General features: G+C 74.6%; 89 protein-coding genes and 5 pseudogenes (1 of these 94 cut by a window edge). 47 read left to right on the top strand and 47 right to left on the bottom strand.

Going from position 1 to position 90,460, the window contains the following annotated elements:
• From ACI782_RS12670 to ACI782_RS12660, 3 genes are all read right to left on the bottom strand, one after another.
• The coding region (locus ACI782_RS12670; RefSeq protein ID WP_456909656.1) for a CoA-transferase at nucleotides 1-127 on the bottom strand (127 nt) is incomplete at its 3' end.
• 21 nt (nucleotides 128-148) lie between these two features.
• Entirely contained in the window at nucleotides 149-1,387 is a 1,239-nt protein-coding gene (locus ACI782_RS12665; RefSeq protein ID WP_456909648.1) for an MFS transporter, read from the bottom strand.
• A complete protein-coding gene (locus ACI782_RS12660) occupies nucleotides 1,384-2,202 on the bottom strand; it encodes an IclR family transcriptional regulator domain-containing protein (protein ID WP_456909646.1) in 819 nt (272 codons plus the stop codon). Before ACI782_RS12660 ends, ACI782_RS12665 begins: the two co-directional genes overlap by 4 nt.
• Nucleotides 2,203-2,515: 313 nt before the next feature.
• Between ACI782_RS12660 and ACI782_RS12655 the strand changes: the two genes are divergently transcribed.
• The 4 genes from ACI782_RS12655 (at nucleotide 2,516) to ACI782_RS12640 (ending at nucleotide 6,437) form a co-directional block, all read left to right on the top strand.
• Entirely contained in the window at nucleotides 2,516-3,379 is an 864-nt protein-coding gene (locus tag ACI782_RS12655; RefSeq protein WP_456909644.1) for an ABC transporter permease, read from the top strand.
• Nucleotides 3,379-4,152, top strand: coding sequence for an ABC transporter permease (locus tag ACI782_RS12650; RefSeq protein WP_456909642.1), 774 nt, complete (start codon nucleotides 3,379-3,381; stop codon nucleotides 4,150-4,152). The genes ACI782_RS12655 and ACI782_RS12650 overlap by 1 nt, the downstream gene beginning before the upstream one ends.
• A 54-nt stretch (nucleotides 4,153-4,206) precedes the next feature.
• The gene (locus tag ACI782_RS12645) at nucleotides 4,207-5,028 is read left to right on the top strand and encodes an ABC transporter ATP-binding protein (RefSeq protein WP_456909640.1); all 822 of its coding nucleotides are present in this window, start codon (nucleotides 4,207-4,209) and stop codon (nucleotides 5,026-5,028) included.
• 203 nt (nucleotides 5,029-5,231) lie between these two features.
• Nucleotides 5,232-6,437 carry an FAD-dependent monooxygenase gene (locus tag ACI782_RS12640; protein WP_456909638.1) on the top strand — a complete coding sequence of 402 codons (1,206 nt, stop codon included), beginning with the start codon at nucleotides 5,232-5,234 and terminating at the stop codon, nucleotides 6,435-6,437.
• Nucleotides 6,438-6,604: 167 nt separating this feature from the next.
• Here the strand turns inward: ACI782_RS12640 and ACI782_RS12635 are convergent, their stop codons facing one another.
• The 6 genes from ACI782_RS12635 to ACI782_RS12610 all read right to left on the bottom strand — a co-directional run bounded on the left by ACI782_RS12635 (nucleotide 6,605) and on the right by ACI782_RS12610 (nucleotide 12,079).
• Nucleotides 6,605-7,612, bottom strand: coding sequence for an ABC transporter substrate-binding protein (locus ACI782_RS12635; RefSeq protein WP_456909636.1), 1,008 nt, complete (start codon nucleotides 7,610-7,612; stop codon nucleotides 6,605-6,607).
• Between the two features lie 106 nt (nucleotides 7,613-7,718).
• Entirely contained in the window at nucleotides 7,719-8,489 is a 771-nt protein-coding gene (locus ACI782_RS12630) for an IclR family transcriptional regulator (protein ID WP_456909634.1), read from the bottom strand.
• 13 nt (nucleotides 8,490-8,502) lie between these two features.
• Nucleotides 8,503-9,360, bottom strand: a complete 858-nt coding sequence (locus ACI782_RS12625; RefSeq protein ID WP_456909632.1) for a 5-oxoprolinase subunit C family protein — start codon at nucleotides 9,358-9,360, stop codon at nucleotides 8,503-8,505.
• Between the two features lie 150 nt (nucleotides 9,361-9,510).
• Complete coding sequence (locus ACI782_RS12620; RefSeq protein WP_456909630.1) at nucleotides 9,511-10,122, bottom strand: 5-oxoprolinase subunit B family protein; 612 nt, start codon at nucleotides 10,120-10,122, stop codon at nucleotides 9,511-9,513.
• Nucleotides 10,122-10,874: a LamB/YcsF family protein gene (locus ACI782_RS12615; RefSeq protein ID WP_456909628.1), complete on the bottom strand. Its 753-nt coding sequence runs from the start codon at nucleotides 10,872-10,874 to the stop codon at nucleotides 10,122-10,124. The genes ACI782_RS12620 and ACI782_RS12615 overlap by 1 nt, the downstream gene beginning before the upstream one ends.
• A gap of 14 nt (nucleotides 10,875-10,888) precedes the next feature.
• Nucleotides 10,889-12,079, bottom strand: coding sequence for an NRAMP family divalent metal transporter (locus ACI782_RS12610; protein ID WP_456909626.1), 1,191 nt, complete (start codon nucleotides 12,077-12,079; stop codon nucleotides 10,889-10,891).
• Between the two features lie 178 nt (nucleotides 12,080-12,257).
• On the opposite strand from ACI782_RS12610, the gene ACI782_RS12605 reads away from it, so the two are divergent.
• A complete protein-coding gene (locus tag ACI782_RS12605) occupies nucleotides 12,258-13,049 on the top strand; it encodes a putative hydro-lyase (RefSeq protein ID WP_456909624.1) in 792 nt (263 codons plus the stop codon).
• 1 nt (nucleotide 13,050) lies between these two features.
• Here the strand turns inward: ACI782_RS12605 and ACI782_RS12600 are convergent, their stop codons facing one another.
• Both ACI782_RS12600 and ACI782_RS12595 read right to left on the bottom strand, forming a co-directional pair.
• Nucleotides 13,051-14,583: an acyl-CoA synthetase gene (locus ACI782_RS12600; protein ID WP_456909622.1), complete on the bottom strand. Its 1,533-nt coding sequence runs from the start codon at nucleotides 14,581-14,583 to the stop codon at nucleotides 13,051-13,053.
• The gene (locus tag ACI782_RS12595) at nucleotides 14,576-14,698 is read right to left on the bottom strand and encodes a hypothetical protein (protein ID WP_456909620.1); all 123 of its coding nucleotides are present in this window, start codon (nucleotides 14,696-14,698) and stop codon (nucleotides 14,576-14,578) included. Before ACI782_RS12595 ends, ACI782_RS12600 begins: the two co-directional genes overlap by 8 nt.
• Nucleotides 14,699-14,774: 76 nt before the next feature.
• Here ACI782_RS12595 and ACI782_RS12590 point away from each other — a divergent pair, with 76 nt between their 5' ends.
• From ACI782_RS12590 to ACI782_RS12555, 8 genes and pseudogenes are all read left to right on the top strand, one after another.
• Nucleotides 14,775-15,221 (top strand): MarR family winged helix-turn-helix transcriptional regulator, encoded by a 447-nt coding sequence (locus ACI782_RS12590; RefSeq protein ID WP_456909618.1) that lies wholly within the window; start codon nucleotides 14,775-14,777, stop codon nucleotides 15,219-15,221.
• Between the two features lie 94 nt (nucleotides 15,222-15,315).
• Nucleotides 15,316-16,290 (top strand): ABC transporter substrate-binding protein, encoded by a 975-nt coding sequence (locus ACI782_RS12585; protein ID WP_456909616.1) that lies wholly within the window; start codon nucleotides 15,316-15,318, stop codon nucleotides 16,288-16,290.
• A gap of 9 nt (nucleotides 16,291-16,299) precedes the next feature.
• Nucleotides 16,300-17,544, top strand: coding sequence for an MFS transporter (locus ACI782_RS12580; RefSeq protein ID WP_456909614.1), 1,245 nt, complete (start codon nucleotides 16,300-16,302; stop codon nucleotides 17,542-17,544).
• 96 nt (nucleotides 17,545-17,640) lie between these two features.
• Nucleotides 17,641-18,714 (top strand): Rieske 2Fe-2S domain-containing protein, encoded by a 1,074-nt coding sequence (locus ACI782_RS12575; protein ID WP_456909612.1) that lies wholly within the window; start codon nucleotides 17,641-17,643, stop codon nucleotides 18,712-18,714.
• A gap of 35 nt (nucleotides 18,715-18,749) precedes the next feature.
• A complete protein-coding gene (locus ACI782_RS12570; protein WP_456909610.1) occupies nucleotides 18,750-19,025 on the top strand; it encodes a hypothetical protein in 276 nt (91 codons plus the stop codon).
• A 35-nt stretch (nucleotides 19,026-19,060) separates the two neighbouring features.
• Nucleotides 19,061-20,071: pseudogene (locus tag ACI782_RS12565) on the top strand (PDR/VanB family oxidoreductase); the annotation flags it as partial.
• A 14-nt stretch (nucleotides 20,072-20,085) separates the two neighbouring features.
• On the top strand, nucleotides 20,086-20,919 hold the full coding sequence (locus ACI782_RS12560; protein ID WP_456909608.1) for an IclR family transcriptional regulator: 834 nt from the start codon (nucleotides 20,086-20,088) through the stop codon (nucleotides 20,917-20,919).
• Nucleotides 20,916-22,019: an NAD(P)-dependent alcohol dehydrogenase gene (locus ACI782_RS12555; RefSeq protein WP_456909606.1), complete on the top strand. Its 1,104-nt coding sequence runs from the start codon at nucleotides 20,916-20,918 to the stop codon at nucleotides 22,017-22,019. Before ACI782_RS12560 ends, ACI782_RS12555 begins: the two co-directional genes overlap by 4 nt.
• Nucleotides 22,020-22,090: 71 nt before the next feature.
• On the opposite strand, the gene ACI782_RS12550 is transcribed toward ACI782_RS12555, so the two are convergent.
• Entirely contained in the window at nucleotides 22,091-22,498 is a 408-nt protein-coding gene (locus tag ACI782_RS12550) for a four-helix bundle copper-binding protein (RefSeq protein ID WP_456909604.1), read from the bottom strand.
• 127 nt (nucleotides 22,499-22,625) lie between these two features.
• Here ACI782_RS12550 and ACI782_RS12545 point away from each other — a divergent pair, with 127 nt between their 5' ends.
• From ACI782_RS12545 to ACI782_RS12520, 6 genes are all read left to right on the top strand, one after another.
• Nucleotides 22,626-25,085 carry a molybdopterin oxidoreductase family protein gene (locus ACI782_RS12545; RefSeq protein WP_456909602.1) on the top strand — a complete coding sequence of 820 codons (2,460 nt, stop codon included), beginning with the start codon at nucleotides 22,626-22,628 and terminating at the stop codon, nucleotides 25,083-25,085.
• Complete coding sequence (locus ACI782_RS12540) at nucleotides 25,082-25,564, top strand: hypothetical protein (RefSeq protein WP_456909600.1); 483 nt, start codon at nucleotides 25,082-25,084, stop codon at nucleotides 25,562-25,564. Before ACI782_RS12545 ends, ACI782_RS12540 begins: the two co-directional genes overlap by 4 nt.
• Entirely contained in the window at nucleotides 25,564-26,226 is a 663-nt protein-coding gene (locus ACI782_RS12535; protein WP_456909598.1) for a hypothetical protein, read from the top strand. The genes ACI782_RS12540 and ACI782_RS12535 overlap by 1 nt, the downstream gene beginning before the upstream one ends.
• Nucleotides 26,227-26,253: 27 nt before the next feature.
• The gene (locus tag ACI782_RS12530) at nucleotides 26,254-26,691 is read left to right on the top strand and encodes a hypothetical protein (protein ID WP_456909596.1); all 438 of its coding nucleotides are present in this window, start codon (nucleotides 26,254-26,256) and stop codon (nucleotides 26,689-26,691) included.
• 171 nt (nucleotides 26,692-26,862) lie between these two features.
• Complete coding sequence (locus ACI782_RS12525; protein WP_456909594.1) at nucleotides 26,863-27,744, top strand: diacylglycerol/lipid kinase family protein; 882 nt, start codon at nucleotides 26,863-26,865, stop codon at nucleotides 27,742-27,744.
• A gap of 97 nt (nucleotides 27,745-27,841) precedes the next feature.
• Nucleotides 27,842-28,096 (top strand): hypothetical protein, encoded by a 255-nt coding sequence (locus ACI782_RS12520; protein WP_456909592.1) that lies wholly within the window; start codon nucleotides 27,842-27,844, stop codon nucleotides 28,094-28,096.
• A gap of 32 nt (nucleotides 28,097-28,128) precedes the next feature.
• On the opposite strand, the gene ACI782_RS12515 is transcribed toward ACI782_RS12520, so the two are convergent.
• Both ACI782_RS12515 and ACI782_RS12510 read right to left on the bottom strand, forming a co-directional pair.
• Nucleotides 28,129-29,916: a thiamine pyrophosphate-requiring protein gene (locus ACI782_RS12515; protein WP_456909590.1), complete on the bottom strand. Its 1,788-nt coding sequence runs from the start codon at nucleotides 29,914-29,916 to the stop codon at nucleotides 28,129-28,131.
• A 37-nt stretch (nucleotides 29,917-29,953) separates the two neighbouring features.
• Nucleotides 29,954-30,607, bottom strand: a complete 654-nt coding sequence (locus ACI782_RS12510) for a phosphoribosyltransferase (protein WP_456909588.1) — start codon at nucleotides 30,605-30,607, stop codon at nucleotides 29,954-29,956.
• Nucleotides 30,608-30,791: 184 nt separating this feature from the next.
• Here ACI782_RS12510 and ACI782_RS12505 point away from each other — a divergent pair, with 184 nt between their 5' ends.
• From ACI782_RS12505 to ACI782_RS12485, 5 genes are all read left to right on the top strand, one after another.
• Nucleotides 30,792-31,901: a zinc-dependent alcohol dehydrogenase gene (locus ACI782_RS12505; protein WP_456909585.1), complete on the top strand. Its 1,110-nt coding sequence runs from the start codon at nucleotides 30,792-30,794 to the stop codon at nucleotides 31,899-31,901.
• Nucleotides 31,902-32,059: 158 nt separating this feature from the next.
• Complete coding sequence (locus ACI782_RS12500) at nucleotides 32,060-32,464, top strand: hypothetical protein (RefSeq protein WP_456909583.1); 405 nt, start codon at nucleotides 32,060-32,062, stop codon at nucleotides 32,462-32,464.
• Nucleotides 32,465-32,495: 31 nt separating this feature from the next.
• Nucleotides 32,496-33,770, top strand: a complete 1,275-nt coding sequence (locus ACI782_RS12495; protein ID WP_456909581.1) for a patatin-like phospholipase family protein — start codon at nucleotides 32,496-32,498, stop codon at nucleotides 33,768-33,770.
• A gap of 225 nt (nucleotides 33,771-33,995) precedes the next feature.
• Nucleotides 33,996-35,420 (top strand): NADP-dependent succinic semialdehyde dehydrogenase, encoded by a 1,425-nt coding sequence (locus tag ACI782_RS12490; protein ID WP_456909579.1) that lies wholly within the window; start codon nucleotides 33,996-33,998, stop codon nucleotides 35,418-35,420.
• Between the two features lie 52 nt (nucleotides 35,421-35,472).
• The gene (locus ACI782_RS12485; RefSeq protein ID WP_456909577.1) at nucleotides 35,473-36,420 is read left to right on the top strand and encodes a quinone oxidoreductase family protein; all 948 of its coding nucleotides are present in this window, start codon (nucleotides 35,473-35,475) and stop codon (nucleotides 36,418-36,420) included.
• Here the strand turns inward: ACI782_RS12485 and ACI782_RS12480 are convergent.
• The 6 genes from ACI782_RS12480 to ACI782_RS12455 all read right to left on the bottom strand — a co-directional run bounded on the left by ACI782_RS12480 (nucleotide 36,410) and on the right by ACI782_RS12455 (nucleotide 41,144).
• Nucleotides 36,410-37,864 carry an amino acid permease gene (locus ACI782_RS12480; RefSeq protein WP_456909575.1) on the bottom strand — a complete coding sequence of 485 codons (1,455 nt, stop codon included), beginning with the start codon at nucleotides 37,862-37,864 and terminating at the stop codon, nucleotides 36,410-36,412. The two genes, ACI782_RS12485 and ACI782_RS12480, sit on opposite strands and share 11 nt — an antisense overlap.
• 9 nt (nucleotides 37,865-37,873) lie before the next feature.
• A complete protein-coding gene (locus ACI782_RS12475; RefSeq protein WP_456909573.1) occupies nucleotides 37,874-38,815 on the bottom strand; it encodes an alpha/beta fold hydrolase in 942 nt (313 codons plus the stop codon).
• Between the two features lie 16 nt (nucleotides 38,816-38,831).
• Nucleotides 38,832-39,683 carry a pyridoxal kinase PdxY gene (pdxY, locus tag ACI782_RS12470; RefSeq protein WP_456909571.1) on the bottom strand — a complete coding sequence of 284 codons (852 nt, stop codon included), beginning with the start codon at nucleotides 39,681-39,683 and terminating at the stop codon, nucleotides 38,832-38,834.
• Nucleotides 39,684-39,733: 50 nt separating this feature from the next.
• Nucleotides 39,734-40,534, bottom strand: coding sequence for a sulfite exporter TauE/SafE family protein (locus tag ACI782_RS12465; protein ID WP_456909569.1), 801 nt, complete (start codon nucleotides 40,532-40,534; stop codon nucleotides 39,734-39,736).
• Nucleotides 40,534-40,887: a rhodanese-like domain-containing protein gene (locus ACI782_RS12460; RefSeq protein ID WP_456909567.1), complete on the bottom strand. Its 354-nt coding sequence runs from the start codon at nucleotides 40,885-40,887 to the stop codon at nucleotides 40,534-40,536. Before ACI782_RS12460 ends, ACI782_RS12465 begins: the two co-directional genes overlap by 1 nt.
• 125 nt (nucleotides 40,888-41,012) lie before the next feature.
• Nucleotides 41,013-41,144: a hypothetical protein gene (locus ACI782_RS12455; protein ID WP_456909565.1), complete on the bottom strand. Its 132-nt coding sequence runs from the start codon at nucleotides 41,142-41,144 to the stop codon at nucleotides 41,013-41,015.
• A 231-nt stretch (nucleotides 41,145-41,375) separates the two neighbouring features.
• On the opposite strand from ACI782_RS12455, the gene ACI782_RS12450 reads away from it, so the two are divergent.
• From ACI782_RS12450 to ACI782_RS12435, 4 genes are all read left to right on the top strand, one after another.
• Nucleotides 41,376-42,551, top strand: coding sequence for a cysteine--tRNA ligase (locus tag ACI782_RS12450; protein ID WP_456909563.1), 1,176 nt, complete (start codon nucleotides 41,376-41,378; stop codon nucleotides 42,549-42,551).
• 38 nt (nucleotides 42,552-42,589) lie between these two features.
• Nucleotides 42,590-43,234 (top strand): class I SAM-dependent methyltransferase, encoded by a 645-nt coding sequence (locus ACI782_RS12445; RefSeq protein ID WP_456909561.1) that lies wholly within the window; start codon nucleotides 42,590-42,592, stop codon nucleotides 43,232-43,234.
• 124 nt (nucleotides 43,235-43,358) lie between these two features.
• Nucleotides 43,359-43,868 (top strand): hypothetical protein, encoded by a 510-nt coding sequence (locus ACI782_RS12440; RefSeq protein WP_456909559.1) that lies wholly within the window; start codon nucleotides 43,359-43,361, stop codon nucleotides 43,866-43,868.
• 311 nt (nucleotides 43,869-44,179) lie between these two features.
• On the top strand, nucleotides 44,180-44,860 hold the full coding sequence (locus tag ACI782_RS12435) for a response regulator (RefSeq protein ID WP_456909557.1): 681 nt from the start codon (nucleotides 44,180-44,182) through the stop codon (nucleotides 44,858-44,860).
• 6 nt (nucleotides 44,861-44,866) lie between these two features.
• On the opposite strand, the gene ACI782_RS12430 is transcribed toward ACI782_RS12435, so the two are convergent.
• The 4 genes from ACI782_RS12430 to ACI782_RS12415 all read right to left on the bottom strand — a co-directional run bounded on the left by ACI782_RS12430 (nucleotide 44,867) and on the right by ACI782_RS12415 (nucleotide 49,246).
• Nucleotides 44,867-46,585: a GAF domain-containing sensor histidine kinase gene (locus ACI782_RS12430; RefSeq protein ID WP_456909555.1), complete on the bottom strand. Its 1,719-nt coding sequence runs from the start codon at nucleotides 46,583-46,585 to the stop codon at nucleotides 44,867-44,869.
• A gap of 118 nt (nucleotides 46,586-46,703) precedes the next feature.
• Nucleotides 46,704-47,162 carry a pyridoxamine 5'-phosphate oxidase family protein gene (locus tag ACI782_RS12425; protein ID WP_456909553.1) on the bottom strand — a complete coding sequence of 153 codons (459 nt, stop codon included), beginning with the start codon at nucleotides 47,160-47,162 and terminating at the stop codon, nucleotides 46,704-46,706.
• A gap of 166 nt (nucleotides 47,163-47,328) precedes the next feature.
• The gene (locus ACI782_RS12420; protein WP_456909551.1) at nucleotides 47,329-48,222 is read right to left on the bottom strand and encodes a universal stress protein; all 894 of its coding nucleotides are present in this window, start codon (nucleotides 48,220-48,222) and stop codon (nucleotides 47,329-47,331) included.
• A 139-nt stretch (nucleotides 48,223-48,361) separates the two neighbouring features.
• Nucleotides 48,362-49,246 carry a universal stress protein gene (locus tag ACI782_RS12415; protein WP_456909549.1) on the bottom strand — a complete coding sequence of 295 codons (885 nt, stop codon included), beginning with the start codon at nucleotides 49,244-49,246 and terminating at the stop codon, nucleotides 48,362-48,364.
• A gap of 173 nt (nucleotides 49,247-49,419) precedes the next feature.
• Between ACI782_RS12415 and ACI782_RS12410 the strand changes: the two genes are divergently transcribed.
• Nucleotides 49,420-50,418, top strand: a complete 999-nt coding sequence (locus tag ACI782_RS12410; protein WP_456909547.1) for a zinc-dependent alcohol dehydrogenase family protein — start codon at nucleotides 49,420-49,422, stop codon at nucleotides 50,416-50,418.
• A gap of 45 nt (nucleotides 50,419-50,463) precedes the next feature.
• On the opposite strand, the gene ACI782_RS12405 is transcribed toward ACI782_RS12410, so the two are convergent.
• Nucleotides 50,464-51,126 (bottom strand): phosphatase PAP2 family protein, encoded by a 663-nt coding sequence (locus tag ACI782_RS12405; protein WP_456909545.1) that lies wholly within the window; start codon nucleotides 51,124-51,126, stop codon nucleotides 50,464-50,466.
• Nucleotides 51,123-53,534 carry a phosphatase PAP2 family protein gene (locus ACI782_RS12400; RefSeq protein WP_456909543.1) on the bottom strand — a complete coding sequence of 804 codons (2,412 nt, stop codon included), beginning with the start codon at nucleotides 53,532-53,534 and terminating at the stop codon, nucleotides 51,123-51,125. The genes ACI782_RS12405 and ACI782_RS12400 overlap by 4 nt, the downstream gene beginning before the upstream one ends.
• Nucleotides 53,535-53,714: 180 nt before the next feature.
• Here ACI782_RS12400 and ACI782_RS12395 point away from each other — a divergent pair, with 180 nt between their 5' ends.
• Nucleotides 53,715-55,268 (top strand): DUF4389 domain-containing protein, encoded by a 1,554-nt coding sequence (locus ACI782_RS12395; RefSeq protein WP_456909541.1) that lies wholly within the window; start codon nucleotides 53,715-53,717, stop codon nucleotides 55,266-55,268.
• 89 nt (nucleotides 55,269-55,357) lie between these two features.
• Here the strand turns inward: ACI782_RS12395 and ACI782_RS12390 are convergent, their stop codons facing one another.
• Both ACI782_RS12390 and ACI782_RS12385 read right to left on the bottom strand, forming a co-directional pair.
• Nucleotides 55,358-55,744 (bottom strand): DUF5655 domain-containing protein, encoded by a 387-nt coding sequence (locus ACI782_RS12390; protein WP_456909539.1) that lies wholly within the window; start codon nucleotides 55,742-55,744, stop codon nucleotides 55,358-55,360.
• Entirely contained in the window at nucleotides 55,741-56,010 is a 270-nt protein-coding gene (locus tag ACI782_RS12385) for a DUF1876 domain-containing protein (RefSeq protein WP_456909538.1), read from the bottom strand. The genes ACI782_RS12390 and ACI782_RS12385 overlap by 4 nt, the downstream gene beginning before the upstream one ends.
• Nucleotides 56,011-56,478: 468 nt before the next feature.
• On the opposite strand from ACI782_RS12385, the gene pgi reads away from it, so the two are divergent.
• The gene (gene pgi, locus ACI782_RS12380) at nucleotides 56,479-58,137 is read left to right on the top strand and encodes a glucose-6-phosphate isomerase (RefSeq protein ID WP_456909536.1); all 1,659 of its coding nucleotides are present in this window, start codon (nucleotides 56,479-56,481) and stop codon (nucleotides 58,135-58,137) included.
• Between the two features lie 70 nt (nucleotides 58,138-58,207).
• On the opposite strand, the gene ACI782_RS12375 is transcribed toward pgi, so the two are convergent.
• From ACI782_RS12375 to ACI782_RS12350, 6 genes are read right to left on the bottom strand one after another with little or no spacing between them, the layout of a single operon-like run.
• Nucleotides 58,208-59,374: an alpha/beta hydrolase family protein gene (locus ACI782_RS12375; RefSeq protein ID WP_456909534.1), complete on the bottom strand. Its 1,167-nt coding sequence runs from the start codon at nucleotides 59,372-59,374 to the stop codon at nucleotides 58,208-58,210.
• A 22-nt stretch (nucleotides 59,375-59,396) separates the two neighbouring features.
• Entirely contained in the window at nucleotides 59,397-60,149 is a 753-nt protein-coding gene (locus ACI782_RS12370) for an SDR family NAD(P)-dependent oxidoreductase (protein WP_456909532.1), read from the bottom strand.
• Nucleotides 60,146-61,129, bottom strand: coding sequence for a fumarylacetoacetate hydrolase family protein (locus tag ACI782_RS12365; protein WP_456909530.1), 984 nt, complete (start codon nucleotides 61,127-61,129; stop codon nucleotides 60,146-60,148). The genes ACI782_RS12370 and ACI782_RS12365 overlap by 4 nt, the downstream gene beginning before the upstream one ends.
• Nucleotides 61,129-62,067: a VOC family protein gene (locus ACI782_RS12360; protein ID WP_456909528.1), complete on the bottom strand. Its 939-nt coding sequence runs from the start codon at nucleotides 62,065-62,067 to the stop codon at nucleotides 61,129-61,131. The genes ACI782_RS12365 and ACI782_RS12360 overlap by 1 nt, the downstream gene beginning before the upstream one ends.
• Before the next feature lie 14 nt (nucleotides 62,068-62,081).
• Nucleotides 62,082-63,212, bottom strand: coding sequence for an FAD-dependent oxidoreductase (locus ACI782_RS12355; RefSeq protein ID WP_456909526.1), 1,131 nt, complete (start codon nucleotides 63,210-63,212; stop codon nucleotides 62,082-62,084).
• Between the two features lie 11 nt (nucleotides 63,213-63,223).
• Nucleotides 63,224-64,216 (bottom strand): cyclase family protein, encoded by a 993-nt coding sequence (locus ACI782_RS12350; protein ID WP_456909524.1) that lies wholly within the window; start codon nucleotides 64,214-64,216, stop codon nucleotides 63,224-63,226.
• 86 nt (nucleotides 64,217-64,302) lie between these two features.
• Between ACI782_RS12350 and ACI782_RS12345 the strand changes: the two genes are divergently transcribed.
• Together ACI782_RS12345 and ACI782_RS12340 are read left to right on the top strand one after the other, a co-directional pair.
• The gene (locus tag ACI782_RS12345; protein WP_456909522.1) at nucleotides 64,303-65,223 is read left to right on the top strand and encodes a LysR family transcriptional regulator; all 921 of its coding nucleotides are present in this window, start codon (nucleotides 64,303-64,305) and stop codon (nucleotides 65,221-65,223) included.
• Between the two features lie 124 nt (nucleotides 65,224-65,347).
• Nucleotides 65,348-66,592 carry an MFS transporter gene (locus ACI782_RS12340; protein ID WP_456909520.1) on the top strand — a complete coding sequence of 415 codons (1,245 nt, stop codon included), beginning with the start codon at nucleotides 65,348-65,350 and terminating at the stop codon, nucleotides 66,590-66,592.
• A 433-nt stretch (nucleotides 66,593-67,025) separates the two neighbouring features.
• Here the strand turns inward: ACI782_RS12340 and ACI782_RS12335 are convergent, their stop codons facing one another.
• Nucleotides 67,026-67,148 carry a hypothetical protein gene (locus tag ACI782_RS12335; protein WP_456909518.1) on the bottom strand — a complete coding sequence of 41 codons (123 nt, stop codon included), beginning with the start codon at nucleotides 67,146-67,148 and terminating at the stop codon, nucleotides 67,026-67,028.
• 99 nt (nucleotides 67,149-67,247) lie between these two features.
• Here ACI782_RS12335 and ACI782_RS12330 point away from each other — a divergent pair, with 99 nt between their 5' ends.
• On the top strand, nucleotides 67,248-68,114 hold the full coding sequence (locus ACI782_RS12330) for an alpha/beta hydrolase family protein (protein WP_456909516.1): 867 nt from the start codon (nucleotides 67,248-67,250) through the stop codon (nucleotides 68,112-68,114).
• 8 nt (nucleotides 68,115-68,122) lie between these two features.
• On the opposite strand, the gene ACI782_RS12325 is transcribed toward ACI782_RS12330, so the two are convergent.
• Nucleotides 68,123-68,629 (bottom strand): TVP38/TMEM64 family protein, encoded by a 507-nt coding sequence (locus ACI782_RS12325; protein ID WP_456909514.1) that lies wholly within the window; start codon nucleotides 68,627-68,629, stop codon nucleotides 68,123-68,125.
• A gap of 48 nt (nucleotides 68,630-68,677) precedes the next feature.
• On the opposite strand from ACI782_RS12325, the gene ACI782_RS12320 reads away from it, so the two are divergent.
• On the top strand, nucleotides 68,678-69,166 hold the full coding sequence (locus ACI782_RS12320; protein WP_456909512.1) for a GNAT family N-acetyltransferase: 489 nt from the start codon (nucleotides 68,678-68,680) through the stop codon (nucleotides 69,164-69,166).
• On the opposite strand, the gene ACI782_RS12315 is transcribed toward ACI782_RS12320, so the two are convergent.
• Nucleotides 69,141-70,826 (bottom strand): ribonuclease J, encoded by a 1,686-nt coding sequence (locus ACI782_RS12315; RefSeq protein WP_456909510.1) that lies wholly within the window; start codon nucleotides 70,824-70,826, stop codon nucleotides 69,141-69,143. The genes ACI782_RS12320 and ACI782_RS12315 overlap by 26 nt on opposite strands.
• A 286-nt stretch (nucleotides 70,827-71,112) precedes the next feature.
• Between ACI782_RS12315 and ACI782_RS12310 the strand changes: the two genes are divergently transcribed.
• A complete protein-coding gene (locus ACI782_RS12310; RefSeq protein ID WP_456909508.1) occupies nucleotides 71,113-72,264 on the top strand; it encodes an acyl-CoA dehydrogenase family protein in 1,152 nt (383 codons plus the stop codon).
• On the opposite strand, the gene ACI782_RS12305 is transcribed toward ACI782_RS12310, so the two are convergent.
• Nucleotides 72,227-73,219 (bottom strand): NAD(P)H-dependent flavin oxidoreductase, encoded by a 993-nt coding sequence (locus ACI782_RS12305; protein ID WP_456909506.1) that lies wholly within the window; start codon nucleotides 73,217-73,219, stop codon nucleotides 72,227-72,229. The two genes, ACI782_RS12310 and ACI782_RS12305, sit on opposite strands and share 38 nt — an antisense overlap.
• A 161-nt stretch (nucleotides 73,220-73,380) precedes the next feature.
• On the opposite strand from ACI782_RS12305, the gene icmF reads away from it, so the two are divergent.
• From icmF to ACI782_RS12285, 4 genes are all read left to right on the top strand, one after another.
• The gene (gene icmF / locus ACI782_RS12300) at nucleotides 73,381-76,626 is read left to right on the top strand and encodes a fused isobutyryl-CoA mutase/GTPase IcmF (protein ID WP_456909504.1); all 3,246 of its coding nucleotides are present in this window, start codon (nucleotides 73,381-73,383) and stop codon (nucleotides 76,624-76,626) included.
• Between the two features lie 2 nt (nucleotides 76,627-76,628).
• Nucleotides 76,629-77,432 carry a helical backbone metal receptor gene (locus tag ACI782_RS12295; protein ID WP_456909502.1) on the top strand — a complete coding sequence of 268 codons (804 nt, stop codon included), beginning with the start codon at nucleotides 76,629-76,631 and terminating at the stop codon, nucleotides 77,430-77,432.
• A gap of 245 nt (nucleotides 77,433-77,677) precedes the next feature.
• Nucleotides 77,678-77,971 carry a hypothetical protein gene (locus tag ACI782_RS12290; RefSeq protein WP_456909500.1) on the top strand — a complete coding sequence of 98 codons (294 nt, stop codon included), beginning with the start codon at nucleotides 77,678-77,680 and terminating at the stop codon, nucleotides 77,969-77,971.
• A 526-nt stretch (nucleotides 77,972-78,497) separates the two neighbouring features.
• Nucleotides 78,498-79,274: a methyltransferase domain-containing protein gene (locus tag ACI782_RS12285; protein WP_456909654.1), complete on the top strand. Its 777-nt coding sequence runs from the start codon at nucleotides 78,498-78,500 to the stop codon at nucleotides 79,272-79,274.
• A 72-nt stretch (nucleotides 79,275-79,346) separates the two neighbouring features.
• Here the strand turns inward: ACI782_RS12285 and ACI782_RS12280 are convergent, their stop codons facing one another.
• Complete coding sequence (locus tag ACI782_RS12280; protein WP_456909498.1) at nucleotides 79,347-80,264, bottom strand: LysR family transcriptional regulator; 918 nt, start codon at nucleotides 80,262-80,264, stop codon at nucleotides 79,347-79,349.
• A 79-nt stretch (nucleotides 80,265-80,343) separates the two neighbouring features.
• On the opposite strand from ACI782_RS12280, the gene ACI782_RS12275 reads away from it, so the two are divergent.
• Nucleotides 80,344-81,327 (top strand): EamA family transporter, encoded by a 984-nt coding sequence (locus ACI782_RS12275; RefSeq protein WP_456909496.1) that lies wholly within the window; start codon nucleotides 80,344-80,346, stop codon nucleotides 81,325-81,327.
• A 232-nt stretch (nucleotides 81,328-81,559) separates the two neighbouring features.
• Here ACI782_RS12275 and ACI782_RS12270 read toward each other — a convergent pair whose 3' ends face one another.
• Nucleotides 81,560-82,411, bottom strand: coding sequence for an MBL fold metallo-hydrolase (locus tag ACI782_RS12270; RefSeq protein ID WP_456909494.1), 852 nt, complete (start codon nucleotides 82,409-82,411; stop codon nucleotides 81,560-81,562).
• Between the two features lie 449 nt (nucleotides 82,412-82,860).
• On the opposite strand from ACI782_RS12270, the pseudogene ACI782_RS12265 reads away from it, so the two are divergent.
• Together ACI782_RS12265 and ACI782_RS12260 are read left to right on the top strand one after the other, a co-directional pair.
• Nucleotides 82,861-83,100: pseudogene (locus ACI782_RS12265) on the top strand (transposase); the annotation flags it as partial.
• A 47-nt stretch (nucleotides 83,101-83,147) separates the two neighbouring features.
• Nucleotides 83,148-83,558 carry a hypothetical protein gene (locus ACI782_RS12260; protein WP_456909658.1) on the top strand — a complete coding sequence of 137 codons (411 nt, stop codon included), beginning with the start codon at nucleotides 83,148-83,150 and terminating at the stop codon, nucleotides 83,556-83,558.
• Between the two features lie 115 nt (nucleotides 83,559-83,673).
• Here the strand turns inward: ACI782_RS12260 and ACI782_RS12255 are convergent, their stop codons facing one another.
• From ACI782_RS12255 to ACI782_RS12240, 4 genes are all read right to left on the bottom strand, one after another.
• Nucleotides 83,674-84,243 (bottom strand): dihydrofolate reductase family protein, encoded by a 570-nt coding sequence (locus ACI782_RS12255; RefSeq protein WP_456909492.1) that lies wholly within the window; start codon nucleotides 84,241-84,243, stop codon nucleotides 83,674-83,676.
• A 310-nt stretch (nucleotides 84,244-84,553) separates the two neighbouring features.
• The gene (locus tag ACI782_RS12250) at nucleotides 84,554-85,393 is read right to left on the bottom strand and encodes a TSUP family transporter (protein ID WP_456909490.1); all 840 of its coding nucleotides are present in this window, start codon (nucleotides 85,391-85,393) and stop codon (nucleotides 84,554-84,556) included.
• 130 nt (nucleotides 85,394-85,523) lie between these two features.
• Nucleotides 85,524-85,964: a tyrosine-type recombinase/integrase gene (locus ACI782_RS12245; RefSeq protein WP_456909488.1), complete on the bottom strand. Its 441-nt coding sequence runs from the start codon at nucleotides 85,962-85,964 to the stop codon at nucleotides 85,524-85,526.
• Complete coding sequence (locus ACI782_RS12240; RefSeq protein WP_456909486.1) at nucleotides 85,952-86,074, bottom strand: hypothetical protein; 123 nt, start codon at nucleotides 86,072-86,074, stop codon at nucleotides 85,952-85,954. Before ACI782_RS12240 ends, ACI782_RS12245 begins: the two co-directional genes overlap by 13 nt.
• Before the next feature lie 608 nt (nucleotides 86,075-86,682).
• Here ACI782_RS12240 and ACI782_RS12235 point away from each other — a divergent pair.
• Both ACI782_RS12235 and ACI782_RS12230 read left to right on the top strand, forming a co-directional pair.
• A pseudogene (locus ACI782_RS12235) lies at nucleotides 86,683-86,892 on the top strand (hypothetical protein); the annotation flags it as partial.
• A gap of 182 nt (nucleotides 86,893-87,074) precedes the next feature.
• Nucleotides 87,075-87,323 (top strand): annotated as a pseudogene (locus ACI782_RS12230) (hypothetical protein); the annotation flags it as partial.
• A 68-nt stretch (nucleotides 87,324-87,391) separates the two neighbouring features.
• On the opposite strand, the gene ACI782_RS12225 reads toward ACI782_RS12230, so the two are convergent.
• Entirely contained in the window at nucleotides 87,392-87,712 is a 321-nt protein-coding gene (locus tag ACI782_RS12225) for a hypothetical protein (RefSeq protein ID WP_456909484.1), read from the bottom strand.
• Nucleotides 87,713-88,158: 446 nt separating this feature from the next.
• On the opposite strand from ACI782_RS12225, the pseudogene ACI782_RS12220 reads away from it, so the two are divergent.
• Nucleotides 88,159-88,472: pseudogene (locus ACI782_RS12220) on the top strand (NADP-dependent oxidoreductase); the annotation flags it as partial.
• Nucleotides 88,473-89,267, top strand: coding sequence for a zinc-binding dehydrogenase (locus tag ACI782_RS12215; RefSeq protein ID WP_456909652.1), 795 nt, complete (start codon nucleotides 88,473-88,475; stop codon nucleotides 89,265-89,267).
• Between the two features lie 169 nt (nucleotides 89,268-89,436).
• Here ACI782_RS12215 and ACI782_RS12210 read toward each other — a convergent pair whose 3' ends face one another.
• Entirely contained in the window at nucleotides 89,437-89,772 is a 336-nt protein-coding gene (locus ACI782_RS12210; protein WP_456909482.1) for a hypothetical protein, read from the bottom strand.
• A gap of 650 nt (nucleotides 89,773-90,422) precedes the next feature.
• Nucleotides 90,423-90,460, bottom strand: partial view of an SHOCT domain-containing protein gene (locus ACI782_RS12205; protein ID WP_456909480.1) — the 3' end only. Its footprint extends 517 nt past the window's final position; the window shows 38 of its 555 coding nt (coding positions 518-555); its start codon lies beyond the right edge, outside the window — the gene reads right to left on this strand; its stop codon occupies nucleotides 90,423-90,425.

Genomic DNA, 90,460 nt, shown 5'->3' with positions numbered 1-90,460 from the left:
CCTGCTCGAGCAGCGCGTCGATCAGCGCGTACGGGATGCCGCACAACCCGAACCCGCCCACCGCCAGCACCGCGCCGTCGGGCACGTCGGCCACCGCCTCAGCGGCGCTGCCCACCACCTTGTCCATCAGAACTCCCGTCGTCGTCGGTCAGGATCGTGCGGGGGAGGGCTCCTCGACCTCCGCCCGGGGCCGCTCGGTGACCAGGCGCGGCCGGGCGGCGTACAGCCCGGCCGCCGCCTGGCAGGCCAGGAGCACGAGCAGCAGCACCAGACTGGGACGCCAGGTGCCCGTCGCGTCGTGCAGCAGGCCGACGGCCAGGGGACCGGTCGCGGCCAGCAGGTAGCCCACGCTCTGTGCAGCCGCCGACAGCCGGCCGGTCTGCGCGACGTCCCGGGTGCGCACCAGGACCAGGGTCATCGCCAGCGGGAAGCACAGGCCCGTTCCGAAGCCGTAGAGCACCGCCCAGACGGCCGGCGCCGACGCCGGGGCGACGAGCAGGCCGACGAGCGCGACGAGGATCGGCGCGGTGCTGCCCAGCACCCACGGGACCTGGCTGGGCCGGCGGGCGGCCAGCGGGGGGACGACGAGCGCGCACGGGGCGCCGACGGCGGCCGCGAGGGCCAACAACCCGCCGGCACCGACCGCGGAGAGCCCGGCGTCGGACTCGAGCAGGTCGGCCAGCCAGGTGAGCATCGAGTAGAAGGTCAGCGACTGGAGACCGAAGAAGGCGGTGACCGCCAGCGCCACCCGGTCCCGCAGCACCGCCGCCACCGGCAGCCGGGCGGCCGCCGGCCCCGCCGCCCCCCGCCGGCGCAGCGCCAGCACGCCCACGGCCAGCGTGGCCACCAGCACCGGCACCAGCCACAACGCGAGGCCGCCGACCGCGCTGCCGGCGGCGTTGGCCAGCGGCTGGGCCAGCCCCGCGCCGAGGCTGGCCGACAGGGCCATGGACGCGGTCGTCGCACCGAGGACCGGAGCGCTGCGCGGGCCGTACTCGGCGCGCGCGGCCGCGGGCAGCAGGACGTTGACCACGGCGATCCCGCCGGTGAGCAGGACCGTGCCGGCGTAGAGCCCCCACGTGCCGGCCAGCCGCAGCGCGATGCCGACGGAGAGGACGACCGCCCCGGCCAGGACGGCGCGGTGGACGCCGAGCCGCGCGGCGAGCGCCGGTGCGGTGGGGGACACCAGGCCGAAGCAGACCAGCGGGAGCGCGGTGAGGACGGCGAGCGCGGACGTCGGCACGGACAGCTCGGCGCTGAGCTCGCCCAGCAGCGGGCCGACCGCGGCGAAGGGGGCACGCAGGCAGAGCGCGACGAGGACGAGCGCGGCGGCGGGCGCGAGCCAGACCCACCACCGGCGGGACCGGTGCGGTTGGGGGGGAGTCACGAGCGGTCGTGCCGGGTACGGAGCAGGTCGTGCTCGATGTTCCGGGCAGTCTCCAGCAGCGCGGGGACCAGGGTCCCCTCCAGCTGCTCCATCGACGTCCGGCTCGCGTGGACGGACACGTTGAGCGCTGCGACCACCTGACCGTCGGCGTTGCGGACGGGGGCCGCGGCCGAGCGGAGGCCGGCCTCCAGCTCCTGGTCGACGACCGCGTAGCCCTGCCGCCGCACCCGTTCCACCGCGGCGCGCAGCTCGACCGGATCGGTGATCGTCTGCTCGGTGAAGGCGGTGAACTCGGCCCGCTGCAGGTAGGCGGCGAGCTCGGCATGGGGGAGGCCGGCCAGCAGCACCCGGCCCATGGACGTCGGGTGCGCGGGGAACCGGGTGCCGACCGCGATGAGCACGGTCATGATCCGCTTGGTCGGGACGCGGGCGACGTAGACGATGTCGTCGCCGTCCAGCACCGACATCGAGGAGGACTCGTTCACCTGGGCGACGAAGGACTCCAGGTGCGGCTCGGCGACCTCGGGGAGGGTGAGCCCGGACAGGTAGGAGTAGCCGAGTTCCAGCACCCGCGGACGCAGCGAGAACTCCCGGCCGTCCATCCGCACGTAGCCCAGTTGCACGAGCGTGAGCAGGAAGCGCCGCGCCGCGGCCCGCGTCAGCCCGGTGGCGCGCGCGACCTCGGAGAGGCCGAGCCGGGGGTGGTCGGCGTCGAACGCCCGGATCACGGCCAGCCCGCGGTCGAGCGACTGCACGAACGTGCTGTCGCGGGCCGGCAGGACGGCGGGGTCCTGGGGCAGGTCGGCGATCTCCACGCGGTTCCTCCCGGGATCGGAGCGCCGGGATGCGCTCCGCGTCACATTGTGCGCAGAGTGAACGGGTGTTCGGCAAGGAGGGGCCACGAAGCATCACGGCGTGGTCACTTCCCGAAACTCAGGCTTGACGGTGAGCCGAGTCACCTGTTTCCGTGCTCAGGAAGAACAGTGGTTCGCAAGGCGAACACCTGCAGGGCCCCCAACCTGAACCTCCCGGGAGAGCGCCGATGCTCCGAACCCCAGCGGTCCGCGCGGCCGCGCGACCGCCGTCCGCCCTCCGCGGCCTGGCCTCCGCCGCGGCGGTGACGCGGTCGTGAGCGACACCGCGCCCGTCACCGTCTACGAGCCGGCCGCCGACAACCCCGACGCCGGCGCCGCGCCCAAGCCACCGGCCCGGCGTTCCGTCGGCAGCTCGCCGGTCCTGCTCGGCTCGATCGGCCTGATCGTCCTCGTCCTGCTCTTCGAGGTGCTGCCGCGCATCGGCGTCCTGCCCAACCAGTTCTTCCCGACCTCTTCGCAGATCGGGGCGGCGCTGATCGACCAGCTGGGCCAGCCGGACTTCTGGACCGCGCTGGGCGACACGCTGCAGGGCTGGGCCCTGGGCCTGGTCATCGCGGCGGTCGCCGGCGTGGTGCTGGGCATCGTGATCGGCAGCTCGCACTTCCTGCGCGAGTTCACGGCCTCGACCATCGAGTTCCTGCGGCCGATCCCGTCGGTCGCGCTGATCCCGCTGGCGGTGCTGCTGTTCGGCACCCAGATCGAGAGCAAGCTGCTGCTGGTCGTCTACGCGGCGTTCTGGCAGATGCTCATCCAGGTGCTCTACGGCGTGCAGGACGTCGACCCGGTCGCCCAGGACACCGCCCGCGCCTACCGCTTCGGCTTCGCCGCGCGGGTCCGCTACGTCACCTGGCCGACGGCGCTGCCCTACGTCATGACCGGCCTGCGGCTGTCGGCGTCGGTCGCGCTGATCCTGGCCGTGACCGCCGAGCTGGTCATCGGCAACCCGGGTCTGGGCAACCGGATCGCGGTCGCCCAGAGCAGCGGCGCGATCGCCGCCACCTACGCGCTGGTCGTCGTCACCGGCCTGGTCGGCGTCGCGGTCAACCTGGTGTTCCGGTTCGTCGAACGACGGGCGCTGAGCTGGCACCCGTCCCAGCGTGGAGAGGTGGCCCTCTGATGCGGGTCCTGCGACGGATCGGCTTCACCTTCGCCCTGCCGGTCCTGCTGTTCGCGTTGTGGTGGTTCACCTCGGCCAGCAGCACCGACTTCTACTTCCCGCCGCTGTCCCGGATCATCGACAGCCTGGTCGAGGAGTGGTTCGGCCCCCGGCTGGCCGACGACGTGGTGCCCAGCCTGCTGCGGCTGGCGGCCGGCTACGTCATCGCCGCAGTGGTCGGGATCACCCTCGGCGTGCTGATCGGCACCTACAAGCGGCTGCGCGACCTGCTCGAGCCGGTGCTGGAGTTCTTCCGCGCCATCCCGCCGCCGGTCATCGTCCCGATCCTCATGCTGATCTTCGGCATCGAGAACACGATGAAGATCGTCGTCATCGCGTTCGGCTGCATGTGGCCGATCCTGCTGAACACCGCCGAGGGCGTGCGGGCCGTCGACAGTGTGCTGTCCGACACCGCCCGGACCTACCGGATCAACGGCGCGGCCCGGCTGCGGCACCTGATCCTCCCGGCCGCCAGCCCGCAGATGGCCGCGGGCCTGCGCCAGGGCCTGTCGGTCGCGATCATCCTGATGGTGATCAGCGAGCTGTTCGCCGCCAGTGACGGCCTGGGCTTCGCGATCGTCCAGGCACAGCGGAGCTTCGCCATCCCGGAGATGTGGGCGGGCATGCTGATGCTCGGCCTGCTCGGCTTCCTGCTGTCCCTGCTGTTCCGCATCGTCGAGAGCCGGTGGCTGGCCTGGTACCACGGCCTGCGCCGCGCCCAGCGCGCCGGCTGACCGCACGGCCGCACCCCCGACACTCCTGACTCACCCAACGGAAGGCGCAACGCGATGCTCGAGGTCACCGGCCTCAAGAAGGTCTACGAGGGCAAGACGCGGACGGTGGAGGCCGTCCGCGACCTGACCTTCACCCTGGACAAGGGCGAGCTGGTCTGCCTGGTCGGCCCCTCCGGCTGCGGCAAGACGACCCTGCTCAAGTGCATGTCCGGCCTGCTGGAGCCCACGGCGGGCACGGTCATGCTGTCGGGCAAGAAGGTCGTCGGCCCGCCGCCGGGCATGGCGATCGTCTTCCAGGAGTACGGGCGCAGCCTGTTCCCCTGGATGACCGTGCGGCAGAACGTCGAGCTGCCGCTCAAGCAGAAGAAGGTGCCGTCGGCGCGCCGCCGGGAGCTGGTCGAGGAGTCCATCGCCGCGGTCGGGCTCAAGGAGGCGCACAGCGCCTACCCGTGGCAGCTCTCCGGCGGCATGCAGCAGCGCGTGGCCATCGCCCGCGCGATCGCCTACGAGCCGCAGGTGCTGCTCATGGACGAGCCGTTCGCCGCGGTCGACGCGCAGACCCGCGCCGACCTCGAGGACCTCATCCGCGACCTGTGGCACCGGTTCCAGGTGACCACGCTGTTCGTCACGCACGACATCGACGAGGCGGTCTACCTCGGGCAGCGGGTGCTCATCCTGTCCAACTCGCCGACGGTGATCCGCCAGGACCTCACCATCGACCTGCCCGACGAGCGCGACCAGCTGCACACCCGCTCCTCCCAGCGGTTCGCCGAGCTGCGCGCCCAGGTGTACTCGCAGATCCACCGGCCGAAGGAGGAGACCCCCAGCGGGGTCGAGACCCACGCCCCGGCCGTCATCGGCCAGCCCACGGCCTGACCGCGGCACGCCGGGCCCGGCACCCCGTCCCAGGGGTGCCGGGCCCGCGTCGTTCCCGGGTCGGGTCGACCGGGAGCGCGGGCAGCCGGGGTCGGCCGGACGGGAGAGCACTGTCGGGGAGGCCTCCCGGGCCGCAGGATCGCACCGTGCGGCGGGGTGGCGGCGCCGCGGGACCAGGGTCGGGCCAGCACCGGGGAGGACGCATGCGGGTGGCCATCGCGGGTGGCGGGATCGGCGGGCTGGCCGCGGCCGCGTTCCTGCACCGGGCGGGGATCGAGGTCTCGGTGCACGAGCAGGCCGGCCGGTACCGGGAGATCGGTGCGGGGCTGGTCGTGGCGCCCAACCTCATGCGCCTGCTGCGTCGGCTCGGCCTGTCGGACGGCCTCGAGGGGCGCGGCGTCCGGCTGGAGGTCGGCTGGGAGTTCCGCCGGTGGGCGGACGGCCGGGTGCTGTTCAGCCAGCGACTGACCGACTCGGCCGCGATGTACGGCGAGGACACGTGGGTGGTCCACCGCGCCGACCTGCTCGACCTGCTCCGCTCGGCGGTCCCTGCCGAGGCCCTGCACCTGGGGGCCCGCGTGGTCGGGGTGGAGCAGGACGACGAGTCGGCCCGCCTCCTGCCGGCGGGCGGCGCTCCCGTGGCGGCCGACGTCGTGGTGGCCGCGGACGGCATCCACTCCACCCTGCGCGGCACGGTGGCCCGGCCCGGGCCGCCGCGGTACTCCGGGATCTGCGCCTGGCGCTCGCTCGTCCCCGCCGAGGCCGCCCCCGAACTGGCCCGCCGGCCGGTGCAGACGCTGTGGCTGGGGCCGGGACACCACCTGGTGCACTACCCGGTGTCCGGTGGCCGGCTGGTCAACCTCGTGGCGTTCTCCCCGGCGGGGGACTTCGACGTCGAGTCGTGGGAGTCGCGCGGCCGGGTCGAGGACCTCGCGGCCGAGTTCGCCGGCTGGGACCCGCGGCTCGAGGCGCTGATCGCCGCCGCCGGGGAGGTGGGCCGCTGGGCCCTGCTGGACCGCGAGCCCATCCGGACCTGGACCGCTGGCCGGTTCGTGCTGCTCGGCGACGCCGCCCACCCCATGTTCCCGTTCTTCGCCCAGGGCGCCGCGCAGGCGGTGGAGGACGCCGCCGCGCTGGCGGTCTGCCTGGCCGATCCCGGGGCCTCCGTGCCCGAGGCCCTGGCCCGCTACGAGGCCGTGCGGGTCCCGCGGGCGACGCAGGTGCAGGAGGCCAGCCGCGGGCGGCAGGCCCACCACCACCTGCCCGACGGTCCGGAGCAGCGGGCGCGCGACGAGGCCTTCGCCGGCGACGACCCGCTGGCGCACAACGCCTGGCTGTACGGGTACGACGCCGAGGCCGCCGCTGGAGGCCGGCACGGGCACCAGCCGACCACGGGGGCCGAGGCCTGACCGCCCCCGCCTGGGCCGGCGAGCCCCCGCCGGCGCTGCACCACTGACGGGCCGCGGCACGAAGCCGCGGGCCGTCAGAGGGCGTCACCCGGCGATGACTCGCGCCGGGTTCCGCGCCCCGGTCCGCTCCTCGCTCGCCGGCGCTCGCTGCGATGCTCCCGGGGCTGTCACCCGGCGATCATCGCCTGGACGTCGAACTCCTCGCTGATGATCCCGTACTCCAGCATCAGGTCCGCCATCTCCTGCAGCTGCGCCTCGTCGACCTCGGCGTCCCACTGCGGCAGCGCGACCTGCTGCACGGTCTCGGCCGGCACCTGCGTGTAGGTGGGCACCAGCTCGACGAGCCGCTCGCGGTTGTCGGCCAGCTCGTCCATCGACGCGGCCATCGCCTCGCGGAAGGCCTCGACGACCTCGGGGTTCTCCTGCGCGTACTGCTCGGTGGTCAGCCAGCCGGCGACGGGCATGTCCTCGACCGGGCCGCTGAACAGCGGGAACAGCACCCGGTGGCCGGCCGCCAGGGCCGCGGCCTGGAACGGCTCGACCTGCCAGATGGCGTCGACGTCCCCGGCCTCCAGGGCCGCGGCCATGTCCGGGTAGGGCAGCTCCAGGAACTGCACCGCCGAGACGTCGACCCCGGCGTCCTCGAGGACCGCGTTGACCGCCACCGTGCCGATGTTCTGCAGGTTGTTGACCGCGACCCGCGCCCCGGCCAGGTCGGCGGGGGACTGGTACGACGAGTCGGCCGCGACCATGATCGCGTGGTCGTCGGCGCCCACGTCGTTGCCCGCGATGATGCGGACCGGCAGGCCCTGCTGGGCGGCCAGCAGGGCCGAGGTGTAGTTGCCGTAGGTGATGTCGTACTCCCCGGCGATCAGCGATGGGATGGCCTGCGCGCCACCGGCGGTCTGCTCGAGTGTGACGTCGAGCTGCTGCTCCTCGAACAGGCCGGTCTCGGCGGCGTTCACCGCGCTGGCGGTGTGCACCAGCGGGAAGTAGCCGACGGTGACCGCGGTGGTGCCGTCGGCGCCGCCGGAGGCCTCCTCGCCGCCCCCGTCGTCGTCGGAGCCGCAGGCGGCCAGCGCGAGCGTGACCGTGCACGCCAGGGCGAGGCCGGTGCGGGCGAGGCGGGAGCGGGGGCGTCGGTGGGGGGTGCGGACCCCGGGCGCAGGGGACAAGGAGGTCTCCTCTCGGTGCTCCGCGGGCCACCCCGGCCCGCGGACGTGACGCGGATCATGCGATCGGCGTCACAGCCGCACCCAGTGGTGTCTCGAAGAGTGAGAGTCAGCGCGAGAGGCCGGCCAGCGGCCCGGCGGAGAGCGTGCGGGTCACGCCCCGCGCCGCGGCCAGCAGGGCCGGCACCTGCGCCATCGCCCGGCCGTCGTTGGGCACGATCACCGACAGCGCCGCGACGACCTCCTGCAGCCCGTTGCGCACCGGCACCGCGACGCCGGCGGCGTCCGGGTGCACGTGCCCCGGCGTGACGACGAAGCCCTGCCGCCGGATCTCGGCCAGCGTGGTCCGCAGCCGCTCGGGCTCGCCGATCGTGTTCGACGTGGGCCGCTCCAGCGGGCGGGACAGGATGCGCTCCTGCGACTCCGCGGTGCCGTAGGCGAGCAGCACCAGGCCCGAGGAGGAGATGTGCAGCGGCAGCCGGCCGGCGATGCGCGAGTAGTTGACGACCGCGTCCCGCGCCGACAGCCGTTCGACGAACAGCACGTCGTCGCCGTCCCGGACGCCGAGCTGCGCGTGGTGGCCGACGACGGCGTGGAGGTCCTCGAGGTAGGGCATCGCCGCCTCGCGCAGGGAGACGGTCAACGAGGCCCGCGAGGCCAGCTCCCACATCCGGACGCCGACCCGGACCTGGCGGTCGGGACCGCGCTCGAGCAGCCCGTGGGTGACCAGCTCGGCGACCAGCCGGGACGCGGTGGCGACGTGCAGTCCGGTGCGGCGGGCGATCTCCGAGACCTGCAGCTCCTTGTCGTCCGCGGAGAAGGCGGCGAGGATCCGGACGGCGCGCGAGAGCACCGACTCGCCCGTCGTCACCCGCCCCACGGCCGGCAGTGTCTCATCTGCCGAGAGGCGCACCCCGGAACCGCAGGGCCTGGCCCGGGCGGAGCTGGCCGCACCGGTCGACGTCCTCGTCGGCGACGTAGGCGAGGACCGGGTAGCCGCCGGTCACCGGCGCGTCGGCGAGGAACAGCACCGGCAGCCCGGACGGCGGCACCTGCAGCGCGCCGCGGACCATGCCCTCGCTCGCCAGCTCCCCGGGACGCACCCGCTCCAGCGGCGGCCCGTCCAGCCGCAGGCCGATCCGGTTGCTCTCGTCGGTCACCGTCCATGCCGTGCCGGTGAGCGCGGGCAGCGCGGTGTCGGCGAACCAGTCCGCGCGCGGGCCGGGCAGCACCCGCACCGCCACCTCGCCGCCGGCCGGGTCGGCCACCGGCGCCAGGTCGACCCCCGGCGGCGGGTCGGCGGCGGTGCCGACGGGGAGCACGTCCCCGGCCGCGACGACGGGCGGACCGAGCCCGGAGAGCAGGTCGGTGGCGCGGCTGCCGAGCACCGGCTCGACGGCGATCCCGCCGCGGACGCCGACGTAGGTGCGCAGCCCGGCCGACGGCGGGCCGAGCCGCAGCTCCGCGCCGGCGGCCAGCCGGACCGGCGCGTTGTGGGCGGCCGCGCCCGCGCACCGGGCGCCGGTGGTCACCACGACCAGGTCGGCGTCCGCGCGCAGCACCAGCCCGCCGAGGGTCACCTCCAGCACCGCCGCGCCGGGGTCGTTCCCGAGCAGCCGGTTGGCCAGCGCGGCCGAGGCCCGGTCGCAGGCGCCGGAGCGGCCGATGCCCAGGGCGCCCTGCCCGGGCCGGCCGGCGTCCTGCACGGTGGTCAGCGGGCCGGGGGACAGCACGGTGAGCGTCCGGGTCACGTGGCCTCCTCGCTGGCGCTCGCCGGCCACGTGCCCAGGGGTGCTCTGCCTTCGCGTGACCTCGCGAGCTCGGTCACGGGGCCTCCTCGCTGGCGCTCGTCGGCCACGTGCCCAGGGGTGCCCTGCCTTCGCGGGACCTCGCGAGCTCGGTCACGTGACCTCCACGAACCGCACGCGCACGCCGGGCCGCAGCAGCGCGGCCGGGTCCCGCGACAGGTCGAAGACGGCGACGTCGGTGCGCCCGATGAGCTGCCAGCCGCCCGGGGACTCCCGCGGGTACACGCCGCTGAACTCCCCGGCCAGCCCGACCGACCCCGGCGGCACCTTCGTCCGCGGCGTTCCCCGCCGGGGGACGTGCCAGGGCTCGCCGTCGGGCGTGCAGTAGCCGAACCCCGGGGCGAACCCGCAGAAGGCGACCGTCCACTCCGTGCCGGTGTGCCGCCGGACGACCTCCTCCGTCGCGACGCCCAGGTGCGCGGCGACGTCGCCGAGGTCGGCGCCGTCGTAGACGACCGGCAGCTCCACGACCTCGCCGGCGCCGCGGCGGTCCGGGCGGGGCCGCGCGTCGCGCACCGCCTGCTCGACCGCGGCCGGCCGCGTCCGCGCCGGGTCGAAGACCAGCAGCACGGTGCGCGCCGCGGGGACGACGTCCACCACGCCCGGGACCGGCTCCTCGGTGAGGGCCGCGTACAGCGCGAGGACCTCGTCGAGCCCGTCGAGCTCCACCAGCAGCGCGGTCGAGCCGCTGGGCAGGACCCGCATCAGCCGGCGAACGGCGCCAGCTCGACACCGGCGTCGGTCAGGGCGGCCCGCACGTCCCGGGCGATCGCGACCGCGCCGGGGGTGTCGCCGTGCACGCAGATCGAGTCCGGGTCGATCCGCAGCGGGTTGCCCTCGACGTCGGCGATCGGCTCGCCGCGCGCCATGGCCAGGCACCGTGCGGCGATCTCGGCGGGGTCGTGCAGCACGGCGCCGGGGGAGCGGCGGGAGACCAGCGTCCCCTCGGGGGTGTAGGCCCGGTCGGCGAACGCCTCCCGGACGACGGTCAGCCCGGCCTCCTCGGCCAGCCGCAGCCACGCCGATCCGGGCAGCCCCAGCACCGGCAGCCCGCGGTCGTACGCCACGACGGCGCGGACCACCGCCGCGGCCTGCTCCTCGTGGCCGACGATCGCGTTGTACAGCGCTCCGTGCGGCTTGACGTAGCGCACCCGCGAGCCGGCGACCCGGGCGAAGGCCTCCAGCGCGCCGACCTGGTAGAGCACGTCGGCGGTGAGCTCGTCGGGCTCGACGTCCATGAACCGGCGGCCGAAGCCGGCCAGGTCGCGGTAGGAGACCTGCGCGCCGATCGCCACGCCGGCCTCCGCCGCCCGCGCGCAGACCCGCCGCATGATCGACGGGTCGCTCGCGTGGAAGCCGCAGGCGACGTTCGCGCTGGTCACGATGCCGAGCAGCGCGTCGTCGTCGCCGAGCTGCCACTGGCCGAAGCCCTCGCCGAGGTCGGAGTTGAGGTCCACGGGGCCCGTCCTCCTCAGCCGAACAGGTCGATGACCGGCCGGATGGAGTTGACCGCCAGGTAGAGGGTGAGCAGCCAGGCCAGCCACCCGACCACCAGGAGCCAGCGCGGGTAGCGGTAGCCGCCCAGCAGGTCGGCGCGCCGGGTGGCCACCCACAGCAGCACCGCGATCCCGATCGGCAGCAGCAGTCCGTTGAACGCCCCGGCGAAGACCAGCAGCGTGGTCGGCGCGGCGCCGATCAGGACGAAGGCCAGCGTCGTCACGGCGATGAACGCGACGACGAGCAGCGTGCGGGTGCGGTCGCTGGTCCGGGTCCGGGAGGTGACGAAGGAAATCGACGTGTAGGAGGCGCCGATGACGCTGGTGATCGACGCGGCCCACAGCACCACGCCGAAGGCCCGCAGCCCGAACTCGCCCGCGGCGACCTCGAAGGCGTTCGCCGCCTGGTTCTCCGTGCCCAGGTCGGCGCCACCGGCGACCACGCCGAGGATGGCGAGGAAGAGGACCACCCGCATGATCCCGGTGATGATGATCCCGGTGATCGAGCCGCGGGTGATGTCCCGGACGTGCTCCGGCCCGGTGACGTGCGAGTCGATCAGCCTGTGGGCTCCGGCGTAGACGATGTAGCCGCCGATCGTGCCGCCGACCAGCGTGGTGATCGCCAGGAAGGAGACCTGCCCGGGCAGGACGACGTTGCGCAGGGCCTGGCCGACCGGCGGGCCCGAGGTGATCGCGATCCACGCGGTGAGCCCGATCATCAGCAGGCCCAGGACGACGACGATGCGGTCGACGGCCACCCCGGCCCGCCGGCTGAGGAAGACGCCGATCGCGACGACCGCGGACAGCGCCCCGCCGATCTTCGGGTCGAGGCCGAACATCGCGTCGGTGCCCAGCCCCGCGCCGCTGACGTTGCCGATGTTGAACACCAGGCCGCCGACCACCAGCAGCACGGCCATGAACCAGCCGAGGCCGGGGACGACGAGGTTGCCCAGCTCCTGGGCCCGCCGGCCGGAGACGCCGATGACCCGCCACACGTTCAGCTGCAGCGCGATGTCGATGACGATCGACACCGCGATGGCGAAGGCGAACGCCGCGCCCAGCTGCACTGTGAAGGTCGTGGTCTGGGTGATGAAGCCCGGTCCGATGGCCGACGTGGCCATGAGGAACATCGCGCCGAGCAGCGTGGACCGGGTGCTCGCCGCCATGCGGCTCTCGGGTGCGGCGCCCGCAGGTACGGGGGTCTCCGGGCTGTGCGACACGGGCACCTCCCACACAGACGGCTGACCGGGACGCTAGAACCGCCCGGGCTCCCCGGCAACGCGAGGTGCGTCCCGTGACCCTCGGCAGCGGCGGTGGGCGGGCCGGCGGGGCACCATGGGTCGCATGACGCAGCAGACGGTCGCCCCGGTCGGCCCGGCCGAGGTCCGGGCGGCCTGCCGCAGCGGGTCCGCCGTCCACACGTCGGGGGTGGCGCCCGGCTACACGCAGGCCAACCTCGTCGTCCTGCCGCGGGACTGGGCCTACGACTTCCTGCTGTTCGCCCAGCGCAACCCGCGGCCGGTGCCGCTGCTCGACGTCACCGACGCCGGCTCGCCGCGCACGGTGCTCGCGCCGGACGCCGACCTGCGCACCGACCTGCCGCGCTACCGCGTGTGGCGGGACGGCGAGCTGGCCGACGAGCCGACCGACGTCCGCGACCTGTGGGACGACGACCTGGTCGCCTTCCTCATCGGGTGCAGCTTCAGCTTCGAGACCGCGCTGCTCGACGCCGGTGTGCCGGTGCGCAACATCGAGCAGGGCCGCAACGTGTCGATGTACCGCACCAACCGGGACTGCCGGCCCGCCGGGCGGCTGTCCGGCCCGCTGGTGGTCACGATGCGGCCGGTCCCCGGGGAGCTGGTGACCACCGCCGTCCAGGTCACCGCCCGGATGCCGGACGTGCACGGGGCGCCGGTGCACGTGGGGCCGCCCGAGTTGCTGGGCATCGCCGACCTCGGCCGCCCCGACTTCGGCGACCCGGTCGAGGCCGCCGAGGGCGACGTCCCGGTGTTCTGGGCCTGCGGGGTGACCCCGCAGGCGGCGCTCATGGCCTCCCGGCCGCCGTTCGCCATCACGCACGCGCCGGGGCACATGTTCGTCTCCGACGTGCCCGACGCCGCCTACCGCCTGCCCTGAGTCACCGGTCGGCGAACCGCTCCCGCAGGTCGGGCTTGCGGATCTTGCCGGTGGCGGTCTTGGGCAGCTCGTCGACGAACTGGACGTGCCGCGGGACCTTGAACCCGGCCAGCCGTTCCCGCAGCGCGGTGCGGATCGCCTCGGCGTCGTCCGGCGCACCCGGCGCCGGCACGACGATCGCGAGCCCCACCTCGCCCCACCGTTGGTCCGGGACGCCGATGACCGCGGCCTCGAGCACCTGCGGCAGCTCCAGCAGTGCGGACTCCACCTCGGCCGGGTACACGTTCTCGCCGCCGGAGATGATCATGTCCTTGTAGCGGTCGCGGACGTAGAGGAAGCCCTCGGCGTCGAGCGACCCGGCGTCCCCGGTGTGGTACCAGCCGTCGCGGAGCACGGCGGCGGTCTGCTCCGGGTCCTCCCAGTAGCCGGCCATGACGTTGGGCCCGGACACGACGACCTCGCCGACCTCGTCGACGCCGGCCTCGCTGCCGTCGGGGCGGAGCACCTTCACGTCGGTGAAGAACAGCGGCTTGCCGGCGGAGCCCACCTTGCGCTCGGCGTCGGCCGAGTCGAGGACCGTGCACCCGGGCGCGGCCTCCGTCATGCCGTAGGCCTGCTGCATGGTCACCCCGCGGTCCAGCCAGGTGCGCAGCGTCGGCAGCGGAACGGCGGCGCCGGCCGCGCCGATGGTGCGCAGCGCCGAGACGTCGCGGGTGGCGAACTCCGGCAGGCGCGCCATCGCGTCGAGCATCGTCGGGACGGCGAAGAACGAGTTGACCCGCTGCTCCTCGATCACCCGCAGGGTCTCGGCCGGGTCGAAGCGGCGGAGGACCACCGCGCACCCGCCGCGCAGCAGGGTGGGGTTGACCGTGCCGTTGAGCCCGCCGATGTGGAACAGCGGCGCGAGCGCCAGGGTCCGCTCCTCGGCGCCGAAGTCCATCCCCATCACCTGGTTGACCGCGTTCCAGGTCATGTTGCCGTGGTCGAGCACCGCGCCCTTGGGCCGGCCGGTGGTGCCCGACGTGTACATGACCAGGCACGGGTCGTCGAGGGTGACCGGCTCGTCGCGCGGCTCGGGCGCCGCCGCGGCCAGCAGCTCCTCGTAGGGGAGGGAGTCCGCGCCGCCGGCCACCGGCGGCTCGGCCGCGACCCAGACGCGGACGCCGGGGACCCGGGCGCGCAGCGCGTCGGCCAGCTCGCCGTGTTCGCGGCCGTGCACGACCACGGTGGAGCCGGAGTGCTCGAGCACGTACTGCGCCTCGGGCGCGGTCAGCCGGGCGTTGACCGGCACCCAGATGGCGCCCAGCTGGCCGCAGGCGTAGAGGGTCTCCAGCGCCGAGGGGTGGTTGGTGCCGGTCCAGGCGACCCGGTCCCCGCAACGCACGCCGAGGCCGGCCAGCGCGCCCGCGGTGCGGCGGACCCGCTCGGCGAACCCGGCGTGCGAGGTCGTCGTCCCCTCGAACCAGATCGCGTCCCGGCCGGGGGAGATGCGCAGCCGGCGCTCCGGCCAGGAGCCCAGGCCGGCGTTACGCACCCGGCCGCACCGCCCGGACGGCGTCCTCCGTCGTCACCGGCGGACGGACCTGGCCGTGCAGGTCCTGCTCGACGTGCGCGTGCACGTCGATGGCCACCAGGTGGTCGAGGTCCATGGCTGCTCCGTCGCAGAGGGGTGTGACGCACGACGCTAGGCCGCTATTGTGGAGGTCGTCAACGATGGAGGTCCTCATGGACGGCACCACCCTGACCGACGACGTCGGCTATCTGCTCTCGCGGGCCAGCGGGCTGCTCGTCCGGGCCACCAACGCCGCGCTGTCCGCGCACGGCCTGCGGGTGCGTTCCTACTCCGCCCTGCTGCTGGCCTGCGACTCGGCCGACGGCATGTCGCAGCGGGACCTGGCCGAGGCGCTGGGTCTGGACCCCAGCCAGGTGGTGCTCCTCGTCGACGAGCTCACCGAGGCCGGCCTGGTGGAGCGGCGCCCGTCGGAGAGCGACCGGCGGACCAAGCTGGTCGTCGCGACCCGGGCGGGCCGCGTGGTGCGGGAGCGGGCGGCGCGGGCGACCGCGGAGGCCCACGCGGGCCAGCTCGGCGTCCTCACCGAGGAGGAGCAGGACCGGCTGCGCGACCTCCTGGGCCGGCTGGTCGCCGGCCGCTCGGCGGCCGTCACCGGCTGACCGGCGAGGGGTACTTGCCCCGCGACCGTGTGACGTGCATCATCCCGAACGTCAACCGTTGAGGTTCTCACTCATTTCGACCCCAGGAGAGCACATGCTCCGCAAGTTCGTCCCCGTGCTGGCAGCGACGACCCTCGCGCTCGCCGCGTGCGGGGGTGGCGACGACGAGGCCGCCTCCGGCGGCACCGCTGGCGGCAGCGACGAGCTGCGCCAGGTGACCGCCGGCCTGCTCCCGGTCGCCGTGACCGGTGCGCTGCAGGGCGGCATCGAGCAGGGCTTCTTCGAGGACCACGGCATCGAGGTCGTCATCGAGACCGGCCAGGGCGGGGCGGCGCTGCTGCCGGCCGTCGCCTCCGGCCAGATGGAGTTCGCCACCAGCAACCCCGTCTCGCTGCTGCAGGCCCGCGACCAGGGCCTCGACGTCCGGGTCATCGGGCACTGGACCTCGACGCACGCCGAGGGCGAGGACGTCAACGGCGTCGTCGCGAACAAGGCCCTGGGCATCACCGACGCGGCCGGCCTGGCCGGCAAGCGGATCGCGGTCAACACCCTCAACGGCATGGGCCAGCTGACCATCGACGAGGCGGTGCGGCAGGGCGGCGGCGACCCGTCGGGCATCCAGTACGTCGAGCTGCCCTTCCCGGACATGCCCGCCGCCCTGGAGGCCGGCAACGTCGACGCGGTCTGGGTGCCGGAGCCCTTCCTGTCCCAGCTGATCGCGGCGGGCCACCCGGTGGCGAGCTACTCCAGCCAGGAGTCGGTGCCCGGCCACCCGACCCAGCTCTTCTTCACCTCCGGCCAGCTGGCCGAGTCCGACCCGCAGCTGGTCGAGGACTTCACCGCCGCCCTCGAGGAGACCCTCGAGTGGGCCGACCAGAACCCCGACGCGGTCCGGACCGAGGCCGAGGAGTTCCTCGAGACCCCGCCCGGGGCCATGGCGAACGTGCGGATCGAGGAGTTCGGCACCGACCTGCGCCGTCCGCAGATCGAGCAGATGGGCGAGCTCATGGTCGAGGCCGGCCTGCTCGACAACGACCCCGACATCGACGGGCTCCTCCCGCAGGAGTAGGTCTCAGGGGTGCCCTCGGAACCCCTGTCGCAGGCCCGTCCGGACTCCCGGGCGGGCCTGCGGCCGTCTCCCGCCCGGGGCGGCGGCCTGCTGCTGGCCGCGGTCCTGCTGGCCGCCCTGAACATGCGCGGCGCGATCGCCGCCGTCTCCCCGGTGCTGCCGGAGATGCGCGCCGACCTCGGCCTCTCGCCGACCCTGGCGGGCCTGGTGACGACGCTGCCGGTGCTCTGCTTCGCCGTCCTGGCACCGCCGGCCGCCTGGCTCGGCCGGCGGATCGGGAGCGAGGCGGCGGTGTGCGCCGGCCTGCTGGCGATCGCGGCGGGCACGGTGCTGCGCGCGGTCGACGGCGCGCCGCTGCTGCTCCTGGGGACCTCCATCGTCGGCGCCGGCATGACGCTGGGCAACGTGCTGCTCCCCGCGGTGACCAAGCGCGAGTTCGCCGAGCGCGCCGGCACGGTCACCGGCCTCTACACCGCGGCCCTGTGCGCCGGGGCGGCGCTCACGGCCGCGCTCACCGCCCCGCTGGGCGGCCTCACCGGCTGGCGGACGGCGCTGGCCGCGTGGGCGGTCCTCGCGCTGGCTGCGGCCGTCCTGTGGCTGGTCGCCACCCGCGGGCGGGGGAGCGGGCCGGGTGCCGCGGCGGCGCCCGAGACGGCTCCCGCGGCGCCGGCCGCTCCTGTCTGGCGCTCGCCGGTCGCGTGGGCCGTGGCGACCGTCCTGGCCCTCCAGTCGGTCCTCTACTACGCGATCACCGCCTGGCTGCCGACGCTGCTGCTCGACGAGCTGGGCCAGGGGCTGCGGCCCGGGGCCGTGGCCGCCTCCCTGTTCCAGGTCCTGGGCATCCCCGGGAGCCTGCTGGTCCCCGCGGTCCTCGCCCGGCGGCCCCGGGCGCGCGGCCAGAGCGGCCTGGGCGTCGTCGTCGCCGCGTCCTGGGGCGTGCTGGTGCTGGGGCTGTGGCTCGCGCCGGGGCTGTGGGTCGCCTGGGCGGTGCTGGGCGGCCTGTCCCAGGGCGCGGGCATCGCGTTCGCCTTCACCGTCCTCGTGCTGCGCGCCGCCGACGACGCCGCGGCCCGGCGGCTGTCGGGCATGGCCCAGCTGGTCGGGTACGCCGTGGGCGCCACCGGGCCGCTGGTGGTCGGGGCCGTGTACGCGGCGACCGGCGGGTGGTCCGCGCCACTGGGGCTGCTGCTCGGGGTGACCGCGGTGCTCATGGGTGCCGCGGCGCTGGCCGGTCGCCCGCGCACCCTCCGGTGAGCCGGGCTTCCACATCGTGGAAGTCCGGTACCCCGGGAGCGGTGACGGCCGTCACCGTGGGTAGGAGCCGAGGAGTACGAGCGTGGAGGCATGCAGATGACGTCGATCGTCCAGGACCAGTGGTACGTGGCCGCCTACGGCCGTGAGATCGGCCGGGAGCTGTTCAGCCGCACGATCTGCGGCGAGTCGATCCTGTTCTGGCGGACCGAGGCCGGTCAGGTCACCGCGATGAGCGACCGCTGCGTCCACCGTCGGTTCCCGCTGTCGGAGAAGCCCAGCCACCTCAACGGCGACACCGTCGTCTGCGGCTACCACGGCTTCACCTACGGCGCCGACGGCGTCTGCGTCGCCGTCCCCGGCCAGAAGCGGGTCCCGCGGACGGCGCGGCTGAAGTCCTACCCGGTCGTGGAGCAGGACTCCTTCGTCTGGGTCTTCATCGGCGACCCGGACAAGGCCGAGAGCACCCGCATCCCGCGGGCCCCGTGGCTGGACCAGGAGGGCTGGACGGTCGTCAGCGGCATGGAGCCCCTCCAGGCCCGGGCCAGCCTGCTCATCGACAACCTGATGGACCTCTCGCACGAGACCTACCTGCACGGCGGGTACATCGGCACCCCCGAGGTCGCCGACACGCCGATCACCACCGAGGTCGACGAGGAGGCCGGGATCGTCTACGTCAGCCGGCACATGGCCGACGCGGAGTGCCCGCCCTTCTACGCCAAGAGCACCGGCATCGAGGGCCGGATCACCCGCTGGCAGGACATCGAGTACACCCCGCCGTGCCTGTACAAGCTGCACAGCCGGGTCGCCCCGGTCGGCGTGCTGCCCAACGAGGACGGCACCGACCCGAACGGCTTCCACGTCGAGGTCGTGTACGCGATCACGCCGGAGACCGAGCACTCCACCCACGACTTCTGGGCGGTGGCCCGCGACTTCGCGATCGACGACGAGCAGGTGTCGGAGTTCCTCGCGACCAACAACCGCACCGTCGTCCTGCAGGACGTGACCGCGCTCGACGTCCTGGAGCAGGTTCTCACCGGCGAGCCCGACGGGTACCAGGAGCTGTCGATCAACATCGACACCGGTGGCCTGGCCGCCCGCCGGCTGATCGCCCGCATGGCCGCCGAGGCCTCCGGGGCCCCGGTCGAGCAGGCGGCGGCGACGGCCCGGTGACCGCCTCCTACGGCACGAGTCCGGGAGGGAACGGCATGGAACTGCCCCCGCCGCGCGAGGTGCTCGCCGGCGACAAGGTGCTGCGGATCAACTGGCTGCCCGGCTCGGACCGGCTGCGCGGCCTGTGCCACTGCGGCGCCGAGGCCGAGGGCGAGGACCCGATCGAGATGTGGGAGTGGCTGCTCGCCCATCCCGACCACCCGGCCGGCGGGCCGACGGTGCGGCCGCTGCCGGACGTCCTGCCGCCCCCGCCCGCGCACCGGGTCACGGACCCGTCGATCATCAGGTCACGCACCCCGGTCCTGGTCTGACGAAGGGACCCGCTGCTGGGTCCCACCGCTCGCGAGGTCGCGGCGGGACCCAGCAGCGGGTCCGAGAAACGGAGTACCCCGTGCACACCACGCACGACGAGGTGGACCTGCGCCTGCAGGTGGCCGCCCGGACGACCGGCGCCGAGGGCGTCGTCGTCCTCGACCTGCGCGACGCCTCCGGGGCGGAGCTGCCCGCCTGGGCGCCGGGCGCGCACATCGACCTGAAGCTGCGCGAGGGCCTGGTCCGCCAGTACTCGCTGTGCGGCGACCCGAACGACCGCTCGGTGTGGCGGGTGGCCGTCCTGCGCGAGCCGGAGAGCCGCGGCGGGTCGGAGCACGTGCACGAGACGCTCGTCGAGGGCGCCGAGATCGACGTCCGCGGGCCGCGCAACAACTTCGAGCTGGTCGACTCGCCCAAGTACCTGTTCGTCGCCGGCGGCATCGGGATCACCCCGATCCTGCCGATGCTGACCGCCGCCGAGGCCGCCGGCGCGGACTGGGAGCTGCACTACGGCGGCCGCAGCCGCCGCTCGATGGCGTTCCTCGAGGCGCTGGAGGACGCCACCGGCAACCGGGTCACCCTGCACCCGCAGGACGAGGTCGGCCTGATCGACCTGCCCAAGATCCTCGGCACCGCGCGGCCGGACACGGTGGTCTACACCTGCGGCCCCGAGCCGCTGCTCAAGGCCGTCGAGCAGCACGTGGCCTCCGCCTGGCCCGAGGGCAGCCTGCACCTGGAGCGGTTCAGCCCCAAGGAGCAGGGCGAGCCAGTACTGGCCGAGTCCTTCGAGGTGGAGCTCGCCACCAGCGGCCTGACCGTGACCGTGCCGCCGGAGAAGTCCATCCTCGAGGTCGTCGAGGAGGCCGGTATCCCGGTGCTGTCCTCCTGCCAGGAGGGCACCTGCGGCACCTGCGAGACGCCGGTGCTCGAGGGCGTGGTCGACCACCGCGACTCGCTGCTGACCCCGGCGGAGCAGGCGGCCAACGACACGATGTTCATCTGCGTGTCCCGGGCGGCCTGCCCGAAGCTGGTCCTCGAGCTCTGAGCCGGCGGAGCAGCGTGGCCGGCGGCGAGCCGGCCCGGCCGCGGACGTCGGGCGGCAAGCTCCTGGCCGTCCTGGACGCGTTCACCCCGGAGCGGCCGGCGCTCACGCTGTCCGAGATCGCCCGCATCGTCGACGTCCCGCTGTCCACCGCCCACCGGCTGGTCGGCGAGCTGCGCCGGTGGGGCGGGCTGGAGCGGGACGCCGACGGCCGCTTCCGCGTCGGACTGCGGCTGTGGGAGCTCGGCGCGCTCGCGCCCCGCGGGCTGGGCCTGCGGGAGGCGGCCCTGCCGTTCATGGAGGACCTCTACGAGGTCACCCACCAGAACGTCCAGCTGGCCGTGCGCGACGACGTCGAGGTCGTCTTCGTCGAGCGGTTCGCCGGCCGGGACGCGGTCATGGTGCTCACCCAGGTCGGCGGCCGGTTCGCGCTGCCGCCGACCGGGGTGGGGCTGGTGCTGCTGGCGCACGCGCCGGTCGACGTCCAGGAGCGGGTGCTGGCCGCGCCGCTGAAGCGCTACACCCCGCACACCATCACCGACCCGCGGGAGCTGCGCCGGGTGTTGGCGGAGGTGCGCCGCGCCGGCCTGGCGATCAGCGACCGCCAGGTGACCGTCGACGCGGTGTCGGTCGCCGCGCCGATCACGCTCGACGACAGCGTCGTCGCCGCGCTGTCGGTCGTCGTGCGCGGGGACTCCCCGGCCGCCGTCCGCTCCGCCGCCCCGGGCGTGCGGGCCGCGGCGCGCGGCATCTCCCGCGTGCTCACCCAGTCCGCGCGTGGCGGCTGGCCGGTCGAGGGCCCGGCAGCCGCCACCGAAGGAACCCCGCCCTACCGAGGAGGACCCGCGTGAGGATCACCGCCGCCGTCGTCGAGGAACTGCACGGCCCGTTCGTGGTCAAGGACGTCGAGCTCGACGAGCCCGGCCCCGGCGACGTGCTGGTCAAGGTGGCCGCCACCGGCTTCTGCCACACCGACGGCATCGCCCGCGACGGTGACCTGCCCTTCCCCCTGCCCGGCGTGCTGGGCCACGAGGGCGCCGGCACGGTCGTCGCCGTCGGGGAGGGCGTCACCGGGTTCCGCGAGGGCCAGGCGGTCGTCCTCGGCTGGCCGTACTGCGGCGACTGCCGCAACTGCGTCCGGGGGGAGCCGCGCTACTGCCTGCGGATGGCCGAGCTGGTCGGCGGCGGGCACCGCCTCGACGGGCCCTCCGCGCTGCGGACCACCGACGGGCAGCCGCTGGCCAGCCACTTCTTCGGCCAGTCGTCGTTCGCCACCTACTCGATGACGACCGCCGCCTCGCTGGTGCCCGTCCCCGAGGGGCTGCCGGTCGAGCTCATGGGCCCGCTGGCCTGCGGCCTGGCCACCGGCGCGGGTGCGGTGTTCAACACCCTGCGGCCCGAGCCGGGCAGCTCGATCGTGGTCTACGGCGCGGGCACGGTGGGGCTGGCGGCGGTGATGGCCGCCCGCAACTCCGCGGCCACCACGATCATCGCCGTCGATCGGCACCCCGGCCGGCTGCGGCTGGCCGCCGACCTCGGCGCCACCCACACCGTCGACGCGACCGACACCGACCCGGTGCAGGCGGTCCAGGACGTCTGCGGCGGTCCGGCCGACGCCACGCTCGACTGCACCGGCGTCATCTCCGTCGTCCGGCAGGCGATCGACTCGGTCGGGATGCTGGGCACCGCGCTGCTCATCGGCGGCGCCCCGGCCGGCGCGGAGTTCAACGTCGAGCACTTGTCCACGCTGTGGGGCAAGACCATCCGCGGCACCCTCGGCGGCAGCGGGTACGGCCAGGCGCTCATCGCCGCGCTCATGGACCTGCACGCCCAGGGCCGGTTCCCGTTCGACCGGCTGGTCGAGTACTTCCCCCTGGAGCAGATCGAGGACGCCGTCGAGGCCTCGCACAGCGGCGCCGTGGTCAAGCCGATCCTGCGCATGCCCGGGTGACTCTCCGGCCTTCGTGGCCACGAAGGCCCCCGACGGAGCGGCCTTTGTGGCCACTTTGGCCGTGGAGGGGGTCAGCCCAGGGAGGCGACGAGGTCGCGGCAGGCCTGCTCGCAGCGGCGGCAGACCTCCGCGCACACCCGGCAGTGCTCGTGCATCTCCGCGTGGCGATCGCACTCGTCGCCGCAGGCCCGGCAGGCGGCCGCGCACGCCTCGAGCACCGCACGGGTGAGGTTCGCGTCGTAACCGGTGTGCCGGGACAGCACCCGCCCGGTGGCCTCGCAGACGTCGGCGCAGTCGGCGTCGGTGCGGATGCACGTGGTGAGCTCGGCGACCGAGTCCTCGCTCAGGCAGGCGTCCGCGCACGCGGTGCACGCCTGCGCGCACTCGACGCACGCCTCGATGCAGGCCCGCAGCTTCTCGCGGTCGACCCCGCCGAGGTCCTTGGGGTAGGTGTCGAGCATCCGGTCAACGACGGTCATGACTGCCCTCTCGTCGTTCGGTCAGTGCCCGCGTCCATACCCGACCCGGTGAGCGCGACCCCTCCCGTCACCGAGCCGTCATGTGCGCATGTGGGAGCGACGCGCCGCGTTGGGTACTGCAACCGCCATGTCGCGCATCGACCGGATCGCCGAGCCGTGGGGGACGAGGACGCCGTACGGACCGGGGGACGCCTGGCCGACGCGGGTCGACTCCTACCTGGCCGACGGGCTGACCGAGGACGACGTCGACCGCTGGGTGCAGTCGGCGACGATCCTGCACTCCAACGGCGACGGCCTGGACATCGCGGTGAAGGACGGCCGGATCGTCGGCGTCCGCGGCCGGGCGGGAGACCGGGTCAACCACGGCCGACTGGGCCCCAAGGACCTGTTCGGCTGGCAGGCCAACAACTCGCCCGACCGGCTCACCCGGCCGCTCATCCGGCGGGACGGCGAGCTGGTGGAGACCGACTGGGACACCGCGATGGACGCCGTCGCCGGCCGGTGCCGGGAGCTGCTCGACGAGCAGGGCCCCAGCTCGGTCGCCTTCTACACGACCGGTCAGCTGTTCCTCGAGGAGTACTACACCCTAGGGCTGATCGCGCACGGCGGCATCGGCACCAACCACGTCGACGGCAACACCCGGCTGTGCACGGCCACCGCGGCCGCCGCGCTCAAGGAGTCGTTCGCCTCCGACGGGCAGCCGGGCTCCTACACCGACATCGACTCCGCCGACGTCATCGCCCTCTACGGGCACAACGTGGCCGAGACCCAGACGGTGTTGTGGAGCCGCGTCCTGGACCGGCTGGCCGGGCCGAACCCGCCGAAGGTGGTCTGCGTCGACCCGCGGGAGACGCCGGTGGCCCGGGCGGCGACCGTGCACCTCGCGCCGCGGCCGGGCACGAACGTGGTGCTGATGAACGCGCTGCTGCACGAGATCGTCGCCAACGACTGGGTCGACCACGACTACGTCGAGGCGCACGCGGTCGGCTTCGACGAGCTGGCCAAGCGGGTGCAGGACTACGCCCCCGAGGTCGCCGCCGAGGTCTGCGACGTCCCGGCCGAGCAGATCCGGGAGGCCGCCCGGCTGATCGGCACCGCGCAGCGGCTGGTCTCCACCGTGCTGCAGGGCTTCTACCAGTCCCACCAGGCCACCGCCGCGGCCGTGCAGGTCAACAACACCAACATCATCCGCGGCATGCTCGGCAAGCCGGGGTGCGGAGTCCTGCAGATGAACGGCCAGCCCACCGCGCAGAACACCCGCGAGGCCGGGGCGGACGGCGACCTGCCGGGGTTCCGGAACTGGTCGAACGACGCGCACGTCCAGGACCTGGCGCGGGTCTGGAACGTCGACCCCATGGACATCCCGCACTACTCGCCGCCGACGCACGTCATGCAGCAGCTGCGCTACATCGAGGAGGGCTCGATCCGCTTCCTCTACGTCACGGCGACCAACCCGGCGGTGTCGCTGCCGGAGCTGGGCCGGGTGCGCGAGCTGCTGAGCCAGGACCGGCTGTTCCTGGTGGTCCAGGACATCTTCCTGTCCGAGACCGCGCAGCTGGCCGACGTCGTCCTGCCCGCGGCGACCTGGGGGGAGAAGACCGGGACCTTCACCAACGTCGACCGCACCGTGCACCTGTCGGAGAAGGCCGTCGACCCACCGGGCGAGGCCCGGTCCGACCTGGACATCCTGATCGACTTCGCCTCCCGGCTGGGACTGGAGGACAGGGACGGCGCGCCGTTGGTGAAGTGGAGCGATCCGGAGGGCGCCTTCGAGGGCTGGAAGGAGTGCAGCCGTGGGCGCCCGTGCGACTACACCGGCCTGTCCTACGACAAGCTCCGCAGCGGCAGCGGCATCCAGTGGCCGTGCACCGACGAGCACCCCGACGGCACCGAGCGCATCTACGTCGACGGGCAGTTCTGGGCCGCACCGGACTACTGCGAGAGCTACGGCCGCGACCTGGTCACCGGAGCGCCGCTGGACGAGACCGAGTACCGGGCGCTCAACCCCGCGGGCAAGGCGGTGCTCAAGGCGGCCGAGTACCTGCCGCCGCACGAGCTGCCCAGCCAGGAGTTCCCGTTCCAGCTGGTCACCGGCCGGACGCTGTACCACTTCCACACCCGCACCAAGACCGGCCGCGCACCCCAGCTGCAGGCCGCGGCGCCGGAGGTGTGGGTCGAGATGTCCTCCTCCGACGCCGCCGACCGCGGTTGGGGCGAGGGCGACCTGCTCGAGGTGAGCACCCCCCGGGGCCGGGTGCAGGGCCGGCTGCGGATCAGCGGCATCCGGCCCGGCGTGGTCTTCCTGCCCTTCCACTACGGCTACTGGGACGAGCCCGACGGTTCCGAACCCTCCGGGGACGGCGGGCGGGCGGCCAACGAGCTCACGCTCACCGACTGGGACGCCTGCTCCAAGCAGCCGATCTTCAAGACCGCCGCCGCCGCGGTCACCCGGCTCGCCGAGGCCACCGGCCCCGCCCCGGCGCCGACGACGACCGGGTCGCGGCCGGTGGCGGCGGAGGTACCACCCACCCGCGGCGGCACGGCTGCGGAGGCGGTCGAGGAGCTGGTCGAGGGGGGTGCGCGGTGAAGCTGCACCTGGCGATCGAGGAGCTGCACCGCTCCGAGAACCACCTGGCACGGGTGCTGCTCGCGATCTCGGACCGGCACAAGGCCGACCACGAGGTCTTCTACATCGCCCGCGACATCGCCCGCTGGTCACAGCGGCACGTCACCGAGCTGGCCCGCATCGGAGAGGACTACGGCCTCGACCTGGATCCCGAGCCGGCGGGCGAACCCGGGATCCTCGAGAAGGTCCAGCAGGCCACATCCGACCTGCTCGGCCGCCGTCCGGAGCCCGGCCTGCTGCTGCTCGCCGACCTGCGGCACGTCCACCGGGAGGCGGCCGGGGTCTCGCTGGACTGGGAGCTCCTGGCCCAGGCGGCACAGGGCGCCCGCAAGCGGGAGCTGCTCGACCTGGCACAGCGCTGCCACCCCGACACGCTGCGGCAGATGCGGTGGGCCAACGCCAAGCTCAAGGAGTCCGCGACCCAGGCCCTCGTCAGCTGATGGGCGAGCCCGCCACCCGCGTCGTCCTCCGCCCGGTCGCCACCCCGTTGCCGCTGGGCTTCCTCGCCCTGGCCCTGGCCACCGTCGTCCTCTCGGCAGTCCAGCTGGGGTGGGTTCCGCCCGACCAGGGACGCGTCGCCGGGCTGACCGCCCTGGCGGCGACCGTGCCGCTGCAACTCACCGCGGCGGTCGTCGGGTTCCTCGCACGCGACCCGGTGGCCGCCACCGGGATGGGGGTGTTGACCGGCACGTGGGCCGTCGTCGGCCTCACCACGCTCACCTCGCCCCCGGGAGCCACCAGCGCCGGCCTCGGCGTCCTGCTGGTGACCGCCGGGGTGGCCATGCAGGTGCCGGCGGTGTCCGCTGCGGCGAGCAAGCTCGTCCCCGCCGCGGTGATGTGCCTGGCCGGGATCCGGTTCGCCGTCACCGGCGCGTACGAGCTGACCGCTTCCGCCGCTTGGAAGTCGGCCGCCGGCTGGGTCGGTCTCGCCCTCGGGGCACTGGCGCTGTACGCGGCGCTGGCGCTGGAACTGGAGGGCAGCGAGCGGCGGACCGTCCTGCCGCTCGGACGTCGAGGACCCGGCCGGGCCGCCGTCGAGGGGAACGGTCCACTGGCGCCGTCCTCACTCGCGGGGGAGGCCGGCGTCCGGCCCCAGCTGTGACCGGCACGCGGGACAGGAGACGCAGATGTGGCTCGACTCGCGGTCCGACCTGGGCCGCATCCTCGCTGGCGGGCCTGCGCCCACCTGGCCGTGGTGGTGGTGCTGCGGCTGTCGGGCAAGCGGACGCCGGCCACGCTCAACGCCTTCGACCTCGTGGTCACCGTGGCCCTCGGCTCGACGCTGGCCGCGATCCTGCTCAGCGGGGATGTCTCCTGGCGCGAGGGGGCCCGCCAAGACGTCGGTGGCACGGTGCGCCGCGACGTACAGGCGGGCCGGGTGCCGGCCAGAGCCGCGACCACCCGCCTCGGTGATGCCGAGGGCGACGGCGAGGCCGACCCCGATCACCGGGAACGGCCCCAGCGCGCTGCGCAGGCGCGCCGCGACCGTGGCGAGCACCCGGGCCGGGCCTCCCGGAGGGGGCGATGCGTGCCGGACCGCGGCCCGGGTAGATGGCTGGTGGTCTGATCGCGCGCCACTCAGGACGGGGGACCCCATGGCCCTGCAGCACCCGGCGCAGCCCGGCGACATCGGCCACTCCTCGCCGACGACCACGCCGTCGTCGAGCGGCAGTTCCAGCTCCTCGCCGACGACGCCGGTCGCCTGTCCGTGAGTGACGGGGAGAGGTAGGAGCGGAGGGTGCGCCGGCTGCTCGCGGTCGTGAACCGGTCGGCGGGCACCGCCGACGACGAGGCGGTCACCGCCAGCGTGGCCGAGCTGCGCCGGCACGCCGAGGTCGAGGTCGCCGTGACCGGCGACGAGGACGAGCTCGACGCGGCGGTCGCGGCCCGCGACGGCCGGCGACTGGTGGTCGTGGGCGGGGACGGTTCCGTTCACGCGGTGGTGCGGTCACTGGACCGGGCGGGGTCGCTCGACGCCGCCGAGCCCCTCGGGGTCGTCCCGCTCGGCACCGGCAACGACCTCGCCCGGGCCCTCGCCGTGCCGCTCGACCCGGTCGCGGCCGCCACCGTCGTGGCCACCGGCGTCCCGCGGCGGCTGGACCTGTTGCGCGACGACGTGGGCGGGGTCGTGGTCAACGCCGTCCACGCCGGCGTCGGGCCCCGCGCCTACGCGGCGGCGGCCCGGGTCAAGCCCGTGCTCAAGCGGGCCGCCTTCCCGGTCGGGGCGGTGCTCGCCGGCCTGACGACGACCGGCTGGGACCTCGTCGTGGAGGTGGACGGCCGGCCCGTCGGTGGCGGGCGCGTTCTCATGGCCGCCGTGTGCAACGGGCCGACGATCGGCGGCGGTCACCCCCTCGCCCCGGACGCTCGGCCGGACGACGGCCTCGCCGACGTCGTCGTCTGCACGGCGACCGGTCCGCTGGCCCGGGCCGCCTACGCGCTGGCGCTGGTGACCGGCCGGCACACCGCGCGGGACGACGTCCTCGTCGTGTCCGGCCGCGAGGTGACGTTCTCCGGGGCGCCGGTCACGCTCGACGCGGACGGCGAGCTCGGGGACCCGGTCCCGTCCCGGACGTGGCGTGTCCAGGCCGCCGCCTGGTCGGTCCTCACGGCGGGTTGAGCACGGCAGACGACGGTGGTCGGCCCGAGCGGCCATCCCGGGGACGGACCCGCCCCGTCGTGGGAGACTTGCGATGTCGGGGGGACTGGAGACAGTGATGCCCTGGATCGCCCTGCACCGCAGGCTCCGTGTCCACGTCAGCCACGCCAGCAGCACACGGCGGGCGCACCGGGCCTTGACACGGGAGCTGGCCGACTACGTCACCCCCGCTGAGCGCGACGACCTCATGGCGCTGATCGTCGGGCGGGGCGCCGCCGACTGCGCGGCGGCCGAGATCCTGGCCCGTCAGGCGTACGGGGACCTGTTCCGCTGCGGGGCTGGTCCGCTTCCGCCGCGCACGGGGGCCGGGTAGCCGGAGGAGCCGCGCCGAGGCCGGGGAGGCGATCAGCGGCCGGCGTCGCGCTCCTGGTCGGCGTAGGTGTCGAGCAGGCGCCGGGCGTGCTCGCCGGCCGGCCCCTCCTGCGCCAGCCCGGAGCGGAAGGAGTCCAGCTTCTGCTCCCCGGCCGGGAACGGCGGCAGCAGCGGCACGTCGGGGTCGACCAGGGCCTCGAGGACGACCGGCCGGTCGGCGGCCAGGGCCCGGTCCCACGCCGGGCCGAGCTCCGCGGGGTCGGTCACCCGGATGCCGGTGAGCCCCAGCAGCTCGGCGTAGCCGGCGTAGGGGAAGTCGGGCAGGGACTGGCTCTCGTCGAACCGGGGGTCGCCCTCCGTCTCCCGCTGCTCCCAGGTGACCTCCGCCAGGTCGCGGTTGTGCAGCACGCAGACGACGAACCGGGGATCGGCCCACTGCCGCCAGCGGTGCGCCACGGTCACCAGCTCGGCGTTGCCCAGCATCTGCATCGCACCGTCGCCGCTGAGCGCGACCACCGGCCGGCCCGGCTCGGCCAGCTTGGCCGCCAGCCCGTAGGGGACCGAGCAGCCCATCGACGCCAGGGTGCTCGACAGGTGCGCCGGCACGGCCTCGGGCAGCCGCAGGTGACGGGCGTACCAGTAGGTCACCGACCCGACGTCCACGGCGACCTGCGCGTCGGTGGGCAGACGCGGGCTGAGCTCGGCCACCACGAGCGCGGGGTTGACCGGCTCGGCCGGCGTCCGCGCGCGCCGCTCCGCGAGCTCCCGCCACGAGCGGACGGCGCTCTCGACCTCGCCCCGCCACGAGCTCCGGTCCCGGTCCCGCAGCAGCGGCAGCAGCGCGCGCAGCGTCTCGCCGGCGTCCCCGAGCAGCGGCACCTCGATCGGGTAGCGGTCGCCCAGGTGGCGCCCGTCGAGGTCGATCTGCACGGCCCGGGCCTGTCCCGGCGGCGGGTAGTACTCCGTCCAGGGGTCGTTGGTGCCGACCATCAGCAGGGTGTCGCAGGTGCCGAGGAGGAAGCCGCTGGCCGTCGTCCCCAGGTGGCCCATGACCCCGGCCGCGAGCGGGTGGTCCTCGTCGACGTGCGGCTTGCCCAGCAGGCTGGTGGCGATCCCCGCCCCCAGCCGCTCGGCGACGGCGACGACCTCTGCGCGGGCGGCCCGGGCGCCCTGGCCGACCAGCAGGGCGACCTTCGCCCCGGCGTCGAGCACGTCCGCGGCGGCGCGCAGGTCGTCGTCGTGGGGGAGGACCCGCCCCGGGCGCCAGGTCGGCGCGGTCAGCACGACGCCGTGCTCCTGGTCGCCCTCCGGAGCCGGCAGCTGCTGCACGTCGTGGGGGAGGACGACGACCGTCGGGGAGCGGGTCGCCAGCGCGGTGCGGAACGCCCGGTCGAGGACCAGCGGCAGCTGCTCGGCTGTCGTCACCACCTGGGCGAACTGCGCGGCGACGTCCTTGACCAGGGACAGCAGGTCGATCTCCTGCTGGTACTGCGACCCCATCACCGTGCGCTGCTGCTGGCCCATCACCGCGACGACCGGGACGCCGTCGAGCTTGGCGTCGTAGAGCCCGGTCAGCAGGTGCACCGCGCCGGGCCCCTGGGTGGACAGGACGACGCCGACGCCGCCGGTGTACTTGGCGTGCCCCACGGCCATGAACGCGGCGGCCTCCTCGTGCCGCGCCTGGACGAACTCCGGCTCCCCGGCCCGGCGCAGCGCACCCATCACCGCGTTGATGCCGTCGCCGGAGTAGCCGTAGACCCGCGGGACGCCCCACTGCCGCAGCCGCTCGACGACCAGGTCCGCGACCAGGCGCTCGCTCATCTCGGCGCCATACCCCGGTGCCGGGGCTCGTGACGCCTCAGGGCGCGGGGCCGTCGAGGGCCGCGCGGACCTCCTCGTCGGTGGTGGCGCGGAAGTCGTCGTACCCCTGGCCGACCGCGGAGAACGACGCCGGCGCCCACAGGCAGGCGACCTCGTCGACGTCGGCCGCGATCCGCTCGCAGGCGAACGGCGAGGCGACCGGCACGGCGACGGTGACCCGGGCGGGCGCCTGCCGGCGGACGGCGGCGACGGCGGCGCGCATCGTGGAGCCGGTGGCCAGGCCGTCGTCCACCAGGACCACCGGCCGCCCGGCCAGCGGGGTGGCCGGCCGACCCTGCCGGTAGGCCTGCTCCCGGCGGCGCAGCTCCGCGATCTCGTCCTCGCGGGCCCGGGCGAAGGCCTCGTCGTCCAGGTCGACCCGCGCGAGGACCCGTTCCTCGCGCACGGTCTCCACGTCCTCGCCGGCGGCGGCGATCGCCCCCATCGCGAGCTCCGGCTGCCACGGCACGCCCACCTTGCGGACGACGACGATGTCGAGGGTCCCGCCGAGCGCGCGGGCGACCTCCGCGGCCACCACCACCCCGCCGCGGGGCAGGCCGAGCACCACCAGGTCCGGCGCGGCCGACCCGGCCAGCCGGGCGGCGAGCGCGCGCCCGGCCGCGGCGCGGTCGGCGAACGGCTTCGCGGTCACGGCTTCCTCGGTTCCACCGTCCGGCGTCGTGGGCTCCGCGACCGGTCGGGAGTACCCGGGCCGGTCGGCCGGTACGCGTGGCCGGTCTGCAGGGGTTGCGGGTCGGGCGCCCTGGGCAGGGAGGCCGCGTGACGACGAGGACCGCCCAGGTCAGGGCCGCCGCGGCGGCGGACCGGGGAGCACCGTGAGCGGCCGGCCGATCCGCACCATCGGGGTCGTCGCGCCCGGACAGCCGGCGGTCATCGACGACGTGGAGCCCGAGCCCGGTCCCGGGCAGGCGTGGGTGCACACCGAGTGGAGCGGGGTGAGCGCCGGCACCGAGGTCGCCCTGGTCCGCGGCACCGACCCGCACCACCTGCTGCACTGGGACCCCGACACCCGCTCGTTCGACGACAGCGGTCCGCCCGCGGCCTACCCGGTCCGCGCGCTGGGCTACATGGAGGTCGGCCGGGTCACCGAGAGCCGCACCCCCGCCCTCGCGGAGGGCGCGCTGGTGGCCGTGGCCTACGGGCACCGCACCGGGCGCTGCGTCGACCCGGCCACGACGACGGTGGTCCCGGTGCCCGACGACCTCGACCCGGTCCTCGGGGTCTACCTCGCCCAGATGGGGCCGATCTGCGTCAACGGCCTGCTGCACGCGGCCGCCGCGCTCGCCGGGCCCGCCGCGGGTCTCGACGCCGGCGTCCGCGACCGGCACGTGCTGGTCACCGGCGCGGGCGTGATCGGCCTGCTCTCGGCGCTGCTCGCCGTCCGGCACGGTGCCGCGGACGTCGTGGTCGCCGAGCCCTCACCCGCGCGCCGGGCGGTCGCCGAGACCCTGGGCCTGGCCACCATGGACGACGCCGACGCCTCGGCCTGGCGGGCGGTCAAGCGGCGCTGGCGGCACGGGCCGGGGGACGCCGGCGCCGACGTGGTGCTCCAGTGCCGGGGCCACGACGCCGCGCTGGCCACCGCGCTCAAGGCGCTGCGGCCGCAGGGTGTCGCCGTCGACCTGGGCTTCTACCAGGCCGGGGCGGAGGCGGTGCGGCTCGGCGAGGAGTTTCACCACAACGGCCTGTCGGTGGTCTGCGCCCAGATCAGCCGGGTGCCCCGCGGCATGGCCGACGCCTGGCCGCGGACCGCGCTGGCCGAGGTCACCCTCGACCTGCTGCGAGCCCGGGGGGACGACGTCCGCAGCTGCCTGGTGACCGACGTCCTGCCGTTCGAGCAGGGGCCGCGGCTGCTGGCCGACCTGGCCGGCCGCCGGCTGGCGGCCCCGCCGCTGCAGGCGGTGCTGCGCTTCGACGCCGCCTGACCCGGCACCCCGTCGCCACCCGTTCGACGTCTCCCGGCGTGTCACCTGCGCGCCGTGACGGACGACCTTGTTCCGCAAGCGTGACCGCGGGATCCTCCGCTCATCGCCGCGGACGCCGGGCACCCGGGCTGCGCGGCGGCCTCAGGAGAGGGGCCGTCATGGGGTGGGCGTTCGTCAGCGTCCTCGGCTTCCTGGCTGCCACCGGGCTGGTCATCTGGCTGGCGAGGAGCAACACCGCCCGGTGGGAGGCGCACCACCGAGCGGCGCAGGTGGCGATCCGGGCGCGGGAGGAGGCCTCGCTGCGCGCGCGGGCGGCGGCGCTGCTGGCGCCGGGGTCGCCGGAGTCCGGGCGGCACGTGCCCCACCTGCACCTGCCGCACGTACACCTGCCGGCGCACGTCGTGGACCGCCTCCCACGGCCGCACGTGCACTGGCCGCGCGTGCACGTGCCGCACCGGGACGGCCGGTTCGTCCGTCGGCTGACCCAGCTGTCCCGGCACCGCCGGGTGGCACCTCCGCCGCCCGCGGGGGACGAGCAGACCCCCACCGCCTCCCCGTCCTGACGGACGGCCGTCCTCCCGGAGGGAGGCCAGCGTGACCGGCGGTCCCGAGCGGCGGGTGGCCATCGCGTGTCAGGGCGGGGGCAGCCACACCGCCTTCACGGCCGGCGTCCTCGGTCGGTTGCTCACCGCGGACGAGCTCGACGACTCCCGGGTCGTGGGGCTCAGCGGGACCTCGGGTGGGGCGGTGTGCGCGGCGCTGGCCTGGTCGGCCCTGGTCGACGGCGACCGGCGGGCCGCGAAGGCCCGGCTGGACGGGTTCTGGACCGACAACGCCGCCGCGGGCGTCGTTGAGCGGGCGATCAACGGGTGGATGCTGTGGGGCACGGCGTTGCAGAGCATCGGCCTGCTGCCGGCCGTGAGCCCGTACGACATCCCGGTCACCGGCCTGGAGCACTTCCGCGCGCTGCTCCGCCGGTGGATCGACTTCGACCGGTTCCAGGTCGACGACCTCGCGCGCCACCCGCTCCTGCTGATCGGTGCCGTCGACGTGCTGTCGGGCCGCTTCCGGGCCTTCTCCAGCCGCCGCGACCGGATCAGCGCCGAGATGGTCCTGGCGTCGGCGGCGATCCCCACGGCGTTCCCGGCCGTGCGCGCCGACGGCGGCACCTACTGGGACGGCCTGTTCTCCCAGAACCCGCCGGTGCGCGAGCTGCTCGACGCGCAGCCGGACGAGCTGTGGGTGGTGCAGATCAACCCGACGGCCCGGGAGCGCGTGCCGCGCAGCGTGCTCGCCATCGCCGACCGGCGCAACGAGCTGGCCGGCAACCTCTCCCTGTACCAGGAGCTGCACGCCATCGAGACGATCGACCGGCTGCTGGCCGAGGGTCACCTGGTCGGCGGGGGCTACCGGCAGGTCACCGTGCGGGTCATCGAGTTCCCCCGCCAGCGGTCCGCGCGGTGGCTGGGGCCGGCGTCGAAGGTCAACCGCGACATCCGCTTCCTCCGCGGTCTCATGGCCCAGGGGGAACGGCAGGCCGACTCCTTCCTCACCGCGCTGGCCTTCGAGCGGGCGTGGGAGCGCGGCGACGCCGAGGAGCTGGTGCGCTCCCTCGCCGACGACGCCGAGCTGACCTCCACCGCACCGTTCACCGAGCGCGGCCCGGTGCGCGGGCGGCCGCTCCGGGAGCTGGTGCGCGAGCTGGCGCAGGACGCCCGCGTCGACGTCACCCGCAAGCAGGTGACCCGGGAGCGGACCGCCTGGTCGGTGCACCCCGCCGCCGGGGGACCGGGCGGTCGCGGCCGCGTCGAGGCCGAGTTCCGGGGCGACCGGCTCGTCCGCCTCCGGCTCGGCCCGGCGCCGTCATAGGGCCCGGCCACCACCGACCGGAACGGGTCCACGAGCCGGTCGGCCTGCGCGTCGGAGGTGTGCTGCTCCCGCCTCGCAGGCGCAGCGCTCGACGCGGGCCTCCTGCCGCAGCGCACCCTCGCCGTCCTCACTGCGTGTGCGCCCGACCGGGACAGGGCACCGGGTGCGAGAGCACGATGTGACGCGCTGGGGGCCGAGACCGGCCACCCCGGAGGGAGGACACCCATGGCCATCGCGACGATCAACCCGGCGACGGGAGAGACGCTCAAGACCTACGAGCCGCTGTCGGACGAGGCGCTCGGGGAGAAGCTCGCCCGCGCCGCGGCCGCGTTCGACGGGTACCGGCTGACCAGCCCGCGGCAGCGGGCGGGCTGGCTGCGCTCGGCGGCCGATGTCCTGGAGGCCGACATCGACCAGATCGCCGCGCTCATGACCACCGAGATGGGCAAGACGCTGGCGTCGGCGAAGGCCGAGGCCGCCAAGTGCGTCAAGGCGCTGCGCTACTTCGCCGAGCACGGCGAGGAGTTCCTGCAGCCCCGGCCGGCCGACGCCGAGAAGGTCGGGGCGGTCGAGGCCTACGTCGTCCACCAGCCGCTGGGCGTGGTGCTGGCGGTCATGCCGTGGAACTTCCCGCTGTGGCAGGCGATGCGGTTCGCCGCGCCGGCGCTCATGGCCGGCAACGTCGGCCTGCTCAAGCACGCCAGCAACGTGCCGCAGACCGCGCTCTACCTCGAGGAGCTCTTCCGGAAGGCCGGCTTCCCCGCCGACGTGTTCCAGACGCTGCTCATCGGGTCGGGCGCCGTCGAGCAGGTGCTGCGCGACGACCGGGTGGTCGCCGCGACGCTGACCGGCAGCAACGCCGCCGGTGAGGCGGTGGCGCGGGTTGCCGGGGACGTCATCAAGAAGACCGTGCTCGAGCTCGGCGGCAGCGACCCGTTCATCGTCATGCCGTCGGCCGACCTGGACAAGGCGGCCGAGGTCGCGGTGACCGCCCGCTGCCAGAACAACGGGCAGAGCTGCATCGCGGCCAAGCGCTTCTTCGTCCACACCGACGTCGCCGAGGAGTTCACCCGCCTGTTCGCCGAGAAGCTGGCGGCCCTGACGGTGGGCGACCCGATGGAGGAGGACACCAAGGTGGGCCCGCTGGCCACCGCGTCGGGGCGGGACGACGTCGAGCGGTACGTGCAGGACGCCGTCGACAAGGGCGCGACCGTGGTGACCGGCGGGAAGCGGGTGGACGGGCCCGGCTGGTTCTACGAGCCCACCCTGGTCACGGGCGTGACCCCGGAGATGGCGATGTACTCCGAGGAGGTCTTCGGCCCGGTCGCGGCCCTGTGGACCGTCGCCGACCTCGACGAGGCGCTGAAGATCGCCAACGACCACGTCTACGGGCTCGGCGCCAACCTCTGGAGCGAGGACCAGGGCGAGCGGCTGCGGTTCATCCGTGACGTCCAGTCCGGGATGGCGTTCGTCAACGGCATGACGACCAGCTACCCGGAACTGCCCTTCGGCGGGGTCAAGCAGAGCGGTTACGGCCGGGAGCTGACCGAGGTGGGCATGTACGAGTTCACCAACGCCAAGACGGTCTGGATCGGCCCGCCGAGCAGCAAGCAGGGCGAGGGCGACACGGGCACGGCCGCCAGCGAGTGACGACCGGTCGCGGGCCGGAACAGCCGGGCCCGCGACCGGGTTGCGGTCGGGCATGACGCACGTCGTCCTGGCTCCCCGCTACGGCGGGCCCGAGGTGCTCTCCGTCGTCGACGAGCCGGTGCGCGAGCCCGGTCCCGGCGAGGCGCGGGTCGCGGTGCGCGCGGCGGGGGTGAACCCCGCGGACTGGAAGTCCTACAGCGGGGCGTTCGGCACCGACCCGGACCGGCTGCCGCGGCGGCTGGGCTTCGAGGCCGCCGGGGTGGTGACCGCGGTCGGTCCGGACGCCGTCGGCCCGGACGGCCCGGTCGCGGTCGGGGACGAGGTGATCGGCTTCCGGCTCAGCGGTGCGTACGCCGCGGAGCTGGTCGCGCCCGCCACCGCGCTGGTGCCCAAGCCGTCGGCGCTGGGCTGGGAGCAGGCGGCCGGCCTGATGCTGACCGGGGCCACCGCGGTGCACGCGCTGACCGCCACCGGCGTCGGCGCGGACGACACCGTGCTCGTGCACGGCGCCGCCGGCGGCGTCGGGCTCATGGCGGTGCAGCTCGCGGCCCTGCGCGGGGCCCGCGTCGTCGGCACGGTCGGCGGGGACGGCGCGGACCTGGTGCGCCGGCTCGGCGCCGAGCCGGTCCGCTACGGCGCCGGCCTGGCCGACCGCGTGCGGGAGCTGGCGCCCGGCGGGGTGACCGCGGCCGTGGACACCGTCGGCACGGACGAGGCCGTCGACGTCTCGCTGCAGCTGGTGCCCGACCGGCGGCGGATCGCCTCCATCGCCGCGTTCGCCCGCGGTGCCGCCGAGGGGCTGCAGCTGCTCGGCAGCGGGCCGGGGGCCGACCCGGGCACGGAGCTGCGCGACGCCGCCCGGACCGGGCTCGCCGAGCTCGCCGGGGCCGGCCGGCTCGAGGTCGTCGTCGCCGGCAGCTACCCGCTGGACGACGCCGCCGCGGCCCACCGGCGGGGGATGGCCGGGCACACCCACGGCAAGCTCGTGCTCATCCCCTGACGTCGCCGCGGGCGCCCACCCGCGAGTGCCGGTGGCCGTAGGCCGCGTACACCACCAGGCCGAGCGCCAGCCACGCCAGGAAGCGCAGCCAGGTCTCGATGCTCAGGTTGAGCATGAGGTACAGGCAGGCCAGCGCCGAGACGGCGGGCAGCACGGGGGACAGCGGCACCCGGAAGGGCCGGCGCATCTCCGGGCGCGTGTACCGCAGGACGACCACGGCGACCGACACCAGCAGGAACGCGAACAGCGTGCCGATGCTGACCAGGTCGGCCAGCGTGCCCAGCGGCACGAACGTGGCCATGACCAGCACCAGGACGGCGAAGGAGAGCGTGACGCGGACCGGCGTCCCGGTGCGCGGGCTGACCCGCGCGACCACCGGCGGCAGCAGCCCGTCCCGGCCCATCGCGAAGCCGATCCGGCTGACCGTGATGAGGTCGACCAGGATCACCGAGGTCAGCCCGGCGACCGCGGCGAGCGCGATGAGGGCCGCCGCCCAGCCGAGGCCCACCTGGTCGAAGGCGTCGGCTATCGGGGCACCGCGGTCGAGCCGGTCGTAGCGGACCATCCCGACGACGACCAGCGAGACGCCGATGTAGAGCGCGGTGGACAGCCCGAGCGTGCCGAGCAGCCCGAGCGGCAGGTCGCGGCCGGGGCGGCGGGTCTCCTCCGACAGGTTGGCCACCGCCTCGAAGCCGGTGTAGGCGAAGAACACCACCGCGGCGGCGGTGAGGACACCCCCGACGCCGAACGCGATCGGGTCGATGCCGGCGATCGCCTGGATCACCGGGCGGGTCAGGCCGCCGGACCCCTCGGCCGGCTGCGCCGCGGGCACGAACGGGGTGAGGTTGGCGCCGCGGACGAACCAGGCGCCGGCGACGACGACGAAGACGCAGACGGCCACCTTGACGACGACGAGCGCCCCGGTGACGCGGGCGGACTCCCGCACGCCCAGCGCCGCCACCACCGTGAGGACGACGACGATCAGGGCGGCGCCCACGTTGACCGTCGCCTCCTCGCCGAACAGCGACGGCGGCAGGTCGAGCAGGTTGCCCACGTAGCCCGACCAGCCCCGGGCCACCACGGCGGCGCCGAGGGCGAACTCGAGGAACAGGTCCCAGCCGATCACCCAGGCGACCACCTCGCCGGCGGTGGCGTAGGCGTAGGAGTAGGCGCTGCCGGCGGTCGGGGCGGAGGCGGCCAGCTCCGCGTAGCAGAGCGCGGCGAGCAGGGCGACGACGCCGGCGAGGGCGAAGGAGACCACCACGGCCGGCCCCGCGGTGTCGCGGGCCTCCACCCCGGTGAGGGTGAAGATGCCGGTGCCGATGACCACGCCGATGCCGAATCCCACCAGGTGCCGGGCGCTCAGGTGCCGGCGCAGGTGCCCGACGTGCGCGCTCTCGTCGTCCCCGAGCATCTCGACCGGCTTGGTCCGGAACAGCCGCACCGGTTCACGCTAGGCGGGGCCGGCCGCCTCCGCCTCCCGGGCGACCGGCTCGGCCAGCCACCGGCGGATCCGGTCCGCGGTCCCCGCGGGCGCCTCCAGGTGCGGCAGGTGGCCGACCCCGGGCAGCACCTCCAGCCGCCAGCCCGGCCGGCCCGCCGCCAGGGCCCGCGCGGCCGCGGCCGGTGCCAGCGGGTCGTCGGCGCCCTGCAGGTAGAGGGTGGGGGCGGCGACCGCGCCCACGGTCGCCAGGAACCGCCGCGGGCGCACGAGCACCGCCATGGTGTCGGTGATCGCCCGCCACTGCGCCCGCTGCGCGGCGGCGGCGTCCGGCCGGGAGGCCCGCTCCCGGGTCTCGGCCACGGCGGCGGCGACGACCTCGGCGGGGAGGCGGTCGGCGTGCGGCGTGGCCTGCCGGACCTGCCGGCGGACCACCTCCTCGGGCGTGGCCCGGCGCAGGGTGCGGGCGACCGCCGCCTCGACCGGCGGCAGCCGCAGGAAGGCCCGCCGGGCGGCGAGCACCGGGTCCAGCGGCAGGCGCGTCGGGCGGGGCACCGGCGGGCCGATGAGCACCAGCCGGTCCACCGTCCCCGGCGCCTCGGCGGCGTGCTGGACCGCCAGCACCCCGCCCATCGACTGGCCGACCAGGACCACCGGCTGCCCGACGACCTCCTGCACGACCCGCCCGATCAGCCGGCGGTTGCCCGCGCCCGCGTCGGCCCCCACCGAGGAGCCGCCGTGCGCGAGCAGGTCGACGGCGAGCACGCGGGAGTCGGCGGCCAGCAGCGGGCCCAGCAGGCCGAAGGAGAGCGCGGAGGCTCCGAGCCCGTGCACGCACAGCACCACCGGCGCGCCCGGCGGGCCGCCCAGGTCGAGGAGGTGGACGCGGTCCCCGCCGAGCTCCACGTGCGTGGAGCGGGCACCGGGTGGCCAGGGGGCGGGCGACGCGTCCACGGCGGCTCCTCCGCGCTCAGACCTCGGTGACCTCGAACGTGCGGGAGGGTGTCACGAACTCCTCCTGCGCGGCGACGAGCAGGATCTCCCGCGAGCCGGCCTCCTCGGTGCGCTTGAGCAGCCCGTACACCGAGGCCGCAGCGGCGCCCAGGGCGGTGCCGACGTCGCGGCCGGCCAGCCAGTGGGCGAGGAACAGCGCCGCGATCGCGTCGCCGGCCCCGTTCACGTCCACGCCGAGCCGCGGCGTCCGGACCCGGACGTGCCGGCCGCCCTCGGAGGCGAGCAGGTCGACCGAGTCCTCCGGGGTGTCGTCGGTGACCAGGGACGTCGTCAGCACCACGCGTGGGCCGAGGGCCTGGACGGCGGTGACCGCGTCGGCGACCTCCCCGATCGTCCGGGTGGTGCGGCCCGACAGCGAGTCCAGCTCGAAGTGGTTGGGGGTGACGACGTCGGCGGCGGGCACCGCGACCTCGCGCATGAACTCGGGGATGCCCGGCCGCACGAACACGCCGCGGCCGACGTCGCCGATCACCGGGTCGCAGCAGTACACGGCGTCGGGGTTGGCCGCCCGCACCCGCGCGACGGTCTGCACGACCGCGTGGCCGATGTCGGCCGACCCCAGGTACCCCGACAGGACGGCGTCGCAGCGGCCGAGCACCCCGCGCTCGGAGATGCCCTGCACGACCTCCTCGATGGCCGGCCCGTCGAAGACCCGGCCGCGCCACTCGCCGTAGCCGGTGTGGTTGGAGAACTGCACCGTGTGCACCGGCCACACCTCGATGCCGAGGCGCTGCAGGGGGAACACCGCGGAGGAGTTGCCCACGTGTCCGTAGGCGACGTGCGACTGGATGGAGAGGACGGCGACCATGCGGGGAACGGTCGCACAACCGGGGCGGGCCGGTCGCGGTCCGACCGGGATCAGCCCAGCAGGCCGGCCAGGCCCACCGCGCCGGTGTACGCCGCCACGAGCACCAGGAGGACGGCGAACGCGCGGGTGAGCGAGGGGGCGGACAGCCGGTCGGCGACCCGCTTGCCGGCGAGGGACCCGGCGACCGCGGCGAGGGTGAACGGCGCGATCACCGCCCAGTCGAACTGCGCCGTGCCCGCGCGGGCGAGCAGGGCGGCGCCGGAGTTCACCGCGATGACGACCAGGGACGTGCCCACCGCCTGGGGCATCGGCAGGCGCAGCACGAGGGCCAGCACGGGGACGATGACGAAGCCGCCGCCCACGCCGAAGAAGCCGGCCATGACGCCGGCCACCAGTCCGGCGGCGAGGACGCCGACCGCCCGGGTGCGGGTCCGGGGTGGCGCCGCCGGCGCGGGGTCGGGGGCCGGAGAACCGACCGCCACGCGGCGGCCGGCCGGCGACCGCGCCTGCGCCGCCATCACCGCGGCGGCGAGCAGCACCACGCCGGAGAAGGCCACCAGCAGGACGTCGGCGTCCACCCGCTGGTTGAGCGCGGTGCCGGCGAACCCCGCGGGGATCCCGGTGGCGACGAAGCCGGCCGCCACGCTCCAGCGGACCCGGCCGCTGCGGGCGTGTCCCAGCGCCGCCACGGCCGCGCTGGTGCCGACGATGACCAGGCTGCCCGTGGTCGCCGCCTGCGCCTCCAGCCCCAGCACGTGGACCAGCGCCGGGACGGTGAGGAGGGCCCCGCCGCCGCCGAGCGCGCCGAGGACGAGGCCGACGGCCAGGCCCAGCCCGACGGCCGCGACCATCACGTGACGGTGCCCGGCTGCCCGGTGTCGGTGACCACCGGCCGGCCGGCGGCCGCCCAGGCCCGCATCCCCCCGGCCAGGTTCTGCACCGGGACCCCGACCGCCCCGAGCCGGTCCGCCGCGGTACCCGAGCGGTTCCCGGAACGGCAGACGGCGACGACGGTGCGATCCGGCGGGACGGCGGCGGGGTCGAGCCGGTCGAGGGGCAGGTGGACCGCGCCCGGCGCGTGCCCCGCGGCCCACTCGTCGGGCTCGCGGACGTCGAGCAGCACGGCCTCGCCCCGGTCCACCATCGCCGCGGCCTCGTCCGGGCCGACGTCGGGGAGCCGGGACGAGTGCGCGGCGGCGGACATGGCGGTCCTCCCGAGGGGTCCGGCGGCCGCCGAGGGCTGCCGCACCGGGAGCGCACCACACCCACCCGCCGGGCACCAGGGCCCTGGGCCGGGGAGGCGCGGGACCGACGTCTGCCGCGGGAGGGTCAGAAGGGGACGGACGCCCGGTGGGCGGCGGACACCGCGTCGACCACCCGGCGCCACAGCGACGGGCGGGGCGCGGCGGGGGCAGGCGGAGCGGGAGCGGGCAGGGGAGGAGCGGCGGCGCGGTCGGTCACGACAGGTCCTCGGGGTGCGGCGGGCGGGGGAGCGGGCCCACCGAGCGGGGGGCTCAGCGGGCGGAGCGGCCCACCGGACACAGCCGGTCGTCGACGATCAGCGGGGTGACCGCGAGCAGGCAGACGCAGAACGCGTCGCGGCTCGAGCGCCCACCCCGGTACACGGGTCGAGAGAAGCACGTCCCCCGGGCGGGCGGCAACCGGCCAGGCCAGGGCGGGCAGGATGGCGGCATGGCACTGCCTCCTCTGAGCTCCTCGGGTGTCGTCGGCGCGGCCGGCCGGGTCGGCGAGCCCGTCTCCGTCCGCACCGGCGACCTCCGGCTGGCCGGGCGCCCGCTGCCGGTCGTCAGCCCCGCCCGCGTCTACGTCTGCGGCATCACGCCCTACGACGTCACGCACCTCGGGCACGCGGCGACGTTCGTGTGGGCCGACGTCCTGGGGGCGGTGCTGCGCATGGCCGGCGCCGAGGTGCGGACCAGCCGGAACGTGACCGACGTCGACGACGTCCTCACCCGGGCCGCTGACGCCCGCGGCCGGCACTACGACGAGTTCGCGCTCAGCCAGGAGTTCTCCTTCGAGCAGGACATGCGCGCCCTCGCCGTCCGGCCCCCGACGGCCGCGCCGCGGGCCCGGCACCACGTCCAGCACGTGCAGCAGCTGGCCGCGGCGCTGCTGCGCAACGACCGCGCCTACGTGCGCGAGGGGCACGTCTACTTCCGCGCCGGCGACGTCGTCGCGCGCTCCGGCCTGGACGCCGGCGGGGCCCGGCAGCTGGCCGCGCAGTTCGGCGACGGTCCCGACGACCCGCTGCGCGACGACCCGTTCGACGTGCCGGTGTGGCGGCCCTCCGGCGACCGCGACCCCGCCTGGCCCTCGCCGTGGGGCTGGGGGCGGCCGGGGTGGCACGCCGAGTGCGCGGCCATGGCGACGGCGACCCTCGGGCACGGGGTCGACGTCCTCGTCGGCGGCGCGGACCTCGCCTTCCCGCACCACGGCTACCAGACGGCGATGGCGGAGGCGGCCTCCGGCGTCGGCCCGTTCGCGCGGGCGCAGGTGCACGTCGGTGCGGTGTCCCAGGACGGCGCCAAGATGGCCAAGTCCACCGGCAACCTCACGCTGGTCGCCGACCTGCTGCGGGTCGCCAGCGGCCCGGCGCTGCGCCTGCTGGTGCTGGACCGGCCGTGGTCGCAGCCGTGGGAGTACCGGCCGGAGCTGGTGGAGCGCGCCTCGGAGCGGCTGGACGCGCTGTACTCGGCGGCCGGCCGGCCGTCGTCCTCGCCGTCGGCCGCCGGTGCGGTGACCGACCGGCTGCTCGACGACCTCGACGTCCCCGGCGCGCTGGAGGTCGCCCTCGCCGACGGCGGGGACGCCGCGCGGCTGCTGGTGCGGGTGCTCGCCCTCGGCTGACCGTGGACAGCGGGCCACCTCTCTGGTGACCTGGGCGCATGCGCTCTCCCGACGGGGTGGCCCACCCCGTGTTCGCCCGGCTCTACACGCGTCTGGCCGCGGCCATGGAGCGCTCCGGCGCGGGGGAGTACCGGCAGCGGTTGCTCGCGGACCTCTCCGGCCGGGTCGTCGAGGTGGGCGCCGGAACCGGGGCGAACTTCGCGCACGTCCCGGCGTCGGTCACCGAGGTGGTGGCCGTCGAGCCCGAGGCGTACCTGCGCGCGCGGGCGGAGGAGGCCGCGCGGCACGCCCCGGTGCCCGTGACGGTGGTGGACGGCGTGGCCGACCGGATCCCGGCCGCGGACGGGACGTTCGACGCGGCCGTCGTCTCCCTGGTGCTGTGCAGCGTCCCCGACCAGGGCCGCGCGCTGCGGGAGGTGCGCCGGGTGCTCCGGCCCGGTGGGCGGTTGCACTTCTGGGAGCACGTCCGGGCGGACGGCGGCGCCCTCGCCCGCGTGCAGCGGGTGCTCGACCGGACGGTCTGGCCCGCCCTGGGCGGTGGGTGCCACGCGAGCCGGGAGACCCTCGCGGCCGTCGAGTCCGCGGGGTTCCGCGTGGAGCGGCTGGAGCGCTTCCGGTTCCCCGATGCCCGGGTGCCGATGCCGACGGCTCCGCAGGTGCTCGGGACCGCCGTCCGCACCTGATCCTCCTGCCGGCGCGGGTCGGGGGCCGTCCGGCCGGTGGCGCGGGATCTCCGTCCCGGTGGTCGTCGGGCGCGGCCGGTGCCAGGCTGGGCCGGCCCGTCGCCGAGCCCACCGGAGGACGCCCGTGGACCGTCTGCGCACCGCTGACCCGTTCGAGCCCGAGCCCCGGCGGGGCGCGGTGGTCGGCTTCGCCCCGCCCTACGAGCGGGACGGCGTCACCGTCATCACGGCGACCGCCTCCCGCGCGCACACCGCGACCCGCCGCGACGCGGTCGCATCGGACGCCGGCGGGTTCGACGCCGAGATGGCCGGAGCGCGGCCGCTGGGCGCGTTCGTCGTGCGGGAGGGGCGGGTGCGCTGGCACCCGGCGATCGACCTCACCCGTGTGATCACCACCGCGGAGGTCGTGGTGGGCGGGGTCCTGGTAGCCCGCCGGCTGGCCGCCCGGCCCAGCGGCGCCAAGGCGCTGGTGACCATGGGGCCGGGTGGCTGGGTCAGCATGAAGGGCGGCGCGATGGCGGTGCGGCCGGCCCGCCGGCTGTGGCGCCGGAGCCGTCCAACTCCGCCGATGCGACGGAGACCGTGGTGGGCGCGGCTCCTGGCCGCCGTGACGCTGGAGTCCCTGGTCACCTGACCGGCGGGCGCCAGGCGACCCGAACCCGCCTCGTGGCGGGCGGGTCGCCGTGTCGTCCTGTCGACAGGTGCACCAGTCGACCTGTCGCCGTGTCGTGCTCGGGAGCCGCGGCCGTCGGAACCCGCCGCCTGACGGGTCATGACCAGACGCCCCGCGTGGGGTGCCGGCCGCGCGGCCCGACGCCGTCCGCACCCGAGGACCCGGGACCTTCGACCCTGCCCGCGCCGGGCGACGCGGCCCCTAACCTTGCGGACGGAAGTCCGCGAGCCGGACTCGGGGCCGTCGCACGGCAGCAGACGGAGGTTGTGCTGGTGACCGCGAACGGACAGAGCGCGCAGATCCGGGTGTTCCTCCTCGACGACCACGAGGTGGTCCGGCGCGGCGTGGCCGACGTGCTGGAGAGCGACCCGGGGATCACGGTGGTCGGCGAGGCGAAGAACGCCGCCGAGGCGATCGCCCGCTGCCCGGCGCTGCGCCCCGACGTCGCCGTCCTCGACGTCCGCCTGCCCGACGGGGACGGCGTCTCCGTGTGCCGCGAACTGCGGTCGCGGATGCCCGAGCTCAAGGTCGTCATGCTGACCAGCTACAGCGACGACGAGGCGCTCTTCGAGGCGATCATGGCCGGCGCCTCGGGCTACCTGCTCAAGCAGATCCTCGGGCAGGACCTGGTCAGCGGCGTCCGTGCCGTGGCCGCCGGCGGCTCGCTGCTGGACCCGACGGCCACCACCGCCGTGCTGGAGCGGTTGCGCCGCGCCGCCGAGCCGGCCGGCCCGCTGGCCAAGCTCAGCGACCAGGAGCGCACGGTGCTCGAGCTCATCGGCGAGGGGCTGACCAACCGGCAGATCGGCGAGCGGATGTTCCTCGCCGAGAAGACGGTCAAGAACTACGTCTCCCACCTGCTCGCCAAGCTCGGGCTGGAGCGGCGCACGCAGGCCGCCGTCCTCGCCACCGAGCTCCGCGGCGCCGCCCCACCCGCCTCGTGGCAGGCCTGACCGGGCTCAGCGGATCGGCGCCCACCAGCGCAACCGCGTGCCCCCGTCGGGCAGGGCCTCCACGCTGATCCCGCCCTCGCGGCGGCGCGCGCGGTCCTCGAGGTTGCGCAGGCCGCTGCGCGCGGCGTGCGGGTCGATGCCGCGGCCGTCGTCGGTGACCTCCACGACGACCTCGTCGGTCACGTCGACGGTGACGACGACGTGCAGGGCGCCGGAGTGCCGCACGGCGTTGCTGACCGCCTCCCGGGTGACCGCCTCGACGTCGGCGGCGAGCTCACCGGTCACCAGGCTGTCGACGGCGCCGGACATGCGCACGGTCGGGTACAGCTCGCGGCCGGCGGTCTCGGTGACGATGTCGAGCAGCCGCCGGCGCAGGCTCGTCGAGGTGTCGCCGGGGGTGCTGTGCAGGTCGAAGATCGTCGTCCGGATGTCCCGGACCGTCTCGTCGAGCTGGTGGACCACCTGCCGGATGCGGCGCTGCGCCTCCGGGTCGGGCACTCGCGGCAGCACCGACTGCAGGGACAGCCCCGCGGCGAACACCCGCTGGATGACGTGGTCGTGCAGGTCCTGGGCGATGCGGTCGCGGTCGGCGTAGACGTCGAGCTGGCGGGCCAGCCGCTGGCGGGCGGCCATGTCCAGCGCCGCGGAGATCTGGTCCGCGAACGACGCGAGCAGGGGCGGCAGGGCCGCCTCGAACGCGGGCGCGCCGGCGCCGCGTGTGGCGAGCAGGACGACGTCCTGACCGCTGCTGCCGTGCAGCCGCACGGCGATGCACGGCCCCCGGGCCACCACCGCCGCCCGGCCGGTCGGGCCCGGCCCGGTCCCGTCCAGCGTGACGACCGAGTCAGAGGCCACGACCGCCTCCAGCACCGGGTCGTCGGCGACGGAGAGCCGTGCCTCGACGTCGTCCGCCCCGTCCTCCCTGGCCTGCGCCCGGACGACGAAGCAGCCGTCCACGGGATCGGGCCCGGTCAGCAGCCAGGCGGCCTCGGCCCCGGTCAGCTCGGACACCCGCGTGGCGATCAGCGTCAGGGCGTCGTCGGGGGTGGAGGAGCTGAGCAGGCAGGCGCGGACGTCGGAGACCGCGGCCGTCCACCGCCGGCGGACCTCGCCCTCCTCGTAGAGCCGGGCGTTGTCGATCGCGATGCCGGCCGACCCGGCCAGCGCGACGAGCACGGCCTCGTCCTCGGCGGTGAACGCGCCCTGCCGCTTCTCGGTCATGTAGAGGTTGCCGAACGCCTCGCCCCGCACCAGGACGGGCACGCCCAGGAAGGACCGCATCTCCGGGTGGTGCGGGGGGAAGCCGACCGAGGCCGGGTGTCGGCTCAGGTCGGGGATCCGCAGCGGGTGCGGCTCGGTGATGAGCTGCCCCAGCACGCCCTTGCCCTCGGGCAGGGCGCCCATCCGCGCGGCCAGCTCGTCGTCGATGCCCACGTGGATGAAGGCCGCCAGGCCGCCGTCCGGGGCGAGCACCCCCAGCGCGCCGTAGCGGGCGTCGACGAGGTCGGCGGCGACGTCGACGATGCGGTGCAGGGTGGTCTCCAGGTCCAGTCCGGTGGAGACGCTGAGGAAGGCGTCGAGCAGGTGCTGCACCCGGGCTTGGCTGCGGGCGACGGTGGCCAGCCGGTCCTGGACCTCCTCCAGCAGCTCGGTGAGGCGCATGCCGGCCAGCGAGGACTCCCTGTTCTCGGGCTGCCGCCGCGGGTCGGACGGAGCAGGCGACATGGCGCGACCCCCTCTTCGCCCATCCGAGACTGCCACGTCCGGATTGCGAAGGGAACCGGGTTGCGCGGGCGACGCGGCCTCCGCCGGTCAGGCGGGGGGCGCGCCGGCACCGTACGCGTCAGGCGGGGTGCGGGAGCGCCCCGGCGGGAGTCCCGGCGAGCGCCACGGGCACCGCCCGCCAGCCCTCCACGAGGTGGATCGCGACGGTGACGTAGCGCCGGTCCGGCCACGGCCCGGGGCCGGTCCACGGCAGCCGGTCGAGGACGGCGACGTCCCCCGGGGCGCTGACCGACCGGGCCGGGCCCACCACGGTGACCGCCCAGCCGGTCCGCGTGCGCTCGTCGAAGCAGTCCACCTCGAAGGCGACCACCGCGCCCCGGGTCCAGTGCAGCAGTTGGCTGCCGGCCCGGGCGGGGATGACCACCCGGCCGTCGTGCACGTGGAAGGCGACCGGCTGGATGGCGGGAAGGGCGTCGCGGGTGAAGGCCAGCCGGCCCATCCGGACGGTGCCGATGAGGGCGCGGCACTCGCTCTCGGCCAGCACCTCGACGACGCGGTCCTGGTCCGTGCTCGGCAAGGGGGTCCTCTCGCAGCCGGATCCGGTCTCCCCGGGCCGGGGGCCGCACCTGCTCAACGGCTCGAACCACTGTCGGCCGGGCCGGGCGGGAGTGCGCAGGGACGGAGGTCCCGGAAGCGACGGCCGACCGTCCTGGTCGGCTCCCCGGCCGGCGGCCGGGGGCCGCTCACCGCGCGTCGTCCGCCAGGGCGACGACGGCGACCGGACAGCCGGCCCGGTGGAGCACGCCATGGGTGGTCGAGCCCAACCGCGCCAGACGGCGGCGCCGGTGGCCGACGACGAGCAGCTCGGCGGTGAGCCCGGCGGCCACGAGCGCCCGGGCGGTGCGGTCGCGCACGACCACCTCGCGCACTGCCACGTCGGGGAACTTGTCCGGCCAGCCGCCGAGCGCCTCGGCGAGCAGCCGCTGCTCGTCGGCGAGGACGCCGGCCCAGTCGATGAGCGGGGCCACCGACTGGAGGGTGGTGTCCAGGTCGACGTCCTGCCAGGCGTGCACCGCCACGAGGTCGGTGCCGCGGGCGGCGGCCGCGGCGAAGGCGAACGCCAGCAGCTCCTCGTCGCCGGCCCGGCCCTCCACGCCGGCCACCACCGACCGCCGGCCGCGGACGACCACCGACGTCTCGTCCGGGAGCACCACCACCGGGCACGGGGCGTCGAGGGCCAGGCCGGTGGCGGTGGAGCCGACGAGCAGGCCGGCGACCCCGCCGGTGCCCCGGCTGCCGACGACGACGAGCGCGGCCGCCGCCCCGGCCTCCCGCAGCGCCTCGACCGGCCCGCGGCCGGACACCGACCAGGAGACCCGGCCGGCGCCCAGCACCGCCGCGGCCTCGCCGGCCACCGCCTGCAGGACCTGCTCGGCGCCGGTCTGCACCAGGCCGGGGAGGTCGACGTCCTGCACCGGGCGTGCGGCGACGCCACCCCGCGGCCAGGGGGCGGCGGAGACCAGGACCAGCGGTGCCCCCCGCAGCCGCGCCTCCTCGGTGGCGAAGACCACCGCCCGGGCGGCGGCGGGGGAGCCGTCGACGCCGACGACGACCGGTCGCGTCCCTGCGTGCGTCACGGGACCCCTCCTCGTTGCGGGAACTCCGCCCGACGCTAGGGAGGGCCGCGCGAGGTCCCCAGGGTCTCGCGGCGCACGGCTGCGGCCCTTTCGTCCCTGCAGGGTGCTCAGCGCACCGCCGCTCGTCCCTGCGGGGTGCTCAGCGCACCGCCGCCGCCGTGCCGGCTCGCCGCGGGGACGGGACCCGCGGCCGGGGCACCGGCACGACGAGGACCGGGCAGGCGGCCGCGCCGGCCAGGGCGACCGTCAGGGCGGCCGGCGAGTTCGGCGGGCGCCCCACCACCAGCAGGTCGGCCGTCCGGGACACCGTCAGCAGGGCCTCCGCGGGGTCGCCGTGCCGCACGTCCAGCGTGACCGGGACCCCGGGGTGGCCCTCCCGCCGCGGCCCGAGGTACTGCTCGACGAGGTGCCGCTCGGCCGCGCCCACCGCGGCCTCGTGGGGGTCCCGGCTAGCGTCGGGCACCTCCCGGCGGCGGGTCCACGTGTGCACCACGTGCAGGCCGGTGCTGCGCAGCGTCGCGGCCATGACGGCGGCGTCCAGCAGGTCGGCGGTGCCTGGTCCGGCGTCCACGCCGACCACGACGCCTGCCCCGGCGGCCGGCGGCGTCCGGTCGACCAGCACCGGACAGGCCGCGCGCCGCAGCAGGGCCGCCGTCCCGGGAGGGAGCCGGCCCGCCGTCCCGCCGACGACGACCAGCTCCGCGCGGCGGGACTCGTCGGCCAGCACCAGGTCGGCCGGGCCGTCGCGGACCACGACCGTGACCGAACCGGCCGGCAGCACCTCGACCGCCGCGGCACGGGCCCGCTCCAGCCCCGGCCCCGCCGGCACCGCCGCCCGCGACGGGACGGCCTGCACGATGCGCACCGGGAGCAGCCGGCGGGCGGCCTCCGACGCCGCCGTCCGGGCGGCCGCGGTCGCCGCCGTGGAGCCGTCGACGCCGACGACGACGGGACGGAACCGGCTGCCACCGGCCGGGGGGTCCGCAGCGACGGAGGGGCCGGGGCGGTGGGCGGACGGGGACACGGGGAGCTCCCTCGATCAGCGGTGCCCTCCCAGCATCGGCCCGCCCCGGGTCGGAAGACCCCGGCCGGGCGTCCCGCGGACCACCGACCAACGTCCCTCCCGGCTCCGGACGGGCCGCCGACACGATCCGGAGGGACGCCGGTCGACCGGCCCGGACGATCGGGGGGACGGCAGTGCACGCCTGGGTGGTCGAGGAGCCGGCGCCGGTGGACGCGGGACCGCTGGTCCGCGTGCAGCGCCCGCTGCCGGAGCCGGGCGCCGGCCAGGTGCGGGTCGACGTCGTCTGCTGCGGCGTGTGCCGCACCGACCTGCACGTCGCCGAGGGCGACCTCCCGCCGCGCCGGCCCGCGGTCGTGCCCGGTCACGAGGTGGTCGGCCGCGTGGCGGCGGTCGGCCCCGGGACGAGCCGCTTCGCGGTCGGCGACCGGGCGGGCGTGGCCTGGCTGGGTCGCACCGACGGCACCTGCCGCTGGTGCCGCAGCGGCCGGGAGAACCTCTGCACGGCGCCGGTCTTCACCGGCTGGGACGTCGACGGCGGCTACGCCGACGCCTGCCTGGTCGACGAGCGCTTCGCCTACCGGCTGCCCGACGGGGTGGACGACGAGCACGCCGCACCGCTGCTGTGCGCCGGGATCATCGGCTACCGCGCGCTGCGGCTGGCGGAGGTCCCGCCCGGCGGCCGGCTGGGGGTCTACGGCTTCGGCGGCAGTGCCCACCTCACCGCCCAGGTGGCCCTCGCCCAGGGGTTGCGGGTGCACGTGCTCACCCGCGGCGAGCACAACCGGGCCCTGGCCCGCGACCTCGGCGCGGACTCGGTCGGCGACGCCCGCGACACCCCGCCCGAGCCGCTGGACGGCGCGATCCTGTTCGCCCCGGCCGGCGACCTCGTGCCCGTGGCGCTGCGGGCGCTCGACCGCGGCGCCACCCTCGCCGTTGCCGGCATCTGGCTGTCCGACGTCCCGCGGCTCGACTACGCCGCCGAGCTGTTCGGCGAGCGCCGGCTGCGCAGCGTCACGGCCAACACCCGCCGCGACGGCGAGGAGTTCCTGACCCTCGCGGCGCGGCTCGGCGTCCGGGCGACGACGGTGCCCTACCCGATGGACGACGCCCCGCGGGCGCTGGCCGACCTCGCGCACGGCCGCTTCGGCGGCGCCGCCGTCCTGCACAACTGAGCCGGCGGAGTGCCAGGCGCGGTTCCCGCGCCCGTCCCACTCCGCTCACGGCGACCGGGCCGGGACCCCCACGACCAGGTTGAGCGCCGCGCCGATCGCTGCGCCGACGGCTGCCCCGCCCACCACGTCCAGCGGCGCGTGCGCCCCGAGGTACACCCGGGACACCGCGGTGAGCAGCGCCAGCGCGCCGAGGACCAGCAGCCAGCGCCGGCGCAGGTACGGCGCGAGGAGGACGACGACGCCGGCGACGACGACCGCGTGCCCGGAGGGGTAGGCGATCCCCGCGGAGGGGACGTCGCGCAGCACGATCCCGGGGAGGAGCACTCCCGGCCGTTCCCGCTGCACCAGGCCCTTGACCAGCTCGCCGTGCACCAGGAGCTTGAGCGGCGCCAGCAGGACCAGCGCCAGGGCCAGCCGTAAGCGGCGCAGCGCCAGCGCCGGGACGGCGACGAGCAGCGGCGCCCCCAGCACCCCGCAGAGCTGGACGAGCCACAGCGCCGGCTCCCACCCGTCCGGCCACCCGTTGACCCAGCGCAGCACCGCGGCCTCGACCGGTCCGACCCGCCCGGAGGAGACCGCCCACGAGCACAGCGCTGCCGCGGCCGTCGCGGCGAGGAGGGTGACCAGGTCGCCGCGGCGCCGCCGGTACCGCGACGCGCGGCCCGGGCGGGCCCCGGCCCCGGCGGGGGTCCCGCCGGTGGCGGTCACACCCCGAAGCGGTGCTCGAGGCCGGGGGAGAGCAGCGTCCCCACGACGGCCGGGATCCAGAAGACGAGCAGCCGGAACACCAGGGCGGCCGCGCAGGCGTCGGCCAGCGGCGCGCCGAGGGCGGTGAGCGCCAGCAGCAGGGTGACCTCGGCGGCGCCCGGTGCGCCGGCGGCGGGCAGCAGCGACCACAGCAGGTGCACGCCGGCGTAGACGGTGGCGGTGGCCAGCAGCGGCACGGGCGCCCCGACGGCGTGCACCGCGGCGGCCAGCGCGGCGCCCTCGAGCGCGACGCCGACGACCGACCAGCCCAGCTGCGCCCCGCGGTGCCACGGCAACGTCGCGCCGTCTCGGGCGAGCGCGCCGGTGAGCGTGCGCACGACCTGCCGGCGCGCGTGCGGCCCGGTGTCGTTCCGTCGGGCCAGCCACTGGCCGGTCATCACCAGCGCCCAGGCGGCCACGCCCAGCGCGACGGCGGGCACCAGCGCCGCCGGGGTGCGCCAGTTCCCGAGCCGGGCCTCCACGAGCGCCAGCACGAAGGTGACCGCGGCGACGAGGACCGCGGCCACGACCTCGCCGGCGACGAACCGGTCGACCGCCCGCCGCGCCGCGTCGGGCAGCACGCCGGCCCGCTCCAGGAAGCGGGCCGCTGACCGGCGCCAGCCCTCGCCGCCGTGGAGCAGCGACGCCCCCTCGGCCCCCATCCACGCGCCGAACGTGCGCCCGAGGGCCAGCCGCCGGTCGACGGTGAGCAGCGCCGCTGCCGCGTGCGCGGCCCGGGCCAGCACCGCCAGCGCGACCGCCGCGCCCAGCCAGCGCCAGCCGCCGTCCTCCACCGCGTCGAGCATCGCGGGCGCGCCGGCGAGCAGCGGCACCCCGACCAGGACCAGGACGCAACCGGCGGCGACGGCTCCGCGCGCGGCCGCGCCGGGCGGGCCGAACTCGGGCCGGCCCGGGTCGGGCAGGTCCAGCCGCCGGCGGACGGCGGTCCGCAGCGCGTCCAGCCGGGAGCGGTCCACCCGGAGCTCCGCGCGGGTCGCCGACGACAGGCTCAGCGGGGCCAGGCCCGGCAGCGCACTCGCCACGGCGTCGGGACCGAGCGCCTCCACGGCGGTGGCGACGACCGGCTCCGGGTCGGTGTGCAGCGCGAGGGAGGCCATCAGCTCGGCCACGTCGCCGGCCAGCGCGTCGTCGTCGGCCCCGGTGAGGGCGTTGCCGAAGTCGACCACCCACACCCGGCCCTCGGCGTCGACGAGGACGCTGGCGGCCACCAGGTCGTGGTGGGCCACCCGCGCCTCTTGCAGCAGCCGGACCTCGTGCCACACACGGCTGAGCAGGCCGGGCGTCAGCTCGCCGGCGGGTAGCTCGTCGAGCCCCCGCGCGGGCACGAACTCCTGCACCACCACGGCGCCGCGCTCGGTGCCCCGGGCGAGCAGCACGAGCGGGACCCGGACCCCCCGCCCCCGCGCGGTCATCGCCGCGACCGCCTCGTGCTCGGCCTGCTGCCCGAGCGGGGCCACGGCGTCGGCGTCCTTGACGTCCCGCACGGCCAGCAGCCGCCACAGCCGGTAGAGCCAGTCGCGCTCGGAGCGGTCGGGCTCCAGGAACTTGACGTACAGCCGGCGGCCCCGCTCGTCGACGGCCTCGAAGGGGTGCGAGCTGCGCGCCCGCACCGACGCCGGCCGCAGCTCGCGCACCGGCAGGCCGTACCGCTCCAGCAGCCGTCCCACCGGAGCCGTGCGCACCTCGCGCCGCGGCACGCCGAACGCGAAGTGGACCAGCGAGCCGATCGCCCAGCCGAGCGCGAGCCCGCAGACCACGTCCAGCGGCAGGTGCGCGCCCACGTAGACCCGGGCCAGCGCCACCGTCCAGGCCAGCGCCCACGCCCAGCGCCGTCCCCGGCGGGACACGTACGGCACGACGGCGGTGGCCAGCGCGGCGGCGACCGCGGAGTGGCCGGAGACGAAGCCGAGCCCGCCGACGGGTCCCTCGGGCAGGTTGACCTCGAGCAGGAAGCCGCCCGGTCGCTCCCGCTGCACCAGGCTCTTCACCAGGTCGGCGGCGAGGTAGGCGAGCAGGCCCGAGACCAGCAGGTCCCGCGCCAGCCGGAACCGCCGGGTCAGCGCCGCCAGGCCCGCGACCGCCGGGACCGCGAGCGCGTTGCCCAGCTGCATGACCGTCCAGACGACCGGCACGAGCGTCGCGGGCAGGTCGTTGACCAGGCGGAACACGTCCCGCTCGAAGACCGGCAGCTCGCCCCGCTGGGCGACCAGCAGGCCCAGGCCCAGGACGGCCAGCCCCAGCCCCGCCCGCACCAGGTCGACGGGGTGCCGCTGCACCGGCGGGCGGCCCGCGCCCGGCCGCGGAGCCGGGAGCTCCCGGCCGGCGGGCTCGGCGACGCGCGAGGTCATGCGGGGAGTCCACACCGTTCCGCCCCGGCGCGCAGGGTCTTCCGGCCCGAGCCCTCGGACCCGGCCGGACACCGACGGAGGGCGGTGTCCGGCCGGGAGCGGTCCCCCGAGGCTGGGGGCGACCCGTCGGCGGCCGGCGCGACCGCGTGGCCGGAGCGGGCGAGCGAGAGGGCCGGCGCCGTGACCGAACAGCACACCCCGTACCCGGTGCGGGTCGACGCGGCCGTGGACCCGCCGCTCTCGCGCTGGCTGTGGCTGGTCAAGTGGCTGCTGCTGATCCCGCACGCCATCGTGCTGGCGTTCCTCTGGATCGCCTTCGTCGTGCTCACCGTGGTCGCCTGGTTCGCGATCCTGATCACCGGCCGCTACCCCCGGGCGCTGTTCGACTTCGACGTCGGTGTCCTGCGGTGGAGCTGGCGGGTGCACTACTACGGCTACGCGGCGCTCGGCACCGACCGGTACCCGCCGTTCACCCTCGCCGACGTGCCCGACTACCCGGCGCGCCTCGACGTCCCGTACCCCGAACGGCTCTCCCGGGGCCTCGTGCTGGTCAAGTCCTGGCTGCTGGCCATCCCGCACCTGGTGGTCGTGGGGGTGTTCGCCGGCGGCGGCGTCTGGCTGGCCGGCCGGGAGTGGGCGGAGCAGTCCTGGTGGGCCACCGGCGGGCTGGTCGGCCTGCTGGTGTTCATCGCCGGGATCGTCCTGCTGTTCACCGGCCGCTATCCGGGGTCGTTGTACGACTTCGTCCTCGGCATGGACCGCTGGGTGCTCCGGGTGGCCGCCTACGTCGCGCTGATGACCGACCGCTACCCGCCGTTCCGCCTCGACATGGGCGGCACCGACCCGGCGTCGGTCCCCGGCGCGCCGCTGCCCGGTGGGGTGCCGGGCGGCAGCGCCGCGCCGGCCGGCCGCGGCACGCCGTCCGGGTGGAGCGCCGGCCGGGTGGCCGCCGTCGTCGTCGGCGCGGTGCTGCTGCTCGCCTCGACCGGCCTGCTCGCCGGCGGCGGCGGGCTCGCCTGGGCCGACACCACCCAGCGCGAGGACGGCTACGTCTGGACGCCGACCGCGGACCTCAGCACCGAGCGGTACGCGCTGGTCACCACGGCCATCACCCTGGACACGACCGGGGACGAGTGGCTCGCCGACGACGTGCTCGGCAACGCCCGCCTCCAGGCCACCGCGGAGGACCCGTCGACCGAGCTGTTCCTCGGCGTGGCGCCCAGCACCGACGTCGCCCGGTACCTCGACGGCGTCGGCCGGCGGGTGGTCGACGAGGTCGGTCCCCAGGGCGGCGCCCGCAGCGTGGAGCTGCCCGGCGGTCCGCCGGCGCAGCCCCCGGGCGAGCTCGACATCTGGACGGCGCAGGCCCAGGGTGCCGGGACGCAGACCCTGACCTGGACACCGGCCGGCGGCGCCTGGACCGTGGTCGTGCTCCGCGCCGACGGCTCGGCGGGCGTGGACGTCGCGGCGCGCGCCGGGATCACCGCGCCGGGCCTGCCGTGGCTGTGGGGCGGGCTGCTGCTCCTCGGTGGGGTGTTCCTGGTGGCCGGCGTCCTGCTGGTGGCGCTGGCGGTGCAGCGGGCGCAGTCCGGTCCACCTGCCGGCGTGCCCGTGCCTCCCGGTCCGGCCGGGGGCCCGCCGGTGCCGTCCTCACCGGTGCCCACGCCGCGACCGGAGCCGCACCCGCAACCGGAGCCGGCGCCCGGCGGCCCCTCTTCGGGGAGCGAGCGCTGACCGGCCGCCTGGGGGCCCGCGCCGGGGTGCAGGCCCCCAGGCCGCGGCGTGCGCCCCGCGCTGCCGGCGGGCTGCGCTGAGGGCGGGCCTCAGCCGGCGCGGGCGGCGGCCTCCCGGAGCCAGCCGGCGACCTCCTCGTCCACCTCGGCCGGGTCGTGCACCTCCAGGTGGTGCACCCAGTGCTCCCCGGTCGGGTGGACGACCTCCTTCCACCGCGGGGAGTCGTCCTCCCGGCCGAGCGCGACGGTGAGCACGACCTCCGCGGCGGGGGAGCGCAGGTACCGGTCCGGCCGCCACAGCCAGGCGAACCCGCGCCGTCGACGGAAGCCGACCTGGCTGGTCGTCACCCGGACCTGCGCGTCGCCGGCGGCGTCCACGGTCGCGGCCACCCGCTCGTACACCGCCAGGCCCAGCGGTGAGCCGGCGAAGAACTCCTCGGGCGTGCCGATCCCCTCGGCCCGCTGCTTCGGCGTCACATCACCAGGTGCGCCGGCTCGCCCGTGGCCTGCTCGACGTCCTCGGTCGCGGTGCGCAGCAGCCGGCGGCCGAGGTCGGTCAGCGCCCGGGCGGCGGCGATCTCGTCACCGATCTCGGGGACGTCGGCGTCGGTGGGGCTCAGCCGGGCGAAGCCGACGCCGATCAGGCGCTCGCCGTCCTTGCCGTCCAGCCGGGCCACGGCGCGGGTGTGCCCGTCGTGCTCGCCGATCTCGATGCCCACGGTCCAGTTCTTGGTCCTGTCCACAGCGGGCCTCCGTTCTGCGTCCCTGTGCCGTCCCGGGGCCGACTCTGGCGCGCGCGGGACCCTGCGGAAGCAGGTCCGAAGGCGCTACCGGGAGGGACTTCGGGCCCGTCCGGCGTCGACCCCGGCACCGGGCCGCGAGGAACACGGCCGGCTGCCGGAGGCCCCGGGCGCCGGGAGGTCCGTCAGGTCCAGCGGAGTCCGCCGCGCGGATCCTGGTCATCACCACCCCCGGTGCGATCCGGCTCGTCGAGAGCATCGACGAGGTGGCGAGCCGCGGCGGTCCGCCCGACCCCGCAGGGATGGCCGCGTCGTACGCCCGCTTCGCCAGCGAGGTGCTGGTGCCCGACGCGCAGGGCCGAGCGCCCCGGGGTGTGACCGCCCCCGCAGCCTGACCCGGCGCCCGGTGCGTTTGTGCCGCTGGTGCCCGACCCACCAGGCTGAGGGACACCTCGACCGCCCGGAGGCACCATGACCAGCACAGGCACCGACACGACGGTGGACATCACGGCGACGCCGGAGTGGGCGGCGCTGGCCGAGCACCACCGCACGCTCGCCGGCCGCTCCCTGCGCGAGCTGTTCGCCGAGGACCCCGACCGCGGACGGCGGCTGGCCGCGCGCGCCGGGGACCTCTACCTGGACTGGTCCAAGCACCGGGTCACCGACGAGACACTGCGGCTGCTGGTCGCGGTCGCCGAGCGGGCAGGGCTGCGGGAGCGGATCGACGCGATGTTCCGCGGTGCGCACGTCAACCCGACCGAGGACCGCGCCGTGCTGCACGTGGTGCTGCGCGCCCCGGCCGAGCGCGACCTCGTCGTCGACGGGCAGGACGTGACCCGGGACGTGCACGCGGTCCTGGCGAGGATGCGGTCCTTCGCCGAGCGGGTGCGGTCGGGGGAGTGGGTCGGGGCCACCGGACGGCGCATCCGGAACGTGGTCAACATCGGCATCGGCGGCTCCGACCTGGGCCCGGCGATGGCCTACACGGCGCTGCGGGCCTACAGCGACCGCGACCTGACCGCGCGGTTCGTCTCCAACGTCGACCCGACCGACTTCGCCGAGGCCAGCCGCGACCTCGACCCGGCCGAGACGCTGTTCGTCGTCTGCTCCAAGACGTTCACCACCCTGGAGACGCTGACCAACGCGAAGGTGGCCCGCGACTGGCTGCTGGCCGGCCTCGGCGGCGACGAGTCCGCCGTCGCCCAGCACTTCGTCGCGGTCTCGACCAACACCGAGGCGGTGCGGGAGTTCGGCATCGACCCGGAGAACATGTTCGAGTTCTGGGACTGGGTGGGCGGCCGGTACTCCTACACGTCGGCGATCGGCCTCTCCCTCATGGTGGCGATCGGGCCGGAGGCCTACGACGAGATGCTCGCCGGCTTCGCCACCATCGACGAGCACTTCCGGACGGCGCCGTTCGAGCAGAACCTGCCGGTGCTCCAGGGGCTGCTGGGCGTCTGGTACACGGACTTCTTCGGCTCCCAGACCCACGCCGTCCTGCCCTACAGCCAGTACCTGTCGCGCTTCCCGGCCTACCTCCAGCAGCTGACCATGGAGAGCAACGGCAAGTCGGTGCGCTGGGACGGGCAGCCGGTGACGACGTCGACCGGCGAGGTCTACTGGGGCGAGCCTGGCACCAACGGCCAGCACGCCTTCCACCAACTGCTGCACCAGGGGACGGTGCTCGTGCCGGCCGACTTCATCGGCTTCGGCGAGCCCAACCACGACATCGGCGACATGCACGACCTGCTGATGGCGAACATGTTCGCCCAGTCGGCGGTGCTGGCGTTCGGGAAGACCGCCGAGGAGGTGGCCGCCGACGGGACGCCGCAGGAGCTGGTGCCGCACAAGGTCATGCCCGGCAACCGGCCGTCGACGACGATCCTCGCCCCGGAGCTGACGCCGTCCACCCTCGGGCAGCTGGTCGCCCTCTACGAGCACACCGTCATGACCCAGGGCGTCGTCTGGCAGATCGACTCGTTCGACCAGTGGGGGGTGGAGCTGGGCAAGGTCATGGCCCGCCAGCTCGAGCCCGCGCTGACCTCGGCCGAGGCGCCGCAGGTGGACCAGGACGCGTCGACCACCGCCCTGGTGGAGCAGTACCGCCGGCTCCGCGGCCGCCCCGTCTGAGCCCCGCGGGCCGAAGTGGCCACAAAGGCCCGCCCAAGGGCGGCCTTTGTGGCCACTTCGGCCGGATCGCTCAGGAGCTCTGCAGCTCGGCGAAGGTGTCGGCCACCCAGTCGGCGACGAAGGTGCTCACGTACGGCAGGTGGTCGAGACCGATGTGCTCGGTCGCGCCCTCCTCCGGGGTGAACACCCGCAGCTCCCGCTTGGGGGAGCTGACCGCCTGGTCGTACGAGCGGTGCGCGTACTCCAGCGGGATCTGCCGGTCGTTGGCGCCGTGGGCGACGAGGAACGGCACGGTGATGTTCTCCACCACGCCGTCGAGGTGGACGTCGTCGGCGAACTCGATGAACTGCTGCAGGTCGGTGTGGCCCCACACCCACAGCACGTGCTCCCAGTAGTGCGGCACCGGCCGCTCGCCCTCGCGCTCCAGCCGCCGCCGCTGGACGGCGCCCCAGTTGTGGTTGGCGCCCCAGGCCACGCAGAGGGCGAACCGCTTCTCGAACGCGGCGGCGCGCGGCGCGTAGTACCCGCCGAGCGACCAACCGACGATGCCGATGCGGGCGGCGTCGACGTCGTCGCGGGTCTCGAGCCAGTCGACGGCCGCGCCGGCCCACGCCTCGGTGTCGACGCGGGCGGTCAGCCCCTGCAGGCGCAGCGCCTCGCCGGTGCCGGGCTGGTCGAGCATCAGGCAGGAGATGCCGCGGGCGGCCAGCTCCTCCCAGTGGTTGGAGGAGTACATGTGCTCCTTGGTGGAGTCCAGGCCGTTGACCAGCACCACCACCGGCGCCGGACCGTCCTCGGTGGCCGGCGCGGCGCTGAAGTAGGCCGGCAGCGTCGTCCCCTCGTAGGGGATGTCGACGCGGGAGACGCGAGGGCTGTGCAGCTCGAACGCCTTCTGCGCCAGCTCCAGCAGCCGCCGGTAGGTCGGGATCCGGTTCGGGTCGGAGTGCGCCAGCATCCGCTCGGCCTGGGCCAGGTAGTTGCTCGCGCGGGAGTAGAGCTGCCCGGCGGTGCGGGTGTGCCCGGCCTTCTCGGCGTCCTCGGCCTGGCCGACGAGCTGGTCGGTCAGGGCCGTCCAGGCGCGGAGGAAGTCCGGGGTGCCGGCGTCCTCCCCGGCGTTGGCGGCGTCCTTGATCGGCCGGCAGGCGCGGTCGACCTCGTCGATCAGCCCGCCGGAGTTCAGCGTCGCGACGACGCTGAGGTTCCAGGTGTAGGGACCGGTGGGGAAGTACTCGAACACGAAGGAGTTCCTCTCGGGTGGTTCAGGAGGCGGCGCGGACGGCGTCGCTGATGCTCTTCACCCCGCCGTGGGCGGTCATCCCGCCGTCCACGGGGATCTCGGCGCCGGTGATGAAGGAGGCCTCGTCGCTGAGGAGGAAGGCCACCAGCGGGGCGACCTCGTCGACGGTGCCGGTGCGGCCGAGCGGGGTCTCGGCGACGTTGGCGGCGCGGAACGCGGGGGCCGCCGAGGCGGTCATCGGCGTCTCGATGTAGCCGGGGTGCACGGTGTTGACCCGGATGCCGCGCGGGCCCAGCTCCAGGCACGCGGCCTTCGCCAGCCCGCGCAGCGCCCACTTCGACGCGGTGTAGGCGACGGGGAAGTGGCCGGTCAGCGCGGCGACCGAGCCGACGACGACCACCGACCCGCCGTCGGTCATGAGGGGGGTGAGCGCCTGGACGCCCAGCAGCGTGCCCTTGACGTTGACGTCGGCGACCCGTGTGAGGTCGGCCGGGTCGAGGTCGGCCAGCCGCGCCCGCCAGGTGACCCCGGCGTTGGCGACCAGCCCGTGGGCGACGCCGTGGGCGCGGCGCAGGTCGTCGGCGAGCGCCGCCCAGCCGTCGGCGTCGGTGACGTCGAGCTGCCGGTACGCCGCGCCGCCGAGGTCCTCGGCCGGCTCGGGCGCGACGTCGCAGCCGACCACGGTGGCGCCCGCGGCGGCGAGCAGCCGCGCCTCGGCCGCGCCCTGCCCCTGGCCGGCCCCGGTGACGACGACGACCTTCCCGGCGACGCTCACGACGCCCGCTTGCGGGTCCGCGGCCGGGACCGGGCCGGGCGCACCGGCGGGAGCTCGGCCCCCTCGACGACGCGGTTGCGGATGGTGCCGATGCCCTCGACGGTCATCTCGACGACGTCGCCGGGGCGCAGCGGGGGCGGGGCCTGCTCGCCGCGGCGGCCCCACAGCTCGGCCAGGCAGCCGCCGTTGCCGCAGGTGCCCGAGCCGAGCACGTCGCCGGCGCGGACCTCGGTGCCACGGGAGGCGTAGGAGACCAGCTCCTCGAACGGCCAGCCCATGTTGGACAGCAGGTCCTGGCCGACCTCCTCGTCGTTGACCGACACCCGCAGGTCCAGCGCGAGGAAGCCTTCGTCGTCCCGGTACGGCTCGAGCTCGTCGGCGGTGACCAGCCACGGGCCGAGGGTGGTGGCGGAGTCCTTGCCCTTGGCCGGGCCGAGGTTGACCCGCATCTCCCGGGCCTGCAGGTCGCGGGCCGACCAGTCGTTGAGCACCGTGTACCCGAAGACGTGCTCGCGGGCCTGCTCCGGGGTGAGCGAGGCGCCGTCCTTCCCGACGACGACCGCCACTTCGAGCTCGAAGTCGAACCGCGACGAGCCCGGCGGCACGGGCACGTCGTCGTGCGCACCGACGAGCGCGTAGGGGTTGGTGAAGTAGAACGTCGGCGCCTGGTACCACTCGGCGACCACGCCGGCCTGCCCGTCGATCGCCTTGCGCACGCCCTCGACGTGCTCCTCGAACGCGACGAAGTCGCGCACCGTGGGCGCCTCCAGCGGCGGCAGCAGCCGGACCGACCCCACCGGCACGGCCGGTCCGGCCAGCGCCGCCGTCCCGACCTCCAGCGCGGTGGGGAGCCCCGCGCGGACGAGGTCGAGCACCGTCGTCCGCGCGGGGAGCTCGTGCAGGCCGGCTGTGCCGTCGGGGAGGGTGCCCACGACGCCGGCCCGGACCCGCCCGTCCGCCTCCCAGGTGGCGAACCGCATCAGACCGGCGGGGCCACGAACAGGCCCTTGTCCGGGTCGTTGAACGACTTCGCGGCGACGAACTCGTTCATCGCGTTGGCCGTGCCCCACTGGTCGGAGACCTCGGGCTGGGTGAAGTCGTAGACGTGCGGGTGCCAGGTGTCCTCGTCGAGGACCTCCAGCTCCGTCGTGTACTCGACGGTGTTGCCGTGCGGGTCGAGGAAGTAGCTGAAGGTGTTGTTGCCGGCCATGTGCCGGCCGGGGCCCCAGATCTTCTCGACGCCCGCGCGCAGCAGCCGGCCGGTGCCGCGCATGTACTCGTCGATGCCGCGCAGCTCGAAGCTCGCGTGGTGCAGCGAGGGGTGTGGGCCGCGGGCGATCGCCATCGAGTGGTGCCAGGCGTTGGTGCGCAGGAACCACATCATGGTGCCCATGCGGGGGTGCATGAGCGTGTCCGACAGCGAGAAGCCCAGGTGCTTGTCGTAGAAGGCGACGGTGGCCTCCGGGTCGGCCGAGTTGATCACCACGTGCGACAGCCGCACCGGGATCGACTCGCCCTCCTCGATCGGGCGGTGCTGCCGCACGGCGACGTCCGAGCTGATCTCGATCGTCCGGCCCTCGTTGTCGAAGAACCGGAACCCGTAGCCGCCGCCGGGGGTCTGCAGGCTGCCCGGCTCGGTGACCAGCCGCACGCCGTCGGCGGCCAGCCGGCCGGCGAGGGCGTCGACGTCGGCGGCGTCCTTCGCGCCGAAGGAGATCAGGTCGATCCGCTTGTCGGCGGACTCCCGCAGCCGGACGACGTACTGCTCGGGGCTGCCCTCGGCGGCGAGGAAGGTGAGCCCGGAGTCGGTGTGCTCCTCCGTCAGGCCCCAGGTGTCGGTGAAGAACTCGCGCTGGACGGCGAGGTCGGGCACGGCCAGGTCGACGTGCCGCAGGTGGGTGATCAGACGCTGGGTCATGGTCTTCCTCGGGTTCAGGCGGGCTGGCTGGTCAGCTGGGCGATGCGGCGCATCACCGCGGGGACGTCGCCCTGGACGTGGTCGAGCTGCCACTGGGCGACCTGGTTGGAGGCCTCGACGACGGTCGTCGCGCGCTCGAACCGGCGGGCGGTGAAGGCGTCCCACAGGTCGTCGTCGACCGCGTCGCGGGTGAGCAGGAGGTCGGTGAGCGCGTAGGCGTCCTCGAGCGCCTGCGCGCCGCCCTGCGCGATGGTGGGCGGGCAGGTGTGCGCCGCGTCGCCGATGAGCACGACCCGGCCGCGGTTCCACGGTGCCGGGACCACGTGCGTCTCGAACCAGGTGTAGTTCACGCGACTCGCGTCGGTCAGCGTCTCGCGGATCTCGTCCCACGGGCCGTGGTAGGCCTGTGCCAGCTCCCTCATCGTGGCCAGCTGCTGCTCCGGGGTGAGGGTGGAACGGTCCTGGGCGGGCTCGACGATGTAGGCGTAGAGGCTGTCCTCGCCGGTGGGGCAGTAGCCGGCGATGAACGAGGGGCCGCCGTAGAAGAGGTCGGTGCGCGTGACGCTCGCCGGCCGGGGGCCGAAGACCCGCCAGATGCCCATGCCGACCGACCTGGTCTCCAGGTCGATGCCCAGCGCCCGGCGGGTCCAGGAGCGGACGCCGTCGGCACCGACGACGAGGTCGTAGCGCGCCGTCGAGCCGTCGGCGAAGGCGACGTCGACGCCGTCGGCGTCCTGGCGCAGCTCGGTGTGCGTCGTCCCGAAGCGGACCTTGACGCCCACCTCGACCGCGCGGTCGACGATGATCCGGGCGAGCTCCGGGCGGGACATGCCCATGGCGGCGGGCAGGTCCGGGCCGCCGGTCCTGGCGTCGGGGATCTCGGCCACCACCGTGCCGGCGGGGTCGGGGGCGCGGATGCCGGTGACGTCGAAGGCGTAGCCGCTGGCCCGCACCTGCTCCCAGACGCCGAGGGTGCGCAGCTCGCGCAGCGCGTTGCCCTGCAGCGTGATGCCGGAGCCGAGCACGGTGGTCTCGGGCTTGATCTCGACGAGATCGACGGCGACGCCGGCCTCGGCGAGGCGGATGGCGGTGGCGGTACCGGCCAGGCCGGCGCCGACCACGAGGACCGAGTTCACGGCGGGCACGGTCGACTCCTTCACTTGACGGCGATCGGGTTGACCGGGGCGCCGACGGCACCGGTCACGGGCAGGGGGGCGGCGGTGAGGAAGCAGTCCCACCGGCCGTCGGCGGCGCAGTCGGCCGCGAGCGCGTCGAGGTCCCACATCTCGCCGATGAACAGGCCCATGTTCGGGATGGCGACCTGGTGCAGCGGCTGGAAGGCGACGTCGAACTCGTTGGGGCGGACCTCGAAGCCCCACGTGTCGGTGGCGACGCCGGCGACCTCGGTGCCGTGCAGCCAGTCCGCGGTGGTGAACGACAGGCCCGGCGAGGCGCCGCCGGCGTAGTCGCCCCACCCCTCGCGGCGGGCGCGGGCGAGCCGGCCGGTGCGCACGAGCAGCAGGTCGCCGCGGCCGACCCGGGCCGACTCGCCCTGGGCGGCGATCGTGGCCTCGAGGTGCTCCGGGGTGATGGCGAACCCGTCGGGCAGCTCGCCGCCGGTGCCGATCGCGCGGCCGACGTCGAGCAGGACGCCGCGGCCGGCGATGAGGGCGGCGGCGGTCTCGATGCCGGTGACCTGGTCGCCCTCGCTGGTGACGACATCGCCTGCGCGGCGGCCGTTCCAGGCGTTGCCGTGGTCGAAGATGTGGCCGAGGCCGTCCCACTGGGTGGAGGCCTGCAGCGGCATGAAGACGACGTCGTCGGCGCCGCCGATGCCGTGCGGGAAGCCCTGGGTGCCGCGCTCGGCGTCCACGCCGGTGTCGAGCATGGTGTGCACCGGGTTGGTGCGCCGGCGCCAGCCCTTCTGCGGGCCGTTCATGTCGAAGGACTGGGCGAGCGAGAAGCTCACCCCCCGCCGGACCAGCCGGGCGCCTTCGACGCGCTTGGCCTCGTCGAGGAAGTTCAGCGTGCCGAGGACGTCGTCGGCGCCCCAGCGTCCCCAGTTGGAGCAGCGCTTGGCGGCGGCGGCGATGGCGCCCTCGGGGTCGGCGGGGTCCAGCGGCGGGACGTCGGTGGTGGTGCGCGTCACGTCGTCCACGGTCGGGTGGAACGGGGTATCAGGGAAGACCGAAAGGGTGATGCCGGGCATCAATGGCGTCTATAGGATGCGCTGCCGTGAACCTGGCCAACCTCGACCTCAACCTGCTGGTGTCGCTGGACGCCCTGCTCGACCAGCGCAGCGTCACCCGGGCGGCCCAGCAGCTGGGGCTCAGCCAGCCCGCCCTGTCGGCGTCCCTGGCGCGGTTGCGCCGGCACTTCGGCGACGAGTTGCTCGCCCGGGTCGGCAACACCTACCGGCTCTCGCCGCTGGCCGCGCAGCTCAAGCCGCGGGTGCGGCTGGCGCTCGACGGGGTGGAGCGGGTGTTCACCGCGCAGCCCGACTTCGACCCGGCCGAGTCGACCCGCGAGTTCTCCGTCCTGGTCAGCGACTACGGGTGCGCCGTCCTGGGGGACGCGCTGGCCCGGCTGATGGCCGAGGAGGCGCCCGGTGCCCGGCTCCGGCTGGCGCACAACACCCCGGACGCGGTCGACCAGGCGCAGCAGACCCTGCTCAACACCGACCTGATGGTGCTGCCGCACGGGTTCGTGACCGACCTGCCGCACGCCGACCTGCACCGTGACCGGTGGGTCCTGGTCGTCTCGGCCGGCAACGCCGACGTGGGGGAGGAGGTGACCGTCGAGCAGCTGGAGACCATGCCGTGGGTCGCGACGTACCACGGCCCGACGGCGTCCACCCCGGCCGCGCGGCAGATGCGGATGCTGGGCATCGAGCCGCGTGTCCAGGTGGTGACCGAGAGCTTCCTGACCGTCCCCGGCCTGGTGGCCGGCAGTGACCGGATCGCACTGCTGCAGGAGCGGCTGGTCGGGCTGCTGCCCCTGGACGTCGGGATCCGCGCCCTGCCGCTGCCGTTCGACGCCGGGCCGCTGGTGGAGGCCATGTGGTGGCACCCGGTGTACGACCGCGACCCGGAGCACGCGTTCTTCCGCGGCCTGGTGCTGCGGGCGGCGCAGCGGGCGACCGACCCGACCGGATGAGTCATCAGCCGCGCTGATACGGCACATCAGGGATCTGCCGTTCCCTGATGCGGCCTCTCCTCCGCACACTGCTCCGCCAGTGACGCCGGTCACCGGACCGGCGCCCCGCCTCCGGAGGAGACCCGTGTCGGAACGTGTCCTCAACTCGCCCGCGCCCGGCGCGGAGCCGCTCGCCGGCGAGGTCGCCGTCGACCCCGCCACGGGGCGCCCGGCCGGCCTGCCGCAGGCGCTGGTCCTGCTGCTGTCCAGCTGCCTCGGGGTGCTCGGATCGGTCCTGCTGGCCCCCGTGCTGCCGCGCATCCAGGACGCCTTCGCCGGCACGCCGGGCGTGGAGGCGCTGACGCCGGTCGTGCTCACCGCGCCCGCGCTGGTCATCGGCCTGACCGCGATGGTCGCCGGGCGGATCGTCGACCGGGTGGGCCGCAAGCGGCTGCTCGTCGGGGCCCTGGTCGTCTACGCGGTCGCCGGCACCGCGCCGCTGTGGCTGGACTCGCTGCAGCTGATCGTGGCCAGCCGCGTGCTCGTCGGGCTGACCGAGGCGGCGATCATGACGTGCTGCACCACGCTGCTCGCGGACTACTTCCACGGCGCGCAGCGGGAGCGCTACTTCGGCCTGCAGGTCGTGTTCACCACCGTCGCGGCCACCGTCTTCTTCGGCCTCGGCGGGGCGCTGGGCGCCCAGGACTGGCGGACGCCGTTCTGGCTCTACGCGGTCAGCCTGCCGCTGGCGGTGCTCGCCGCCCGGTACGTGTGGCAGCCGACGCCCGTCGCCCGCACCGAGAAGCTGCCGCCGATGCCATGGCGGCAGCTGGCGGCGCCGGTCGGCATCACGCTCTTCGGCGGCCTGGTCTTCTACGTGCTGATCGTCGAGCTGTCGTTCGTGCTCGACGGCCTCGGGGTCGAGTCGACCGGGACCATCGGCGCGGTGAGCGCCATCGGCTCGCTGGGCACGGCGGTCGGCGCGTTCCTGTTCGGGCGGGTGGCCCGCCTCGGCCCCGCGGTCACCGTGCCGGTCGCCTTCGCCTTCTCCGGGGTCGGCCTGGTCGGGCTCGGCCTCGCCGGCTCGGTGCCCGTGGTGGTGGTGTTCGCCGTGGTCACCGGGTTCGGCAACGGGCTGCTGCTGCCCTCGATGCTCAGCTGGGCGCTGGGGTCGCTGGGCTTCGAGCAGCGCGGCCGCGGCACCGGCGTCTGGACGTCGGCGCTGTTCATCGGTCAGTTCGTCTGCCCGCTGGTCGTGCTCGGGCTCAGCGGCACGATCGACGGGCTGGGATCGGCGCTCATGGTCATCGGCACCCTGGCCGTGGTCGCGGCGGTCGGTGTGCGGCTGGCCCGGCCGTCCGCGGCGGCGGATCCCGCCCTCGCCCACTGACCGGTTCTGCGATTGGCCCCACCCGGCCGGCTGCACCCCTCGTGGAGGGGTGCAGCCGGCCGGTTCGCGTCTGCGGGCTCAGGTGGCGAGCGGGTCGGGTGGGTGGGTCAGCCCGGGGCCGTCGGGTCGGCTCGTCGCCGTGTCGCTTCGGGAACTCGTCGCCGAGTCGCCGAGTCGGCGAGTCGCCGTGTCGAGTTGTCGACGTCTCGACCCCGGGGCCGGCGGCGGGTGGCGCCGGCGGCGCGGGCCGGCTGCGAGCGGGTGGCGACGCCGAAGAGGGTGCCCCTCGTCCTGACGGGCTCGGCACCACGCTCAGCGCGGCAGGACCGGTCGTCTTCGTGTGGATCACAGGCGCGGCCGGTGAGGGCGGCGACCCCGAACAGCGGAGAGCCCGTCCGGACGTCGTCCGGACGGGCTCTCCGCGTCGTGCGCGTCAGGCGGCGCGCTGCACCGGCTGTCCGGCGGGCAGCGGCGGGGCCCAGCGCATCTCCAGGTGCCGTCGGCCGGAGCCGTCCACCACGAAGACCCAACGACACTGCGGGCAGTCAGTACGCACGTCAGCCACCTCTCGTTCACCTGTTGTTCACCTTCTCCCTGAAACGGCACGGACGAGTCCCCGATCACCCAACCGTTACCGACCCGTTATGAAGGGTGGGTGGCGTACGCGGCGGGGATGCGGGTGGTCGAGGTCCGGGACGAGCGGACGGGGGAGACCTTCCCGACCTGGCTGCTGCACCCGACGGACGGCGAGGAGCGCGAGGTCCTCCTCGGCGGCCGCTACCCCGTGAGCGCGGTCCTCGAGGCGCCGGTCCGCCCCGGGCCCGCTCCGCTGGTCGTCGTCTCGCACGGCACCGGCTCCAGCCCGTTCCTGCACCGCGAACTCGCCGCGCACCTCGCCCGCACCGGCTTCGTCGTCGCCGCGCCCGAGCACCCGCGCAACAACCGGAACGGCAACGACCTCGCCGGCACCGCGGCGATCCTGCGCAACCGGCCGAGCCACGTCCGCGCGGTCGTCGACGAGGTCGCCCGGCTCCACCCGCTGACCGGTGCCGTCGGCGTCGTCGGCCACTCACTCGGCGGGTACACCGCGCTCGCCGTGGCGGGCGGGCGGCCGGCGGCGTTCCCGCACGAGACCCCCGACCGGCGGCCGGCCCCCGTCCCGGTCGAGCCCGACGACCGGGTGCGCGCCCTCGTCCTGCTCAACCCGGCCACGCCCTGGTTCGGCACGCCCGGCGCGCTCGCCGGCGTCCGGGTGCCGATCCGCCTGCTCACCGGTACCGCCGACCCCCACACGCCGGCCTGGCAGGCGCAGGTGCTCCTCGAGGGCGTCCCCTACCGCGCGGCCGTGGAGCACACCGCCGTCCCGGGCGCCGGGCACTTCTCCTTCCTCAGCCCGTTCCCGCCGCACCTCGTCAGCCCGTCGCTGCCGCCGTCGGTGGACCCACCGGGCTTCGACCGCGCCGCCCACCACCCGCGGCTGCTCGCCGACGTGCACGCGTTCCTCGCCCGCCACCTGACCTGAGCAAGCGACTACAGCCAGCCGAGCACCGAGGCGCCGATGCCGACCTGCAGCACCGCTCCGGGCACCACCCCGACCGCCGTGCCCAGCGCGTGCGGCCACCACCGCACGCTGGACAGCCCGGCCGCGTAGCTGACCACCCAGAACGGCACCGGGCTCACCCGCGCGGCGAGCACGGCGAGGAAGCCGCGGTCGCGGAACAGCCGGTCGGCGCGCGCCAGCCGCCGCCCGGTGAACCGGGCGACGGCGTCCCGGCCCAGGTGCCGGGCCACGGTGAACCCGCCCAGGCCGCCGAGCCACCCGGCGGCCACCGCCACCGCCAGCCCCGCCGGGAAGCCGGCCGCGGCGCCGAGCAGCACCGACAGCGCCGTTCGCGGGACGGGGGTCATCAGCGCGCCGGCGCAGCCCAGGACGACGGCCGCCCAGCCCGCCGGCCCCGCGTGGTGCAGCCAGCCGCGCAGCGCCGGGACCCCGGGCCGTTCCACGGTCAGCGCCAGGACGACGGCCCCGGCCAGCACCAGCCCCAGGACGGCGAGCCGCCGCCACCCGCTGGCAGGCTCGCCGCCGTGCGCATCGAGCCGGTCGACCCCGCCGCCGACGAGGTCCTCGCCCGCGAGCTGCTCGCCGTCCAGGCCGCCGCCTACGCGGTCGAGGCCGCGCTCCTCGGCGACGACCGGATCCCGCCGCTGCGCGAGGACCTCGCCGGCCTGCGCGGCGCCGGCCTGTCCTGGCTGGGTGCGCTCGACGCCGACGGGCGGCTGGCCGGCGCCCTCGCCTGGTCGGAGGACGGGGACCTCGTCGACGTCGAGCGGCTGGTGGTCAGCCCCGCCGTCCACCGTCAGGGCGTCGGGACGGCGCTGGTGCGGGCGGTCCTCGAGCGGGCCGGCGGGCGCCCGGCCGTCGTCGCCACCGGCCGGGCCAACGTCCCCGCCCGCGCGCTCTACGAGCGGCTCGGCTTCGTCCCGACCGGGGAGAGGGAGGTGGCCCCCGGGCTGTGGGTCACGACCTACCGCCATGCCGGCGAGCAGGTCAGGCGTCGACGACGATCGGGATGATCATCGGCCGGCGCCGGTAGGTCTTGTCCGCCCAGCTGCCGACCGCGCGGGCGATCAGCTGCTCCAACTGGAGGGAGCCGCCGATGCCCTCCTCGGCCGCCTTGGCCAGCGCCTTCTCGATCACGGGCACCGCCGTCTCGAAGGTCGCCTCGTCGTGCACGAACCCGCGGGCGAGGAAGTCCGGCTCCTCGGCCAGCTGCCCGGTGTCGGCGTCCACGATGGCCACCACGGTGATGACGCCCTCCTGGGCGAGCGTGCGCCGGTCGCGCAGGTGCGCCTCGGTGGCGCCGCCGACGGTGGTGCCGTCGACGTAGACGTTGCCCGCGGGGACCTTGCCGGTGATCCGCACCTTGTCGTCGACCAGGTCCACGACCACGCCGTCCTCGGCGAGGACGACGCCGCGCGGGTGGACGCCGGTCTTCACGGCGATGTCGCCGTTGGCCCGCAGGTGCCGCCACTCGCCGTGCACCGGCATGACGTTGCGCGGCCGGACGACGTTGTAGCAGTAGGCCAGCTCGCCGGCGCTGGCGTGGCCGGAGACGTGCACCTTGGCGTTGCCCTTGTGGACGACGTTCGCGCCCCACCGGGTGAGCTCGTTGATCACGCGGTAGACGGCGTTCTCGTTGCCCGGGATCAGCGAGCTGGCCAGCAGCACGGTGTCGCCCTCGGTGATGCGGATGACGTGGTCGCGGTTGGCCATCCGCGACAGCGCCGCCATCGGCTCGCCCTGCGACCCGGTGCAGATCAGGCACACCCGGTCGGCGGGCAGCTTCTCCAGCTCCTTCATGTCCACGAGCAGCCCAGGCGGCACCGAGAGGTAGCCCAGGTCGCGGGCGATGCCCATGTTGCGGACCATCGAGCGCCCCACGAACGCCACCTTGCGGCCGTGCGCGTCTGCGACGTCGAGGATCTGCTGGATGCGGTGCACGTGGCTGGCGAAGCTGGACACGATGACGCGCCTGGGCGCGGTCCGGAACACCGTCTCGATCGCCGGCACCAGCTCGCCCTCGGACATCGTGAACCCGGGGACCTCGGCGTTGGTCGAGTCGGTGAGGAACAGCGACACGCCCTCCTCGCCGAGCCGGGCGAAGGCGCGCAGGTCGGTGATCCGCCGGTCGAGGGGGAACTGGTCCATCTTGAAGTCGCCGGTGTGCAGCACCAGCCCGGCGGCGGTGCGGAGAGCGACGGCGAGGCTGTCGGGGATCGAGTGGTTCACCGCGACGAACTCGCAGTCGAACGGGCCGAACGTCAGCCGGTCGCCCTCGCGGACCTCGCGCGTGACCGGCCGGATCCGGTGCTCCTTGAGCTTGGCGTCGACGAAGGCCAGCGTCAGCTTCGAGCCGACCAGCGGGATGTCGCGCCGCTCGCGCAGCAGGTAGGGCACCCCGCCGATGTGGTCCTCGTGCCCGTGGGTGAGCACGATCGCCTCGACGTCGTCCATGCGGTCCCGGATCGAGGTGAAGTCCGGGAGGATCACGTCCACCCCGGGCTGGTGCTCCTCGGGGAACAGCACGCCGCAGTCGACGATCAGCAGCCGGCCCGCGTGCTCGAAGACGGTCATGTTGCGGCCGATCTCCCCCAGGCCGCCGAGGGCCACCACGCGCAGGCCGCCGTCCGGCAGCGGCGGGGGAGTGCGGAGGTCCGGGTGCACGTGGCTCATGCCCTCAACGCTACGGCGGCGCCCCGGCCGACGAGACCGGCGTCGGCCTGCACCGGGCGCTGGGCTTCGAGCCGGTCGGCACGTACCGCCGGGTCCGCTGGAAGCTGGGCCGCTGGCACGACGTCGTCGGACGACAGCCCGGGGAGCATCCCAGCGAGGAACGCGCGAGGAGCGGACCCGGACGCGGGGTCGGACCGATGGGCGGAGCCTGGTGCCAGCGACCCCTCGGGAACGCGGCCGACGACGACGGCGCGCCGGAACCGCCGCGCTGAGGCAGCCTCGGGGCATGCCGACGCTGACCGACGATGACCAGCAGATGGTCGCGCTCACCGCGCGGTTCGTCGACGAGCGGGTGCGCCCGCGGGTCGCCGAGTTCGAGGCCGAGGACCGCTATCCCGAGGAGTTCATCGAGGAGATGAAGGCGCTGGGCTGCTTCGGGCTGCTGGTGCCCGAGGAGCACGGCGGCCTCGACGTGAGCACCGCCTGCTTCGCGCGGGTCACCGAGGAGCTGGCGCGCGGCTGGATGAGCCTGGCCGGCGCGATCGGCGGGCACTCGGTGATCGCCTACCTGCTGCGCACGTTCGGCACCGACGAGCAGCGCGCGGCGTACCTGCCCCGCATGGCCGACGGCTCGGTGCGGGCGACGATGGCGCTCACCGAGCCCGGCGGCGGCAGCGACCTGCAGGCGATGCGCACCACCGCCGTCCGGAACGGCGAGGACTGGGTGGTCACCGGCAGCAAGACGTGGATCTCCAACGCCCAGCACGCCGGGCTCATCGGGCTGCTGTGCCGCACCGACCCCGGCGCCGACCCGCCGCACACCGGCATGGCCGTGCTGCTGGTCGAGCCCGGCGACGGGCTGACGGTCGGCCCGAAGATCCCCAAGCTCGGCTACCGCGGGGTCGAGGCCTGCGAGCTGGTCTTCGACGGCATGCGGGTGCCCGCGGGCGCCGCCCTGGGCGGGGACCCGTCCGCGGGCTGGGCGCAGATGATGCGCGGCCTGGAGGTCGGCCGGGTCCAGGTCGCCGCCCGCGCGGTCGGCGTCGCCCAGGCCGCGCTGGCGTCGGCGACCCGGTACGCGCAGGAGCGGGAGTCCTTCGGCCGGCCGATCTGGCGGCACCAGTCGGTCGGCAACCTGATCGCCGACATGGCCACCAAGGTGGCCGCCGCCCGGCTGCTCACCGCCGACGCCGCGGAGAAGCTCGACGGCGGCGAGCGCGCGGACATGGAGGCCGGCATGGCCAAGCTGTTCGCCTCCGAGGCGGCGATGCAGGTCGCCCTGGACGCCATGCGGGTGCACGGCGGCTACGGCTTCTCGAAGGAGTTCGACGTCGAGCGCTACTTCCGCGACGCCCCGCTGATGATCCTGGGCGAGGGCACCAACGAGATCCAGCGCAACGTCATCGCCGCGCAGTGGATCGCCCGGCACCGGATCTGAGCGCCCGGTCGGCGGCGGCCGCGAGCTCCGCGACCACCTCGCCGGCCGGTCGGACGGCGGTCACCTCGTCCACGCCCTCGCCCGCGTACAGCGCCATCGCCGGGACCGTGCCGGAGACCGCGGTGACCGGCGGCAGTCCCGCTCCGCGGGGGAGGGACACCTCCTCGCCGTTCCGGCGCAGCGTCCCCACGACGTCCCCGGCGACGAGGCGGAGCCGGTCCACGGCGGTGCGCAGCACCCGGGCGCGCGGGCTGGTCGCACAGAGCGGGCACTCGGTGGCGAACGCGCCGGTGATCACGGTGGACTCGGGGCCGGCCGCGAGCACCGCCCGCTTGTACTCCCGGTGGGCGCCGGACTCCTCGGTGGCGATGAACATCGTGCCGATCCGGGCGCCGTCGGCCCCCGCGGCCAGCACCACGGCGAGCGCCCGGCCCGACGCGATGCCGCCCGCGGCCAGCACCGGGACCGACACGGCACCGAGCACGTCGTCGAGCAGGACGCACAGCGGCTGCGTGCCGCGGATGTGCCCACCGGCCTCGATGCCCTGCACGGTGACCGAGTCGCAGCCGGCGTCCTCCGCGGCGCGCGCCTCCTCCAGCGAGCCGACCTGCCAGCCGACCAGCGCCCCGGCGGAGTGCACCAGGTCCACCAGCCGCGGGCGCGGGCGGAGCCAGAAGAAGTCCACCAGCCGGACCCGCTCCGCGGCGGCGACGACGACGTCCTCCTCGACGCCCTCGGTCGGGAGGTTCACGGAGAGGACGCCGGAGGTCCGCGCCCGCACCGCCTCGACGGCGTGCACCACCTGGTCGGCCGTCATGCCCAGGGCGCTCAGTGTGCCCACGGCGCCGGCCTCGGCCACCGCCGCGACCAGGGCGGGCGAGGACACCGCCCCCATGGGCGCCTGCTGCACCGGCACGGAGCAGCCGGTCAGCTCGGTGAACCGCGTCGCGACCATGGCGCCTCCTCGCGCTGCGCCGGGATCTGACCGTCCCCCCGCCCCGGCGCGCCGTCCAGGGTCCTTCGTCGCGGGTGGACACGGGCTCGCCGGGCGCGAGATACTAGGACGTCCAACTAATTCGGTGCGGCGACGTCGCCGGCCGGAGACCAGGGAGTGGCATGCCCGGCTCGCCGTCCGACCTGCACGTCCCCGTCCACCCGGTCCGGTTCGTGACCGCGGCCAGCCTGTTCGACGGGCACGACGCGGCGATCAACGTGATGCGCCGGCTGCTGCAGAGCCAGGGTGCGGAGGTCGTCCACCTCGGCCACGACCGCAGCGTCGACAGCGTCGTCCGGGCGGCGCTGGAGGAGGACGTGCAGGGAGTGGCCATCTCCTCCTACCAGGGTGGCCACGTCGAGTACTTCACGTACCTGCGGGAGCGGCTGGCCGAGTCCGGGGCCGGGCACGTCCAGGTGTTCGGCGGGGGCGGCGGCGTGATCGTCTCCGAGGAGATCGCGTTGCTCGCCGAGCAGGACGTGCGCATCTTCAGCCCCGACGACGGCCAACGCCTCGGCCTGCCCGGCATGGTCAACGAGCTCGTCCGCGCCTGCGACGTCGACCTCGCCGCCGAGGGCCCCGACGTCGACGCGCTGCTCACCGGCGAGCCGGCGGCCCTCGCCCGGGCGATCACCGTGCTCGAGACCGGGCGCGACCCGGAGCTCGCCGCGAGGGTGCGGGAGGCGGCGGCCGGGCGGACGGTGCCGGTGCTGGGCATCACCGGCACCGGCGGCTCGGGGAAGTCCTCGCTCACCGACGAGCTGCTGCGCCGGCTGCGGCTGGACCAGGAGGACAAGCTGCGGGTCGCCGTCCTGGCGATCGACCCCACCCGGCGCCGCGGCGGCGGGGCGCTGCTCGGCGACCGGATCCGGATGAACGCGCTCGAGACCGGCGAGGGCGCGCACACCTTCTTCCGCTCGCTGGCCACCCGGTCCGCCGGCGCCGAGACGCCCGAGCACCTCGACGACGTGCTGTGCGCGGTGAAGACGGCCGGCTTCGACCTCGTCGTCGTGGAGACGCCGGGCATCGGTCAGGGCGACGCCGGGATCGTGCCGTTCTCCGACGTGACGCTGTACGTGATGACGCCGGAGTTCGGCGCCGCCTCGCAGCTGGAGAAGATCGACATGCTCGACTTCGCCGACGCGGTGGCGATCAACAAGTTCGAGCGGCGCGGAGCCGAGGACGCCCGCCGCGACGTCGCCCGGCAGATGGTGCGCAACCGCGAGGCCTTCGGGCAGCCGTGGGAGGAGATGCCGGTCTTCGGCACCAGCGCGGCCCGGTTCAACGACGACGGCGTCTCCGCGCTCTACCAGCACCTGCTCGCGCTGCTGGCGGAGAAGGGGCTGCCGGTCGGGTCGGGTGTGCTGCCGCGGGTCGAGGTCAGGGCGTCGTCCGGGCTGAGCTCGGTGGTGCCCGCGCAGCGGTCGCGGTACCTGGCCGAGATCGCCGAGGCGGTGCGCGGCCACCACGCGACGACCGAGGAGCAGGCCGCCGTCGTCCGCCGCCGGCAGGCGCTGCGCACGACCGCCGAGCTGCTGGGTGAGGACCCGGCCACCGGCCGGGTGCGGGAGCTGCTGGAAGCCGCGGACGCCGAGCTGCTCCCCGAGGTGCGCGCGCTGCTCGACGAGTGGCCGGCCCGGGTGGAGGACTACTCCGGCGACGAGTACGTCTACTCCGTGCGCGGCCGGGAGATCCGCACGCCGCTCACCCGCGAGACGCTGTCGGGTAACCCGGTGCGCCGGGTCGCGCTGCCCAGGACGACCGACGAGGCCGACCTGCTGCGCTTCCTGCGGCGGGAGAACCTGCCCGGCTTCTACCCGTTCACCGCCGGCGTCTTCCCGTTCAAGCGGGCCGGCGAGGCGCCGGCGCGGATGTTCGCCGGCGAGGGTGACGCCTTCCGGACCAACCGCCGCTTCAAGCTGCTCTCCACCGGCAACGAGGCCACCCGGCTGTCGACGGCGTTCGACTCGGTGACCCTCTACGGCCGCGACCCCGACCCGCGGCCGGACGTCTACGGCAAGGTCGGCACCTCCGGGGTCTCCATCGCCACCCTGGACGACATGGAGGTCCTCTACTCCGGCTTCGACCTCTGCGCGCCGACGACGTCGGTGTCGATGACGATCAACGGTCCGGCGCCGACCATCCTCGCGATGTTCCTCGACACCGCGATCGACCAGCGGCTGGACGCGTTCCGCGAGGAGGAGGGCCGCGAGCCCGACGCGGCCGAGGCCGAGGAGATCCGCGCCTGGGTGCTGGCCAACGTCCGCGGCACGGTGCAGGCCGACATCCTCAAGGAGGACCAGGGGCAGAACACCTGCATCTTCTCCACCGAGTTCTCCCTGCGCTGCATGGCCGACATCCAGCAGTGGTTCATCGAGCACGGGGTGCGCAACTTCTACTCGGTGTCGATCTCCGGCTACCACATCGCCGAGGCCGGGGCGAACCCGATCAGCCAGCTGGCCTTCACCCTCGCCAACGGCTTCACCTACGTGGAGTCCTACCTGGCCCGCGGGATGGCCATCGACGACTTCGCGCCGAACCTGTCGTTCTTCTTCTCCAACGGCATGGACGCCGAGTACTCGGTGATCGGCCGGGTCGCCCGCCGCATCTGGGCGGTCGCGATGAAGGAGCGCTACGGCGCCGGAGAGCGGTCGCAGAAGCTCAAGTACCACGTGCAGACCTCGGGCCGGTCGCTGCACGCCCAGGAGATGGACTTCAACGACATCCGGACGACGCTGCAGGCCCTCTGCGCCATCTACGACAACGCCAACAGCCTGCACACCAACGCCTACGACGAGGCGGTGACCACGCCGTCGGAGCACTCCGTCCGCCGCGCCCTGGCCATCCAGATGATCATCGACCGCGAGTGGGGGCTGGCCGGCAACGAGAACCCGCTGCAGGGTTCGTTCGTCATCGACGAGCTCACCGACCTGGTCGAGGAGGCGGTGCTGGCCGAGTTCGACCGGATCGCCGAGCGCGGGGGAGTGCTGGGCGCCATGGAGACCGGCTACCAGCGCGGCAAGATCCAGGACGAGTCGATGCTCTACGAGCACCGCAAGCACGACGGCAGCCTGCCGATCGTCGGGGTCAACACCTTCCTCGACCCGCACCGCGACGAGACCCCGCCCAAGCCCCTGGAGCTGGCCCGCGCCACCGAGGCGGAGAAGCAGTCGCAGCTGCAGCGACTGGCGGACTTCCACACCCGGCACGCCGCCGAGGCGCCGGCCGCGCTGGCGCGGCTGCAGCAGGTGGCGATGGAGGGCGGGAACGTCTTCGCCGAGCTGATGGACGCCGTCCGGGTCTGCTCGCTCGGGCAGATCTCCCAGGCGTTCTTCGAGGTCGGCGGGCAGTACCGGCGCAACGTCTGAGCGTGGGCGCGCCTCCCCCGAGGGGCACAGATGGCCATCTCTGCCCCTCGGACGACCTGGGGACGCCGGTCGACCTGCCGCGGCCGCCGCGGCGGGTGGTCTCGCTGGTGCCCTCGCTGACCGAGGCGCTCGCGGTGAGCGTGCCCGACCGGCTGGTGGGCGCCACCGACTGGTGCACCCACCCGCCGGGCTTGGCCGTCGCGCGGGTGCGGGGCACCAAGAACCCCGACCGGGCCGCGATCGAGGCGCTGCGCCCCGATCTGGTCGTCGCCAACCGGGAGGAGAACCGGCGGCTGGACGTCGACCGGTTGCGCGCGGCCGGCATCCCGGTGTGGGTGACCGTCATCGAGTCGGTCGAGGAGGCGCTGGCCTCGCTGCGCCGGCTGTTCGGCGAGGTGCTCGACGTGGGGGAGCCGGGGTGGCTGGCTGCCGCCGCCGCGACGTGGGCGGAGCCCGCGCCGGCTGCCGGCCTGCGGGTCGCCGTCCCGGTGTGGCGCGACCCGTGGATGGTGGTGGGCCCGCGGACCTTCACCGGCGACGTCCTCGCCCGGCTGGGCCTGGTCAACGTCTTCGCCGACGCGGCCGACCGCTATCCGAAGGTGGCGGTCGAGGAGATCGCCGCGGCCCGGCCGGACGTCGTCGTCCTGCCCGACGAGCCCTACGTCTTCACGGCGGACGACGGCCCCGAGGCGTTCCCGGGCACCCGGTGTGCTCTCGTCTCCGGCCGCGATCTGACCTGGTACGGCCCGTCCCTCGGCCCGGCCCGCGCCCGGCTGCTGGAGGCGATCACCCCGAGCCGCGGCTGACCGGCTGCTCGTGCTCCACGGCGGGACCGGAGCCGCGGACCGGGCCCGTGCGAGCGTCCGACGGACCAGGGTGCCCGGCACCCACCTGCCCGAGCCACCCGTGGCCGGCCGTGGGCGGGGGACGTGCGTTGGGTAGTCGGCACGCACCTGCGCCGTCCGAGGACGCCGAGGTGGGCCGTTCGTTCCACCCGGTCGGCCGTACCGTCCCCTCGCCTGGACGGAAGCCGTCACCGGGGAGGTCCGGTATGAGCATCGTCGTGCACTTCGAGCCCGTCGGCCTGACGCGCCAGCAGTACGACGAGGTGATCCGCCGCATGGAGGAGGCCGGGGCATGGCCCCCGGACGGGATGCAGCTGCACGTCCTGTTCGGGACGGAGGGGAACCTGAGGGTCACCGAGATCTGGGAGTCCGCTGAGCAGCTCAGGTCCTTCGGCGAGCAGCACCTGCTCGCGGTGCTCGAGGAGGTCGGAGTCCAGACGACCGGCGAACCAGAGGTCTTCGAGGTCCACGAGTTGGAGCAGCCGCGGACGATGGCCTAGCGGACAGAGCGTCGGCGTCGCAGCCTCGACCAACTCAAGACGGCGAGCGCCGCACTCGCGACCCCGAGGGCCACCCATGCCCATCCCATGCCCGAGCTGCCGCGGCTGAACTGGACGACCGCGAGTCCTGTGCAGAGCGGCACGAAGAGCAGGTAGAAGACCAGCCGGCTGCGCCAGCGTCTGGCCGCCTTGGTCCGCTCCACTCCCTGACGGTAGCGGCGACCACCAGTGGCCGTCTCTCCGTGGACCGCCGCTGGGAGCCATTCGCGGTGGGCTGGGCGGTGGACTCGATGGCACCCGCCGCCGCCTGCCGGCTCTCGTGCCGGCGCAGCTCGGCGAGCACGTCGGCGGAGAGCAGCGGGACGTCGACGTCGGTGCAGACGCGCCGCGCGGCGGTGGCCTCGGTCAGGGCGACTGCCGAGCGGATCCGACTGATCGAGCACCAGCAGAGCGACCGTACCGGCGCAGCTGGACCCGGTCCCGTCCTGAGTACCGGAGCGCCCCGGGCAGGAGGTTCGACGTGTCGATGCTCGAGTTCGACGAGAACGCCGCTCGCCACTTCCAGCGCGTGTACTCCACGCCGGACGTCGTGCAGCAGCGCGCCGAGGTCCTCGCCCTCCTGGCCGCCCACCCCGGAGAGCGCGTACTCGACGTCGGTTCAGGACCCGGATTCCTCGTGGCGTCGTTGGCCGACGCTGTCGGGGCCGGCGGCGCCGTCCACGGACTCGATCCCAGCGCGCCGATGAACGCCGTCGCCCGCGACCTGGTCCGGACCCGGCCGTGGGCCAGCATCGACGACGGCGACGCCGTGGAGCTGCCGTATCCGGACGGTGCGTTCGACGCCGCGGTGTCCACCCAGGTCTACGAGTACGTCGCAGACATCCCGCGGGCCCTGGCGGAACTGCACCGCGTGCTACGGCCGGGTGGACGTGCTCTCGTCCTCGACACCGACTGGGACTCCGTGGTGTGGCACGCCGCCGACCGCGAACGGCATCGCCGGATCATGGCCGCCTGGGAGGAGCACCTGGTTCATCCGCATCTGCCCTGCACTCTGCCGGGGCATCTCCGGCGCGCCGGGTTCCGGGTGACCCGGCGGCACCTGATCCCGTTGTTCAACCCCCGTTACGAGGAGAACACCATCAGCGCGCTGAACATGGGGATGATCGCGCGTTTCGTCGTGGGCCGGCAGGGATTGACCGAAGAGGACGTCGAGGCCTGGATGGCGGACCTGCGGGAGCGCGGCGCAGAGGACGACTACCTGTACAGCGTGAACAGGTACTGCTTCCTCGCCGTTGCCGAGTAGCCACCGCGGCAACCGGGGGTCGTACGCGCGGCATGCTTGCGCGCTCGACGAGGACGTCGCCGCGTGCGGCGGTCAGGCGCCGGCCACGGCCGCGCGCAGGCTCGCCCGGAAGGCCTGGACTGCGGGATGCGCGGCGGCGCCGCGGCGGACCCCGGTGAACAGGCGCCGGGTGGGCCGGCCGGGTAGGGGGACCAGTTGGAGGTCGGCGTCGCGATCGGTCCAGAGCAGGTCCGGCAGCAGGGCGATGGCGTGACCGGTCTCGACGAGGTGGACGTGTAGCAGGTAGTCGGGGCTGTCGAACCGGACGTCGGGCTCGAAGCCGGCGCCACGGCACAGCGCGCGTGCCCACCGGCCCGGTGGGGAGTCGGCCGGGTCGAGGACCCAGGGCGCGCCGGCCAGGGCCTCCAGCGCGGTACCGGGGTCGCTCCACCTGCCGTGTCTGGGGAGAGCGAGTCGGATCTCGTCGTGCAGCAGGTCCTCCTCGTCCACCCCCGACACCGCTACGCCGGGTTCGCCCGCGTACTCCTCGCCGAGGACGACGTCGAAGTCGTGGGTCAGCAGCCCGGCGAAGGCCTGCTCGGGCTGTCGCTGGGTCATCTCGACCCGCAGGCGGGGATGCCGATCGGAGAGACGGGTGAGCGCGGTCGGGATGAGGGTGAGCAGCACGCTCTGGAAGGAGGCGACGCGCAGGGTGCCGCTGACCTCGGTGAGCGAAGCGGCCAGCTCCGCCTCGGCCAGCTCGAGACGCTCGAGGACGGCATCGGTGTGCCGGACGAGGATGCGCGCCTGCTCGGTCAGCCGGACGCCGCGTCCGACCCGCTCCAGTAGCTGCACCCCGGTCTCGGTCTCCAGCTGGGACAGCTGCTGGGAGATCGCCGAGGGGCTGTACGACAGCGCCCGGGCGACCTCGGCCAGCGTGCCGCGCCGCTGCAGTTCGCGGAGCAGGCGCAGCCGGTGGACGTCGAGCATCGCCACTCCGGTCCGGGGCACGCATCGGTCAGTACAGCTGATGAATCTACTCCGGAATCATTCGCTGGACGGTGGAGTGTGTACCGTTGACGCTGGAGGCGTGCTCGACACCGTCCCTCCCTCGTCCTCCACCGGCCGCGGAGCCGGCAGCGGACCGGCCGTCCTGATGGTGCTGGGCTCCTGCGTCTCGCTGCAGGTGGGTGCCGCGAGTGCGGCACAGCTGTTCGCGTCGATGGGCAGCGCGGGGGTCACGCTGCTGCGACTGCTAGTGGCTGCGGCCGTGCTGCTGATCGTCACCCGCCCGCACGCGCACCGGTGGACCCGGCAGCAGTGGACAGCGGTGGTCGCGTTCGGAGTGAGCCTGGCCGGGATGAACGGCTTCTTCTACGCCGCCATCGCCCGCATTCCGCTGGGCACCGCCGTCACCATCGAGTTCCTCGGCCCGTTGGTCCTCGCCGCCGTCCTCTCCCGGCGCGTGCGCGACCTGGGGTGGGTGCTCCTGGCCGCGGCGGGCGTCGTCCTCCTCGGTCTGGCTGCTCACGGCGGCGCCGGTCCCGGGCTGGACCGCGTCGGTGTTCTCTGCGCGCTGCTGGCCGGGGCGTTCTGGGCCGGCTACGTCCTCACCAGCGCCCGGGTGGGCGCGGCCGTGCCGGGGCAGGGCGGTCTCGCGGTCGCCCTCGCGGTGGGCGCCCTCGCCCTCGTGCCCGTCGGGGCTGCCGGCGCGACCACGGCGGCCGGTCAGCCCACGCTGCTCCTGGTGGGGGCCGTCACCGGCCTGCTCGCCTCGGTCGTGCCCTACACCCTGGAGCTGTCCGCGTTGCGACGGCTGCCCCCCAGCGTCTTCGGCGTCCTCCTCAGCCTGGAGCCGGCCGTCGCCGCGCTGGCCGGCTGGGTGCTGCTGGCCCAGCCGCTCGGGGCGGGTGAGGCCGTGGCCGTGGGAGTGGTCGTGGCCGCCAGCATCGGCTCCACCCTCTGCGCGCAGCGGCCGGCGAGCAATCGGCCGGAGTCGCCGGCCGTCGTCGGTCAGCGCCCCCGCGACGGAAGAGGAGCAGTCGACACGGCCATCGTGAGGGAGCGACCCTGAAGCCGGGTTGTGTCCCCAGCCGGCCCATCCGGGGTCGCACTGGTGGACGGCATCAGGTTCACGGGCGCCGCTTCGGTCTGACTCTTCCGATGTCCCTCGAGCCGCCTGCTGTCGTTCAGCGGGCCACCCGAGGACGGTTGGGGGACCGCGGCGACGCGGGACAGCAGCCCCCAGGTGCCACCTGCATCCCCTGGGCTCACCAACCGCGGAGCCGGGCCGGGTGGGAGACGGGTCAGGTGCCCGACGGACCCGGCTGCTCCGACGGGACCGTCCCCTCTGCCGCCGCCATCCACATGTCGAGGTCGGCCTGCGTGAACTCCGCCCATGCCGGGACCCCGGGGAGCTGGCGCAGGAGATCGAACGCCTCCGTGATCCGCGTTCCGCGGAGCACCGGCGAGTGGCATCCGGCGATCACCTCTGCACCGAGCCGCTCGACGTCGTCCACGAACGCCCGGAACTTCTCGGCGTCCAGCAACCCGACCCAGGGTGACACCAAGCGCCCGCCGAAGAGCTGACCGTCCCGGAACTCGTCGTCCGACAGCTCGCCGATCTCGGGCATGGGCGTGGGCAGATTCGTCGCGAAGGTGTCCACCGACCACAGGACGTCGGTCGCGGGGTCGAACAGGGCCCGGGTCGTCGGGTTGTCGTACAGCGGTGGACGCTTGGCGACCAGCGTGCGATCTCCCACGTCGATGGTGTCGCCGTCGTTCATGAAGCGGCACCGGTTGAGGGGCGTCTCCCACTCGTCGGCCATGCGTCCGATCGAGAACCAGGTCGTCAGCAGGGTCGCGTTCGGACACGCCGCGAGGACCGGCAGGAGGTTGCCGGAGTGGTCACGGTCGTCATGGGTGAGGAAGATCCAGCGCACGTCCATCGGATCCACCACGGACCAGGCGGCGTCCAACCACTGTGGCCGCACCGCCGGCGAGCCGGTGTCCACGAGGACCGGCTCTGCTCCGCGGATGACCATCGAGTTCATCGGGAAGTGCCCGACTGGCGGCGCCTCCAGAGCCCACGGGATGACGAACGTCTCTTCGGCGATCCGGTAGGGCTCGAGCAGGTTGAACGTCTCGATCGTGGTCATGGGAACTCCCCGGGAGGAGGGGACTCTCCGCTGCTCGGAGGAGGCAAGCGCAGTCCCGCCAGGAGGGGACGTCAAGAGTCGAGGTGCCTCTCCAGCGCCGTCGAAGTCCGCGTCAGGGCGGTGTGGCACCGTCCCTGAGGTCCTGAGTGTCCCCTCCCGGGGAGCGCCGGTCCGGCCTGGAAATGAGCTGCGGCCGCGCGTCGACATCGTGGTGGCTCGGTCGCTCGAGGCCGGTCTGACGTCGGGCGCCGGGAGCTGCGCTGTGGGCGGTTGCGTGTGCTTCGAGCACGAGGATCAGATCCGCCTCTCCCTGCAGCTCCTGCGGGTGGCCGCCTCCACAACGGGACCTGGAGGCGAGGTCCCGCGGCACCCCGCGGGCCAAGACCGCCCGCCTGACCGAGGCGCTGACCGGGCGGTTCACCGAGCACCACCCCTCCCTGCTGACCCAGATGCTGCACCGGGTGGATGCGGTCACCGCCGACATCGCCACCGGGCAGGCCCGCAGCGAGGCTCAGCTCGGCGACCTGACGCCCGCGGTCGCCGAGCTCGATGCGATCCCCGGCGTGGGGCCGGTCGCCGCGCAGATGATCCTGGCCGAGATCGGCACCGACATGACCCGCTTCCCGACCCCGGCCCACCCGGCCTCGTGGGCCCGGCTCGCACCCGGAGTCGACGAATCCGCCGGCCGCCCAAAGGAAAAGCAGGAAGCGGCAAGGGCAACCGCTACCTGGCCCGGGTGCTCGGCGAGGCCGCCGTCAGCGCCACCCGCACCGACACCTTCCTCGGCGAGCGACATCGACGGATCGCCCGCCGCCGTGGCAAGAAGCGGGCCATCGTCGCGATCGGGTTCACGTTCCACGACCGCAGGGGTCTCTACGGCCGCACGAGGGGTGCCAAGCGGATCGTGGCCGTGGACGTGGCCGGGCTTCCGGTGGGTCCGCTGGTCGTGCCGGCCTCTACTCATGAGAATCGGACCAGTGAGGTGATGCTGCAGCACCTGACTCGTCAGGGCGTCACCGAGCGGCGCGAGTTGGTCCACACCACCACCTCAGCGACCGGCTGGCTCCAGGTCCCCTGCATCGCGACCACCCTGCGTCACCTGTCAGCTGTCCGTGGACGCCGTCGCCGGGTCCCTCTCGCGGCGTAGGCGTCAACTGCTCCCCGCGCGCTCATCGCGGCACATGTGCGGGTTCCCGCGCATCGTGTAGTGATCTCTGCAGCGCGGTGGCCGGGATGACCCCGGCCCGCGAGATCCGGCGCTGTCAGACAGTCCGGTCGGACTGCTTGCGGACGCGGAAGCGGAGGATGGTGGCGTCGCCCGACCGCGTGCTGCTGATCGGTTCCAGGTCTGTCCTCGCAAGGCCCGGGGACGAGAAGCGGATGCCGTCGCCGAGCAGAACCGGCAGTACATACACCAGGATCTCGTCGACGAGCCCCCGCTGCAGGCACTGGCCGGCCACGTCGGCGCCGAGGATCTCGAGGTCCTTGCCGTCGGCAGCGTCCAGTGCCGTGGCGACCGCTTTGCCGATGTCGCCGGTGAGGATCGTGACGTTCGGGTTCGGCGGCACCAGCGGCCTGTGGGTGAGGAGGAACATGGGTCCGGAGAAGGGGTAGTCGACGCTGCCCGGCTTCTCGGCCTCCATCCGGTCGCCCACCTCCCAAGTCCGCCGGCCGACGAGCATGGCGCCGGTGGCCGCAGCGATCCCCGCGAGATCGTCCGGTGCCACGAAGTCGGCGAGCGCGCGATCACCCCCCCAGTCCATGGAATGGCCGGGACCGGCGATGAAGCCGTCAAGCGACATACACCGGTTCACGACGACCTTGCCGCTCATCTCACGACCGCCGTCCTTGGGTCATCACCGCACGCCTGACCTTTCCCGAGCCGACGTCTGCGAGACCTCAGCGCGCGCTGTCACGGTTCAGATCGTTCCGCCGATCGGGGCAGTCGGGTAGTGCTGCTCCAGCACGTCCACGCGTGACAACCCGGCCGAGCAGTTGCGAAAGCTACAACATCCGCATCTCGGCATGACAGCGCACTCGGCTCCCAGAGCCGGAGGCGCTGGGAGATGGGACACACCCGGTTACGGCAACTCGGGCCAGGCTGTCCCAGAGCGGCCCACTATGAGACAGCCCGCATGAGTGCTAGGCGTGCCGCCAGACCTTGATCGCTGAGATCAGCAGCAGTGCGACGACCAAGGGCACCAGTACGACCTCCGGCACGGCGCCGAGCAGCAGCCCTCCGACGATCGATCCGGCCACGGAGCCCGCCGCCATTGCAATGACGAAGCCGGAGTGCCGGTGCAGGACGCCGAATCCCTGGTCACGGCTGTAGCGGAAGAACGCCACCAGCATGGTCGGCAGGGACACCAGCAGCGACAGGCTGCCCGCGACTTTCACGTCCACGGCGTACAACAGCACGATCGTCGGAATGAGCAACTCACCCCCGGCGGCGCCCATCACCGCCGCCACCACCCCGATGCCGAATCCGGCGACGACCCCCGCAGCGGTCTGCGCGGGGATCGGCAGGGCCAGATGCGGAATCACGTCCAGGTGGTGCGCGGCGAACACCACCGCGATGCCGAGCAGGAGCACGCCCAGGACCCGGTAGAGCGTCGCAGGCCGCATCCGGGTCGCCCAGGACGCACCCACCCAAGCGCCGGGCAGGCTGCCCAGCAGCAGGCTGACGACCACGAACCAGTGGGCGGCCAGCGCATCCAACGGCACGGCGACCAGCCGGGACGGCAGCGCCACAAGAACGACGATCAGGCTCATCGCCTTGTTGACGATCACCGCCTGCAAGGCGACGAACGCGAACAGCCCGACGAGCAGTGGCAGCCGGAACTCCGCACCGCCGAGACCGACGAGGCCGCCCAGCAAACCGACCGCAGCGCCGACCAGCGCTGCCAGCCACGCCGGCCACCGAACCGGGCGCTGCTCGGCTAGCCCGGCGGTGGGCGCAGTCTCGCCCCCGGTCGCGGTCACTCGGGCACGATAGTGGGCAGAACGCGCAGGCCCGGAGCGCACCGCAACTGTCCCAGAGGCCGCCCTCAGTGCTCACCTCCGTCTCGTGCGGGCGGCGGGCGGGGAGGCGAGTGTCGATACTTGCCCGGCGTCAGCCAGCCCAGCCGGCGAAAAAGCCAGCGACCTGGTGGGAGGCGTGCCACTCGAGGGCATCGCCGCTGATGTCATACCTGGCCAGGGTGGTCTCGGGGCGGGCGTGGCGCAGCAGGCGCTGGATGTCGCGCAGGGGGATTCCCTGATTGAGCCCGACCGTGCCGACGGTGCGGCGCAGAGCATGTGGGCCGAGCGGCCGGGCGATGCCGGCGGCCCGAGCCGTGCGGGCCACGTAGCGGTGTATCGAGCGGCGGTCCACGGCGGCACCAGTGCGGGTGCGCAGTAGTGGCCCGCCGGTGCGACCGTTGAGGCCCGCTTGCACCGCGGGCAGGGCGGACAGGGGGACCGGAATCCGCGCGGGCCTGTCGCCCTTGCCGAGAAACGTCAGCGTCACGTAGCCGCGCACGGTGGCCAGGGAGTCGACGGTCAGGCCGGCCATCTCACTCGCCCGGAGCCCGGCATGCCGCCGAGGACGGCGATGGCGTGATGGGTCGGGCCCAGCGCGCGGGCGGCGGTGAGGAAGGCGGCGTACTCGAGCACGGTAAGCACTTCGCGGCGCTGCAGCTCGCGGAGCACCTTCGGCCGGGCGATGCGCGCAGGGATTGACGGTAACGAGGTTCTCCTCCCGCGCCAGTCGGTAGATGCTGGCCACCGCGTCGTAGTGCCCGGCGACCGAGGCACGAGACAGCCCGGAGTCGACGACCGCCCGCAGCCCCCGCTCCACGTCAGCGCAACCGGCCTGCAGTGGGTCCAGGCCACGTCCGGCGCACCAAGCCGTCCAGCGCGGCAGGTAGGTCGCATAGGTCTGCTGGGTCGAGACCTTGTACCGGGACAACCACCAGGTTGCCAGGTCGTCCCAGGCGGCATGCCCGGACGTCGCGAGGATGACAGGACCGACCGCCATCGATGACCACCCCATCCGAGTGCGCGGGCACGACCCCGTCGGTTGTGCCCGCGGGCGGGCGGTTGAGACTGCGCGGTCGCACCGCGCCATGGCCTCTGTGGCGGCCTCTGTGGCGGCCTCTGTGGCGGCCGAGAACAACGCGGACGGGCCGCGCATCCACCCCGGCAAGCGACAACCGCGTTCGTCCGTCACGCAGTGAGATGAAGCCGCACGACCCGATTCGACATCGCGGCAGGCTTCGCCCGGCACGGTCATGCCAGTTCCGAAATGCCCCGATCGCAGCTATGTGTTGTTTACTCCATGGGACCATTATCCTTCGGCCGGACGTTCTCCGACCGTATTGTCACAGAAAACGCCGACTCAAGGAGCATCAATGGCGCAACGTACGGTTATCCGACTCGTCGATGACCTGGACGATACCGAGATCTTTGATGGCGCCGGCGAAACGGTCAACGTCGCCCTCGACGGCCGCCAGTACGAAATCGATCCGACGAATGAGCACGCGGACAACTTGCGGGCAGCCAGTACCGCTACGTTCGGGCCGCACGCAAGGTCGGCGGTCGCCAGGACCGAGCCAGAGCCACCGGGGCGAAGGCGGCCGCCCCGGTCGACTACAGCCCCAAGGCCGTCCGCGCCTGGGCTAAGGCGAACAAGATCACGATCTCGCCGCGTGGTCGTATCCCGCAGAGCGACAGGACCGGGCAGCTTGCCTCGGTCCTGTCCCCTTTCCGTCCACCGCGCGAGCCGCTCACCCGCCGTGGCCTTCGCGCAAACCCGCCGCCGGACGCTCCATTCGGGACCACCTGGCTGACCAGGCAAGCTGGGGGACTCCAGCTCTCGCAGCGGCCGTCCCGGCGCCGCGCCGCGCCGAACAAGGCCGCGTGGTGTCCCTAGTCGGCCCACTGTGAGACACCTGGACGCACCTGCGGGAACGGTGACCCGTGGCTGGACACCGCGGACGGTCAGACGGCGATGACCGCGCTGGGGATGATCAGGCCACGCGGCTCGAACTCTTCGATCGCCGGCTGGTCCGATGGCGCGTGGCCGGCCGAGACGGAGTCGATCGCCGGGAGCACGACCTCAGCGAAGAAGCGGTCGCACTTCTCCTTGGACTCCCATTCCTCCACGACCTGAAAGCCACCGGTCGTGGCCCGGCCGACGTGCAGGAGCAGGCCGTCGGCTTCGCCTGCGCTGCGCCGCCCGATCTCGGCGTGTACGGCGTCGTAGAACTCGATCGGTGCCGGGACGTCCATGACGAGCCCATGGGTCATGGTGAACTCCACTCCCGTCAGCGGCCCGTCCGGCGGTCCCGCCGAACGGGCGACCCACGCCAGTCCGGTGCCTCGCCGCATGGTCCGCCCGAACCGCGGAGAGGAATGACCCCGGCGTGTCTGCTTCTCTGCGTCGACGGCCCATCCGCGGAGACCCCGCTCGGGATGCACGACGGCTGGGACACCGGGGATATCTGAGGTCGCCCTTTCGTTTGGAAGCGCCCAATTAGGGACAGGCCCTGCACACTCTCGACGAATTCGTCCTCGTCACGAATCAGTCCTCGTCGGCCTGCGCATGCCGCAGTGGCCGGTGGGTCGCGCTTGGGCGCCTGGTCCCTTCCATCGGTAGGCGCCGCGCCGAGGGCCCGAGCGTCGCGTTGTCGGGGTCACCGCGGCCTTCGCGGCCGCTCTAGTCTTTGGCGCCTCGCGAGTGCACCTGGCGAGTTGGGGGAGTCGGCATGACCGCAACCACGGAGAAGCTCAGCGGCGCCCGAACGATCGCCCGTACCAATCGGGCATTTCGACTGCGTCGCCGTCCGGTCGGCTCGCCCACGGCAGGCGACCTGGAGCTGGTCGAGGAGGAGTTGCCTCAGATTGGGGCCGGTCAGGCGCTGGTGAGGACCTGCTATCTGTCCGTCGATCCCACCACTCGGGTCTGGATGAGCGACCACCGCGCCTACATGCCCCGGTGCCGCTCGGCCAGGTCATGCGCGGCGTCGGCGTCGGTCAGGTGGTCGAGTCCCAACGAGACGACCTGCCCGTAGGCGCCCTCGTGACTGGGTGGCCCGGCTGGCAGGAGTACTGCCTGACCGACGAGGCCAGCCTCATCCCGCTACAAACCCCGTTCTTGCCGTTGCCCGATCCGTTACCGGCGCCGCTTTCGGCTTTCGTCGGCCCTCTGGGGCACACCGGGCTGACCGCCTATCTGGGCATCGACATCGGACGTCCGCGCCAGGGGGAGACCGTCGTCGTTTCAACCGCCGCCGGCGCCGTGGGATCGATTGCTGGACAGCTAGCCAAGATCAACGGCGCTCGCGTGGTCGGTGTCGCCAGTGGGGAGCCCAAGTGCCGACACGTCGTGGAGAGTCTGGGGTTCGACGCCTGCATCGACCGCCTCGGCTCGGACTGGCGGCATCAGCTCGACGAGGTGACCCCCGATGGCGTCGATCTCAACTTCGAGAACGTCGGAGGCGAGATCATGGACCACGTGTTGATGCGGCTCAACGTGGGAGGCCGCATCGTGCTCTGCGGCATGATCTCCAGCTACAACGGCCTCGGCGGAGACCTCCCCGGCCAGAAGGCGATCCCCCAGGTGATCATGCAGCGGGCGAGCATGCAGGGTTTCCTGGTTCTCGACCACCTCGACCGCTACGGCGAGGCGGCCGCGCACCTGAGCGGCCTCCTGGCCACCGGCCAGCTGCGCTACGACGAGACCATCGTCGATGGACTGGAGAAGGCTCCTGAGGCGCTGACGCGAGTCCTCGAGGGCACCAACGTGGGCAAGATGCTCGTCCACCTCGCCGACCCCGTCCAGATCGGAGCTGAAGGCCGCCGCACGCCCGCGTGAGGAGCACGTCGCCGTCAGGCTCGCCCTCAGCGCACACGCGCCTCATCACTTCGACCGAGTGCCGAGACCTCCACCTGTGCGCTGCCGAGCCTTGTTCGGGTGTGCCCCGGAGGGCTGTCCCCGAGCCACCCTCGGTCCCCATAGCGGCCCGCTGTGGGACACCGCCTTCTCAGCCGGCGCCGAACAGCACTCCGCCGGCGATGAACAGCGGGAGCGAAACGAACAGGAAGACGCCCAGGCCGGTCAACCCCTCACCGGTGTAGGGCTCCCCGTGTTCTGGGCCCATGCCGAGAAAGGCGCGTGCGTCGTTGTCCGTGGCTCTGGAGAACGCCGTCCCGCCGGTCAGGCTGATGAGAGCCGCGATGATCATGAACGTGATTCCGACCTTCGACCGGAACCCTTCGCCCTGTAGCGCAAACCAGAGTGCAGCGACGACCAGTGCCACGAGGCCGGAGATCAGCAGCATGACCAGCGCCTGCCGAAGGCCCCGGACGACGTCGATCATCGGACAACGGTAGTGACCGCCGCCAGTGAGCGGCGAATGCCGCGATGTCCCTGAAGTCGTCCTCTGTCCTAGAGGGGCCCATTCAGGGACACGTCAATCCGGACGAGTGTCGCCGCCCCCTAGCTCGGGCCGCTGACCGCGCCAGGCGGCAGCCCACCGATGGTCCCCCCACGGCGCTTGCCACAACGACGACAAACCTCCGCTGCGTCGGGGCCTCGAAGCCGTTCGTCGACAGGGTGTTCCTTGACATAGTCGTGCAGCCCTACCCGGCACATGAAGGCCTTTCCCGCCATACCACAAACGTATGGCGGGGCTGGCCCGAGCCGAAAGTGCCGTCAACCCTGCACGACGGGCCTCGGAGTGCCCGTGCCAGCCGCTCGGGTTCATCAGGTTGGAGGGCTCCCATGCAGGGGAGAGCCGGCAGCTGGGGCGGCTGCGCAGATGTCTCTGAGGCCTCCTCACGGCGAGCCAGGCCGGCTGTCCCATAGCGGCCCACTCAGGGACACGTCCGCAAGTGCACAGGGGCGGCCGGGTCGTCGGCGTCAGTCGTCGGGGAACCTTCCGCCGGCTCGCACCGCAGCCGTCGCGTGCCGATCAGGCCGCCCCGACTGAAACCGCTAGGAGGTAGCTCTGGTCACACTGCGGCGGCGTCAGAGACGTGCAAGCAATTCGCCCTTCTTGCTTGCGA

The organism is Geodermatophilus sp. SYSU D00703 (genome assembly GCF_054050155.1).
This window is presented reverse-complemented; position numbering and strand designations above follow the sequence as displayed.

Coding starts and splice junctions, on each gene's coding strand:
- ACI782_RS12545 (WP_456909602.1), top strand. CDS start 22,626: ATGTCGCGCATCGACCGGATCGCCGAGCCGTGGGGGACGAGGACGCCG.
- ACI782_RS12285 (WP_456909654.1), top strand. CDS start 78,498: ATGCTCGAGTTCGACGAGAACGCCGCTCGCCACTTCCAGCGCGTGTAC.
- ACI782_RS12590 (WP_456909618.1), top strand. CDS start 14,775: ATGGACGGCACCACCCTGACCGACGACGTCGGCTATCTGCTCTCGCGG.
- ACI782_RS12585 (WP_456909616.1), top strand. CDS start 15,316: ATGCTCCGCAAGTTCGTCCCCGTGCTGGCAGCGACGACCCTCGCGCTC.
- ACI782_RS12460 (WP_456909567.1), bottom strand. CDS start 40,887: ATGTCCGCCGCCGCGCACTCGTCCCGGCTCCCCGACGTCGGCCCGGAC.
- ACI782_RS12605 (WP_456909624.1), top strand. CDS start 12,258: ATGACGCAGCAGACGGTCGCCCCGGTCGGCCCGGCCGAGGTCCGGGCG.
- ACI782_RS12650 (WP_456909642.1), top strand. CDS start 3,379: ATGCGGGTCCTGCGACGGATCGGCTTCACCTTCGCCCTGCCGGTCCTG.
- ACI782_RS12400 (WP_456909543.1), bottom strand. CDS start 53,534: ATGACCTCGCGCGTCGCCGAGCCCGCCGGCCGGGAGCTCCCGGCTCCG.
- ACI782_RS12445 (WP_456909561.1), top strand. CDS start 42,590: ATGCGCTCTCCCGACGGGGTGGCCCACCCCGTGTTCGCCCGGCTCTAC.
- ACI782_RS12255 (WP_456909492.1), bottom strand. CDS start 84,243: ATGAGCGGCAAGGTCGTCGTGAACCGGTGTATGTCGCTTGACGGCTTC.
- ACI782_RS12640 (WP_456909638.1), top strand. CDS start 5,232: ATGCGGGTGGCCATCGCGGGTGGCGGGATCGGCGGGCTGGCCGCGGCC.
- ACI782_RS12450 (WP_456909563.1), top strand. CDS start 41,376: ATGGCACTGCCTCCTCTGAGCTCCTCGGGTGTCGTCGGCGCGGCCGGC.
- ACI782_RS12575 (WP_456909612.1), top strand. CDS start 17,641: ATGACGTCGATCGTCCAGGACCAGTGGTACGTGGCCGCCTACGGCCGT.
- ACI782_RS12305 (WP_456909506.1), bottom strand. CDS start 73,219: ATGGTCGCGACGCGGTTCACCGAGCTGACCGGCTGCTCCGTGCCGGTG.
- ACI782_RS12610 (WP_456909626.1), bottom strand. CDS start 12,079: ATGGCGGCGAGCACCCGGTCCACGCTGCTCGGCGCGATGTTCCTCATG.
- ACI782_RS12515 (WP_456909590.1), bottom strand. CDS start 29,916: ATGAGCGAGCGCCTGGTCGCGGACCTGGTCGTCGAGCGGCTGCGGCAG.
- ACI782_RS12360 (WP_456909528.1), bottom strand. CDS start 62,067: ATGACCCAGCGTCTGATCACCCACCTGCGGCACGTCGACCTGGCCGTG.
- ACI782_RS12490 (WP_456909579.1), top strand. CDS start 33,996: ATGGCCATCGCGACGATCAACCCGGCGACGGGAGAGACGCTCAAGACC.
- ACI782_RS12595 (WP_456909620.1), bottom strand. CDS start 14,698: ATGGACCTCGACCACCTGGTGGCCATCGACGTGCACGCGCACGTCGAG.
- ACI782_RS12570 (WP_456909610.1), top strand. CDS start 18,750: ATGGAACTGCCCCCGCCGCGCGAGGTGCTCGCCGGCGACAAGGTGCTG.
- ACI782_RS12315 (WP_456909510.1), bottom strand. CDS start 70,826: ATGAGCCACGTGCACCCGGACCTCCGCACTCCCCCGCCGCTGCCGGAC.
- ACI782_RS12365 (WP_456909530.1), bottom strand. CDS start 61,129: ATGCGGTTCGCCACCTGGGAGGCGGACGGGCGGGTCCGGGCCGGCGTC.
- ACI782_RS12310 (WP_456909508.1), top strand. CDS start 71,113: ATGCCGACGCTGACCGACGATGACCAGCAGATGGTCGCGCTCACCGCG.
- pgi (WP_456909536.1), top strand. CDS start 56,479: ATGACCAGCACAGGCACCGACACGACGGTGGACATCACGGCGACGCCG.
- ACI782_RS12485 (WP_456909577.1), top strand. CDS start 35,473: ATGACGCACGTCGTCCTGGCTCCCCGCTACGGCGGGCCCGAGGTGCTC.
- ACI782_RS12620 (WP_456909630.1), bottom strand. CDS start 10,122: ATGCGGGTCCTGCCCAGCGGCTCGACCGCGCTGCTGGTGGAGCTCGAC.
- ACI782_RS12290 (WP_456909500.1), top strand. CDS start 77,678: ATGAGCATCGTCGTGCACTTCGAGCCCGTCGGCCTGACGCGCCAGCAG.
- ACI782_RS12430 (WP_456909555.1), bottom strand. CDS start 46,585: ATGTCGCCTGCTCCGTCCGACCCGCGGCGGCAGCCCGAGAACAGGGAG.
- pdxY (WP_456909571.1), bottom strand. CDS start 39,683: ATGGTCGCCGTCCTCTCCATCCAGTCGCACGTCGCCTACGGACACGTG.
- ACI782_RS12500 (WP_456909583.1), top strand. CDS start 32,060: ATGGGGTGGGCGTTCGTCAGCGTCCTCGGCTTCCTGGCTGCCACCGGG.
- ACI782_RS12535 (WP_456909598.1), top strand. CDS start 25,564: ATGGGCGAGCCCGCCACCCGCGTCGTCCTCCGCCCGGTCGCCACCCCG.
- ACI782_RS12550 (WP_456909604.1), bottom strand. CDS start 22,498: ATGACCGTCGTTGACCGGATGCTCGACACCTACCCCAAGGACCTCGGC.
- ACI782_RS12245 (WP_456909488.1), bottom strand. CDS start 85,964: ATGGCCGGCCTGACCGTCGACTCCCTGGCCACCGTGCGCGGCTACGTG.
- ACI782_RS12210 (WP_456909482.1), bottom strand. CDS start 89,772: ATGATCGACGTCGTCCGGGGCCTTCGGCAGGCGCTGGTCATGCTGCTG.
- icmF (WP_456909504.1), top strand. CDS start 73,381: ATGCCCGGCTCGCCGTCCGACCTGCACGTCCCCGTCCACCCGGTCCGG.
- ACI782_RS12465 (WP_456909569.1), bottom strand. CDS start 40,534: ATGGTCGCGGCCGTCGGGCTGGGCCTGGCCGTCGGCCTCGTCCTCGGC.
- ACI782_RS12645 (WP_456909640.1), top strand. CDS start 4,207: ATGCTCGAGGTCACCGGCCTCAAGAAGGTCTACGAGGGCAAGACGCGG.
- ACI782_RS12270 (WP_456909494.1), bottom strand. CDS start 82,411: ATGACCACGATCGAGACGTTCAACCTGCTCGAGCCCTACCGGATCGCC.
- ACI782_RS12520 (WP_456909592.1), top strand. CDS start 27,842: ATGCCCTGGATCGCCCTGCACCGCAGGCTCCGTGTCCACGTCAGCCAC.